Raw genomic sequence first — 115,343 nt, forward strand, 5'->3', positions numbered from 1 at the left:
CGCGAGGGACAGGTGTTCTTTGTACACAATCGCGTTGCTGATATTGACGATGTTGCCGCCGAGATTGGTCGCCTGGTGCCCGAGGCACGTATTGCGACCGCGCACGGCAAGATGAGCGAGTCGCGCCTGGAGCAGATTATTGTGGATTTCTGGGAGCGTCGTTTTGATGTGCTGGTGTGCACCACGATTGTGGAAACCGGTCTGGATATTTCCAATGCGAATACCTTGATTGTGGATCAGGCACAAAATTACGGGTTGAGTCAGTTGCATCAGCTGCGCGGCCGTGTGGGCCGCGGTCGTGAGCGTGCTTATGCCTACTTCCTGTACCCGGCGGGTAAGATGCTGGGCGAGGTGGCACATGAGAGGCTCAAGGCTGTAGCGACCCATAATGAGCTGGGTGCCGGTTTGCAGCTGGCGATGAAGGACCTGGAGATTCGCGGTGCCGGCAATTTGCTCGGTGGTGAACAATCCGGTCATATTGCTGGCGTGGGTTTTGATCTGTACCTGCGTATGGTGGGCGAGGCGGTCTCGGCATTCCGCGGTGAGTACACCGAGCGTATCCGCGAGGTGAAGGTGGACCTGCCGGTCAATGCCCATATTCCGCATTCCTATATTGATTCTGAGCGTCTGCGCCTGCAGGCGTACCGTCAGATCGCTTCTGCCGATACTCCCGCCAAGCTGCAGGAGGCTCGCGAAGAGCTGACCGACCGCTACGGTGCACTGCCAGAGCCGGTGGAGAATCTTCTACGCGTTTCTGCTCTGCGTCAGCTGGCAAGCTCTGCCGGTATCCAGGAGATTATGCTCATGGGTCCGAAGGTTCGCGTGGTGACCGATGCGCCCCTGGCGGAGTCTCGCGTGATGCGTCTAGAGCGTGTGTACCCGGGAGCCACGCATACTCAGCCCAAGGGCATGAGCACCTGGGTGACTCTGCTACCTCGCCCGAAGACCCTGCCGGTGGGCGGTCGTGAGCTGGTGGATGCTGAGATTCTTCTCTGGGCGGCGAAGATGATTAATTCCATTTTTACCGCCGAGCCGAAGTCTCTGGCTGAGCTGAGCTTGGAGGCCCCGGGGGCTGCCTCTTAACCCCGGGAGAATCTAAATTCCCTCAGCTGCACCCCGCTGCGAATATCGTGTAGGCGCTATCTATGGCGCAATATTCACAATTCGGTATTCGTGGCGGGGTGTTGCATTTGAATAGTGCGGGTAGAATAGCTCACAATTATTATTGTGACTTCTTCTAAAACTCGACGTATTGTAATTCTGGGTGGCGGCCCCGCCGGCTACGAGGCCGCGCTGGTTGCTGCCTCCTCCGGTGCCGATGTCACCCTGATTGAAAAGAACGCTATCGGTGGCTCCGCTGTGCTCACCGATGTGGTGCCTTCGAAGACCCTGATTGCTACCGCGGAGACCATGACTCAGTTCTCCGACGCCGGCAGCCTGGGCATTGAAAATATGCAGGGTTTGACCCCTCAGCTGCGCGTGGATATGAACAAGGTGAACACCCGCGTGCTCAACCTCGCTAAGCAGCAGTCTGCCGATATTAAGCGCGCTCTGGCTACCGCGGGCGTTAAGCTCATTCACGGTTCTGCTCGTCTTGCCGACCGCCACACCGTGCACGTGACCGATAATACCGGTCTGGAGTATGAGCTGCACGCTGATTTTGTGCTGTTGGCTGTGGGCACCCACCCGCGCGAAATGGCTACCGGCATGCCCGATGGCGAGCGCATTCTGACTTGGACTCAGCTGTATAATCTGCGCGAGGTTCCCGAAGAGCTGATCGTGATCGGTTCGGGTGTGACCGGTGCCGAGTTCGCTTCCGCTTATGAGGGTCTGGGCTCGAAGGTTACTCTGATTTCTTCTCGCGATCGTGTGCTTCCCGGTGAGGATGAAGACGCAGCTCGCGTACTGGAGGACGTTTTTGAACGCCGTGGCGTGCGCGTGATGCCGCGCTCGCGTGCAGATGCTGTGGAGCGTACCGAGGCTGGCGTGGTGGTGACCCTTTCTGATGGCCGTAAGGTCTCGGGTACTCACTGCCTGGTGGCTATTGGTTCTATTCCCAATACTGCGGATATGGGTCTTGAGGAGGCTGGCGTTGAGCTGGCTCCCAGCGGTCACGTACTGGTAGATGGTGTGTCCCGTACCTCGGTGAACAATATCTATGCTGCCGGTGATTGCACCGGCGTGTACCCCCTGGCATCCGTGGCGGCTATGCAGGGTCGTATCGCTATGGCTCACGTGCTCGGCGATATCGTCAAGCCCCTGCGCACCGACCAGGTTGCGGCGAATATTTTCACCTCCCCCGAGATTGCGACCGTAGGCATTACCGAGAAGGAACTCAACGATGGCGACCGCCGAGGTGATGCCGTCATGATTCCTCTGCCCACCAATCCGCGCGCCAAGATGATGGCTGTGACCGAGGGCTTTGTGAAGATTTTCGCCCGCAAGCACTCCGGCACCGTGATCGGTGGCGTGGTCGTGGGTCCACGTGCCTCCGAGCTGATTTTCCCCATTTCCCTGGCGGTGGATAAGAAGCTGAACGTGGACGATCTGGCGGAGACCTTTGCCGTGTACCCGTCCCTGACCGGTACCATTGCCGAGGCTGCGCGTCGTCTGCACCCGCGCTACTAAAGGACGCTACGTACCTGGCCCCTCTATCGGGTAGATAAACTCAGGGAGCCGGTGATTCATGACGAATCACCGGCTCCCTTAGTGTTTTGTAGAGAAGCTAGTAGATCAAGCCTTAGGCCTTAGCCTCTTCCTTTTCTTCGCCCACAGCGTCCATATCAATATCCTTGGTCTCATGGGTGAGCAGGATAAAGATAATGCTCAGGATTGCAGCAATGGCCAGGTACAGACCCACCGCGCCGGTACCGTAAGCGGAGTTGAGCGCCACGGCAACGAAGGGGGTCAGAGATGCGCCCAGAATACTTGCAATATTGTAGGCAAGACCCGAGGCGGTGTAACGCACATTGGTCGGGTACAGCTCGGGCAGGTAGGCACTCATCGAACCGAAGGAGAAGCCCATCAGCAGCATACCCACCGAGAGGAATACGGTAATCAGCACGGTGTTTGCACCCGCACCGGTGCCCAGACGCTCCGGGTTCAGGAAGTACACGAAGGACAGACCGAAAATCGCAATAGCGATGGTGGTCCACAGCTGCTGCTTGCGGCGACCGTACTTATCGGCGTAGTAACCCGAGAGAGGAATAGCGACAGCGAAGAAGACAATGGAGATCAGCTGAATAATCAGGAAGGTGCTGTAGCTAATGCCCAGACCGCCCTTTTCGGGCTTGGCAATACCGTAGGAGAGAATCCACGCGGTCATCAGGTAGAAGAGCACATAGCAGGCAACCATAATGAAGGTACCCTGAATAATGGGCCACCATGCGGTGCGCACTGCAGCAACCAGAGGGGTCTTAACCTTCTTGTCTTCCTTAATAACCTTCTGGAAGACGGGGGTTTCCTCCAGCTTGAAACGCACGTACAGACCCACAGCAACCATCACAATGGAGCACAGGAAGGGAATACGCCAGCCCCAGACCAGGAAAGCGCTGTCCAGATTACCCTTATCGCGGGTGGAATCAAAGCCCATCAGAGCGGTCAGAATCAGCATAAAGCCGTTCGCGAGAATAAAGCCGATGGGTGCGCCCAGCTGCGGCCACATAGCTGCGCGTGCACGCTTGCCCGGCTCGGAGTATTCACTGGCCAGCAGCGCCGCACCGGACCATTCGCCGCCCAGACCCAGGCCCTGGCAGAAACGCAGAATGGTCAGCATTGCCGGTGCCCAGATACCAATCTGCTGGTAGGTGGGTAGCAGACCGATGAAGAAAGTCGCTAGGCCCATGGTCAGTAGCGCGCCGACCAGGGTTGCTTTACGACCGATCTTATCGCCAAAGTGGCCGAAGATAATGGAACCGACGGGGCGAGCAACGAATGCCACACCGAAGGTTGCGAAGGAGGTCAGCAGTGCGGTGGTCGGGTCCTGGGTGTTCGCGAAGAAGAGCGCAGGGAAGACCGCCACGGCTGCGGTGGCGTAGATATAGAAGTCGTAGAATTCGATAGTGGTGCCCACCAGGGAGGCGATAATGACCTGTCCCCTGGTGGTCTTGGATACAGGTGCTTCCGCTACCTGATCCGTGGTAGTCACAGTTGAGCTCATGGCTGTCCTTTGTGAATTGTGTGTTGAAAATTCTCCGCGCGCGGCGGATATCTTAGGCACGAGGGGATAGCGAAGGCTATCTGAACATCGCACTTAAGGCATACCGTATAACTCTACGCGCTTAAACCTATGATTGTAAATATTTTCACGCCCTGATACCCCTATACGGACAGTGAATATGCACTCTATGTATAATGTCCAGCCCGGGCAGATACCTGCCCAACTGCCAGCTCAAACTACCAGCTCAAGAAAAAGAGGGCAGCACAAAGCCCCGCATTCCTTTCTCAACGAATACGGGGCTTTGAGAAGTGTCTCTAGAGACTACTTAATGGTCGCCAGCACAGCACCAGCGGTGACAGTATCACCGGCAGCAGCGGACAGACCGGAAATCTTACCCGCCTTATGAGCATTAATGGGCTGCTCCATCTTCATAGCCTCCAGCACCAGCACCAAATCGCCCTCGGCAACGGTATCGCCATCAGAGACAGCAACCTTCACAATGGTGCCCTGCATGGGGCTGGTCAGATCATTACCGTTCGCGGCAGAGGAGGCGCCGCGAGCGCTACGGGACTTACGCGACTTGGAGGCACTCTTCGCGGCGGGCTTGGAGGCACCAGCAGCCAAGTCCCCGGGCAGTACAACTTCCAGGCGCTTGCCGTTGACCTCAACAACCACTCGCTGACGGTCCTCATCCTCACTATCGGCAGCACCCAGGGTACCGTCGTACTGGGGGATAGTGTTCTTAAACTCGGTCTCAATCCAGCGAGTGTGCACCTTGAACGGCTCACCCTCAGCCGGTGCGAAAGCGGGCTCGTCCAGCACCACGCGGTGGAAGGGAACCACGGTGGGCATACCCTCAATATTCAGCTCAGCCAGGGCGCGACGGGCACGAGCCAGAGCCTGAGTGCGGTCAGCGCCGGTAACAATCAGCTTTGCCAGCATGGAGTCGAAGTTACCGCCGATGACATCGCCTTCAACAATGCCAGAATCCCAACGCACACCGGGGCCGGTGGGAATCTGCAGCTTCTCGACGGTACCGGGGGCGGGCATAAAGGAACGGCCCGCATCCTCACCATTAATACGGAACTCAAAAGAGTGGCCGCGCAGTACCGGGTCTTCGGTGCCGATCTTCTCGCCGCGGGCAATGCGGAACTGCTCGCGTACCAGATCCAGACCGGAGATTTCCTCGGAGACCGGGTGCTCCACCTGCAGGCGGGTGTTTACTTCCAGGAAGGAAATGGTGCCGTCGGTACCGACCAGGAACTCGCAGGTACCTGCACCCATATAGCCGGCCTCACGCAAAATAGCCTTGGACGCCTCGTATAGGCGCTCATTCTGCTCATCGCTCAGGTACGGTGCGGGCGCCTCTTCAACCAGCTTCTGATTGCGGCGCTGCAGGGAGCAGTCACGGGTGGATACCACAATAACATTGCCGTAGGCATCCGCCAGGCACTGGGTTTCAACGTGGCGCGGGGAGTCCAGGAATCGCTCAATAAAGCATTCGCCGCGACCAAAGGCAGCGGTTGCCTCACGCACAGCGGATTCGTACATTTCCACAATTTCGCTGCGCTCGCGTGCCACCTTAATACCGCGACCGCCACCACCAAAAGCGGCCTTGACCGCTACGGGCAGGCCGAACTCATCGGCGAAGTCCAGCACTTCCTGAGCGCTGGAAACGGGGTCCTTGGTGCCGGGCACCAGGGGAGCGCCCACCTTCTGTGCAATGTGGCGGGCAGCGACCTTATCGCCCAGCTGGGTAATGGATTCGGGGGAAGGACCAATCCAGGTCAGACCGGCATCCAGGCACTTCTGAGCGAACTCTGCGTTTTCGGAGAGGAAGCCGTAGCCGGGGTGCACGGCATCTGCCTGGGAACGGATAGCAATCTCAATGAGCTTGTCCATGACCAGGTAGGACTGTGCAGCGGTGGCACCACCCAGGGCGTAGGCTTCGTCGGCAAGCTTAACGTGCAGGGCGTCGCGATCGGGGTCGGCATATACTGCAACGGTTTTAATGCCTTCATCGCGTGCTGCGCGGATAACGCGCACGGCGATTTCACCGCGGTTGGCAATGAGTACCTTGCTGACCGGTCCGGTGTGCTTGCCCTCTACGGCGGTAAAAGCGGTAGCGTCGTGGGTAGTAGTCACGGATAAGCTCCTTCTATCCTTGATCTATGGTCTCGGATAGTCTCTCGCTAGTGTGGTGCGTGGCGCTCGCGCGCAGGGCGCGGGTATAACACGCATTACTTAACATATAAATTCTAACAGCCGGTCAGCTAAACCTTAGTCTTCAAACAGCCCAGAAAGCTCAAAGAATGCTGAAGATTCACGTGAAAGTTTAGTCTGGGCCCTCACTCATCGGTGCAGGAGGCGCTTTTCGGCGATTACGCAGGGCCAAGAGACTAGCGTTCAGTCGGGCTCACCCAGAAATCCATGATGGCAAGATGACGTTCGGAGAGCATCACTCGTAGAGCCTGAATGCTCAAACCCACCACGGTATGGAACTCACCCTCAATACGGGAAATAAAGGCGGCACCGTAGCCATCCAGAGTAAAGGAACCGGCAACCTCCAGCGGCTCGGTGGTGGCAATATAGGCGTCAATTTCCTGCTCAGTCATGGAGTCAAAGAAAACGCGGGCGCTGCGCAGCTGAGCAAGAGGCTCGGTAGCAGGCTCGCGCAGATCAATGAGAGCATGACCGGTATGCAGCACACCGTGCGAGCCGCTCATGGCGCTCATACGCTCGCGCGCCACCTGCGGGCTATGGGGCTTACCGTAGGCAAAACCGCCCACCTCAAAAACCGAATCGCAGCCAAGTACCAGGGCATTGTTCACCCCGGCGGCGCGAAGCTCAGCCACCACGGCACCCACCTTGGCCTCGGCGAGCAGCTGGGCGGTGGCGGCGGGGGAGAGAGCGGGCTGCCCGGCAGCTTGCGCACGGTCAGAAGCTGCTTTAAGAACAGCGTCCTCATCCACGGAAGACACCATCACCATAAAACGCACCCCGGAATCCTGCAGGAGCTTACGGCGTGCGGGTGAGGCGGAGGCAAGCACCAGCACGGGGGAATCAGACAGGGACGCAGCGGCAGCAATTTCAGAAATACTCATACACCCATTGTAAAAGTTCGGGACCTCAGCGTGCCCTTTGGCGCTTCTACCAAACAACCCATATGCACACAGGGATATAGCGAGCAGAAAGATACAATAGAAACCAAGAAAATACCCGCCACGAAAGGCACATTATGAGCCAAAGCCCGCTCGCCCAATACACCGGGCGCTATTTCCTCAACCGCATGGTTCCCAGGGACCCGAATGAGCACGGCCGCGCCGCCAGCATGCTCGAGCTATTCTTCGACCTGGTCTTTGTGGTCGCCATCCTCTTCGCAGGGTCTGAACTGCACCACGCCCTAACCCACGGTCACGTCATGGCGGGTGTGCTCAACTATGCCCTGGTCATGTTCTACATCTGGTGGGCGTGGATGAACTTCACCTGGTTCGCCTCCTCCTTTGATACCGACGACTGGCTCTATCGTCTGCTGGTCATTATTCAGATGAGTGGCGTGCTGGTCATCGCCGGTAATATGCACACCATTTTTGACGGTGACCCTGTACCCGGCCTGATTGGCTACCTGATTATGCGTTTTGCCCAGGTGCTGCAATGGTTGCGCGCCTCCCGCACCCCTGGCTCCACCCGCAAAACCGCGCTGATCTACACCGCCGGTATTACCCTGGTGCAGGCTGGCTGGGCTGTTATGTCGCTGAATCACATTCAGTGGCTAATTCCCGTGCTAATCCTTGCCGAGCTTTCCGTTCCGGTCATTGCTGAGCGCGCCGGCGGCACCCCCTGGCACGGCCACCACCTGAGCGAACGCTACGGCCTGCTGGGTCTGATCGTGATGGGTGAATCCCTGCGCGCTGCCGCCCTGGCATTCCAGGAGGCAAGCCAGACCCCGGACGCCGCCCTGGCACTCTACGGCGTGGGCGCTATGGCTATTGCTATTAGCGCGGGCATGTGGTGGATTTACTTCTGGCCGCCGCACCATCACTCCATTAACCAGTCTAATTTTTGGGGCACTCTGCGCTACGGCTACCTGCACTATTTCATCTTCGCAACCATTGCAGCATTTGCTGCCGGCGTGGAAGTTATTAGCGATACCATTGCGCATAAGAACCATGTGGGCGAAGCCTACGCTGGTCTGTCCCTGTCAATCCCTGTGGGTCTGTTCATTCTCGCCGTGTGGTTTGTGGTCATTCGTGACTACGCGCCCATGGCGATTAACCTGGCGATGCCCGCAGTTGGCTTGGTGACCATGGTTCAGGGTTTCCTCCCCTTCTCCATGATTGCGGTGGCTATGACTGTGACCCTGCTGGTGGCAACCCTGGTCATGTACCGTCCCCTGGATTACAATCGTTCGCACGCCAAGGCAGAAGCGCGATTGGAGCCGTAGCCTCTACTGTTTTATACGCTTTAAACGCTAAGTCCCCGGGTATATGACCCGGGGGCTTAGCGTTTAAAGGGCTTGTACCTCTGCGAGGTACTCAAGAAAAACAGGGATATCTTCTTTCAGAATATTCCAGATAATTTCAGGACTAACTGATTCATATCCGTGTCCAATAAGATTGCGTAATGCAATAATACGGTGCCAATCTTCCCTCTCATGCTCAGCATAAAACTCTGGAAAACCGCGACGAATACATGCCATATTTTCACCCGCTTCATGCATTCGCATGCACACAGCATCCTGACGCATAGGCTCCCGCATGAAAACTTCGTGAGACACCGCGCTATACATCTGCGCAGCCTTTAGCGCTTCTTCAACAAGAATCAGATAGGGCTGAGGACTCTTAGTCATAGCGGAATATCCTGTAGATCCTGCTGAATATAGGGGAGGAAAGGTTCTTTAACGGAAGTCAACAAGTCTACTTTCCGATGAACAGTGCTCTCCAGTTCCTGTTTCAAATCAAAGAAACGGAAACCTAATGTCGGCAATATGCCCGGCTTGAACTCCACCAGCAGATCAATATCGCTTGAATCCTTCAGCTCACCGCGAGCGGCACTACCGAAAATCTGGGCACGCTGTACACCGTAGGCACGCAAAATCTCTACGACCTCGTGCTCATGGGGCAGGTCATAGGAACGGGGCATTGTGCTCGTGCTCATAGTATTAGTCTAACAAAAGTAGCTGAGCCACGCCCTGCATCGGGGGGGAGAGAGAGAGAACGGGCTTCCTTTTCCCTCGTTGGTGGTACTGCTAGAGCAGACCCTCAGCCTTGATAAGATTCGGCACAAAACGCGCATAGTAATCGGTCACCGGGCCATTGGTTTCACGAATACCCAAGCCCACGCAACGCCCGGCAACCACCCAGGAACCAATCACCGGGTGGTTAGAGGACTGAATAATACCCGTGTACTCGGGGATCGGTACATACTCCTGGTAGATAAATTCACTCTCGGGAGCGCTATTGAAGAAATCGTCCTCCTCGGGCTTGGCAAAAACCCCGTAGTCCGGGGCGTGAATCTCAATACCGTCCCCCTCACGACCGAAAATAGGCTTACGCACCCAGTTACGCAAACCGCCATCGTGACCGGCGAAAGTGGGGACCAGATTCTTATGCCCGGGATTCAACTCCCACAGGGCTGCCAGCAGCAGTTTATTGGAGAGGAACATTTTCCACGCCGGCTCAATCCAACGCTGCATACGGTCATAGTAGGCAAAGAGCAGACGGTCATAGCCGCTCTCAGAATCGGTGACCATATCCTCCCAGGGATAGAGCTTAAAGAGGTTGCTTATCACCGTACCCTCGGCGTCTACCCAACGCTGGTTTTCCTCATCAAAAATAACTTCGTCAATGGGGATCATGGTGGTTGCAATACCCGCCTCGCGTGCGGCGTGCGCCAGCAGCCAGAGGTTCTCTTTATCCTCACCGCTGGGATCCACCTCATCGGTCACATGCGCCAGGTGCAGATGAGGCTGCAGCCCCTTGCCCTGCGCAAAGGCCTTAAGTTCCGCGGCAAAGAGGTGCTTCCAGCGGCCGATAAAGGATTCGCCCAGCTCATTAAAGTGCACATAGGAGCGATTATCCAGGCGCTGATCCACATACCAGCTGCGCTGACTCACGGCTGCCTCCACAATGCCGGTGGGAGTGTCGGCGTTATATTCCAGCAGCTTGGGTGCCTGACCTGCAATACCGCTATAGACCAGGTCGAAACGGCCGTAAAAATCCTGCTCGCGCGCATTCCAGGAACTCTTCGCCAGCTCAAAGGCAGCGGCGGGTAGTCCTAGGGTTCCGTAGGCGCCGGATGCCATATGGCCGACCGCCTGCAGGCACATGCGGTGCAGCTCTTCACTATCGGCACGCAGCGCGTCCATCTCTTCGGGCGTGAAGACATAGGCGGCGTATTCATTCCAATAGTGCACATCCCCGGGGAAGTCAATGCTATAGGTCAGGCCTTCTTCTTCGATGGTGCGCTCCCAATCGGGGCGACCCACGGGAAATTCTTCACGGCGCATAGGTACCTCATCTTCTGTTGGATAGGCGGTGATTGATTCTCTAGTCAGAGTACCAGCTACTTATGTGCAAACGCTGGGAAATGAGTAGCACAAACACCTTCACGATGATGCACAGATGAGATAAAAAGGAATATGTCATAGCTCGTCATGAACTTTGGTACGTTAACGAGCACAGCTCTAGAGTGGGGCTCACTACAATAGATAGAGCAAGAAGCGCTCGGGAGGTATTTCCTTCCGAGCGCTTTGTCTATGCCGATATTTACCGTTGATGGGTTTTATCGTATGCCTCTTTACCACCGGGGTAGGCAGTGAGAATTTTAGAGGTATACCCTAGCGTGAGATATTGCTGAGCTCCATAGGCACAGGATTTAAAGGTGCCGCCCTCTTCTGGGACGTAGACGTAAAAGGTGCCTCCTCGGTTGGAAATACCGTGAAGATATTGATTATTTCGGGGAGCATAAGCTTCACCTATGGCAGGGATTCGCACACTATCTGGATCTTCATTATCATCGAGTTCAATATAGTCCCAAGAGTAGGCAGGCATATCGTGGCTAACACTTCGCTTCCACGCATCTGCTGCATCGCCGACTTCCTCACAAAGCTGATCTTTGACTCGCGCGATGGGCTTTTGAGAGAAATACTTGATCTTATATTCCTGCTGCAAAGCTAAAAATTCCTGCATATCGGGGCTATAGTGTGTGGGAATAGGAGAAGGAGTAGGAGGCTGGGTAAGACTCACACAAATACGTACATATTCATATCTGAAAGTAACAGCAGTTGGCTTAGAAGTCGGAGAAGAATCCGAATTTTCAGAGCCAAAATGATATATCATACCTGCAAAGAGAGAAACCATGATAAAGGGCATCAGAAACCAAAGACAGGATATCCCCTCGCTCCGCATCCCGCGCGCTCTTTCATTCTGTGCATAGTCGCGCAAATACTCCGTATAGGAGTCCCTGGAAGAGAGCACTTTCTGAGATGAACGATGTGTAGACATAATCCTTCCCAACATATCGGTGAAATAGAGTCTTAGCCGCCGGAGGAACCGCCACCGGACTTCGAACCGCCGCCAAAGCCGCCCTTAGAACCGGATGACTTCGAACCCGACTTAGAGCCAGACTTCGAGGAAGAGCCGGAGTTAGACCCTGAATTAGAGCCAGACTTAGAACCGGAATTCGAGGAGGTCTTACCTCCACTAATAGTACTCGTAGTCTTACCGGAAGAACGAGTGCTGGTCTTCTTCGCGCTCTTATAGCTGCTTTCATAGCTACCGCCACTGGTGGATACACCCGAATACACGGTGCCATTACTGGGCTTTGAATAGCTACCGCCCTCCACACGCGAACCCACCGAAGGCACAGTGCTATTCGAAGAAGAAGAGCCATAACCGCCCACATAGTACCAATGGTAGGAGCTGCGGTGATAGCTATGAGAACTTGAGGAGGGAGACGCCGAGGCAACGCTACCGTCCCCGGCAAAGTCAGCATCCGAGCCTGCCGCCTCACAATAGCTATCGTCCACGCGCAGTCCGCTATTGGAATCCTGACAGACCTGCGCATACTCTTCGCTCTGAATAGTATTTTCCTCGGTGCGGCGATTGCGCATCAGGGCGTAGAAAGTCAGAATACCGGCAAGCACCAGAGCAATAATAATAATCGCAATGAGCACCCTCTGGTACATGGGCATGGGGTTTTTAGACTGCGCCGGCTGGTGAACCGGCGACTTAGCAAAACCCACGGGAGCGTGGCGGCTGGGTGAATAGTTCATAGCTGTATGTGTATCTTTCTGCACCGGAGCAATTATCCGATGCATTCAGAGCATAGCGGAAAGAGCTGACGTTTTAAGCTACCAAAGAATCCTGATAATTTGGTGAGAACCTTAGCGCCGGCGCGCGGGGTGCCCTCATATAGCCCGCTCACTCCAGAACACTATATAGTTCTGCCCCGCAATACACACTAACAGGGTATCGCGGGGCAGAACCAGAATATCTACGCGCTAGATGCCAACGGCTTAGTCGTCGTCATCCTCATCGTCATCATCAAAATTATCCACGGGTGCATCCGAGAGCGCACGGCGCAACACGTCCAGACCCAGGGAACCCAGTATGAGAGCACGGGTGTGGAACTCGCGCAGCTCGGTACCGGAAGCCACAGCCTCATCGCGCAGCTGCAGCCACAGGCGCTCGCCAATCTTATAACTGGGAGCCTGACCCGGCCAGCCCAAATAGCGCAGGTACTCAAACTTCACGCTATCCTCGGTGGCGTCAAAATTACGCTTGAGGAACTCATAACCCAGCTCAGGAGTCCAGATAGTGCCCGGCTCAACGCCCAGCTCGGCAGCCCATTCCTCGGGTACGGGCAGCTCGCAGTGCACACCAATATCAAAGACCACGCGGGCTGCGCGCAAACGCTGAGCATCCAGCCAACCCATACGATCGCCCAGATCATCCATAAAGCCCAGCTCCACCATCAGACGCTCTGCGTACAGAGCCCAGCCCTCACCGTGGCCGGAGACCCACAGCATATTGGCGCGGTACTTATTCAACGCAGCCGACATAGCGGTTGCCACGCTCATCTGCAGGTGGTGACCCGGCACGCCCTCGTGGTACACGGTGGAGGTTTCACGCCAGGTACCGAAGGTGTCATCCCCCTCAGGCACGGACCACCACATGCGGCCCGGGCGGGAGAAATCGGGGGAGGGACCGGTGTAGTAAATACCGCCCTCGTGAGTGGGGGCAATACGGCACTCCAGGTTCAGCATGGGGCCGGCAATCTCAAAGTGCTCACCGGCAAGAGCCTGTACCGCCGCATCGGAGCGGCGCTGCATCCACGCCTGCAGCTCGTCGGTGCCGTGCAGCACACGCTCGGGGTCGGCGTCGAGAATCTGCTTGGCTTCTTCAATACTTGCGCCGGGCTTAATCTGCTCGGCAATCTCCTGCTGCGCGGCAATAATGGAGGCGAGCTCACGCGCACCCCAGGCGTAGGTTTCATCCAGGTCAATGTGCGCGCCCAGGAAATAGCGGGAGTACAGAGCATAGTCCTTACGACCCACGGCGTCCTTTTCGGGGGCGGCGGGCAGCAGTACGGTACGGATGTACTCGGCAAGATCGGCGTAGGCTTCCTTCGCTTCGGCGGCGGCTTCCAGAGCCTGATCGCAGAGCTGCTCGCAGCCGGTAGCGATTTCCTTCGCCAGCTCGTCAAAGTAGCCATTCTCAGCCACGTAGGCGTCGATCTGTTCTGTAACGGCGCGCAGCTGACGGGCCGGGGAGATTTTACCCTCGGCGCGTGCGCTGTCGAGGTTTTCGCGCAGGGATGCCAGGGCTACGGGTACATTGCCCAGACGACCCACAATAAAGCCCCAGTCTTCGGGGCTATTGCGGTTCATCAGATCGAAGCTGGAACGCACCGACTGCACCACGGAGGTAATGTTGTTCAGCTGCCAGGAGCCGTGACCGGCGCGGCGGAATGCCAAATCCAGTTCCAGACGCTCCTGCATGGCATCCAAAGTGACTAGATCGGTGTCGTCCACGGGGATAATGGCTTCAAGGTCCGCGAGGGTTTTCTTGACCAGTTCCGTGTAGGCTGCATCGCCTGCGGGGGAGTAGTCGGGGAATAGGGTTTCTACGCCGGTGCGACCTTCTTCGGTTGCGTAGACGGGGTTCAGATCCAGAACCGCTTCGTAGAATGCGTTTGCAATGGCGTCCACATCGCTTTGGGCACGCTGCGGGCGGTAGATGGCGGGAAGCTCTTCATAGATACTCATATGTCTATCCTAACCTATACGACCCGGCGATGGTAATATAGTTCACTTTTATGACGTTCTACATGAGGTTGAAGTGGATGGATGGAGAGGGAGAAATACGAGAAGCCGTACCAGCAGGCACGGTTTCACAAGGTGGCGCTTCGGAGTCTTTTTCGCCTCCAGCTACCGGTTGCCATTCTATCAAGGGTGATGTCTATGGTGGGTGTGTGGTGACTATATGCCACAGCGTGAAATATTTTCCAGAATTACTCTAGGAAAAAGTGGTATTTAATGTAATTAGATACATCTTATTGCTCTCTATTGTATTTTAAATATGCATATTTTTGAATCCAAGGCTCGGTTCATCCTTGAAATAGAGTAGGCTCTCTAGATACGGTGGATATACACTCTCATTTCGTTACTCTCGCCCCGTGCGAGATTTTTCGATACTCTCCAAGGGAGGAGAATATGAGCCGATATATCCGAACTCTACTGGGCACAGCAGTAGCGCTGATTGCTTTGGTGACCTCGTGCGCGGCGCCTTCTGGAACTTTTCAACAGGGGGACTCCTCTCCGGCAATGCACGGCGAGATAACTCCCGCAACTGAAGTTGACACCCAAGCTATGTCCAAAGTTAACAATCTATTCAGTGAGCCTGAAATTGTAGCTCAAGCCTATAAAAAACTCGTGAATGATTGTATGGCTTCCCGCGGATTTCCCGAATATAAAGCAGCACGACAGGGCCGAGCGCACTATAGCGTTCGTTCCCTCATGGTTCCCGCTCCTTTGACTATTGAGCAAGCAACCACCCGCGGATACCCGCCTCTGCTGGAACGAGATGCCGATAGTACTCCCGAGGAAAGCGTGACCGAAGCGCAAGCAAAAGCCCTCATGGGACAAAGCTCTGAAGAAACGCGTGATGGCCAGCCAGTTATTGGATGCCGCTATATCGCTCAGGAGGAAATCTTTGGGGATGCTCAGGGCGCTTCTACCTTCTACGGTGGATCGAACAATGCACCTCTTGCCTATATTAACAAGGCAAAACAAACCCCCGAGATGATGCACATACACCAGCAATGGTCTGAATGCATGAAAAAACGCGGCTACCAATACCTAAGCCCGGATGAAGCTTATCTGCAGGGCAGAGAAGAAAATCTACCCCGCCAGGATGCAGAATGCCGAGAAGAAATAGGGTACGAGCAGGCGATAACCAACCAGCTCAATGCATACCTTACAAGCTTCCTGAACGAAAACCAGGTTTTAATAGAGCGAATCGCACAAGCGAAGAAAAACGCTGAAGAGAACGCACCCAAAATTCTTGACGGCACGCTATAAATTATGGTGCCGGCTACATCATGATGCCCGCAGGTTCTAAAACCTGCGGGCATCATGACATTTCTAGTGTAGGGGCGCTCAGACTACATGGGGCGGGCACGACGCCACGAGCCGGGACCCGGACGCAAACCAGCGCCCAAACGCTGACGACGATTCAATAGACGCGAAGCCTGCTCAACCAGCGAGGGGGAACCCTTCGCCGCAGCCTGAGCAGATAGAGCAGCCACCACAGCGGTCAACGCGGCAAGCTCCTCATCATTAGGATCACCCGAAACCACCGAAAAAAGCGGAGTCGCAGGCTCAGGAGCAGCCGGAGCAGAATCCGCGACAGCTACAGAAGACTCAGCCTCCGGGCGCGCATCAGCCGATTCGCTCGCAGCAGGCTCAGCCTTCTTACGGCCAAAGGAAAAATAACTCAGCGGATTCGCCACCGCGCACTCCTTAACGTACAGAACCGATACTCTGGCAGAGCACCGACGCCAGAATCACAACATATAGTTCTCTTCCCGCCCGGAACCCTAGTCACTGTGTACCTGAGGATCCGGGCGAGAAGAGATCAGAGAATAATTTAGAGCGGAATATTACCGTGCTTCTTCGCCGGGGTCGAGGCACGCTTATCGTGCAGAGCACGCAGCGAAGAAATAATACGCACGCGCGTCTCATTCGGCGCAATAACCTCGTCAATATAACCCAGCTCAGCAGCCTGATAGGGGTTCAGCAGCTCCGCCTCATACTGAGCAATCAGCTCAGCACGGCGCGCCTCAACATCGCCACCGGCAGCCTCAACAGCAGCCAAATCACGACGGTACAGAATATTCACTGCACCCTGAGCACCCATCACACCGATCTGCGCGGTGGGCCACGCCAGGTTAATATCGGCACCCAGCTTCTTAGAACCCATCACAATATACGCGCCGCCATAAGCCTTACGGGTAATCACAGTGACCAGCGGAACGGTAGCCTCCGCATAGGCGTAGAGCAGCTTAGCGCCGCGGCGAATAATACCGTTGAACTCCTGGTCGGTACCCGGCAAGAAGCCCGGAACATCCACAAAAGTCACAATCGGAATATTGAAAGCATCGCAATTGCGCACAAAACGAGCTGCCTTCTCCGAAGCATTAATGTCCAGGCAGCCGGCGAATTGCATGGGCTGATTCGCCACAATACCCACAGTGCGACCCTCAATACGGGCATAACCAATCATGACATTCGGAGCGTACAGAGCCTGCATCTCCAAGAAATGGCCGTCATCCACCACGGATTCAATCACCGCGCGCATATCGTAGGGCTGGTTCGCCGAATCGGGAATCAGGGTATCCAAATCCAGATCGTCCAGGGTAATCTGAGGCTCCTGCTCATGCTCCAAAGGCAGAGCCTCCGCCAGGTTATTGGAGGGCAGGAATTCCAGCAGCTCACGTACAAAGTCGAAAGCGTCGTCTTCATCCTCAGCAAGGTAGGCACTGGTGCCGGTGACAGTATTGTGCTGGCGCGCGCCACCCAGGGTCTCCATATCCACTTCCTCACCCGTGACGGTCTTAATAACGTCCGGGCCGGTAATGAACATATGGGACGTCTTATCCACCATAATGATGTAATCGGTCAGCGCGGGGGAGTATGCCGCACCACCGGCGCAGGGACCCATAATGACCGAAATCTGCGGCACCACACCGGAGGCGCGCACATTCATACGGAAAATATCGGCAAACATTGCCAAGGACGCCACGCCCTCCTGAATACGGGCGCCACCACCATCATTAATGCCAATAATCGGGCAGCCATTACGCAGAGCGAACTTCTGCACCTTAACAATCTTCTCGCCATTGACCTGGGAGAGAGAACCACCGTACACGGTGAAATCCTGAGAGTACACAGCCACCAGGCGGCCGTCAATGGTGCCGTAACCAGCTACCAGGCCGTCGCCTAGGGGGCGCTTTGCCTCCATACCAAAGGCGTTGGTGCGGTGACGAGCCAGGGCATCAAATTCTACAAAGGAGCCCTCATCCAGCAGCATATCAACGCGCTCGCGTGCGGTGTTCTTGCCGCGGGCGTGCTGCTTTTCAATGGCTGCTTCGCCACTGGGCACATAGCTCTGCTCGCGGCGCGCATAGAAATCGGCGAGCTTACCGGCGGTGGTGCTCAGATCAAATTCCGTTTCCTGCGACATAGTCCCTCAATTCTTCTATGGATGGGTCGTATCGGTGAGCGTGTACTGTAACCACCCCGTATGGGGGAGTCCACGCATAGCTGTTTTAACTATACGTGGTTTGTGCCGCCGATTACTAGGCGAAGTGCCCTGTATGCCTGAAAAGAAACACTATTCCCGCCCGGCTATTGAACATCTATCGAGTATCTGCTGATCTCGGCAGATAAAATCTTCGGTTCTATAGCGCGGACGGGAATAGATACGCTGTGCTTAGCGCTGCTTAGATAGTGCCCAGAACCGGGTTCCACTCCTGGATGGAGTACTCCAGTACAGCACCACCAATATTCATGGGGTCATTGGCAATAATCTGCTCGGCAATCTCAGCAGAGTCAACCTTGGCAATAATCAGCGCGCCGCGAGCCACCTTCTCGCCATCCTGCTCTGCCAAGAGAGGACCGGAAACTACCAGGGAACCCGCCTCAATCTGGGCTGCCAGGTACTCGCGGTGAGCCGGGCGGTACTTTGCCTGCTCTTCGGGTGCGGCATAGGTGTAGGAAATTGCAAAATAGGCCATGATGATCCTTTCGTGGCGGGCGTGCGATATGTCGAGAATAAACCTCGAATAATGACCCTATCGGATGAGGATGAATGCATCCTTTGGGTACACTACTTCTAACGGTACACCACCGTGAGGCTGCATAGAAGCGGCGGTGTTTGCGTGTTTGCACAGAATACGAATAACGCGGTACCGGAACATAACCAAGCTATGGAAAGGCGCACTATGCTTCCCGCTAGTCTCTCACTCACCTCGGCTGAACCGCGCGTCCTTGAGAACCCGCTGCCCGGGTACACCCGTCTTTTCTATCTGCCGCAGGTAGACTCCACCAATACGTACGCTGCCGCCCTGCTCAAGGATTCTGCTGAAGAATTGGGGCAGCTGAGCGTATGCGTGAGCATGGATCAGCGCGCCGGTAAGGGCCGACTGGACCGCACCTGGCAGGCTCCGGCCGGTACCTGTTTGGCGACCACCATTATTGCCCGTCCGGCGCAGGGTGAGCATCCTCTGGTGCTGGAGCAGTACCCCTGGGCTACGCTCATTGCGGCCCTGGCGGTGCATCAGACCTGGATCTTGTTGCGTGTTAAAGCCGGTATCAAATGGCCTAATGATGTGATGATGAGCGATAAGAAAGGCTGCGGTATTTTGGCGCAGCTGGTGCACGAGGATGACGGTAGTTATGCCCTGTGTATTGGAGTGGGGCAGAACCTGTTGATGACTGAGGACCAGCTACCGGTTGAGAATGCCACCAGCGTGCTGATTGAAAGCGGTACGGCGTACGAACCCGAACGCGTACTTAAAATTTTCCTCACCATTTTTGAAAACTTCTGGAATGCTTTTGTGCAGCAGGGTTTGGATGCTGAGCTGTCGGAAGAATTCGGTGATTATGAGGGCTATACCTTGCGTGAGCTCATCACCGAGCGTATGCAGACCATCGGTCGCCGGGTGCGCGTTATCCTGCCCGAGGGTGAGCGATACGGGCTCGCTGTGGGTCTTGGAGCCGGCGGCCAGCTGCTGGTTGAGCACGACGGTGGCGAGCGGGTAGAGTATTCGGCTGCCGATGTGGAGCATGTGCGTGCCGTGGACGGATCCTATAGCTCCTAGTCCGTACTAGCTGGTTCTGTACTAGCCCGGCGCTCTAGAGATAGCTGCCAATACACAGCCTGCATACATAAAAGTGGGTTATGCTGAAAAGAGAAATCACCGTATCCCACTCGGCAGAAAGAAAAAGCCATGCGATTGCGCGGAAGCCTGTACCCGAATGAACGGACCCTGGTCATGACCCGGGCGCATCCGGCATCCCTCATTCCCGCCCTGCTCCAGCTGCTGCTGGCAAGCGCGGCGGCAAGTTTCGCCGCAACCGCCGCTTCCTCAGCCTTTTTGTGGTGGACGGGCACGAGCCTGTGCCTGCTCTGGCTGGTGCTGAGCCTGCGCCGCGTGCTGCGCTGGGTGCGCACCCGCTACGCCATTACCACGCACCGCCTGGTGATTTTGCGCGGCTGGGTCTCTTCCGCCAAGCATGAGGCACTGCCCCTGGATGCACTGGGACCGCGCCGAATTGAGCGCAATACCCTGGGTAAGCGTTGGGGCTATGGCACGCTGGTGGTGGAATCGCTGGGGGTGCAGCATCGTTTCCGTCAGTTGCCGGAAGTCTCGTATTTTGCGGCGATTTTGGACCGTTCTTGGCGTGAAAATTACGCCCTGCGTACCGGCTATATGGGTTAGTTTCACCTTATCGTTTCCCTGTTTTTCACAGTGCTCAAAGCTGACGAATGGGGCACTGCGCGGTAAAATGGGGAATGCTCCAGAGCGTTCAATCCACGATTGCCCGTTAGACTGGGGCGTTTTGGGGTGTCTTGTGACCAATATGAAGAATGAATAATTTTTCAAAAATATTGACGTAATACTCAAAAAAGCTGGAAAATTTGTGAGCTACACCCCATAATGGGGGTATATGGGGTGCATATCACACTTGGTGGTGAATAGGCGCCCGAGCCCCAATGACGATGCAGACTAAGGAAAGGAGGAGCGATGGACGGCAACAACGAACACGCCCAACCTGAGAATCACGAACCTCAGGCAGAGCGAACCTTCGGTGCACCCGTACCCGAAAGCACCTCCTCTGGGCAGAAATTGAGCATTGGCCCCGAAACCCAAATGCTCAACCTGAAAATTCTACGCAACCTCTCCCAAAGCAACCTCTACCGCGACGAAGCCTCCAAAGAAGGCGTACGCCAGCTAGAACAGGCGCTGCTGGGAGAGCGCATTAGCTACACCCCCGCCCAGGCAGCAGAGCACGCCGGAGTAGAACTCGAACACGCCGAAAAAGTATGGCGCAATATGGGCTTTCCCAACCTACTCCAGGATTCCCCCTACTTCACCGATCGAGACGTTACCATCCTCTCCCAACTGGAAGAGATGGTCACCAAAAGCACCGTAGCGCGAGAAGGCACTTTCTCCCTGGTGCGCTCGGTTGGACAGCTCACCGATCGTATTGTTGCCTGGCAAATTGAAGCCCTGGTCGAGGGCATTATGATTCGTGAAAAGGTCAGCGATGCCGATGCGCGCCGCATTCTGCTGCACCAGCTACCCGAGCTCATGGACGCTCTGGAAGCCCTGACCCTCTACGCATACCGCCGCCAAATGTACACCGGAGTACTGCGCCTGGCGCTACGCGAAAACAACCCGGAAGACACCGCACCGCACAAGCTGCCGCTCATGCGCGGCGTGGGCTTTGTCGACCTGGTTTCCTATACCTCCCTGGTGCGTAACCTGAACGCACGGGAACTCTCGCACCTGATCAACCATTTTGAACAGAGCTGCCTGGATATTATCGGCCCGCGCGGCGGACGCATCATTAAAACCCTGGGTGACGAGGTCTTCTTCCTGACCGAATCCCCCGAAATGATCGCCGATATTAGCCTGGCTCTGGCAGAAGAAATTGGTGCCGATGAGCAGCTACCCGCCGTAAGGGTAGCGTTTATCTGGGGCGAGGTGCTGGCAAACCGCGGCGATGTCTACGGATCCAGCGTGAATATGGCATCCCGCCTGGTCTCTCAGGCAGAGCCCGGAACCGTGCTCACCGACGCGGACACCGCCCGGATGCTCGCCGCCTTTGGCGACCGTTTTAACCTGGTATCTCAGGGTACCCGCAATGTTCGAAGCTTTGGCAATGTGGACCCGGTGGCTGTCAGCCGCGGGACCAATAGCATGGAGAATAAATGAAACCGACCACTGAATTGACCCTGCGTACCGGCAGCGCAACGCACCGCGGCGCCCACCGAGAAAATAACGAAGACTCGATGGTCGTCGCCGGTAGCCTGAGCGTAGTCGCCGACGGTATGGGCGGTCACGAAGCCGGAGAAGTCGCCTCGCGCCTGTGCGTGCGCCAGTTGGCGTATTCCTCCCTGTTCACCCGCCCTGGCGGGCTGACCGAGCAGGAACAGGCTGAATTTGAGATTCGCTACGCCGCAGCAGGTGGCGGTCGCAAGGCCACCAATGTACTCAATGACGAGATTATGCGCACCCTGGAAAAGCTGCGCACCCTACTGGGCGAAACCAATGAAAAGATTAAAACCGCTCTCTCCCGCGCGGGCGGAACCACCGTCACCGGCGCCTGGCTAACCACCATTGGGGACCACAATCTCTGGGTGATTTTCAACGTGGGTGACTCGCGCACCTACCGCCTGATGCGCCCCGAAGACGGTATTCACCACTCCAATTTGGAGCAGCTCTCGGGCGACCGCGGTACTGCCTCCCTGGAGCAGATTACGAGCGACCACTCCGAGGTGCAGTACCTGGTGGATGAGGGTCAGATTACCGCCCTGGAGGCGCTGACCCACCCTCGCCGCAATGTTATTACCCGCGCCCTGGGCACCGGTAACTACTGGGAGCCGGATTTTTGGGTGCTGCCCGCCCGCCCGGGTGACCGCCTAATGCTCTGCTCCGACGGTCTTTCCGGTGAGCTTTCGCATGAGTATATGGCTCGCGTGCTCACCTCGGTGCGCCACCCGCAGGATGCTGCCGATGTGCTGCAGAATGAGGCTCTGCGTGCCGGTGGCCGCGATAATATTACCGTGGTGGTCGCTGACGCCCAGCAGGTAGAAGACTAAAGAGATGCTCATGCCCCGTTAGGTGAAAGCCTGGCGGGGCATTGCTCTATGCTCTTTTGCTCTGTGTTCTTTTGCTCTAGGCTCTGCGGCTTTTCTCTCCAGCTAACCGGCGCCTGTTACTCGTGAAGAGAGCTGACATAAAATAGGAGGGTGACTGAAAAAGAGACCGCCGAAACCACCCCCGCACATACGAGCGCCCCGGCAGTAGAACTGACCGAAGAGCTGCGTGAAGAATACGCTCAGCTGATTGATAGCGTGCGCGCTGCCCGCGCCGCCTACTACGACCGTGACGCACCCACCATTTCCGATGCCGACTACGACCAGCTCTACCGCCGCCTGGAAGAGTTGGAGGCACTGCATCCGAGCATAATTGCCAATGATTCTCCCACCCAGGAAGTGGGCGGTAGCGCCAATGAAGCTTTTGCCCCCGTGCAGCATCTGGCGCGCATGTACTCCCTGGAGGATGTCTTCTCCCTGGAAGAGCTGAGCGCATGGCTCGCCAAGACGGCTGAGAATGCCCAAACCCTTGCCTCCCATAGTCCCCGCTGGCTCACCGAGCTGAAAATCGACGGTCTGGCGGTCAACCTGCTTTACCGCAATGGTTCCCTGGTGCGCGCGGCAACCCGTGGCGATGGCACCACCGGTGAAGATGTCACCCACAATGTGCTGACCATCGGCACTATTCCTACGCGCCTGGCGGGCGAAAATCACCCCGAAGAGATTGAAATTCGCGGTGAAGTCTTTATTTCCTCCGCAGATTTCCTCACACTCAATGAATCCATGGTTGCCGCAGGTAAGGCGCCCTTTGCCAATCCGCGCAATGCTGCCGCCGGCTCCCTGCGCCAAAAGGACGCTTCCATTACCGCCCAGCGCCCCCTGAGCATGTTCGTGCACGGTGTGGGCGCCCGCACCCAGGTGCTGGATGCAGCGGGCGAACCTATTACCCGCCAATCTCAGATCTACGATCTGCTTGCTTCCTGGGGTCTGCCGGTTTCCCCCTATAGCCGCGTGCTGGATACTCGCGAGGAAATCCTGGACTATATTGCCAGCTACGGTGAGAAGCGCCATTCCCTGGTGCATGAAATCGACGGCATTGTTATTAAGATTGACGACTTTGCCGTGCAGGAGCAGCTGGGTTACACCTCCCGCGTGCCCCGCTGGGCCGTTGCCTATAAGTACCCGCCCGAAGAGGTCAATACCAAACTGCTGGATATTCGCGTGGATGTGGGTCGTACCGGCCGCGTGACCCCCTACGCTGTGATGGAGCCGGTTTTTGTTTCCGGCTCCACCGTGGAACGCGCCACCCTGCACAATCAGGATGTGGTCAAGGCCAAGGGCGTGCTGATCGGCGACACCGTGGTACTGCGCAAGGCGGGCGATATTATTCCCGAAATCGTCGGCCCCGTGGTGGCTCTGCGCGATGGCAGCGAACGTGAGTTTGTGATGCCCTCAACCTGTCCCTCCTGTGGGTCGGCTCTGGCTCCGGGTAAAGAGGGAGATGTGGATCTGCGCTGCACGAACCCCGCCTCCTGCCCGGCTCAGCTGACCGAGCGTATATTCTATGCTGCCTCCCGCGGCGCCTTTGATATTGAGGCGCTGGGCTTTGAAGCCGCCAAAGCACTAACCAGCCCCGTGGGTGAACCCGTGCTCACCAGCGAGGCTCAGCTCTTTGATCTGACCCCTGACATGCTCGAGCATGTCATGGTTGAGCGTGAGAAGAAGGTCAAGGGTGTGCCCACCGGCAAGCTGGAGCAGCTGCCTTATTTCTGGACCAAGGCAACTAAGAGTCGCGAGTCCAAGCCTTCCAAGACCACTATGAACCTGATGGATCAGCTGCAGAAGGCCAAGAGCCAGCCGCTTTGGCGTGTGCTGGTGGCTTTGTCTATTCGTCATGTGGGTCCCACTGCGGCGCGCGCCCTGGCTGCTGCCTTTGGCTCGATGGACGCCATTCGTTCCGCCTCCCGCGAGGATCTGGCGCAGGTGGACGGCGTGGGTGAAACCATTGCCGATTCGATCCGCGAGTGGTTTAGCGTGGATTGGCATGCGGAGATTGTGGACGCCTGGGCTGTTGCCGGTGTGCGCATGGAAGATGAAGTGGATGAGTCTCTGGAGCGTACCCTGGAGGGTTTGACCGTGGTGGTCACCGGTACTCTTAGCCAGTTCACTCGCGATAGCGCCAAGGAAGCTATTATTTCTCGTGGCGGTAAGGCCAGTGGTTCGGTCTCTAAGAAGACCAGCTTCGTGGTGGCAGGCCCTGCTGCCGGTTCTAAGTTGGATAAGGCTCAGGCTCTGGGTGTTCCGGTGCTGGATGAGGAGGGTTTTGCGGCTCTGCTGGCTGGCGGTCCGGCGGCTGTTGAATCGCTGATTAAGTAGGGCTGCTGAAGGCTTTCCTGTAGATAAGCTGTGTCATAGCGAAGAAGACGCTATGTTTGGGGATAAACACGCTGAAATATGAAAAACTTAAAAATTTTTCAGACTCCGGCAATTCCCGAGCTGTTTGACACTCTGCGGAAAGTTAAGGCACGTGGTTTGGAGCATAATGCTCCTGTTAAAACCCCCGGAAATACAGGCAAGGGGAGGGTAGTGCAGTGAAAAGTGCTAGCCTCCCCTCAATTTTCCCCATATATAGATAGCAGGCTATAAAACAGCTTCTGCGGGCAAAAGCAACCCCTCAGAGCTTAAAAAATACTTGGAATTCACAGCTTGCTGCGTTATCTTGGAGTACAGATTAAGCGCGTCCAGCATGGACACGCTTAAGTTGCGGCCTTGGAAAATCCGCAACGATGCCGGTTCTACCGTACGCCTTCATGCGTAAACCTAACGGCAGCCAGTGAGCCTCCTACCCATTATCGAGGTTCGCCGGGCACGACCTGGGGAGCGTATGTCCTGCCATTCACAGGGTAGAGCCACAAATGTAAGCGATATGTAATTATCAAGGTGAATGGCGACGCGCTAGAGCCTCGGGGACGGGGCGATGCGGAGGCGGCCTTTAGGAGCATTATGAAGAAGAATTCCACCATTCGCCGTTCCGCTGCTGCTCTTGCCATTGGTGGTGCTGCAGTAGCTACCATGTCGATGCCCGCTGCTAACGCAGTGGACGGCGCTACCTGGGACGCACTGGCACAGTGCGAGTCCGGTGGCAACTGGTCCATCAACACCGGTAACGGCTTCTATGGCGGTCTGCAGTTCACCCAGCAGTCCTGGAACGGCGTCGGCATGTCCGGCTCCCCCCAGACCGCTACTCGTGCACAGCAGATCGAAGCAGGTGAGCGTCTGCTCGCAGTTCAGGGTTGGGGCGCATGGCCCGCATGCTCCGCTAAGCTCGGCCTGTACGGCAAGAGCGGTGCAGCACCGACCTACACCAACCCCGGTGCAACCCAGACCGTAGCAGCTCAGTCCCAGCAGCAGCAGGCATACACTGCTCCTGCTACCCAGGCTCCCGCAGCTCCGGCAGCACCGGCTGCTCCCGCAACTCAGGCTCCCGCAGCACCCGCTGCACCGGCAGCTCCCGTTGCAGCATCCGGTACCTACACCGTGGTTGCAGGTGACACCCTGTCCCTGATCGCAGCTAAGCTGGGCGTTTCCGGCGGCTACCAGGCGATTGCAGCAGCTAACACCGACGTGATTTACAACGTTGACCTGATCTTCCCCGGTCAGGTGCTGAACATCCCCGCCTAATAACGAGGATCTACAGCATCACCGATAGGTAGATTTGAGCGTAAAACCTCTGTAGCATGTCAGGCCCCGCCCCATCCGGTATTGGATGAGGCGGGGCCTTGCTATGCGCACAGCGGCAGGGGAGTACACCGCCCAATAATCCCGGCTGCAGCAGCCCAACGGAGCATGGAATATGCTGTCATCTATCCTGCCCGCACGCCCCTATCGGGTAGACTAGTTAAGTTATAAACATCTAAGACATACGGAGAACACATGTCTGCCATCACTCTAGAGCAGGTCAAGCACCTGGCGCAGCTGGCACATATCGACATGACCGATGACGAACTGGAAGCCCTGACCCAGGAACTGGACGTTATCGTCAACTCGGTCGAGAGCATGTCGGAAGCCATCGGTGACGATATCCCCGCAACGAGCCACCCCATCCCCCTGAGCAACGTCTTCCGCGAAGACGTGGTCGGCGATACCGTGCTGACCCAGGAGCAAGCACTATCCGGTGCACCCGATGCGCAGGACGGCAAGTTCCGCGTGCCCGCAATCCTCAACGAAGACTAAGGGGCGTACTCAATGACTGAACTCATTAAACTCACCGCCGCAGAAGCAGCCGCAAAGCTGGCAGCCGGCGAAATCACCTCGGTGGAACTCACCCAGGCGCACCTGGACCACATTGCAGCCACCGACGGTGCACAGGGTCTGAACGCCTTCCTGCATGTGAACGCAGAAGAAGCCCTGGCAGAAGCAGCAGCCGTAGACGCAGACCGCGCAGCCGGTAAGGAACTGCCCGCCCTGGCAGGCGTGCCCATCGCCATTAAGGACCTGATTGTCACCAAGGGGCAGCCCACCACCGCAGCATCCAAGATGCTCGAAGGCTGGATGAGCCCCTACGACGGCACCGTCACCCAGAAGGTACGCGCAGCACGCATGCCGATCCTGGGCAAGACCAACCTGGACGAATTCGCTATGGGTTCCTCCAATGAGCACTCCGCATTCGGCCCCGTGCGCAACCCCTGGGATCTGCAGCGCGTGCCCGGCGGCTCCGGCGGTGGCTCCGCAGCTGCTGTCTCCGCATTCCAGGCACCCCTGGCACTGGGCACCGACACCGGTGGCTCCATCCGCCAGCCGGCTGCACTGACCGGTTCCGTGGGTGTCAAGCCCACCTACGGCTCCGTTTCCCGCTCCGGCGTGATCGCTATGGCATCCTCCCTGGACCAGGTTGGTCCCTGTGCACGTACCGTGCTGGACACCGCCCTGCTGCACGAGGTCATTGCCGGCCACGACCCGCTGGACTCCACCAGCCTGAACGAACCCGTACCCGCCTTTGCACAGGCAGCACGTGAAGGCGCTCAGGAAGGCTCCCTCAAGGGTCTGCGCGTGGGCGTTATTAAGGAGCTCGGCGGCGGTTCCGGTAAGGGCTTCCAGCACGGCGTGATTGCACGCTTTATGGACTCCCTGGAACTGCTGCAGGCAGCCGGCGCCGAGATCGTTGAGGTCTCCCTGCCCAGCGTGCAGCACGCCATTAGCGCCTACTACATGATCATGTCCTCCGAGGTGTCCTCCAACCTGGCACGCTACGACGGCGTGCGCTACGGTCTGCGCGTTGTCCCCGAAGACGGCCCGGTCACCATCGAGCGCGTTATGGCTGCAACCCGCGCAGCGGGCTTCGGCAACGAGGTTAAGCGCCGTATTATTCTGGGTACCTACGCGCTGTCCGCAGGTAACTTCGAGGCGTACTACGGTGCGGCTCTGAAGGTCCGCACCCTGATTCAGCGCGACTACGCGGCAGCCTTTGAGAAGGTTGACGTGCTCGTGAGCCCCACCAGCCCCACCACTGCCTTCAAGCTGGGTGAGAAGACCAAGGGCGACCCGACCGCAATGTACCTGGGCGATATCGCAACCGTGCCCACCAACCTTGCCGGTGTTCCCTCCATCTCCCTGCCCGCCGGTGTGGCTGAAGAAGACGGCATGCCCGTCGGTATTCAGTTCACCGCACCCGCACGCGAAGACGCACGTCTGTACCGCGTGGCGGCAGGCCTGGAGAAGCTGCTGACCGATAAGTGGGGCGCACCCTTCTACACCCGCATCCCTGATGTGACCGAAACGATCCGCGACTTTGACTTTGGGGGTACCAAGTAATGAGCGACGAAATCCTCAGCTTCGAAGAAGCAATGGACAAGTACGACCCGGTTCTGGGTTTTGAGGTGCACGTTGAGCTGAACACCAAGACCAAAATGTTCGACTCCGCACCGAATGAGTTCGGCGATGAGCCGAACACCAACGTCAGCCCCGTCTCCCTGGGCCTGCCCGGCGCCATGCCGGTGGTCAACAAGGTAGCGGTTGAGTCCGCTATTAAGCTGGGTCTGGCACTGGGTTGTGAGATTGCGCCGATTACCTACTTCGCGCGTAAGAACTACTTCTACCCGGACACCCCGAAGAACTTCCAGACCTCCCAGCACCACAAGCCCATTGCTGAAAACGGCAAGCTGGATGTGGAGCTGGAAGACGGCACCATCTTCACCGTGGAGATTGAGCGCGCGCACATGGAAGAAGACGCCGGTAAGCTCACCCACGTGGGTGGCGCTGACGGCCGTATTCAGGGTGCAGCCTTCTCCCTGGTGGACTACAACCGTGCCGGTGTGCCCCTGATCGAGATCGTGACCAAGCCTATCGTTGGTGCAGGCGACCGTGCGCCCGAGCTGGCTCGTGCCTATGTTGCCGCTATTCGCGATATCGTCAAGAACCTGGGTATTTCCGAGGCTCGTATGGAGCGCGGTAATGTGCGCTGCGATGCGAACGTCTCCCTGATGCCCAAGGGCGCTACGAAGTTCGGTACCCGCTCCGAGACCAAGAACGTGAACTCCCTGCGCTCTGTTGAGCGCGCGGTGCGCTACGAGATTCGCCGCCACGCCGCTGTGCTGGAATCCGGCAAGTCCGTGCTGCAGGAGACCCGCCACTGGCACGAGGATACCCGCGAGACCTCCGCAGGCCGCCCCAAGAGCGACGCGGATGACTACCGCTACTTCCCCGAGCCGGACCTGGTTCCCGTGGTGACCAATGACGAGTGGATCGAGAGCCTGCGCGCAACCCTGCCGGAGCCTCCCGCTGAGCGTCGCCGTCGTCTTAAGGGCGAGTGGGGTTACTCCGATGAGGAATTCCGCGATGTGGTCAACGCCGGTGCTCTGGACATTATTGAAGAGACCGTCACTGCCGGTGCTTCGGCTGCTGCAGCCCGCAAGTGGTGGATGGGTGAGATTGCCCGCCGCGCTAAGCAGGCTGAGGTTGAGCTGACCGCCCTGGGTGTTACCCCTGCGATTGTGGTTGAGCTGGAATCCCTGATTTCTGAGGGCAAGATTAATGACAAGATTGCCCGTCAGGTGCTGGAGTTCGTGCTTGCCGGTGAAGGTGCTCCCTCCGAGATCGTTGAGGCACGCGGCCTGGCTGTGGTTTCCGATGATGGCGCGCTGACTGCCGCTGTTCAGGAAGCTCTGGCTGCTATGCCCGATGTTGCCGAGAAGATCCGTTCCGGTAAGATTCAGGCTGCCGGTGCTGTGGTCGGTCAGGTGATGAAGGCTACCCGCGGTCAGGCTGATGCTGCCCGCGTGCGCGAACTGATTCTGGCTGAGTGCGGTGTTGAGGGCTAAGCCCCTGTAGCGCTGATAGCGTATAGAGATACCCCGTCCGGGTTTATGCCCGGGCGGGGTATTTCTTTATCTTTGTGTATAGGGGGCTGGTATGCTGTGTAGTATTCAGACACCTTATGCGCGCATATAACTTGTCTGATGGCAGATAATTTGTCTGATGAGGAAAACACAGGCAGCGTAGAGATAAACCGCAAGGAAGCAACACACTATGAAAACACGCCATCTTCTCAGCGTATGGGTGCTGACCCCTATCCTGGCGCTCATCTGCGTGGCAGAAGCACCCCTCATTGGAGCCATCGGTCAGGCAATCGTTGACTCCAACGCCTCCGCATACCTAAGCCTCATGGGCGGGGTACTGCTCTATATTCTCGTGCGCGTCAGCCTGCACTACGCCCGGCAATACTCGGCAACCCTGGCGACTGCCGAGCTGACCAACTCCCTGCGCGAGCGCCTCATGTCCTCCATTGCCTCCGCCCCCCTGGCGCAGCTGAGTAAGCATAAACCGGACTACTATATCGCCCAATTCACCAGCCAAATCGACTACGTCAAGGGCTCCTACTACGACCAGCTCATGTGGGGCGGGTACCTCGCCACCCAGCTGGTTCTTGCCCTGGCTCTCGCCTTTTACACCAACCCACTTATGGCTGCGCTGACCATTCTGCTCTGCCTGCCCGTATGCGCCCTGCCCCTGCTGACCCAGAAAATTATTGGGCGCCGAGCCGAAGAATATATTGCAGCCACGACCGAACTCACCGAGAAAAGCGCGGATATTCTGCGCGGCGCCTCCGAATGGAAACGTACCGGGCACCGCAAAACTTACGCAAACCTCTACTCCCTGCTGCGCGCACGATGGTTCTCCGCCTACCGAACCAATAGCCGTACCCAGGAGCGCGTGGACGCCATCAACACTCTCTTTACCGTGCTGCTCTACCTGGGCTCCTGGGCTATTGGCGGTTACCTGGTGATTATTAATCTGCTGAGCCTGCCTCAATTGCTGATCTTTACCCAGCTGACCGGTATGATCTGCATGCCCCTCTACTCGGCAAGCGCCATTATTCCCGAGCTGATTGCCGGTCGTACCGCCCTGCGCCAGCTGCAGACAGCAATCCCCACCGAAGAGAAGAACCCTGCTACGATCACCCTGGATGAGGCTGAGCATATTCGTGCCTATTCCTACCGGGACGTACAGCTCTTTGACAGCTCGGAACCGATGACCCTGCACCTGGAAACCTCCAAGAAATACCTGGTGGTTGGTGCCAGCGGTAGCGGCAAAAGCACCCTCTTTAAACCCCTGCTGGGTTTGAACCGGACCTATAGCGGAACTCTAAACGCTCAGCTGAGCAGCGATAGGGCGCGCGATTGCCGGGGCCTGGATGATAAGAGCCTGAACCGTTCCGTGGGGTATCTGTCCCAAAGCAGCTATATCTTCACCGATACCCTGCGTGAGAACCTACGCCTGCACGATGAATCAATCAGTGACGAGCAGATTATGGCTGCTTGTGCCACCGCCGGAATTGATGGGTGGGTCAACGCTCAGGGACTGGACTATATGGTTAGTTCCGATTTGAGCGAAATGTCCGGTGGTGAGCGTCAGCGCCTGTTGCTGGCACGCACCCTGCTCGGCTCCCCGCGCTTTGCCATTATTGACGAGCTAACCAGCGGTTTGGATGCGGGCACCGCTGCCTCCATTGAGCAGCGCCTGCTGAATCTTCCGATGGGCATGGTGTACATTAGCCACCGTATGAGCGATGAACTCATGGATTCTGTAGATGAGGTGCTGGTTCTCTCGCAGGGACAGATTATTGCTCGAGGCTCAGCCGATGATGTGCGCGATGCGGTGCGCGAGCAGAAGCTTATGGTGTAGTCCTGCTCGCTATGGCGAGAAAAAAGAGTTCTGCCCCGCGTGCTCACAGGAACATGCGGGGCAGAACTCTTATATCAAGCGGAATAATCCTACTTGGTAATACCCAGGTTATAGAGCATAAATGCGTAATCCCAGGCGCGCTCACGCCAGGCGGTAAAGCGACCCGAACCGCCACCGTGACCGGCATCCATCTCAATCTTCAACAGAGGAATAGGCGAAGACGGATCAATGGTCTCGCGCAGGGCGGCAACCCACTTCGCCGGCTCAACATAGAGCACACGAGTGTCATTGAAACTGGTGGTCGCAGCAATCGCCGGGTAACGCACCGGGCGGATATTCTCATAGGGAGAATAGGACTTCATATACTCATAGGCGTCCTTATCCTCAATTGGGTTGCCCCATTCCTCCCATTCCAGGGCGGAGAGCGGCAGCTCCGGGTCAAGGATCGTGGTCAGTGCATCCACAAAAGGTACCGCCGCCAAAATAGCGGTGTACTTCTCGGGCGCCAAATTCGCCACGGCGCCCATGAGCAAACCGCCGGCAGAACCACCAAATGCCGCCACGCGGGAAGCATCTACCCACGGCTTAGAGACCAGGTGATCGGTGACCGCCACGAAGTCGCTAAAGCTATTCTTCTTCTTATCCTTCTTGCCGTCCAAGTACCACTGGCGGCCCATCTCGCCACCGCCGCGAATATGAGCAATCGCGTAGACGACATTGCGATCCAGCAGGGACAGAGCCATCGCCGAGAACGAAGGATCAATCGAGGACTCGTAGGAACCGTAAGCGTACTGAATCAGCGGGTGCTCCTGCTCAAGATCCAGGTCTGCGCGGTGCATGACCGAAATCGGAATCAGAGTGCCGTCGGAAGCCTTCGCCCAATCGCGGTACGCACGGTAATTCGCGCGATCATAACCGCCCAGAACCGGGGTCTCGCGGCGCAGCACCAGGATCTGAGACATGGGGAAGTAATCGTACACGCGGCGCGGGGTCAGGAAGGAGGTGTAGGCAATGCGCACCACAGGCGAGTAATTCTCGGCGCGCAGCACATCGGTGGTGTAGAGCTCCTCGTCAAAACCTGCCGGTTCCATAAAGGTAATACCGGCGGGCTTCTTCTTGCGCAGCTGCACCGGCAGAGCCTCACGGGGTGCCAGGAAGAGACGCACGGTGGTATTGGCGCGCGCGGTGACCACCAGGTGGGTTGCAGAGAGGGTAAAGCCCTCCACACGCACATTCTCACTATGGCGAATCACCGGCACCCATTCGCTCACATACTCATCGAGCTGCTCGCGGGTGGTAACCGTCTGCTCGGGCAGGGGAGCGAGCACCAGCTCGGAGTTGAGCGCATTGTAATCGTGCTGAATCAGCAGGTGCACACCACCGACAATAGTAATCGGCTCGGCGTGGTATTCAATGCGCACATCGCGGCTAATAATGGTGCGCAGCGGTGCGTGCACATCGGCAATGGGCACAATGGAAGTCTCGGAGAACTCGGAATTGCCGCTGGAGAGCACAATATGGGAGCGGTCCGCGCTCATCTTAGCGCCCAGCCACATGGTGACATCCGCCTCTTCGTAGAGCAGGTAATCCTCGGTGTAGCTGGTGCCAATGGTGTGCACATAGGCGCGGTAGGGGCGCCAGGAATCATCGGGCACCAGGTAGACCAGCTGGGTTGCGTGGTTAATAAAGAAGGAGCCGGAGAAAACATTCGGGATGGTATCCTCCAGCCACTGACCGGTTTCAAGGTTGAGGAAACGCTGCTCAAAACGTTCATCGCCACTATCATCGACCGAGACGCTCAGCAGCTTACCGTTACGGGATGGCTGGAAAGTGCCCAGAGCGAAGAACTTCATATCCTTGGCGTATTCATTGCAATCCAGGATAATCTCTTCGCCCTCCAGGGGCTCACCGGCGGTCAGGGTCGGGGGAGTGTAGCGGGCTACCTCGTCGCCCTCAAGGTCGGCGTGCACACGGCAGAAAATGGGGTACTGACCGCCGCGCACCATGCGGCTGTAGTACCACCAATCACCAATGCGATTGGGCACGGTCATATCCGCCAGCTGGGTGCGTGCCTTTATCTCTTCAAAGATCGCATCGCGCAGGGGCTGCTGATCGGCGGTCACAGCCTCGGTGTAGGCATTTTCTGCGGTCAGGTGCTCAATAACTTCGGCGGATTCTTTATCGCGCAGCCACTCATAGGAATCGATAAAAGTATCGCCGTGGTAGGTGCGTTCAAAGGGTACTTTTTTCGCCACCGGCAGGGTGGGAATATCGTTCAGGCTCATGTTTGCCTTTCTATGTAATCTAGCTTATATCCAGTGTATAGAATCTCTGCGCGGCTGTGCTGAATTTTGGTATGTTTTGCCGGAATATGGGCGGGGATGGATGCTCTTGAATGTTCCCGGAGCGGGTGTCGGGGTGGCTTGGGCCGAAGGCATTTGGAAACGGCACATGTGCCTAGGGCGCACCCGCTGCTCCCGTGTGAATTTTCCCGGATCATGCCGTCCAAACGGGCACAGCATCTGAAAACGGAGATATGACTTACCTAAGTTTCTAGGTGTGGTTGAAAAATGCATATATAGAGGTGTATAACTTGCACGCCCTAAACCGCCACTTTTAGGGTGGATAGTACGGGGTATATCCCGAATCCATCTACGCGATGTAAAAGCACACCAACCATACGATCTTCAGGCCGCCTGCGGGCGGTCTCATAGCCCAAAGGACGTGCAATGACGTTGAAGAAAACTTTCGCAGCGGGCGCGCTCGCCTGCTCCCTGGCACTGACCCCGGCAGCCCTTGCTGCAGATAGCTGCACCAGCGGCATCGTGCAGCAGGACGCCAACCAGGAATTTGACCCCGGTAAGGTACACCTGCACGGTAAGGTCTCGGTCACAAACCAGAACACCGCACCCACGAACGTTGTATTCGTGATGGATCTCTCCGGATCCACCGCTATGCCCGATCATATGGACTGCAATGGCGACGGTGTCAAGGATGCCAAGGATAATTTCAATAGGGATACTTTCGTCGGCGATGTGCTCGACTGCGAGGTCTCCGCGGTCCAGAAGCTGAACGCTCAGCTGGCGGCACTGCCCAGCTCCGACCAGAATATCCGCGTGTCCGTGGTTGCATTCGGTAGTAATGCTCATGCGCTGGCGCTGGATCCGAACGGTGCAACCTGGGTAGCACCCGGCCACACGGTTAACGGCCAGAATGCCGTCAATTTTGTCACCCACGGTACCACAGCAGGTAGCGTGAAGGCATATCAGGACGTGGATGTTTCCTACGGTACGGACTTCCATGATGCGCTGGAGGCAGCCTACGGCCAGCTGGATCAGGTCCAGGGCGATAAGTACATTTTCTTCCTCTCCGATGGTAATGCCTCTCTGTACAGCAGCACGAAGGAACTGCTGAAGAAGCACGCCGCGGATGTGAAGCTGCGTACCTTCGCGGTGGGTAAGGCTGCCAAGTGCGATGGAACTCCCCTGAGTGAGATGGCTCAGAGCAGCGGCGAATCCTGCACTCACATTATTGACCCGGCAAGCTTGAGCACGGCGCTTACCTCCTCGACCTCGGCAAGCATTAAGTCCGTGACCGTCACCTATCAGGGCAAGGAATACCCCGCAACGATTGACGCGATCGGCAATATTAGCGTTGACCTGCCGGAAACCACCCCGGGTGCGCACACCGCGAAGGTTGTGGTGCACTACAGCGATGGCACCAGCGCAACCTCCTGCGATTGGACCTTCCGCGTTAAGGGCACTCCCGCTGTAACCCCCAGCCCCAGTGTTTCTGCCTCTCCCAGCCCTTCCCCGAGCGTTTCTGCTAGCCCCTCTGCTACCGCAGTACCGAGTACAACCCCGAGCGTGAAGCCTTCTGCTTCCCCGAGCGCTTCGGTGAGCCCCTCGGCTACCGCAACTCCGAGCGCAACGGTGACTGCAACTCCTTCGGCAAGCGCAAGCCCGAGCACTTCTGCTACTCCCTCGGTTACCGCAACTCCGAGCGCATTTGCAAGCCCCAGTGCATCCCCGGTTGCTTCTGAAAGCTCCAGCTCTGAAGACGTCACCGTTCGGGTGGATATCGAAGACGGTAAGTTCGTAGTCAAGACTGAGTCCAAGTCTAAGAGCGAAGCGAAAGCAAAGGCTCAGCAGGACAGCGAAGAGACCGCACAGCTAGAGAAGGAATCCCAGAAGGCTTCTACGAAGAAGCTCGCTTCCACCGGTTCCCAGGCGGGTATTATCGCTGCGGCTGGTGCTGCCGCTCTGGTAGCAGGTGTGCTGCTGGTGGCTGCACGCCGTAAGCGCTCCTAAAGCCTAGAACTGATCGGGCGCTAAAGCCCTGAAGAAAAGCGCGGGTATGGGCAATACACAGTCCGTACCCGCGCTTTTCTATACCCGCGCTGTTCTACTCTCGAGGTGAAAAGGGCATAAAAATATGACGAAAATACCGGTGAAAATATATACACACACAATGCGCGCGATACAATAAAAACGATGAGTACCACTGACAATCACAGCTATAGCAGCCAGCGATTCCCCGGCCGAGACCTCGCCCAAGAAGCGCAGGAAACCCTCGAGCTTTGGGGTCCGCAGGTGCGCAATGACCGCGACTACCCCGCACTGCACCTAGCCCCGGCAGTTGGCCGCCTCAACGACCCCAACGGTCTAATCTTTGACGGCACCACCTACCACGCCTTCTACCAGTACTCACCCCTGCACCCCGAGCGCCTGGTCTACTGGCGCCACGCCACCAGTACCGATCTGAGCCACTGGGAAGACCGCGGTACCGCCCTGGTACCCAACACCATTTTCGATAGCCACGGCTGCTACTCCGGCAGCGGTATTTACGTGGACGGTCGCTATGAATTCTTCTACACCGGCAATGTCAAAGACGAAGAGGGCAAGCGCCAAACCTACCAAATCCGCGCCATTGCGCCCGAAAACTTCGTCGGCTCCGCCAAGCACCCCCATGAGGGTAGCTCCGAGCTTCAACGCGAACTACCTCCGCTGATTTCCGGACCGGAAGAAGGCTACACCGCCCACTACCGCGACCCGCACGTTATCTACCGCAAGGGCGCATGGTGGATGTTCATTGGCGCCCAGCGAACGGACAAAACCGGCGCCGTGGTCGCCTACACCAGCCAAGACCGTACATCGTGGACCTTCGCCGGTGAGCTGGGTATTAAAGACCCCGTGCTGGCTAAAAGCTATATGTTTGAGTGCCCCTCGGTGCTGCGCATGCGCGATGAACTGACCGGCTCCATGCAGGATGTACTGATTTTCTCCCCGCAGGGCATCACACCCAGCGGCGAAAAATACCACAATATTTACCAGAGCGGCTATATGGTCGGTAAGCTCAAAAAGTCGCTCAAATTCAAGGCCATTACCCCCTTCACCGAGCTGGACGCCGGCTTTGAATTCTACGCCCCGCAGAGCTTTAGCGGCACCGGTGAGCAGGCGGTACGCGCCGATGAAAGCGGTACCAACCCGCATATTGCACCCGTGCTCATGGCGTGGCTGGGTAACGCCGAACAGGACGATCTGCCCTCTTACTCGCACCGTTGGGTGCACACCATGACCTACCCGCGTGAGCTGCACCTGCGCGACGGCAAGCTCTACTATGCACCCGTAGCTCAGCTGGATCAGGTACTGCCCTTGAAACCTGCAGAAGCCGATGAAAAGGGTCGTATTAAGGAGCTCAAGGACGCACGTGTATGGCGTCTGCGCGGTACCGTGGACGTCTCCGGCCGCCGCGCCAAGCTGCGCATTAAGGACGCCCACGGCGTGGCACTGAGCATTGATTTGGCGAAGGATTTCGCCTCCATGGATCGCAGCGGCACCCGCTACACCGAAGGCGGCAGCCTGCGCCAGCGCAGCCTGGACAAGAGCACCCTGCGCTCCTTCGAGCTACTGGTAGATGGCTCCACCACCGAACTTTTCGTTGGTGGAGAGGGACATACCGGTTACGCCGAGGTCTTTAGCGCTCGCACGTTCTTTAATGGTTCTAAGCGTCGCGTGCGCATTACCGGTGCTGAGATTGTGAGCCTGGAATACGCCCGTTTGGACTAGTGTTTTAGGCAATCTAGAGCTATAGCCTGAACCGCCGCCAAGCGCCCGCTGTCTTAAGAGATTCTTAAAGTCAGCGGGCGCTTAGTGCATTTAAACTCGAGTATTTAAAGCGGCGGCTTTAAGACAGAGCCCGCGAAATATTACGGCGGTGCGCGTCATAAATGTCATAGATTAACTCATTACGTCATATAGCCGGTAGTTCTTGACCGGCATAGCGGCTCTATGTCACTCTAGAGCCAGGTCATGAGAGCCAGCAATAAGCCCCAGCTAGCTGGCCGGCAACCCTCCAACCGCGGCGGGGTGCCCTGGGTGAAGACCGGGCGCTATTGTCACAAGGACAGCAGCGCAAGCGCGGGACCGATGTGCCCGACTCTTTAGGCGCATCGTTTTTCGTATACAGAGATACTTCCTCCTAGAACGAGCTGGAGCGAGAAACCTGTACCGAAAGAGACGGCATGCGGCCCCGAGATAAGAACAACTATCTATCTCAAGGAGCCTATCAGCATGAGCACCACTTCCGTCCCGACTCCCGCAAACCCTGCCGGTTGGCAGTTCGAAACCCGCCAGATTCACGCGGGCCAGGCACCGGATGCCGCAACGGGAGCTCGGGCACTACCGATCTATCAGACCACCTCCTTCGTCTTCCCCGACGCACAGACCGCAGCAAACCGCTTCGCTCTCTCTGAACTCGGACCGATTTACACCCGTCTGAACAACCCCACCCAGGAAGCCATTGAAAACCGTATCGCCTCCCTGGAAGGTGGCGTGGGTGCCCTGCTGCTTGCCTCCGGTCAGGCAGCAATCACCTACTCCATTCTGAATATTGCAGGCGCGGGCGACCACATTGTTGCTTCCCCCTCCCTGTACGGTGGCACCTACAACCTGCTCAAGTACACCCTGGCAGATCTGGGCATTGAAACCACCTTCGTGGAAAACCCGGACGATTTGGATGCATGGCGTGCAGCGGTTCGCCCCAACACCAAGCTCTTCTACGGCGAATCCGTGCCTAACCCCAAGAACGATGTGTTCGACATTGAGCCCATTGCAGCCATCGCCCACGAGCACGGCGTGCCGCTGATTGTGGACAATACCGTCGCCACCCCTTACCTGCTGCGCCCGATCGAGCACGGCGCTGACGTGGTGGTGCACTCGGCCACCAAGTACCTGGGCGGTCACGGCACCTCTATCGGCGGTGTCATTGTGGACTCCGGCAACTTCGACTACGGCAAGGACCCGGAAAAGTTCCCCAAGTTCAATGAAGAAGCCCCCGGCTACCACGGCCTGGTCTACGCCCGCGATCTGGGCGTGGGTAGTGCATTCGGTGCGAACCTCTCCTATATTTTGAAGGCTCGCGTTTCCCTGCTGCGCGATACCGGCGCCGCAATTTCGCCCACCAACGCCTTCAATATCGGTATCGGTCTGGAGACCCTCTCCCTGCGCGTAGACCGCCATATTGAAAACGCACGCGCGGTAGCCACCTGGCTGGAAAACCACCCGCAGGTTGCCTCTGTCTCCTGGGCGGGTCTGGAATCTTCCCCCTGGTACGAGCGCGCGCAGAAGTACCTGCCCAAGGGACCCGGCGCGATTGTGGGCTTCAGTCTCAAAGACGCCACCCTGGAACAGACCCGCGAGTTCGTCGACGCCCTGGTGCTACACTCCAATGTCGCCAATATTGGTGATGTGCGTTCCCTGGTGATCCACCCTGCCTCCACCACCCACGCTCAGCTGAGCGAAGAGGAACTGGCAGAGCTGGGCATTAGCGCCTCCTTTGTCCGCCTGGCGGTGGGTATTGAGGCCCTGGAAGATATTATTGCCGACCTCGAACTGGGTTTTGCCACCCTCTAGGGTGCGCTCCACACTCCGGTAGCACCCCAATTCTCTGTCCAAAAGCTACCGGATGAGTGTCTATCCCGCGCCGAAGATGCCGCGGGATAGACACTCCATGATCGAACACTGCGACCGGCTCCGCCACGGAGCCATAGGGGAGTAGATATGCGTCAAGAATTCAAGAACCTCGATAGCCGCCGCACCGGTGAATACCCCGGCGGTCAGGGCTATTTGCGCCACGCCGATATTGGCGATATGCGCCTGGATAACGGGCTGCTACTGCCCCAAGCCGTGCTCGGATTTGAAACCTGGGGCACGCTCAACGAAGCGGGAGATAACGCCATTTTGGTGCTACACGCCCTGACCGGCGACCCGCATGTATCCCGTGGCGTGCCCACCAGCGATATGCCCGATTACCTTGCCACCGAAGCCGAACGTGAAGGCTGGTGGGCGGGCATTATTGGCCCCGGTGCCGTGATCGATACCAATCGTTATTTTGTGCTTGCCCCCAATATTCTGGGTGGATGCTACGGCTCCACCGGGCCGGCATCCCTGATTCCCGAAGGTTACCCGGGTGAAGGCACCCCCTGGGGCTCCTCCTTCCCGCAGGTAACCATCCGCGACTCCGTGCGCGCCGAAGCTATCCTGGCGCACCAGTTGGGCATTACCAGCTTCCGCATGGTCATTGGTGGCTCCCTGGGAGGCGCTCGCGCCCTGGAATGGGCGGCGTGCTTCCCGGAACTGGTACGCGGATGCGCTGTCATTGCCTCCGGACCTGCGGCAACCGGCGAACAGATCGCCTGGGCGCACGCGCAAAACCTGGCGATTCGCATGGACCCGGCCTTTGCCCGCGGCAACTACTACGGTGGACCCGAACCCAAACAGGGTCTGGCTCTGGCGCGCCGCATTGCGCACACCACCTACCGATCCCCGGCGGAACTGGAGCATCGTTTTGGTCGTAAGCCGAACCCCAAGGTAGAGGGCTCTGTGGTGCCCCTGATCGACGGCACCGAGAGCGTGATTAGCGGAACCATTGGTGAGCCGCGCGGCCGCTACGCCATTGAAAGCTACCTGGATCATCACGGCCGTAAGCTCGTGCATCGTTTTGACGCCAATAGCTACCTGGTGGTTAACGAGGCGCTGATTTCCCACAATGTGGCGCGCGATCGTGGGTGCCTTTCCCAAGCTCTGGCGTCCAGTTTCTGCCAGTGGGTGGTGGCTGCCGTCAGTACCGACCGCCTTTTCTTCCCGCACGAATCCCAGGTGTTGGCTGACGCCCTGCCCGGGGATGTTCAGGTGGATATTATTGAATCCGACCACGGCCACGACGGGTTCCTGGTAGAAACCGACCAGGTGGAGCGCATTCTCGCTCGTGCTCTGGCTCAGGATATTCCTGCCTATCGGGTGACCGACCCTGCTGCTGCGGTAGTGGGCTAGGTTCTAAATCTATATAGGCCGGTGTCTGCTGAGGGCACCGGCTTGTGTTTAACCATGAAATATTTCCGCGCCAGCGGGAGAACCGTGGATATGTGCCGGGTTGGGAGCCGGGCGAATCGGGGATAATAGAAGCATGAGTGAAAATAAGTACGTTGTAGAATACTCCCGCCCCGAAGCTGAGCGCCCCGGCACCCACCTGGTGCTGCTGCTGCACGGCTACGGTTCCCAGGAGATGGACCTGCTCTCCCTGGCGCAGCATCTGCCGGATGAGAATATTACCTACGCCGGTATGCGCGCCCCGCAGCCGGTCGGTCACCAATTCTCCGCCGATTCTACGGGTGCTTATATTCCCGCCGATGCCCCCGGCTACCAGTGGTACCCGCTGAACCAGAGCCTTGAAAGCGATATCCGCGCTATTGAGCAGGCAAGCGACTATGTGCTCGAATGGGTTGAATCTCAGGCAGACACCTATGCTTCGGTGAGTCTGCTGGGCTTCTCTCAGGGTATGGGTATTGCGACCTCTATGGTGCGCCATGCGCCGGGGCGTTTCAAAGCGCTGATTGGTCTGTCCGGGTACGCTGTGCCTGAAGAAACTGACTACTTCCACGATGAAGAGCTCAAGAAAACTGAACTGCCCGTCTTCTTCGGGCGAGACCAGGAAGACCCGGTAATTCCTCAGGATTATGTGAATTACACCTACGATTGGATTCGCAAGTACACCGACGGTATTAAGGTGCTCTACGCGGGTGCCGGTCACGGTGTCTCCGCAATGGAGGTGCGCCACGTGGGCGAATTTATTGAGGTGAAGATTCTGGGCAAGGAGCCCGTCATTCGTGCTTCTAAGGTCGCCGAAGCCGCAGGAGAGTAGTAGAACGTAGCTCAAAGCCCCGGTCAGTGAGGTACTGACCGGGGCTTTTAGTCTAAGCCTAGTCTTCGCGGGCAACTACAACGGTGACACCATTGAGCGTGACTTCATCGCCCACATGCAGCTGCTTGCCGCGCGCCTCCTCAATCTCACCATTGACCTTCACCAGCCCGTAGCTAATGACTTCACGAGCCTGGGCGCCGTCTTCCACAAGATTCGCCAGTTTCAAAAACTGACCCAGGCGAATCATCTCATCACGAATATAAATCTGATCCATAGCATCTCAGTGTACCCCCTGACGAAAAAGCCCGGCAATGGTACCCTTATATTTTGACCTGATGTTCGGTAAGCAGCACGCTCGCCGAGAATCAACGCACGCCATAAACCAATGGCGCCAGCACTACAAGGAGAACAACACATGGCTGAAAAGTCCACCCTGGACAATGTTATTTCCCTGGCAAAACGCCGCGGCTTCGTCTTCCAGGCGGGTGAAATCTACGGCGGTTCCCGCTCCGCATGGGACTACGGTCCGCTGGGCGTGGAGCTGAAGGAAAACATCCGTCAGCAGTGGTGGCAGCGTTTCGTGCGCTCGCGCTCGGATATGGTGGGTCTGGACTCTTCCGTAATCCTGCCGCGCCAGGTGTGGGAAGCATCCGGCCATGTGGCAACCTTCACCGACCCGCTGGTGGAGTGCCTCTCCTGCCATAAGCGCCTGCGCCAGGACCACCTGCTGGAGGCCTTCGCCGAGAAGAAGGGCCGCGAGGCTGAGGGCATGGCAGAGATCGCCTGCCCCAATTGCGGTACCCGCGGCGAGTGGACCGAACCGCAGAATTTCTCCGGTCTGATGAAGACCTACCTGGGTCCGGTGGATAACGAAGAGGGTCTGCACTACCTGCGCCCCGAAACCGCTCAGGGTATTTTCGTGAACTTCAACAATGTGGTCACCGCAAGCCGCAAGCGCCCGCCCTTCGGCATTGGCCAGATCGGTAAGTCCTTCCGCAACGAGATCACCCCGGGTAACTTCATTTTCCGTACCCGCGAGTTCGAGCAGATGGAAATCGAGTACTTCGTGCACCCCGACGATGCTCAGAAGTACTACGAGCAGTGGATTGAAGACTGCTGGAACTGGTTCGTTGACCTGGGTATTAACCCGGATAATATGCGCCGTTTCGACGTGCCTGAGGCCGACCGTGCGCACTACTCCGCCGGCACCATGGACCTGGAGTACCGCTTCGGTTTCCAGGGCGGCGAATGGGGCGAGCTCATGGGCGTTGCGAACCGCACCGACTACGACCTGGGCGTGCACAATGAGCACTCCAACGCTAAGCTGGAGTACTTCGATCAGGCATCCGGCGAGCGTTACGTACCCTACGTGATTGAGCCTTCCTTCGGTCTGACCCGCTCCATGATGGCATTCCTGGTGGACTCCTATGTTGAGGACGAGGCCCCCAACACCAAGGGCGGCGTGGATAAGCGCGTTGTGCTCAAGCTGGACCCGCGCCTGGCACCGGTCAAGGCTGCTGTCCTGCCCCTGTCCAAGAAGCCCGAGCTGGCTGAGCCTTCCCGCAAGCTGGCTGATGAGCTCTCGGCACTGTGGAATATTGACTACGACGAGGCGGGCGCTATTGGTCGCCGCTACCGCCGCCAGGACGAAATCGGCACCCCGTTCTGCATTACCGTGGACTTCGATACTCTCGAGGATCAGGCTGTGACCATTCGCGAGCGCGACACCATGGCTCAGGAGCGTGTGGCACTGGACCAGGTGAAGTCTTATCTGGCTGCGCGCCTGGTGGGCTAAATAATATATAAGTTAGCTCTAGTCTAGTGACCGGCAAAGGGGCGGGTGCCTATAGGCACCCGCCCCTTTGCTATACCCTTTTCAAGGTGTAGTGGGCGATAGGGGAGCATGAGCCTGTGCGCTCTCAGCGTGCTTTATTCTCTAGCGCCCGCGCCAAAGCGCACCGTACAATAGGGGAAGATAAAGAATCCGTGCACGAAAGGTACACACATGGCATATGAGATTCGCCCCTGGCGCGAAGGCGATGACTTGGCTCTGCTGCAAATCTGGGGAGACGCCGCCAATACGAACGAGCAGCAGCAGCGTGCCGCCTTCGGCCCGGATATGAACGCCCCGTATTTTAGCCGCACACTGGTTGCCACCGATAATGATGTGCCCGTGGCAGCCGCTGTAATTACTTCTTCTGCGCTGCATCCTTCCCGCCTGTGGTCCTATGTTGAGGTGGCAAAGGATCACCGCCGTCAGGGTCTGGGTACCGAACTGCTGGCTCGTCTGGAACGTACCGCTGAGGAGTTCGGTCAAATCACCGCTCTGCGCGTAAAGCTTGCGCCTTTTAGCAGCGGTGAACAGTTCGCTCAGGCTAAAGGTATGCAGCTCATTCAGCGTTCGCGCATGGTGCGTATTGAGGCGGGCGCGATCCCCCCGGTGCCCCTGCGTGAGGATGAGAACGGCAAGCCGACCCAGGCGATTGAGGATATTGCCACCGGCTCTGTGGAACTGACCGCGGCCCTGTGGGATTTCTACCAGCAGGCTCATCAATGGGATGTGCCCGGCCAGGTGGGCCTGGGCACCGTGAACCGCTATTTCCTCTCCGATGAGGCTCGTGCTTTTGGCGCCGTGGTGCTGCGCGACCATATTCGTCAGGCGGCTGCCGAGGGTAAGAAGGGCGCTATTATCGCCTTTGCCATTAGCTACCACCCCTTTGAGAGTGATGAGGCGGCACGCCTGGTGACTGAAGACACCCCGACCGAGCTGCTGCTGGGCTATGATTTTGAGAATCCCGGCGCGGTGGAGGCGATTATGCAGCTTCTGTCCCTGCTGACCGTCAAACACCCGGTGCTGGTGGAAGTGGATGACGATATGACCGCCCTGGTGGAGGTCACCGATGTGCTGCTGCGCAACGGCACCGCCTCGGTAGAGGACGACCCGACCCTCATCTACGCCACTCGCTAAGAAAGGCTGGAAAAGATGCCTGTAGCTCGTAATTATGGTTTGTCCTGGATTGATAACGACGCCCTGTTCGAGGTGAGTCGTAAGGCATTCGCCAAGAGCTTCCAGAAAGCAAACGCTCCCTTTGACCCGGAAGAGAGCAAGAACGCTATTGACCCCTTCAACGCGCTCTTACTCATGGGCGCAACTGGTCGTGGCTATCAAGCCTGGGTTCAGTCTGAGCGTGAGCGCCAATTTGGTAAAACTCTGCAGAATGCTACCGGTAATTGGCACCAGACCGTTCTGGGTCTGGCTCCTCGCTGGAAGAATAAGGGTTCTAATGGTGGTGTTTTTGATATTGAGAGCACCGAGCCCGTCCTTGGCTTTGGTTCTGAACCTTATATGTCGGTGCATGTGATTGCCGAGGTGAAGAACAAATACAACACCATTAAGGCATCTGATGAGCGTGAAACCCACCGTAAGCTAGAGGATCAGGCGAAGTCCCGCGGCAAGGATACGGTCGCGTATCTTATCCAGATTATTCCCGATAAGAAGCAACGCTATAACAAGCCGTGGGTTCCCTCCGGTGCGCGCGAGAGTAATCGCGTATACGTGATGGATGGGCATACCGCCTACGATCTTGTCTTTGAATACCCAGATGCTTTGAAGGAGCTCTATTTAGCTCTTCCGCACATTATTAATGATGTGCTGGTGGCTGAAGGCTTTAGCGCTACTGATTTGAGTGCAGATGCAGAAGAGATATCCGCTCTGTTCGGGGCTACTTTCGGTCGGTAGAAGGAAGAGCCCATAAACAATAAAAGTGGGCTTGGATAATCATCTCATGGTGATTATCCAAGCCCACTTTTTGTTTTTAGAATAGAGTCGGCGCAGAAGAATACTGTTCGGCTACCTCGTGGTTAATAAGCTCAGAATCCACGGGAGCAATTGGCTCTACTTCTTCCAACTCAATATATTCATCCTCGGTACGTCCCTCAATCATTGCTCGTACAGCACGACCGATATGGAATGCCATGTTGGAAGGGACGGCGTTACCAATCTGCTTGTACTGCTGGGAAATAGACCCGGAGAACTGCCACTCATCGGGGAAAGACTGAATACGCGCGTATTCGCGAACCGTCAGTGGACGGGTTTCACTCGGGTGGCAACGCTCGGTCTGCTTTTGAGCGGGGCTACATGTCAGGGTCAGCGAAGGCTCATCCCAGGAGAGGCGACGAGCCATGCCGGTCTTGCCACCGCCCAGATGGTACGAACCGCCCAAATATTCTTTCTGAATATCCTCGGGCAAATCCCTCCAATAGCCACCGGGAGGCACCAGCTCCAGCACCTTACGCTTCTTCTCCGGGTAGCTCTGACCGGGAGACTCGGGGCACTGGCCGATAGCTTCCCACAGGCTAATAATGTAGTCACGTTCCTTGGGGAAAAGAATCGCGGAATCAATATCGCTTCGCACGCCGATGAGAAGCAGGCGCTCGCGCTTCTGAGCGACATCGTGGTACTGTGCTCGTACAATACGGTAGGCAACCTTATAGTGGCGTCCCTTGTCATCGCGGATGGACTGAAGGGTCTTCAGCATGGTTTGCAGGGTTCGACCGTTATCGTGGCGCAACAGGCCCTTAACATTTTCGCCCACAAAGACCTTGGGCATGACTTCCTGAACGGCACGAGCAAATTCAAAGAAGAGCGTTCCTCGAGTATCTTCAAAACCGCGAGACTTACCTGCGTAGGAGAACGCTTGGCAAGGGAAGCCACCCTCGACCAGGTCAATCTCGTTGTAGAAAGGAGTGAAATCAACCTTTGCAACGTCACCCTCGACCACGTTCCACTGGGGGCGGTTGGTGCGCAGAGTCTGCGCAGCGGAAGGGTCAATTTCAGAAAGAAGCTGGTGCGAGAAACCAGCATTTTCCAAGCCGGAGGCGGTGCCACCTCCACCTGCAAATAGGTCAATGGAGGAATAGAGAGTTTCCTCAGAGGCGCGGAGCACCTTGTACTGGTCTACATCGCTAACTTCACGGCAATGACGCTTTTGCTCAACACGCTGAATTTCTTCTGTGTCGAAGATGCGATGACCGGAAGCATTACGCTCAGCACGAATAATGCCGGATTTATCCCAGCGGCGTAGGGTGTCGATAGAGATGCCGAGCTGCGCGGAAGCTTCGGAGATAGTCAAATGTGCCATGCCATAATTATAACCCATGCATAGGCAAGGGGTATAAATTTTTAGTACATTAGTGCAGAAAAATACTAGAACATAGATGCTGGGTATGCGGGGATTTGCGCAGCTGTGCCACAATAGAAAGCGTGACTGAGCAAGCAACACACCTGAAACTTCCGCCCCTGCAGCTGGGCAAACTCACCATTGACAACCCCGTGGTCCTGGCCCCCATGGCGGGCGTGACCAATAAAGCCTTCCGCCGCCTCTGCCGCGAATACGGCGGCGGCCTGTACGTGACCGAAATGGTCACCGCGCGCGCCCTGGTGGAGCGCCGTCCCGAATCCCTGCGCATTATTGACCACGACCCCGACGAAACCCCGCGCTCCATCCAGATCTACGGTGTGGACGCCGTGAACGTCGGCAAGGCTGTGCGCATGGTCGTTGAAGAAGACCGCGCCGATCATATCGATCTGAACTTCGGCTGCCCCGCGCCCAAGGTCACCAAGCGCGGTGGTGGCGCGGCTCTGCCCTGGAAGACCGACCTGTTTACCGCAATCGTACAGACCGCGGTCAAAGAGGCGAGCCGTAACGACATTCCCCTGACTATTAAAATGCGCATGGGCATTGACGACGAGCACATTACCTACCTGGAGTCCGCGAAAATTGCGCGTGATTCCGGCGTCGCCGCCATCGCCCTGCACGGTCGAACCGCCGCTCAGCACTACTCCGGTCACGCCAATTGGGACGCTATCGCAACCCTGCGCGAGGCGATCCCCGACGTGCCGATCCTGGGTAATGGTGATATTTTTGCCGCGGAAGACGCTGTGCGCATGGTTGAGCAGACCGGCGTGGATGGCGTGGTCATTGGTCGTGGATGCATGGGTCGCCCCTGGCTCTTTGGCGACCTGCAGAATGCTTTTGAGGGTAGTAGCGAGCGTATTCGCCCGAGCTTGAGCGAGGTTGCCGCCATGATTTACCGCCACGCCGAGCTGCTGGTGGAAGCCTTTGGCGATGAAACCCGCGGCCTGCGTGAAATCCGCAAGCATGTTGCCTGGTATTTCAAGGGCTACCCGGTTGGTGGCGAGCTGCGCGCCAAAATGGCGAATGTGCCCGATCTGGCAACCTTCCGCGAATTGCTGGCTCAGCTGGATCACAGTGTGCAGTACCCGGGTGCGGCGGTTGAGGGTTCGCGCGGTCGCGCCGGCAGCCCGAAGAAGCCGCACCTGCCCGATGGTTGGTTGGATTCGCGTATTCTGGGCGATGCTGAGCGCCTGGGTCTGGTGGAGGCTGAGCTGGATATTTCCGGCGGCTAAACCAGCTTGTCCATCGCTAAAAGCCCCGGGGTCCTTTTCACTGCTGCGTATAGAGTGTCTATAGAGCGGCGGGGGAGTGCCCCGGGGCTTTGCTGTACCCTCGAGCTCTGTGAAAGAGTGCATAAAATAGCTGCGTCATAATCTGTTATATTCGCCTGCTAATGCAACCACAGGGATAGACTAAAGATAAGAAGCATGGGGAAGGAAGCCCGCGCATATTCGCTCGTGAATGATCAGGGGTGAACACAACTTACAGGGGGGTATCTATGAACTCTGGGCAGAATCCCGAGCCCTATCCCACTGTGCCTCCTCCTGCCTCCACTGAACCTGCGCAGCACACTGAGCTACCCGTCTGGCCTGTGCAGGCTACCTGGCCGGCCAAGCCAACCTGGGCGCAGTTGCGTGCCCGTATGCTCCCTGCGTGGTTCCGCCGCACCGGATATAAATTTGCATCCCTTGCATACCCGCTGCCCTTTAGCGCTCGTATTAGTGCCGGTCATCTGCCTCCGGCGGGTCCTGTGTGGTTTGGTAGCGTGATGGGTACCAGTATGGTGGCTATGCTCGCCGGTCTCTATGAGCTGCGCGCCCTGGCTATTCCGATGCTTTTTCTCAATCTGGTGCTGGTGACCTACCTGTGCTTATCGTTTACCAGACAGTGTATTAAAGACCCCGGCGTGCTGCTGCAGAATATGAGTGATGGTGCGATCATTCCCTATTGGGGTCTGGTCGCTATGGGGCTTATGTCTACCGGCTCATCCACCCTGATTGTGTTGCCCATGCTCGGCTACCGTCTGCTGCCGGCGGCTCACGCGGTGGATATTGGCATGTGGATTGTCGGAAGCGCCATTGGTTTTATTTCAGCCTTTGGTTTTGCTGGGATGCTCATGAAAAATAACCTGGGTCGCCCTGTGCCCGCCTGGGGTTTGCCTCTGGTATCCCCCATGGTCACGGCAACCACCAGCGCCGCCATGTCCGATGGCGCGCAGGGTATTCATATGAAAATGTTCCTGCTGACTATTGGTGTGCTGGGTTTTTTCCTTGCCTGGATTCTGGGCATTATTGTCTTTGGCGTGACCTATGAGTACGCCTGGTTTGAAAAGCCCCTGCCGGATATTTTGGCGACCTCCACTTTTATTCCGCTGGGTATTATCGGTCAGAGCGCGGCGGCGGCGCAGGTGCTGCAGAGCCGCATCGGTATTTTTATGACTCCGGATGCTGCCGAGGCGCTGGAATCTATTGCCCGCTGGTACGGCGCGATTTTGCTGCTGATTGGTATGCCTCTGCTGCTCTGGGCGATGTTTTTCTCCTACCGTGCTTTTGCCCGCAAGGCTCCTTTTGTACCCGGCTGGTGGGCAATGACTTTCCCGGTGGGCACCTGCTCTCTAGGCGCCCTGTATATGGGGTGGGATGTGTGCGCTGCTGTGCTTTTTGCTCTGCTGGGTGCACACTGGCTGCTGTGTGCGGTGGCTAGTCTTCAGGCTCTAGTAGCGCAGCGTAAGCTCAAGGAACCTCACCACGAAGCGCCCTAAAGCACTGTGAAGCACCGTGCGCTGAGTGCATAATATGCCCCTCCTGAAGCTGTGCATAAGTGCGCCGGTACTACAATGGGAGGGTGGCAGGTTTAATACGTAAAGAAGATATTGACGAGGTTCGCTCCCGCACCGACATACGCGAAATCATTGAAGGCTATGTCACCCTCAAAACCGCGGGTATTGGAACCTTCAAGGGGTTATGCCCGTTCCACGATGAGCGCACCCCTTCCTTTAACGTGCGCCCCGCCATGGGTACTTACCACTGCTTCGGCTGCGGCGAATCTGGGGACGTGTACTCCTTCATGATGGCAATGGAGCACACGAGTTTCGTTGAAACCGTGGAGCGCCTTGCCGCACGCCTGAACTACGAGCTGCATTATGAGGGCGGGGGAGGCGCAGACCGCTACGAGGCGCATCAGCGTCGTCGCCTGCTGGATGCCCACAAGGTCGCCGCTGAATTCTACGAAAAGCAGCTCTATTCTGCAGAAGCCGGTGAAGCTCAGCGTTTCTTGGGCGCCAAGGGTTTTACTCCCGAGGACGCCAAGAAATTTGGCGTGGGATATGCACCGCGCGGCTGGGATAATCTGTATAAGCACCTGCGCGCAGCCGGTTTTAAAGATGAAGAGCTGCGCGCCACCGGCATGTTTTCCGATAACCGTTCGGGCGGCATGTATGACCGTTTCCGCGGCCGCGTGATGTGGCCGATTCGTACCGTGGCGGGTGAAACCATTGGTTTTGGCGCTCGCCGTATTTATGAGGATGACCAGGGTCCGAAGTATCTGAATACTCCCGAGACGTCCCTGTATAAGAAGTCTCAGGTGCTCTACGGTATTGACCTTGCCAAGCGATCCATGACCAAGTCCAAGCGCGTGGTTATTGTGGAAGGCTACACCGACGTTATGGCAGCTCATTTGGCGGGTGTGGATACCGCTGTGGCTACCTGCGGTACTGCTTTTGGTGCCGGTCATATTCGAGTGGTGCGCCGCATGATTACTGACGATGGATCCGGCGGCGAGATTGTCTTTACCTTTGATGGTGACGCTGCGGGTCAAAAGGCAGCCATGGCGGCTTTTGAGCAGGATCAGAGTTTCGTGGCTCAAACCTATGTGACCATTGTTGAAGATGGCATGGATCCTTGCGATTTGCGTCTGGCTAAGGGGGATGCTGCGGTGCGTGCCTTGATTGAGGCTAAGCGCCCGCTCTTTGAGTTCGTGGTGGAAACCACCCTCAAAGCCTATGATTTGTCCACGATTGAGGGTCGCGTGCTGGCTATGCGCGCGGTGGCTCCCGTGGTTGCCGGCATTAAGGATCGCGATTTGCGTAGCGCTTATATGCGTCGAGTTTCGGGCATGCTGGGTATGGGTTTGGATGAGGTGCAGCGTGCTGTGGCTGAGGCTCAGCGCAATCCTAAGCCTGCTCGTAGTGTGCCTTCTGCGCCGGCTGAGCCGAGTGTGGATTATGCGGCTCTTGCCGGGTATGCGGTGCAGGGTGTGAATCCTGAAGCTGCAGTTGTTCAGCAGGCTCAGCCTGTGCAGCAGAACTATCAGGCACAGGGTTATCAGGTACAGCCTGCTCAGGGGGCCGCTGCTTCGGCGACCGTTCAGCCCGGTGTTTCCCAGCCCGGTGTTCCGCAAACCGCTATGGCGCCTCAAGCTGCAGCTCAGCCGGGTAGCCAGCAGCTGCCTCCCGGTTTTGTGTCTCCCGTTGTGCAGGTGCCTGTGGTGCAGGATCCCACGGTTGATTTTGTAATGCCCTCTATTCAGGATCCGGTGGCTCGTGTGGAGCGTGCCGCCCTGGAGTCTGTGCTGCAGCTGCCTCAGCTGGTTTCTTATGAGCAGTGGCAGAATTTTGCGCGCTCGAAGTTCCGTTATAGGGTGCATCGTGAGATTGCGGCGGGTGTGGTACATGCTGCCTCTCATCTGGCGCCTGCTGCCGGTATTCAATGGCTTAATGCTGTGCGTGAGGGTGCTGACCCTGCGGTGCATGCGGCGATTGCTCAGTTCTCGGTGGAGCGTCTGCCGGTGGCTAATGATCAGCAGCAGCCCTTCTATGTGCACGGGGTCATGTGTTCTTTGCAGGAAGCGCAGATTGCTCGCCGTAAGTCGGATTTGATGATGCACCTGCAGCGTCTTAATCCTGAGACGGAGGCGCTGGAGTATCAGGCGGTGCAGCGTGAGTTGCTGGATTTGGAGCGTGAGCGTAGGGCTTTGCGCAGTTCATCCAGCGCCTAGAGTTCGCGCTTGGGCGCATGGGGGAAGGGATGGCTCCGCAACCCGATATGTATATGTGATACAGTTCATGTCATTTCGATTTGCGGAGCTCCCAAAACCCCGGTATAGTTATTACTCGTTGAAGGGGAAACCCGGAAAAAGAAAAAACAAAATATTCCTCCGTAGCTCAATTGGCAGAGCATTCGACTGTTAATCGAAGGGTTACTGGTTCGAGTCCAGTCGGGGGAGCAAACGAAAAGCCGCTCACTGAGCGGCTTTTCTGCTTTCTGGGATAATACCCGTACTCTAGGAGAAGACGGGGATACGTTATGGATTATTCTCCAGATTCACCCGCTGAAGCCTATGCTCGTGCAGAGCGTATTGTTATAGCTGCCCTCACTGGAGAGCTGAAGTATGAGCGCTAGCTGAGGGAATCGGCTAGAAAAATCACAGTCGATTAGAGTCGTAGAACGCGAAAAATCCACACGAAGCCTCTTAAAGCGCGCTAAAATAAAAGTCTGTGGAGTGTACGCTCCACTCCACGTATCGCATTCATAGAAGAGGGTGGGCATGACCACTAATACTAATCCCAAGGGCATTCGTGCCGGTATTGCGGGGATTAAGAGCGGCGTCACGAACATCATCGGTGCCGCAAAGCTGATCTCTCGCGATGGCCGCGAACAGCTCAAGGACGAAATTGCTATTGCAAAGCACGAGCTCAAGACCAAGGGCATTGCCGTTGGTAAGGGCGCAGCATTTTTGGTAGTTGCTGTTGTTTTTGCACTGCTGCTGACCATTGCCCTGGTCTCCGCAATCATTCTGGGCCTGTCGACCGTTATGCCCGGCTGGGCTGCGGCTCTGCTTGTCTCCCTGGTTTTCCTGATCATTCTGGCTATTTGCGCGCTGATCGGTATTAAGCGCGTCAAGGCTGAGCTGCCCTTCAAGCCCGAGTCCGCTATTTTCGGTGTGCTCTTTGACCTGGGCGTGCTCAAGGAAGGTAGCGCAATGACCGCTGAGCGTCTGAGCGCTGAAATTCAGGAGCGCGCAGAGGCTAAGCGTCAGGCTGCCGAAGAAGCTGCTGAGAAGGCACGTCAGGAAGCTGAAGAGCGCAAGGCGCGCGGCGAGGAAGAGCCCAAGCCGCCGACCATTGAGGAAATCAAGGCACGCGCCGCTGAGCGCCGCACCTACCTGGCAAGCCTGCGCGATCAGCTTGAGGTTGACGCCAATGGTGTTCAGGCTGGCACCGAGCATCTGATTGCCGGCGTTAAGGCAATCCCCAGCGAGGTTGCTACCGAGGTCAGCCAGGCAGGTAAGCGCCTGCAGCAGAACATCTCCAAGCCCGAGGTTGTTAAGGCTCGTTGGGTATCCTTCACCGCTCTGGGTGTATCCCTGACCGCGGCTGTATCTTTCCTGCGTAAGCTGCTGCGCCGATAATACTCGCGCCACTTATCGCTCACAGCGCCCCGTACTGTACTACTACAGTGCGGGGCGCTGTACTATACTTTTCCCTCTGCCCAAACTTCCAGTAAACTCCCAGGGCATAAGGCGCCCCAGAATTAGCCCCGCACCATGGGCACTCGATACACTGGATAGGAACAGAAATCGGTCAGCCACAGACATCACCATCCACCGATAAACCACACAATCCATACCCCAGGAGCAAAGCATGAAGCAGGCAGAGACGATCCTCATCGGAGCCGAAACCTACCCGCCCGATATTAACGGTGCGGCACAATTTGGTCACCGCCTCGCCACTTCTATGCTCAAGCGCGGCCACGCAGTCCACGTGGTTGCCGCAAGCCCCATGCCCGGCCCCAGCTACACCACCGTGGTCGAAGGTGGCATTGTGGAGCACCGACTGCGCTCGCACCTGCCCCCGACCCACGAGAATATTCGTATTTGCACCCCCTGGGAGATTTGGCGCGAGGTCGGTCAGATCCTCGATGAGGTTAAACCCGATGTGGTGCACATTCAGTGCCACTATATTATTGGTCGTGTGCTGGCTCTTCAGGCCCAGCGCCGCAATATTCGCGTGATTGCCACCAATCACTTTATGCCCGAGAACCTCAGCCCCTTCCTGCCTTTCCCGCAGCCGGTTAATGATGCGATTGCTTGGGCTACCTGGCGCGATATGCGTCGCGTGTTCTCTCGCGCCTCCGTGGTTACCACCCCCACTCAGATTGGTGCGGACGCCATGGAGACTCGCGGTAAGTTCACCACCCCGGTCATGCCTGTCTCTAATGGTATTGAGATTAGCGACTACGAGGCAGCCGATGGTAAGAACCTGCGCGGCTCCGACGATAAGCTGCGTATTGCTTTTGTGGGTCGATTGGCACGCGAAAAGAATGTGGACGTGCTCATTGAAGCTCTCTCCCTGCTGCCCGAATCCCTCAACCACGTGCTGCTGAATATTGCCGGTGGCGGCGAGCTGCGCGAAGAGCTGGAGGCAAAGGCCCGCGAATGCGGTGTCGCCGATCGAGTATTCTTCCAGGGCTTTGTGCCCGATGAGAAGCTGCCGGATGTTTACCGCAGCGCCGATGTTTTCTGCCAGCCCGGTACCGCCGAGCTGCAGTCCCTGGTGACTCTGGAGGCAATGAGTGCCGGTGCCCCCGTGGTGCTGGCAAACGCTATGGCTCTGCCTCATCTGGCAAAGGACGGCGTAAACGGTTACCTCTTTGAACCCAATAATGCTAAGGACCTGGCGGAGAAGCTGGAGGCTGTGCTTTCCCTACCTGCCGCTAAGCGTGAAGCAATGGGTCAGGCAAGCCGCGAGATGGTCAGCTACCATAGCGCCGATAAGACTTGGGAGATCTTTGAGGAGCTCTATGTTTCTGATGCTCCCTATGAGCATTTTCTCTCTGAGCACGCCAAGGGCTAAACTCGGCGCTTAATCTCGGTGAGCTTCCGGTTCTGAGGAGGAGAAAGAAGCAAATCCAATAGGTGTTCAAAGCCTTTCCTGGAAAAATCCTGAGAGCATGACCCAAAACTCGCACCGGCACGAAAAAATAGGGTAATCTTATACAAGTGCTTTGACAGCGAAGGCTGTTGGGGAACACTGTGGGGTGTTAGCTCAGCCGGTTAGAGCAGGGGACTCATAATCCCTTGGTCGCGGGTTCGAGTCCCGCACGCCCTACACTACCCCCGTTCAAGTCCTCACTCGAGGCTGAACGGGGGATTTTTTATACCCCTATCGCGCGCTAATAGTGCGTGAACTCATCGACGATAGAGAAAACTCTCATGACACACCATACTCCGGAGCGTGTACGTACCAAACGCGCACCCCGCACCATCGTTGCCACGGTGCTACTGAGCATCCTGGCGCTCATCCTCGCCGCCTGCGGCGCCCGTCTGGAAACCAACCTCACCATGGAAGAGGGCGGCAAGGGCACCCGCATTATGTACACCGACTTCAACCTCAAAGAAGACGCGAATTACATTAAGGGTGGCGCCGATGCGCTGGATGCTTCCATGCGCAAGCACCTGCCCAAGCAGCTGACCTTCGACGGCATTACCCGCGACGGCGATAAGGCACGAGCCACCTTCAAGCTCAGCTTCGATTCCCCCAGCGACTACCAGGCGAAGGTTAAGGAACTGCTCAAGACCAGCGGTTCGAGCATTGACCCCTCCATCACCCTCTCCGAAACTAAAGAGGGCCTGGTCACCGGCGTGCGCGTGAACGAAAACTTCGCTACTAAGGATCTGCTGGGCTGGATCCCCGAATCCCTGGTCGTGGACGGCGTGATCGAGTCCAGCCGCAAGAGTAGCGTGCTCGGCAGCGAAGAGAAGACCGTGCTGACCTATCAGGGTAAGGAAATCAAGAGCAGCTCCTACACCCGACTGCAGGTTACCGATGTGCAGGATAACGGTTTCAACTCCCTGGTGCTCAAGCTGCAGATTACCGATAGCTCCAAGGCAGAAGCCAAGATCTACCTGCTCGCCAAGGACATTATGAGTCCCGAGCGCGGCCAGACCGTGGATAATTACCTCAATGCTCATCTGCCTACCAATGCCAGCGTTAGCCGAGGTATTGACGAGCAGGCTGTTAAATCTGCGGGTCTGTACTATCTCAATATGCCCACCAGTGAGGATGGCAAGGCGCAGATCGGTCGTACCGTCTCCTTTAGCGGCAGCATGGAAGAAATCCAGGCTGGTCTGAAGAAGCTGCTGGGTGATAGTACCTCCCTGCAGTACTCCTCCGAGCTGAAGAACGACAGCGGTTCCCTGTACGTCTACGACCAGGTCAAGGGCACCATTAACTGCACCTCCGTATGCTCCCCGGGCGCCAAGATCTACACCGATATTGACAGCTCTCAGGGTTCTTCCACTAGCGAGCGTTCCTACAATAAGAATTACAGCGACACGAAGGAAAGCGACGGCAAGCTCGAGCTCTCTGCATACCACCGCACCCGCGTGGAAATGAAGAGCGTAAAGGTTGAAACCATCGTCAAGGACAACCAGAGCGTTGAAGCGAAGTTCAGCTTCGGTTTTGACGCCGAGCAGGCAAAGGTCGCTGACGCTTCCCTGCGCAATAGCTTCAAGCTGCCCGAAGGTCAGGAGGGCGAAGTAAGCACCCGCGAAGAGAACGGCCAGGTCTACTACGAGGCAACCCTGACCGGTAAGGATCCGAAGGAATTCGAGTCCCGTCTGCAGGCGTACCTGCCTAATTCCTCCTTCTCCATGAGCGAGCGTGCCTTCTATGCGCCCTTCGGTGAAGACTACCGCCTGAACGCCAAGTACATGGTTGGCGCTAAGATCGACTCGAGCTTCAAGGGCTCCTACGATTTCAAGCTGACCATGCCCGATGAGCTTTCCAAGACCGGCAGCGATGTGCCCTATAAGGATGCTGAAGTTTCCGGTAAGGAAATCACCTACCATCAGGAATCTATGAGCGGTTCCTCCAGCGCCAATAGCAAGGACTTCACCCTGCAGGCTCACGGTATTACCCTGATGAGCATGATTATTGACGGCGTGCTGGTTCTGCTGATCCTTGGCGGTATTGTGCTGATTATTCGTGCGATTCGTCGTTCGGCTAAGAAGCGTGCCGAGGCAGTGGTGAACCCCGTGGTTGCAGTTCCGGCAGCTAACGCACCGGTAGCGAATGCGGCTGCTAACTATGCACAGCCTGCGCCCGCTCAGGCAGCTCCTGCCCAGGCTGCACCTGTACAGCCCGCTCCGGCAGCTCCCGCGCAGCCCGCAGCACCGGCTCAGACTATTCCGGCTCCCGCCGTACCCATGCAGAATATTCCCGCGCCCGCAGCGCAGCCGAATGTTCCTCCGGTACCGCCGGCAAATATTCCGCCCGCGAATATTCCTCCGGTGAATATCCCGGCGCCCAACAGCCAGCCGACTCCGCCGCCTCCGGCGCCCGGTCAGTCCAATGGCTACGGTAGCTACGGCCAGTCCTAAATAAGACACATGCCCGTGTTGATTCTTTCTTCAGAATCAGCACGGGCATGTTTATGTGTTGGAAATAATAGAGCAGGGGTGACGGGTCGGAGGGCAAAATAATAGTCAGTCGGATACTATAAATCTGTACTCACTCGAAAGTACTTTCCTATCACACTCAAAGGACACCATGAAGCACACATACACTGCGCTGGCAATGATTGCGGCGCTCGCACTGGCAGGCTGCTCCTCCAAGGCAGACACCACCAATAACGCACCCGTTAAGGGTTCCAGCAGCTCGGCAAGCGCATCTGCTTCCGCCTCTGCATCTGCTTCGGCTAGCGCAAGCCCCAGCGCCACCAAGAGCGCATCCGCTAGCGTAAGCCCTAGCGTAGTTCCCAGCGTGAGCGTTGAGACCACTCAGGCTCCTGTTCAGACCACCCAGGCAGCGGTGGAGGCACCGGCACCGGTTGAGACTACCACTCAGGCCGCCTATGTGGCTCCGGCCCCCGTACAGACCACCACCCAGGCCGCCTATGTGGCTCCGGCCCCCGTACAGACCACTACTCAGGCGGCTTATGTACCCCCGGCTCAGCAGCAGCCCGCTGCCCCGGTACAGAACGAGAATGTGTACTACGCTAACTGCGCGGCAGCACGTGCAGCCGGTGCCGCCCCGATATATAAGGGACAGCCCGGTTACCGCTCCGCTCTTGACCGCGATAATGACGGTATTGCCTGCGACAAATAAGCTGTGCTGATGAGCAGAATCAAGGCTCCAGAAGAGAATCTTCTGGAGCCTTGCGCTCTATCCGGCGCACAATACAAGAGGAGAAAGAGCGCAGGCACAGGGCTTCAACCAAATACACAGCTGGAGCATAGAAACACATGCTAGTATCAACCTAACCCGAGCCCTGCCCGCATCTAAAGCACCTGCGCACAGGGCACGGAACCCAGCCCATGTCGCCGAGCACAGCAAAGGAAAAGCATGCCCCAGACCTTTACGGCAGCCCGCGCACCCCGCAAGCACACCGCCGCCCAGCGCACCCTCGTGCTGCTTGCCTCTGCCCTCATGCTGATCCTCACCGCCTGCGGCACCACCAAAATGGGCACCTCCATAAAAATCACCAGTCCCGGCTCCGGCAGCCGAACCATGACCATTACCTTCACCAAGGTCACCAGCTCCGACGCGCTTCATGGCGGAGTCGAGGCAGCAGAAAACTCGGTTAAAAACCATCTGCCCGAAGAGCTCAGCTATAACGGGCTGACCCGCGACGGCGAGAACGCCCAGCTGAGCTTTACCCTGGACTTCGCATCCCCGCAGGATTACCGGCAGAAGATCGCGTCCCTGCTCAGCGCCTCCGGTTCGAATATCACCCCCGATATTAAACTCACCGCCACCCGAGACACCCTGGTGCCCGGTATCCAATTTGAAGAGAATTTCACTTCCAAAGACCTCATGGGATGGCTACCTAAGGGACTGGTGGAGGATAAAGTGGTGTCATCCTCCAATGCTTCTAAGGTGCTGGGGAATGTGGGCGCAACTAGCGTGACCTACAATGGCGCCGAGGTGAAAAATTCCTCCTCGGATAAGGTCAAAGTCTCCGAGGTCAAGGACTACGGATTCCACTATGTTTTGATTCGCACCGCGATCAATAATGACGGCACCTACACCACCTCGGTGATGCTGCGCTCCCGCGAACCTATGAAGACCGAGCAGCGCACCGCCGTCGATACCTATCTCAACCAGCACGTACCTACCGGGGCTGAGGTACGCCGCGGTGCCGAAGCCTCCGCCTTTGCCGAGATTACTAAGCTCTCTTCCCGCAGCGATAGCAGCGAGGAAGAAAATATGGGTCGCACTATTAGCTTTATGTCCCGCAGTATGGATGAGCTCAATGAGGATTTAGGTGCGATTTTTGGCCGCTCCTTGAATCTGCAACGCACCACCAGCGCCCAGGTAACTGAGGACGGTGTGCAGCTGGCTGAAGAATTCACCGGACGTATGGACTGCTCCCTGCTGTGCTCCCCGCAGGGTCAGGGCGGTTACCTACAGCTGCGCGACGCCCAGGCAGCCCCCAATACTTTCTATAGCGGCACCAAAGATAATGTCAGCAATGCCTCCAGCCGTATTAGCCGCGATCTGAAGCTGCGCTATGAGCATTCCCTGATCGCCCAGAGCACCGCGGTGGATGTGACCGTGGGGCTGAATAATAGTGTGCAGGCTCGCTTTGACTACGGTTTTGCCACCGCCGATATTGCTACCGCCTCGGATCAACTAGCGGCGTTTTTGAGGGCGCCGGATCAGAATAATTCCACCCTGAGCGTGCGCGAAGAAAACGGCACCACCATCTACTCGGTGACTATGAACGCCGCCAGCGTGACCGAATTTGAGCGTGCCCTGCAGGCCTATCTACCCGGCTCCCAATTTTCCATAGCAGACCGCGAGGGCTACCACCCCTTCGGCTCGACCTATAGTGTCTCTTCCCTTTTTGCCCTGGAGACTAAGGTGGGTCGTAACTATAACGGCTCCTTTGAGGCGCGCGTGAACCTGCCTGCGTTGAGCGCAATTCCCGCACAGCAGAGCGTGAAGGACGGCACCGAGATTAGCGCCGGGGATAACTCCGTGCGTATTTACCGCACTCAGGGGCTGGCTCAGGCTCAGCAGATTAACCTGCAGGCGCGCGGTATGAACCTGCTGAGCGTGATTATTGATGCGGCCCTTGTGCTGGCTCTGATCGCCGCCGTGTGGGTTTTGATCGCTCGCCGAGGTAAGCTGCAGCAGCGCCACCGCGCGATCCGTGCCCGCCGCGAAGCCTACCTTGCCGCTCATGCTCCCGTGCCCGGTGGCACACAGGATACGCATCGCGCTGCCGCTGAGAACCCTGAGCCTGCAACCGCGGTGCTTGCCGCAGGTTCCCTTGGTGCCCTGTACGGCGCCAATACCGCTCTGGCGCGCGAGGTTATGGATTCCGCTCCCGGCTCTTCAGAACAGAGCCTGGATGCAACCCGCGTGCTGCCCGACGTGCCTGCACCTTCTGCCCGGGGTGAGTCGGCTGCGGTGACCGAGGCGCTGGATGCAACCCGCGTGCTGCCCGAAAGTCTGGAGATGCCCCTGCCCGCTTCGGCTGAGAGCAGCGTGCAGAATACTCAGCCCCAAGATACCCAGGATACCCAGGAGCTGGGGGAGAGCGAGGAAACCATTGCCTTTACGACCCGGGTGCTGCCTCAGATTCCTGAGCCGATGCGCCCCGCCCAGCCTGAGGATGCTACGAGTGGAAAGCAGAGCGAAGAGCAGCACGAAGAATCGGCTGAAGAAGAGTCCGAGGAGAGCACTAGTGAGGTAGAGCAGGCAGAATCTCACGCAGAAAACGACGCATAGGATACTCCTCTAGGCAGCAAAATCACTGCCCGTAGGGTAAAGCCGCGAGGGTTCAATAGCGCGCGGTACGTTCAGCAAAGTCAGCGGGTCAATATACTCGCTGGCTTTTGCTGTATCCGTATCCGTTCCTTCTGGAATAATGCGCACGCCCCAGTGCAGGCAGGGGATAGAGCCGCACGGGCGAATCGAGCTATCCAGGGCGGCGATGCGCTCGCCCGCCTGCACCTCGCTACCCGTTGCCAGGGCATCGGCAACCGGTTCAAAGGAACTCTTGGAGCCGTCCTCGTGCTCAATGACAATGACCCGGCGATTGACCACGTACCCGCTAAAACTAATGCGCCCGGCAGCCGGTGCGTATACGGGTGTGTCAAAAGCGGGCATGCGCAGTTTGACCCCTCGGTGCCCGGCGGACCAGCGTTTTTCGGGTTTCTTAAAGGCGCGCACTACGCGAATATGATTCCTTCCGGTGGGGGAGAGGAAGACACCCCGCGCCGGGGTCGCCCTGTGGCTTAGAGCTAGTGAAGAAGCCTCAGTAGCAGAAGAGATGGGAAGTGCACCCGGCGAAAGCCCCAGAGGAAAAGCTACCACCGGGACGAAGAGAATACGTAGCAGAGCAGCAATCATAATGCCTCCTTTGCAATTCACAGAAGAATCAAGCAGATAGGCATATCTGAGCATTAAAAGTGGCACCTTGAGTGCCAGGCTGTGGATAAACGCGGCGAAAACTATCAAAACGGAAATTATCCACAGCCTCAGCCGGCTGTAGATATCTTTCATACCATAATCCGGGGTCATGAACCTGAGCCGGTGCCCAGATTGTGCGCTTATATGACGTGCAGATGATCTGGCATCTTCTCTCTTCCCGCTCGCCTAAACACAGTGAAAAGATACACGTAGAAGCATCGCCCAGGGTGCACTTAATGACATCCATGTAATTTTTCACCCCTTAACCCGGGATGAGCGCAGATTAAATGCGCTTAATGGGGTACACTTGTGTATTGCAGTGTGCATACCTGTGCCCACTGACGACGCGTATTGTGCGGCTTTCACGCTCAACGCCCGGTTTTAGCTGCCGGTCGTGTGGAAACCTATAGCACCTATGGTCCGCGACTCTTTCCAGACGCGGGAGGCGCCGAACAACCCAAGCCTACTGGGCTTCGTTGAGCGCAATACCAGGGGAGCATCCGCTCCGAAATCAACCATTAAACTACTATGCGCGCGTTCGTACTAGCCCGATATGGGAGGTCGGCGCGGCACCATTAGAAGGAGACGACATGCCCGTCGTAACTATGCGTGAGATGCTGGATTCCGGCGTTCACTTCGGTCACCAGACCCGCCGTTGGAACCCCAAGATGAAGCGTTTCATCCTCACCGAGCGCAACGGTATTTACATCATCGACCTGCAGCAGTCCCTGGCCTTCATTGACAAGGCTTACGAAGCTGTTAAGTCCACCGTTGCACACGGCGGCAACATCCTGTTCGTGGGTACCAAGAAGCAGGCTCAGGAAGTTATCGCTGAGCAGGCAACCCGCGTTGGTATGCCCTACGTGAACCACCGCTGGCTCGGTGGTATGCTGACCAACTTCAGCACCATTTCCAAGAGCATCGCTCGCATGAAGGAACTCGAGCAGATTGACTTCGACGATGTTGCAGGTTCTCGCTACACCAAGAAGGAACTGCTGCTCATGCGTCGCGAGTTCGAGAAGCTCGAGAAGACCCTGGGCGGTATCCGCAACCTGACCAAGACCCCCTCCCTGCTGTGGGTTGTTGACACCAAGAAGGAACACCTGGCTGTTAACGAAGCACAGAAGCTGGGCATCCCCGTGGTTGCAATTCTGGACACCAACTGCGATCCGGACGAAGTTGCATTCCCCATCCCGGGCAACGACGATGCAATCCGCTCCGTGAACCTGCTGACCCGCGTGGTTGCAGACGCAGTGGCAGCTGGCCTGATCGAGCGTAACGCCAAGAAGTCCGGCAAGGCTGAGGCAGAAGAGCCCATGGCTGCTTGGGAGCGCGAGCTGCTGGAGCAGCACGAGGCTGCTCAGGCTGCAGAAGCTAAGTAAGCTTTAACGTTTAGCCGTTTCTAACGGATAAACAGTGGAGGGCGCCCACCCGGTAAAGGGTGCGGTGCCCTCCGCCCCTATATTTTCAGAGAATTCCCTTATCTTCCGGGGATTCTAGGACACAATATCGAGGAGTTCACATAATGGCGAACTACACCGCAGCAGACATCAAGGCACTGCGCGAGAAGACCGGCGCAGGTATGCTCGACGTCAAGAAGGCTCTGGACGAGGCTAACGGCGACCAGCAGAAGGCTATGGAGATCATCCGCGTTAAGGGCCTGAAGGGCGTTACCAAGCGTGAGGGTCGTGCAACCGCTGAGGGTCTGATCGCAGCTCGCGTACACGAGGGCGTTGGCTACATGGTTGAGGTTAACTCCGAGACCGACTTCGTGGCTAAGTCTGACCCCTTCATCGCTTTCGGCGAGAACGTACTCGAGGCAGCTATTGCTGCAGGCGCTTCCACCATTGAAGAGCTGCAGGCTGCTTCCGTTGACGGCAAGACCGTTGAGGAACTGACCACCGAGGCCGGCGCACTGCTGGGCGAGAAGATCGTTGTCCGCCGTGTTGCACGCCTGGAGGGCGAGAACGTTGCAGTGTACCTGCACAAGACCTCCAAGGACCTGCCCGCTCAGGTTGGCGTTCTGCTGGCTGTTGAGGGCAAGGACACCGACAATGTGGCACACGACGTTGCAGTTCACATTGCAGCAATGAGCCCCAAGTACCTGGATGCTTCCTCCATCCCCGCTGAGCAGGTTGAGACCGAGAAGCGCGTGGCTCGCGAGACCGCAATTGCTGAGGGCAAGCCCGAGCAGATCCTGGACAAGATTGTTGAAGGCCGTCTGAAGGGCTTCTACAAGGAGAACACCCTGCTGGATCAGGACTTCGCAAAGGACACCAAGAAGTCCGTTGCTCAGATCCTGGACGAGGCAGGCGCAAAGGCTACCGGTTTCGCACGTTTCCGCGTGGGTGCCTAAGCTTAACGGCTGTTCTAACACCTATCAAATCTAGGTTTTAGCGCACATCTGAAGGGAGGTCGTCACATGACGGCCTCCCTTTAGCGTATCCTTATAGAGAGAAAAATTTTTGCCCGAGCGCCCCGTGCGGCTCTCGGGACAAGAGAACAACCACTGGAGGTAACCATGCCCGAAACTGCACATTCGATTCACCGCGATGAAACCGGTCGCCGCCGCGTATTGCTCAAGCTCTCCGGCGAGGTTTTCGGCGGTGGCGAAGTGGGTATTGACCCCTCGGTGGTGCGCGGCATTGCCAAGCAGATCGCCGCAACCGTTGGTGAGGTTGAAACCGCTATTGTGATCGGTGGCGGTAACTTCTTCCGCGGCGCTGAACTCTCCCAGGAGGGTATGGATCGTTCCCGCGCAGACTACATGGGTATGCTCGGTACCGTGATGAACTCCCTGGCTCTGCAGGATTTCCTGGAGCAGGAGGGCGTAGATACTCGCGTGCAGTCCGCTATCACCATGCCTCAGGTAGCTGAAACCTACATTCCCCGCCGCGCTATTCGCCATATGCAGAAGGACCGTGTGGTGATTTTCGGTGCCGGTGCGGGTCTGCCCTACTTCTCCACCGATACCGTGGCGGCTCAGCGCGCCCTGGAAATCCACGCCGATGAGGTGCTGGTGGCAAAGAACGGTGTCGACGGCATTTACACCGCCGACCCCAATAAGGACCCGAACGCTGAGCGTCTGTACAACCTGACCTATGATGAGGCGATGGCGCGCAATATCCGCGTGCTGGATCAGACCGCGTTCTCCCTGTGCCGCGATAATAACGTAACCATGCGTGTATTCGGCATGCAGGGCGAGGGCAATGTTTCCCGCGCTATTCTGGGCGAGAAGATGGGTACCCTGGTCACCCGCTAAGCTTAGCGCTTTACAGACTGTATATTAGTGCGCTCGTATTTATAGGGCGCAACCCCCTAGATAAAGGACACATAAATGATTGATGAGATTCTTGCTGAAGCCGGCGAGAAGATGGACAAGACCATTGAGGCTACCAAGGGCGAATTCGCGAAGGTTCGTACCGGTCGCGTGAACCCCGCTATTTTCAGCGGCCTGACCGCAGAGTACTACGGTGCACCCACCCCGCTGCAGCAGCTGGTTTCTTTCAATGTTGAGGATGCACGCACCGTCAAGATCGTCCCCTTCGATGTGAGCGCGCTGGCAGCCATTGAGAAGGCTCTGCGTGACTCGGATCTGGGCGTGAACCCCAGCAATGACGGCGCGGCTATTCGCGTGGTGATGCCCGAAATGACCGCTGAGCGTCGTAAGGAATACACCAAGCTGGTTAACTCCAAGGCTGAAGAGGCTCGCGTATCCGTACGTAATGTTCGCCGTAGCGCAAAGACCTCCATTGACAAGCTGGTCAAGGACGGCGAAATCGGCGAGGACGAGGGCGCACGCGCTGAAAAGGACCTGGACGCGCTGACCAAGAAGCACGTTGAGGCAATCGACGAGCTGTACAAGCATAAGGAAGCTGAGCTGCTGGCTGTCTAAGCCGCAGAAAGCTATATCAGGGTGCACGCTTGGCTTGGGTGAATCTCATAACACCCGGCCGGGCGTGCATTCTTCCCACGCGCTGAAAATAGCGCCTTGAGCGGCTCCGCTGTCACAGCAGCGGGGGAGAGCTCAGAACCTGAGAATTATTCACCGTAGAATCCACAGCACCCGTTCCGTTGAAATCCGGTCAGGAATAGGAAGGCAGAACTATGAGCGAGCAGGCAGAAGCTTCTAAGGCTGATGCGAGCACCGCAGTCGACCAGGCTCCCAAAGCCCCCAAGGGCGGGCGTAACCTCCCCGCCGCTATTGGTGTGGGTGCGGCTCTGGGCGCCCTGCTGCTGCTGGGTCTGTGGCTACCTCCCGTACTGGCGCTGACCGCCGCCGCTGCCTCGGTGCTGGGCGTATGGGAAATTCTTACGGTGCTCAATGACCGTGCGGGCTACGGTACCCCGCGCTGGGTGGCAGCGCCCCTTGCCTTCGCTTTTATTCCTGCCTCCTACCACTTCGGTTTGAAGGGTACCGCGGCGGCTCTCGGCGTATCCCTGGTGATTATTGCTATCGCTACGCTCTTTACCGGCTCCAAGCGTCAGGTCGGCTATTTCAAATCCCTGGGCGGCTCCATGATGGCAATGCTCTGGGTACCGACCCTGCTGGGTATTGGCCTGGCGTATTTTGCCACCGAGCGCGGCTGGGCGGGTATTCTGCTGGCACTGCTCATGGCAATTTGTAATGACACCTTTGGCTATATTGCGGGTGTGAACTTCGGTAAGCACCCCTTAGCCCCCGTGATTTCTCCCAAGAAGAGCTGGGAGGGCCTTGCCGGTTCCTTTATTGGTTCGGCGGCGGTAGCCTGCACCGTGATTGGTCTCTTTGGCCACCTCTTCTGGTGGGGTATGCCCTTTGCGGCTCTGATGGTCATTGTGGCAACCGCAGGCGATCTGCTAGAGTCCATTTTCAAGCGCCGTATGGGCATTAAGGATATGTCGAATCTGATTCCCGGCCACGGCGGCATGATGGATCGTCTGGATTCCATTGTGTGGACTGTGGGCGTGGGCTGTCTGATTTTTAGTATCTGGCCTCTCTAAACTGGTCTACACTAAATAGGTCAGGATCCTTGAACAACGGTTAGTGCGGTGTACCGCAGCAAACAAAGGAAGAACTATGGCACAGCCTAAACGCAGCGGTGGTTTTGCTCGCGCGGGCGAGACGGAACTGGGATATAAGCGCAGCGAGGTGGATCGCCTCTTTGAGCGCCTGGCTGATGACTATGAGCTGCTGAGCGATAATAGTCAGGCGGCTGATTCTCTCTACACGTCTCGCCGTATTCGCCAGGTGGTATTCCGCCCCGAGCCCGGTGGTTACGCTGTGCACGAGGTGGATCGTGCCTTGGAGATGATTGAGGAGCGTTTCTCCCGCCTGGAGCGCAGCCGCTATATTGAGCAGGCTGGCATGGCGGCGTGGGAGGATATGCTGGTGGATACCGGCGAGTTGCTCATGGGTCGCCTGGAGCGCCCGGCTCGTCAGCGTTTCCGTCGCCCGGCTAAGCGCCTGACCGTAGGCTATTTTGTGGACGATGTGGATGCCCTATGCGATGCTATCCGCCGTCAGCTAGATGGCGAGGACGCCCTGGACCCTTCGGTTATTCGCACTGCTTCCTTCCGTTCGGCAACCAGCGATATGTGCTATGAAGAGACCCAAGTGGATGCCTTTTTGGATCGCTGCATTGAGCTGATTCAGGACGTCATGTAACCCTCATACTTTGAGAAGAACACCGCGCAGAAACCGCGGTGTTTTTCTATGCCCTCTTGGCAGCTGGCAGATGGCATCTGGAGCCCCGAAGTTCTCAAGCCCAGGGCGGCGAGATGAGGCGGGGTACACTGGATATATGAAATTTGGTTCTTCTGCACGCGTGGGCGGATCCCGCCACGCATTCACCCCGGCGCTGCAGCAGCTCGCTGAGCGCCCGAAGCGCATTAGTATTCTGGGCTCTACAGGTTCGATCGGCACCCAGGCAATGGAGGTTATTGAACACCTGGCTCATCTGGCGGGTACAACCCCTGCCGCTGAGAACGCGCCCCTGCGCGTGGCGGCTCTTGCTGCCGGTTCTCGCTCTTTGGAGCTGCTGGCTACCCAGGCGGTAGCAACCCGCGCCGAGCTGGTGGCAACCAGTGGAGATGAACAGGATGCACAGCGTCTGCGCGAGCTCATTGTCTCTCACGCGGCAGCAGAGAAGATTGAGTACAATCCGCGCATTGTGCACGGCGAGCGCGCCAGCGTTGAGGCTGCCGCGCACCCGGTGGATACGGTGCTCAATGGCATTACCGGCTCGATTGGGCTGGAACCGACCCTAACCGCTCTGGAGCACGGCTATCAGGTGGCACTGGCGAATAAGGAATCGCTCATTGCCGGCGGCCCGCTGGTGCGCGCGGCGGTGGATGCCTCGCCCCTGGATCAGCCTATGATTCCGGTGGATTCTGAACATTCGGCTATTGCTCAGGCTCTTGCCGGTGGCAGTGATGCTGAGATTGACCGCCTGGTGGTGACCGCCTCGGGTGGTCCTTTCCGCGGTAAGAGCTTGGACGAGCTGCACGATGTGACCCCTGAGCAGGCTCTGGGTCACCCCACCTGGTCTATGGGCATGGTGGTTACCACCAACTCGGCAACTATGGTCAATAAGGCTCTGGAGGTGCTCGAAGCGCACTATCTTTTCGGTGTGCCTCTGGAGAAGATTGATGTGGTGGTTCACCCGCAATCGGTGGTGCATTCCATGGTTCAATTTGTGGACGGCTCCACTCTGGCTCAGGCGTCCCCGCCCTCTATGGTGCTGCCCATTGCTCTGGGGCTGACCTGGCCGGCTCGTGTCAGCGGCGCGATTCCGCCGTGCGATTGGTCGCAGGCGACCTCCTGGACTTTTGAGCCTCTGGATGAAGAGGTCTTCCCCGCAGTGCAGCTCATTAAGCAGGCTGCGGCTGCTGGTGGTACCCACCCGACCGTGTTTAATGCCGCTAATGAGCAGGCGGTTTATGCCTTCCACGAGGGCGCGATTCGTTTTACCGATATTGTGCCCACGGTGGCTCGTGTGGTTGCCGAGCATAAGGATAGCGGCGCCTATACCTCCACTGAGAATCTGACCCTTGAGGCTGTGCTTGAGGCGGAGAAATGGGCTCGTGCGCGCGCTGATGAATTGCTCGGCCGATAAATAGCGCAGCGACGCACGCTTTAGCGCTTAGAGATAGTGGCGGCTCTTTCAGGGTTTTCTCAGAAAGAGCCGCTATGCTCTATCACTTAGTCCCCACCGTTTCGTAGGAGAGATATGGAATTACTGCTCTATATTCTGGGTATGCTGATTATGGCTGTGGCCATTGGTCTATCCATTGCCCTGCACGAGGTGGGGCATCTGCTGCCCGCCAAGCTCTTTAATGTGCGCGTGCCGCAATATATGATCGGTTTCGGTAAAACCATTTTTTCTTTTAAAAAGGGTGAAACCGAGTACGGTTTTAAAGCCATCCCCTTGGGCGGCTATATTTCTATGATCGGCATGTACCCGCCTTCTAGGGCAGAGGCTAAGCAAGCCGTCGAGCACCCCGAGCAGGCTCTGGAGCATCCCGGGTCCACCTCGCCTTTTGCCTCCATGGCGGTAGCAGCTCGCGCGGCGGATGCTGAGCGCATGCAGCCGGGGGATGAGAACCGCCTCTTTTATAAACTGCCCGTGCTCAAGCGCATGGTCATTATGCTGGGCGGTCCGAGCATGAACCTGCTGCTGGCAATTCTCTTTACTACTATTGCCGTCACGGGCTTTGGCTCCGCTAAGCCGACCACCACGGTAGGTGTGGTCTCCGAGTGCGTACCGAGCGTGAGCGTGAGTGATACGGCGCTAACCTACGGTGAATGCACCGACTCTTCTACCGCCTCCCCGGCAAAGAGCGCGGGCGTGCAGGCGGGGGATAAAATTCTGCGCGTGGATAATCGTGAGGTGTCTAGCTGGTCTCAGATTTCCGAGGCTATTCGCCAGCACGCAGGTAGCGAGCCGCTGAGCCTGAGCGTGCTGCGCAATGGTAGCGAGCAGAGCCTGTCCATTCAGCCTGCGACCATTGTCCGCCCGGTGACCGATAGCAACGGCGAGTACGCGCGCGATGCCCAGGGCAAGTTGCAGCTGGTTGAGGGCGGTTTTATTGGTATTTCGCCCACCACTCAGCTGAGCCCCGATCCGATGACCCGTGTGCCCGAGGTGCTGGGCGATCAGGTGTCCCGTATGGGCAAGGCTATGCTTTCCCTGCCTCAGCGCGTGTGGGATGTGGGCCTAACCCTGGTGACCAATGGAGAGCGTGACAAGGAATCTCCCATGTCCGTGGTGGGGGTCAGCCGCGTAGCCGGTGAGGTTGCCGCCACCGATAAGATTGACCTGAACGCCAAGGCAGCCACCCTCATTTCCCTGATCGCCAGCATGAACCTCATGCTCTTTGTCTTCAACCTGATTCCGCTACTGCCTCTGGATGGCGGTCATGTTGCCGGTGCTCTGTGCGAGAGTATTCGCCGCCTCTGGGCTAAATTGCGCTCCAAGCCCGATCCCGGTCCCTTTGACCCGGTGAAGATGCTGCCGCTGACCTATGCGGTGGCGGGTGCTTTTGTGCTCATGTCCCTGGTGTTGATTCTGGCGGATATTTTCAAACCGCTTACTCTCTTCTAGATCAGCTTTTTAGCACAGCTCACAGGCTCTGCTTGCCCGCTAGTGCGTGCGGAGCGTGAGCCTGCTCTAAAAGTAACGGTTTAGGTCTACCGTATTAGTGATTTGAGCTGTGCGGTGCCACAATAGAACATTGAATAGCGCATTCGCGCTTGAAAAACGACTTTCGGAGGATATTTTGTCGGTTAGTCTGGGTATGCCCAAGCCCCCCGTGCCGGTTCTGGCACCGCGTCGAGTAACGCGCCAGTTTAAGGTCGGTAGCGTTGGCGTGGGTTCTGACTCGCCTATTTCGGTGCAGTCCATGACCACCACCAAAACCCACGATATTGGTTCGACCCTGCAGCAGATCGCTGAGCTGACTGCAGCCGGTTGCGATATTGTGCGCGTGGCGTGCCCCACCGATAAAGACGCTGAGGCTCTGCCCATTATTGCCCAGCAGTCCCGCATTCCGGTGATTGCCGATATTCACTTCCAGCCCAAGTACGTCTACGCCGCCATTCAGGCAGGCTGTGGTGCGGTGCGCGTGAACCCGGGTAATATCCGCAAGTTCGACGACCAGGTCAAGGAAATTGCCCAGATGGCAAGCGACCACGGCACCTCCATTCGTATTGGCGTGAACGCGGGCTCCCTGGATAAGCGTCTGCTGGCAAAGTACGGCTCGGCAACCCCCGAGGCTCTGGTTGAGTCCGCCGTGTGGGAAGCTTCCCTCTTTGAGGAGCACGGCTTCCGCGATTTCAAGATTTCCGTTAAGCACAATGACCCCGTGGTTATGGTGGAGGCATACCGTCAGCTGGCTGCAGCCGGTGACTGGCCCCTGCACCTGGGCGTGACCGAGGCTGGTCCCGCATTCCAGGGCACTATTAAGAGCTCGGTGGCATTCGGTGCTCTGCTCTCTCAGGGTATTGGCGATACCATTCGCGTGTCTCTGTCCGCTCCTCCGGTGGAAGAGGTCAAGGTCGGTACCAAGATCCTGGAATCTTTGAACCTGCGCCCGCGCAAGCTCGATATCGTTTCCTGCCCCTCCTGCGGCCGTGCCCAGGTGAACGTGTGGGAACTGGCTGAGAATGTGACCAAGGGTCTGGAAGGCATGAAGGTGCCGCTGCGCGTTGCCGTGATGGGTTGTGTGGTGAACGGCCCCGGTGAGGCTCGCGAAGCTGATCTGGGTGTGGCATCCGGTAACGGCAAGGGCCAGATCTTCGTCAAGGGTGAGGTTATTAAGACCGTGCCCGAGGATCAGATTGTTGAGACCCTGATTGAAGAAGCGAACCGCATTGCTGCCGAAATGGAAGCAAATGGCGAGTACATTCCCGAGGATTCCACTCCTTCGGTGAGCGTAAGCTAAAGATAGCGTAGAAAGTAGCGGGGCGTGCGAGGTAGAACCCTTGCACGCCCCTCTTTCTATGCCCGTAAAACCTAGGGTAGAGGTAGGAAAAAGCGAGTATGGCTTTGAAAGACTGGATGCAGCGCCTAAGCAATAGCTCTCGCGCCGCGAGCTCGCGCACCTACCCGCAGCTGCGCGCGGTGGACGAGTACTTGAGCGATCAGCTGGAGTGGATGCTCTATGCCGATATGGCGGGTAATCTCTACACCATTGACCAGTACGAACGCCGCGGCCTGCCCGAACGCGCGCCCCGTCTGAGCCCCTCCTATCAGGGTTTTGTGGCGGTTATTGACCTCAATGATTCCGGCCAGGAGTATGTACGTTCGGCCATGCTCATGGGCGTCAATAGCCTGCCGATTCGCTGCGAGGAGGCCGATCGACAGGCTTTTGCCCGCCTGCTGCTGGAATCCTCCCAGCTGCGCGCTCTCTTTGGACCGAGCGAAGAAGTGCTGCCCCTGTGGGATGCAATGAATGAGCTCTACCGCGAGCGCACCGGAGAAAATATTAAGCCTTTCTCACCGCGCCCGAATCAGCCCCTGCTGTATCTAGCTCCCGAGACATCATTGGAAGAGCTGCTGAGCATTCAGCGTCTGAACTCCGCTCTGGCTGCTCTGCCCGCTGAGCTACCGAAAATTCAATTCTGGCGTAACCCTGCGGGAGAGAAAAGGGACAGCAACACCCAGGAAAGCATGAGCCCCGCACGCTGGGCTCAAGCATCCGACTCTCATGTGCTGGTACCGGCAGCTGCCGCCATGTACAGCGAAGAACTGGGCTATAACCCTTTGGACCGCTACGGCAGCGCCTATGTGGAGAGCGTGCAGCGCCTTATCGAGGAACAGCGCAGCGTGATCATTAGCGACACGAGCGGCCGCGTGATTTTCAAAACCGATGCGGGTATTTCCTCTGACTCCATGGCGCAAATTCAGGGTGTGTGGCTGCACCCGGATTATCGCGGTAGGGGATTGAGCACCCTGCTTTTCGCCCACACCTGCGCCCTGCTGCGCACCCGCTGGGAGCATATTACCCTCTACGTTAATGATTACAATGCGCCCGCCCTGGCGCTCTATGAGCGTACCGGCTGGGAGGATATCGGTTCGCTCAGTACCTTTATTATCAGGGTCTAAAAGGGCTATCCGTGCGCTAGAGACAGAGCAGCAAGAGCATAAACCCGGTAGAATGGTGAGTAACTATGCTCATTTAACCCCAACCCCGGGAGGAAAACGTGGTTCTTCGTCTCTCCAACCTCTTCGTGCGCACCCTGCGTGAAGACCCCGTCGACGCTGAAGTCGCCAGCCACAAGCTGCTGGTGCGCGCCGGCTACATTCGCCGCGCGGCTCCCGGCGTGTACACCTGGCTGCCCCTGGGTCTGAAGGTGCTGCGCAAGGTCGAGGCTATCGTCCGCGAAGAAATGGAAGCCATTGGCGCGCAGGAAGTACACTTCCCCGCCCTGCTGCCTCGCGAACCCTATGAGGCAACCAACCGCTGGGATGAATACGGCGATAACCTTTTCCGCCTCAAGGACCGCCGCGGCACCGATATGCTGCTGGCTCCCACCCACGAGGAAATGTTCACCCTGCTGGTCAAGGATCTGTACTCCTCCTACAAGGATCTGCCCCTGACCCTCTTCCAGATTCAGACCAAGTACCGCGACGAGGCACGCCCCCGTGCGGGCCTGCTGCGCGGCCGTGAATTCGTCATGAAGGACTCCTACTCCTTCACCATTGACGATGAGGGCCTGAACGAAGCCTATATGGCACACCGCGCCGCCTATGAGCGTATCTTCAAGCGCCTGGGTCTGGAGATTGTTATTGTGACCGCACAGTCCGGCGCGATGGGTGGCTCCCGCAGTGAAGAATTCCTGCACCCCATTGCCATTGGTGAAGACACTTTCGTGCGCTCGCCCGGCGGCTACGCAGCTAATGTTGAGGCTGTGACCACCGTGGTACCCGAGGAGCTGCCCATTGACGAATCCACCCCGGCAGCTATTGTGCTGGACACCCCGGATTCGCCCACCATTGAGACCCTGGTTGAGCGCATGCGTGAGCTGCACGGCGCAGATTTTGCAGAGCTGAGCGCAGATCAGACCCTCAAGTGCTTTATCGGTGCTGTGACCACCCCCGAGGGCGAGCGTAAGCTCTTTGCTATCGGTGTACCCGGTGACCGCGCCGTGGATCTGGGTCGTGTTGAGGTCAATATTGGTGCTCTCATGGGCATCGGCGGCGAGGTTGAGGTCGAAGCCGCCAATGATGAGGATCTGGCAAAGTTCCCGCAGTTGGTCAAGGGCTACATTGGCCCCGGCCTGTCCCTGGATGCACCGCTGCTGGGCGCCTCCACTGAAGAGCGCGAGAGCGCCACCGGTATTCCCTTCTTCGTTGACCCCCGCGTGGTGCGCGGTAGCCGCTGGGTAACCGGCGCTAATGAGGCAGGCAAGCATGTGGGCAATCTGGTCTACGGCCGTGATTTTATCGCCGATGGCGTGATTGAGGCCTGCGAGGTGCGCGAGGGCGACCCGGCTCCCGATGGTTCCGGTCCTCTCTCTGCCGCTCGCGGTATTGAAATGGGTCATATTTTCCAGCTGGGTCGTAAGTACGCCGAGGCACTGGGCCTGAAGGTTCTGGACGCTAACGGCAAGCAGCAGGTTGTGACCATGGGCTCCTACGGTGTGGGTGTCACCCGCGCCCTGGCAGCTATTGCCGAGGGTAATCACGACGATAAGGGTCTGATCTGGCCGCGTCATTTGGCACCGGCTGATATTCACATTGTGCTCACCGGCAAGGACGAAGCATCCCGCGAATACGCAGAGAGCCTCTCTTCCGAATTGGAAGCAGCTGGCGTGCAGGTTCTGCTCGATGACCGCCCCAAGACCAGCCCCGGCGTGAAGTTTGGCGATGCCGAGCTGCTGGGCGTACCCACCATCCTGGTGATTGGTCGCGGTTTCAAGGACGGTCTGCTTGAGCTCAAGGATCGCCGTAGTGGCGAGGCTCGCGAGATTGCCGTTGGGGATGCTGTATCCCAGGTACTGACCGAGATTGGTCGCTAAGGAGTAATTATGGCGTATAAGCCCAAGCGCAGCTCCCTGAAAAAAGCTGCCCCCAATGCTCGCGCTCGTCGCGCCGCATCCCGCGGCTCCATTCAGCGCCCCCGCGAGGAGGCCGTTGAGCCCGCTATTGTTCGCGTGGGTACCCGTCCCATGAGCCAGGAAGAGGCAGCGGCGGCTATTGAGCCGGTGCTGGCTGAATTCTCCCTGGTGTTGGAGGGTCTGAAGCTCAGTGGCCCGGTTGCGAATCGCACCCTGACCATTACCGTGGACTACACCGAGGACCGCAGCGACCAGCTTTCCCTGGACTCTCTGGGTGAGATTTCTCAGGCATTCTCCGCGGCACTGGATCGTGCCGATGAGAAGGATGAGTTCTACCCCTATGAGCTGCAGGTTTCCTCCCCGGGTGCTACCCGTGCGCTGGTTGAGCGCCGTCACTGGCTGCGCTCGCGCGGCCGCCTGATTGCTGTCACCGCAGCCGATGGTACCGAGTATCTGGCTCGTTTGGATGAGGTGAGCGATGAGGGCCCGGTGCTGCAGCGTAAGAAGCAGACCAAGAAGGGACAGAAGGAGTCCTATCACCCCGCCGCCACCGTGGCGTGGGAGGATATTAGCTCCGCTCATGTCGAAATTGATTTCAATTCTGCCTCTGAGCCGGTAGAATAGAAGTAATCTTTATAGCGTTTACCCTCTGCGTGGCTCCCCAAGAGCCAGCAGAGTGTAGGCGAATGAATCCGTTCGGGAGCCGGGGTTCATTATCAATGCGAGAACGTTGATAATGGGTACCCCGGCGCCGTGCTACATGAAAGGCTGATGAACGTGGACAATAATATGACCATTGACCTAGGAACCATGCAGGCGCTCTCTAAGATGCGCAATATCCCCATGGATGAGATCTTCGCCCTGGTGGAAAACGCCCTGGTTCTTGCCTACTCCAAGCAGCCCGGCGCCATTAAGAACTCCCGCGCGCAGATCGACCGCGTGACCGGTGACTTCGTTATCCTCGCACCCGAGGTGGACGAAAACGGCGAGGTCATTGACGAATTCGACGACACCCCCAACAACTTTGGTCGTATTGCAGCCTCGACCGTGCGTCAGGTGCTGCAGCAGCGCCTGCGCGATGCAGAGGACACCGCGGTGCTGGGCGAGTTCCGCGACCGCGAGGGCACCCTGGTGTCCGGGCAGATTCTGCCCGGCGGCAAGGGCGGCCACGTGCAGGTTGACCTGGGCACCGTTGAGGCGATCCTGCCCGCACACGAGCAGGTTCCCGGCGAGAAGTACCCCCTGGGCAGCCGCAAGCGCTTCTACCTGCTCAATGCCTCCCGCGGCAATAAGGGTCCCTCGGTAACCCTCTCTCGCACCCACCCGAACCTGGTGCTGCGCCTGTTCGAGCAGAACGTACCCGAGATCGAGGGCGGTCTGGTGCGCATTGAGTCCATTGCCCGCGAGGCAGGCCACCGCTCCAAGATTGCTGTATCTGCAACCAAGCCCGGTCTGAACGCTAAGGGCGCCTGCATTGGCGATATGGGTGCCCGCGTGCGCGCCGTGACCGAAGAGCTGAACGACGAGAAGATCGATATTGTCGACTACTCCAAGGACCCGGCTGAGTTCATTGCTGCGGCTCTGTCCCCGGCAAAGGTGAGCACCGTGCTGGTGCTTAGCCCCGAGAACTTCTCGGCTCGCGCGGTGGTTCCCGATGATCAGCTCTCCCTGGCTATTGGCCGCGAGGGTCAGAACGCTCGCCTGGCTGCTAAGCTGACCGGCTGGCGCATCGATATTATGCCCGAGTCCAAGTACGCTCAGTTGCGTGCCGAAGAGGAAGTTGCCGCACGCGTGCAGGCAAGCCTTGAGGACGAGGCTGAAGGCGAAGAGTAATAACTCGCCTGAAACCCTATTGGTTAATAACCTCAATGGTTAATAGCTATTAGGCTTTGTATCTTCCCGTTTAACCTGCCCGCGGGGCAGCGAGGCACTATGCCTTAGCTCTCCCGGGCGGGATTAAGCGCGCATTAAGAGATACACTAGAGATGTACCCCTGTGCGGGCCAGCTGCATGCTGCCCGCGCATTGGTGTGTGATGACCAATGAACCCTACCGGAAAGGGGAGGATATGAGCGTTTCCTATGCTCCCACCCGTACCTGCATTGGTTGTCGTCAGCACGATGTACAGCAGGCTATGCTGAAAATCGTGCGAACCGGTGAAACCGGAACCGTAGATTCCGTGAACCTGGCGGTGGATGCGCATCGTGCTCTGCCCGGTCGCGGCGCCTGGATACACCCTTCTGAATCCTGCCTGGCTATGGCGGTTAAGAAGAATGCCCCGGCGCGCGCCTTCAAACAGGCTATATCGCGATCCGCGCTGGCTGCCTTTGAACAGGCGGTGCGTGAGCATATTCCCGCCAAGGACACCCACTAATTCGGTGGGTCGCGGATCTGTTTTTCCGATAAGTCAACGAGTTTGACGACTTCTTGAATTCGAAAGCGAGTCAGAAAACTGATGGAAATCTAATGAGTGCCGTCCAATGAGCACCTTCTGGGTCTCTACAACCGGCAATCTGCATCGCTGCGCGGCTCTATGCGCGCAGCATCCTATAAATCACTAGTGTTCGCACCCTGTCCGGGGGCGAACCGAGACAGGAGATAATTTGGCTAACCCTCGTGTACATGAGCTGGCTAAGGAGCTGGGCGTCGCCTCTAAGGACGTCATGGCCAAGGCCAACGAATTGGGCGAGTTCTTCAAGAGCGCTTCCTCCACCGTGAACCCCATGGTGGCTAAGAAGCTGCGCGCCGCATTTGGCGCATCCGCTCCCAAGCCGGAGGCAAAGGCACCCGCAGCAGAAAAGCCCGCTGCAGCTCCCAAGCCTGCCACCCCCAAGCCCGCAGCGGCTAAGCCGGCTCCCAAGCCTGCGCCCAAGCCCGCACCGGCAGCTGAGAAGGCTGCTGAAAAGCCCGCCGAGAAGGCACCGAAGGCTGCTAAGGCTGCCGCACCCAAGCCGGGTGCTGCTGCTCCCAAGCCCGCCGGTCCCCGCCCGGGCAATAACCCCTTTAGCTCTCAGCAGGGTATGGCGCGTCCCGACGCTCCCAAGCCTGCTGCACCCAAGCCGGGCCCCAAGCCCGGTCCTCGCCCGGGCAATAACCCCTTCAGCTCTCAGCAGGGCATGAAGTCCAACCGCTCCGAGCGTAATGGCGAGCGTAACGAACGCAATGGCGGTCCTCGTCCTCCGCGCGGCGGCAACCGTAATGGTGGTCCCCGTCCCGGCGGTAACGGCGGCCCGCGTCCTGCAGGTAATGGCGCTCCTCGCCCCGCAGGTAACGGCGGCCCCCGTCCGGCAGCTGGCGCACGTTCGGGCGCACCCCGCCCCGGTGGCGGCCCTCGCCCCAACCCCTCGATGATGCCCAAGGTCTCCAATGTTGGCGGCGGCGCTCCCGCTTCTAATGGTGGCGGAAACTCCGGCGGCGGCAATGGTCCCCGTCGCGGTGGCGGTTCCGGCGGTTTCAACCGCGGTCCCTCCCGTCCGGGCCCCGGCGGTCGCGGTAATGCGCAGGGCGCATTCGGCCGCGGCGGCTCCAAGCGTAAGGGTCGCAAGTCCAAGGCAGCTCGTCGTAGCGAGCTGGAGCAGCTGAACGCACCGGCACCCGGTGGCGTGGTTGTGCCTCGCGGCGATGGCAGCACCGAGATTCGTCTGCGTCGCGGCGCCTCCATTATGGACTTCGCTGAGAAGATTGGCGCAAACCCGGCATCGCTGATTACCGTGCTCTTCCACCTGGGCGAGATGGCTACCCAGACTCAGTCCCTGGATGAGGACACCTTTGAGCTGCTGGGTGCCGAGCTGGGCTACACCATTAAGATTGTGTCCCCCGAGGATGAAGAGCGCGAGCTGCTCGAGTCCTTCGATATCAACCTGGACGCTGAAGCAGCATCCGAGGATGACGAAGTACTGCAGCCCCGCCCGCCGGTGGTAACCGTGATGGGTCACGTTGACCACGGTAAGACCCGCCTGCTGGATGCTATCCGTAACACCAATGTGATTGAGGGCGAAGCTGGCGGCATTACCCAGCATATCGGTGCATACCAGGTACGCACCGAGGTTGAGGGTGAAGAGCGCGCCATTACCTTCATCGATACCCCCGGTCACGAGGCGTTTACCGCTATGCGTGCCCGCGGTGCTAAGGTCACCGACGTTGCAATCCTGGTGGTTGCAGCTGATGACGGCGTGATGCCCCAGACCATTGAGGCACTGAACCACGCTCAGGCAGCAAATGTGCCGATCGTGGTGGCAATCAACAAGATCGATAAGGAAGGCGCAAACCCGGATAAGATCCTGGGTCAGCTGACCGAATACGGTCTGGTCCCCGAAGCCTACGGTGGCGACACCATGACCGTGAACGTCTCTGCACGTAACGGCACCAATATTGACGAGCTGCTGGAAGCAGTCACCCTGACCGCCGATGTGCTCGAGTTGCGCGCTAACCCCGATAAGGAAGCACGTGGCGTTGCCATTGAAGCGAACCTGGATAAGGGCCGCGGTGCGGTCTCTACCGTGCTGGTTCAGTCCGGTACCCTGCGTATTGGTGACGCTATTGTTGCCGGTGTTGCACACGGTCGTGTGCGCGCCATGTTCGATGAGAACGGCAACAAGGTTGAGGAAGCCGGCCCCTCGCGCCCCGTTCAGGTGCTGGGTCTGTCCACCGTGCCTCGCGCGGGTGACACCTTCCTGGTGACCGAGGAAGAGCGTACCGCTCGTCAGATCGCTGAGAAGCGTGAGGCTGCTGATCGTAACGCTCAGCTGGCTAAGCGCCGTAAGCGCGTGACCCTCGAGTCCTTCGACGCGGCTGTTGCCGAGGGTAAGATGGACACCCTGAACCTGATTATTAAGGGTGACGTATCCGGTGCTGTGGAAGCACTGGAAGAGTCCCTGATGAAGATCGACGCCGGTGGCGACGAGGTTCAGCTGCGCGTAATCCACCGCGGTGTGGGTGCTATTACCCAGAACGACGTGAACCTGGCAACCGTGGACAACGCGGTGATCATTGGCTTCAACGTCCGCCCTGCAGAGCGCGTGGCAGAGCTTGCCGATCGCGAGGGTGTGGAGATGAAGTTCTACTCCGTCATCTACCGCGCAATCGAGGAAATCGAGCAGGCAGTCAAGGGTATGCTCAAGCCCGAGTACGAAGAGGTGGAGCTGGGCTCCGCCGAGATCCGCGAGGTCTTCCGCTCCTCCAAGTGGGGCAATATTGCGGGTTCGATTGTTCGTACCGGTCTTATCAAGCGCAACGCCAAGGCACGCCTGGTGCGCGATGGTGCTGTGGTTGCAGACAACCTCACCATCGAGTCCCTGCGTCGTTTCAAGGACGATGCTACCGAGGTCCGCGAGGGCTACGAGTGTGGTATCGGTCTGGGCTCCTTCAACGATATTCGCGAAGGCGATATTATCGAGACCTGGGAGATGCAGGAAAAGCCCCGCGTCTAAGGCCCATAGCCTGGAGCACCATATAGCGGTACACCGCTAGATAGATGAACCCGTGCGGGTACGATTACCGTGCCCGCACGGGTTCTCTCTATCGACCTGTCGTGATATAGACGGGCAAGAGAGCATACGCACCCTAAATACGCGTATGATAAAAGACAAAGACGGCAACGAGCCGTTCACAGACATAAAGGATTGATAACTATGGCTGATGCAGCCCGCGCGGCACGACTTGCCGACCGTATTAAGGTCATTATTGCTAAGGCGCTCGAGCGCCGCATTAAGGACCCCCGCCTGGGATTTGTGACCGTGACCGACGCACGCGTGACCAATGACCTGCAGCACGCAACCATCTACTACACCGTTATGGGCGATGAGGAAGAGAAGGCACAGACCGCTAAGGCTCTGGAGTCCGCTAAGGGTATTCTGCGCTCGGAGGTGGGTAAGAATATTACCGCTCGCCTGACCCCGACCCTGACCTTCGTGGTGGACGAGGTGCCCGAGAACGCCTTCGCTCTGGAGGATCTGCTGCGCAAGACCCGCGAGCGCGACGCTGAGCTGGCTGCCGCCTCCGAGGGTGCAAGCTACGCCGGTGAAGAGGACCCCTATAAGAAGCCTCATGAAGAGGAAGAAGAGGGCGAAGAGTTCGAGGACTCTAACGAGGATGAGGCCTAAAGAATCCCATGGGCAAGGCGAAGGAACGCGGCCCCAGCGGCCTGCTGGTCATTGATAAGCCGCTAGGCATGACCAGCCACGATGTGGTTTCTAAGACCCGTTGGATTGTGGGCACCCGTAAAGTGGGTCATGCCGGCACCTTGGACCCGCAGGCTTCGGGTGTACTGCTGGTGGGTTTGAATAAGGCAACTAAGCTGCTGACCTACCTGGTGGGTCAGGATAAAACCTATGAGGCGACCATTGTGCTCGGTGCTGCCACGGTGACCGAGGACGCCGAGGGCGAGCTGATTTCTGTGGCTCCTGCCTCTCCTGTGCGCGCCCTTTTCCCCGATGCTGAGGGGGCTCAGGAGCGCGTGCTGGCGGCTATGGCGGCTCTGAGCGGTGAGATTGACCAGGTTCCTTCGGCTGTCTCGGCGATCAAGGTTAACGGTGTGCGCTCCTATGCGCGTGTGCGTGCCGGTGAAAATGTTGAGCTGGCTGCTCGTCCGGTGACTATTTCCGAATTCGAGCTGCTGGATATGCGCCGTGGAATGCTGACAACCGATGATTACGGTGTGGCTGAGAGCGCCGATACTAAGAATCTAAGTATGTGCCCGGATTCTGGGCAGGTTCCGGCACGTATTGATACGGTGGAGCTGGATGTTCGCGTGTCCTGTTCCTCGGGCACCTATATCCGCGCTCTAGCGAGGGATTTGGGTGCTGCTCTGGGCGTTGGCGCGCATCTGAAGGCACTGAATCGTTCCCGTGTGGGTGCGATTTATCAGGCGGAGGCGACCGCCCTGGATACCCTGGTGCGTGCGCGTGAAGAGTCCGGGCAACCCCTGGATCTTTTCCCACATATGCCCCTGGAGACCCTGGCGAAGCGTCTTTTTGCGGTGCGTGAGCTCTCGGCGGCTGAGGCTACCGATATTTCCTTTGGGCGCGGTATTGAGCCCGTGGACGGGGAGCCAGTCACCACATCTGATCAGACGGAAGGCTCCCATGCCTCCACCCGTGGGTTGAGCGCTGCTTTTGCCCCGGACGGTACCCTGGTGGCTCTGCTGCGCACCAAGAAGGTGCCCGCGCGTGCCGGTGGGGGAGTAAAGGCTGTTCCCGAGCTGGTTTTTGAGGCGGGTAAGAGCTTTAGCTAGCTCTATGTTAACTCTCTAAGCTGTGAGCCTATGAGCTGAGATATCGGGGTGCCGGGGACTATCTGGCACCCCGATTTTCTATGCCCTTATTTCTATTTTTGGCCCCTGTAGCGTGCACGGCAGGCATATAGGAGCCCAATAGGGTATATTCTTGATTCAGACACATTCGCATTTCTGATTTGCTGAGCTTTCTCAGGCTAAAAGAGCAGGTCAGAGCATTTGAAAGACGTACTATTATGAGCACCCACCCCCAGGAACCGGCAGCGGGCACCGCGCCCCTACAGCAGGTAGCAGCAGCGAATCAGGAACAGGCACCGGTGACCAATGCAACCCACCCGCGCCAGGCAGCTGCCTCCACCTCCTCTAAAAACACCAAAGACTCTGGCGTTGAGGGCCTGAGCCCTCAGGAACTTAAAGCGCAGCGCGCCGAAGCTAAAAAGCAGGAGGCGGCCGCCAAGAAGCAGGAAGCAAAGGACGCCAAGCAGGCAGCAAAGCAGGCTCCCAAGACCCTGGCTGATTTTGCCAAGCCCCAGAACCAGGGCATGTTCCGCGCGGCGGTGGCACTCTACGGTCTGAGTATTCTGCTCTACGCCGCATGGCAGATTCAGGGCGGCACCCTGGTCATTCCCGAAAGCGATCAGGTTGCGGTCAACGCTTCAATCCAGTCGAACTATATTTTTATGTCCACCATTTATTTCGGTGTGGGTCTGGCGTTCCTCTTTATTTCCTGGAAGTTCAAGTGGGTTAATATGCTCACCCTGGTCTGCGCCGTGGTTTTCCTGGGCGGTATTGGCCGTGTGCTTGCGTGGGCTCATTTTGGCACCCCGCATTGGAGCCTGATCGTTGCCATGATTCTGGAACTGGTGCTGCCGCCCTGCTTGCTGGTGTGGTACGGCTGGATTAATAAGTCCAATAAGCTGCGTGCCGATATTCTGCAGGCATCCGCAGCCCCCGTGGCTCCGAGCGCCAAGTAGCCTCTTATCCCGTCCTCGTGTACGCATAGCGTGTACACCCAAGAGGGCGGGATTTTTCCTGAATAAGCCCCTGAAGGTGAGCTTTAGCCCAAAGTGGTTTAGGATGGATAGGTACTTTCTTATCATTCAAGGAGCAACGCGTGCACATTTACCGAAACCGCGAGGATATTCCCGCCGATTTTGGCCCCAGCGTGGTCACCATTGGCAACTTTGACGGTGTGCACATTGGTCATGCCCGCGTGATTTCCCGCGTGGTGGATCTGGCGCGTGAAAATTCCCTGACCAGCGTTGCGGTCTCCTTTGACCCGCACCCCGTGAAGGTACACCGACCCGAGGTGAAGCACCACGATATTATGGGTCAGGAATCCCGCCAGCACTTTATGCAGCTGCTGGGCTTGGATACCTATGTGCTGCTGCACTACACCCTGGAATTTGCCGCCCAGAGCCCCGAAGAATTCGTGAAGTCCACCTTTGTGGATGCCCTGCACGCACGCTATGTGGTCATTGGCGATGATGTGCGCTTTGGCCGCAATAACTCGGGGGACTTGAACACTATGCGCCAGCTGGGTGCTCAGTACGGTTTTGAGGTCATCGTGGTCGAAGACCTCATGGCTGATGAGCTGACCCGCTGCTCCTCGACCCGTATTCGCCAGCTGCTGCTGGATGCCGATATGGAGGGCGCTGCTCGTCTGCTGGGCCGCTCCCACCAAATGTACGGCGAGGTGGTACACGGTCTGGCGCGAGGCCGCGAATTGGGATTCCCCACCGCGAACCTCGCCCTGGAATCTACCGGCTTTATTCCCGCCGACGGGGTGTATGCCGGCTGGCTGACCGATGAGTCGGGCGTGCGCCACCCGGCGGCTATTTCGGTGGGTACCAACCCGACCTTTGACGGTATTGAGCACCGCCAGGTGGAGGCTCATGTGATCGACCGCCCCGAAGAGCGTGTGGAGGATTTCAACCTTTACGGCCAGCATGTGGTGGTGGAGTTCGTCAAGCACCTGCGCTCCATGGTGGCGTTCACCGGTATTGAGGCGCTGATTGAGCAAATGAACCAGGACGTGGATCAGGCACGCGAGGTATTGGCACAGGATGCCGCCTGCGCGGCAGAGGATGAGGAATATAAGCGCGCTCATCCCAACGCAATCTAAAGAAAGCATATGACTACTACGAGCGGGTAGGATGCGGGGAGAAAACCTCCGCATTCTACCCGCTCATTGTGTAGGCAGCTTATTATGTGAGTTCAGTTCATAGGCGCGCTCGCATAGGCAATCGTAATGATTTAAGGGAGAATAGAAGCATGCAGAAAATGAACGTTGAATCCTTTAACCTGGACCACCGTGCGGTGGCGGCCCCCTATGTGCGCATCGCTGACCGTAAGGTGCTGCCCGGGGGCGATACCCTGATTAAGTACGATATTCGCTTTACCCAGCCCAATAAGGCGCACCTTGAGATGCCCGCCGTACACTCCATTGAGCACCTGAGCGCTGAGCATATGCGCAATCACACCGATAAGCTGATCGATTTTTCCCCCATGGGTTGCCAGACCGGTTTTTACGCCCTGACCCTGGGCCTGGAGCCGGAAGAATTCTTCCCCATTCTCGAATCAACCATGAAGGATATCCTGGAGGCTACCGAGGTTCCGGCAGCCAACGAAGTACAGTGCGGTTGGGGTGCTAACCACTCCCTGCAGGCAGCTCAGGATGCTGCGCGCACCTTCCTGGCTGCTCGCAATGAGTGGGAACAGGTGATGGCATAATGAGCGTGGATCCCTTCGGCCTGAGCGAAAACGGCGTGCTGGGCGCCGGCGATATTAACCCCGAGCAGATTTTTAGCGATAGCTACGCTGAGTTCTCCACCGTTTCGGCAATGATGGAGAGCTTCTCCACCGCCGTGATTATTCAGGTGGCAATGGATGAGGAGCTCGCTCCCTTCCTGGCTGCTACCTCGGAAGCGTTCCCTTCCTTTAGCGAGGGCGTGGCGGAATTCCACCCCCGCTACCTGAAGGTCGGCAAGGAGCGCGTGCCCGTGCTTATGGTGCGCTCCAAGATTGGTTTGGTTAATGCGGCATCTGCGGCGACTGAGGCTCTGAGCTATGTGAACTCTTGCCTGGGCTATATTAGCGCCGGTACCGCGGGCGGCCTGGCGTCCAGCATTAATGTGGGCGATATTGTGGTCGGCAATGACTACACCTACACCGATGCGGATGCGACCGCCTTTGGCTATAAGCGCGGCCAGCTGCCGGGTATGCCCGAAAGCTACGACGCGGTCAGCGCCCTGTGGGCTGAGGCAGCCGAGCAGGCGGTGAACTCCCTGGAAGCACGCCGCGGCGAGCAGTGGGCTGTGTACGCCGGTCGTATGCTGGCGGGTAACTCCTTTGTGACCGCTCATAATGTTGCCGATACTCGCGAGGCTTTCCCCACCGCGCTGAGCACCGATATGGAAACCACCGCTATTGCGCAGGTGTGCTCTAACTACCGTGTGCCCTTTATTGGTGTGCGTTGCGTATCGGATTTGTGCGGTCCTGCGGCGGATCAGGATTTCCATATGTCTATTGACATTGTGGCTCCTCGTTCGGCGCGTTACGCCCTGCAGTGCGCTGCTGAGCTGTGGACCGGTACCGAGCTGCCGGATTTACAGCTGGATTTTAGCTAGAGGAAGCTGCATGCTGGTGCGGTTAGGTTTAGCTGCCCGGCTTGTAGTAAGCTAGCTAACGTAAAGATGACATTCTTCTATACCTCGTAAAGGAGCAGGATATGAAGCTCAACCCCACGCTGCTGTCGGCAGCAGGCCTGATTGGTGGCTACAAGGTCACTAGCGCAACCAAGATTCGTCCTCTGGGCGGTGCCACCCTGGCTTTGGCCGGTGTGCTGGCTCATAAGAATTGGAAGCGCCGTGCCGGTGCGCCCCGTGCTTCGTTCCTGACCGCCCTGTACTTTGGTGCCTTCGGTGCTGCGCATCCGCTGGCAAAGAAGATTGGTGCATGGCCCGCCGTGTACACTGTTGCAGGTGTGACGGCTTTTGCTTCCCTCATTTTTGGGCGTGCAAAGCGTAAATAAGCTGTAGTTTAACGGCGATAGGCGGGAGACGGTGTAACCGGTTCCCGCCTCTTGCTTTTTCGTAGCTTATCTTTTGACAATCCTCGTAGAACTTTAGGACTTATGACAACATCGCAAACTCAACCCAGTGATCAGCAGCTAACCCGTATGCTTTCGCTGCGCCATATTATGTTTATTGCTTTGGGTTCGGCGATCGGTACGGGTTTGTTTTACGGCTCCGCCTCCGCCATTCAAGCAGCCGGTCCCTCCGTAGTACTGGCCTATATGATTGGTGGCGCCGCGGTCTTTATGGTCATGCGCGCCATGGGCGAGTTGGCTTTGGCACACCCGGTGGCGGGCGCCTTTTCGGAGTACGCCACCCGCTATCTGGGACCCTGGGCAGGGTTTGTGACCGGCTGGTCCTATGCCCTGGAAATGGCGCTGGTGGCTATTGCCGATGTGAGCGCTTTTGCGATCTATATGCAGTTCTGGTTCCCCGGCACGCCCAGCTGGATCTGGATTGTCTCGGTGCTGCTGATTCTGCTGGCGGTCAACCTGACCAAGGTCAAGGCCTTTGGTGAAACGGAATTCTGGTTCACACTTATTAAGGTCAGTGCCATTATTGCCATGATTTGTGGCGGTCTGGCACTGCTGCTACTGGGTATTCACACCCACACCGAGGTGGCACCGAGCGTCACCAACCTCTGGGCTCTGCCGGACGCTGCCCACGGTGGCGGCGGCACCCAGGGCGGTTTCTTCGCCAACGGGTGGCAGGGTTTCTTAGCCTGCTTTACCGTGGTGATGTTTGCCTTCGGTGGTATTGAAACGATCGGTATTGCCGCCGGTGAGGCGAAGAACCCGCGCGTGTCGATTCCGAAGGCAATCCGCACGGTGCCTTTCCGCATTCTGCTCTTCTATGTGCTGACGCTGAGCATCATTATGTCCCTGTACCCCTGGTATTCGGTGTCGAAGAGCAATTCGCCTTTTGTGCAGATTTTCTCTTCCCTGGGTGTTCCTTTCGCAGCCGATATTTTGAACGCGGTGATTATTACTGCCGCTATTTCTGCGTTGAATGCTGATGTGTACGGTGCCGGGCGTATGCTTTACGGCCTGGCACAGCAGGGGCTGGCGCCGCGTGCTTTTAGCCGTTTGAGTAAGAATGGTGCACCTTGGATGACCACCATCATGATGGTGCTGGTGCTTGCGGTGGGCGTGATCATGAACGCTCTATTTGAGGATGCGTTTGTGGTGGTTGCCTCCCTGGCGACTTTCGCGACCGTGCTGGTGTGGGTGATGATTCTGCTCTCCCATATTGCCTATAAGCGCGGCGGGCACGATACACAGGTGCAGCCGGTACGTTTGCCCCTGTGGGCAAGCTACGCGGCATTGGCCTTTATGCTCGCGGTTGTCGTGCTTTTTGCGTTCTTTGAGGATACGCGTTTGGCGCTGGTGACTGGGCTGGTGTGGTGCCTTCTCTTGGGCGCCTATTATGCGTTTGCGGTGCGCGGATCTGCCGGTGCGTCTTCTGCGCAGAGTCTGAAGAGCTAGTTGTTCAAAGTGTGAAGAAATCGGGGTGGGGTAACCTGCCCCGATTCTTTATGGTTTGTAACGTTCCGTAGTGTGCATGGGGTAGGGGAGAGAGGAGCACCGGTGTTTTTGCCCGGGGTGTGCGCTCTGTTGATGGGGCGGTTATTTTTGAATGGGGCTGGTGGTCAGGCTCAATTTTATTGACAGGGCGTCAGAAGCTATTTTAGGCTTCATAGTAGCGCGTCGGTGTTCTTCTCACTCAACGCCTCGGCGCCGTACACCGTACCTCACTCTTACACTCAAGGATTATAGTTCGTGCCCGGTATCTCTTCCCGTATATCGCGCCGCCAGATGACGCAGGCTCTCTGGGCGGCACCCGTCATCGCTGCTAGTGCCGCCGTCCCGGCCTACGCCGCCAGCGCAACGGGTGAAAACTACGGCCAGATTATTGTGCTGCCCCGCGCCTCCAAGGCCGCAGACCAGAAATTTAACGGTACGAAAGCCGCCACCTACACCTGGATTATGTACCCCACCAGCAATCTGGGCAATGGCACCGCAGATATGCAGTACACCAATGCCAGCTCCACCGCCTCCATGGGCTATCACGACCCGGCCGATACGCCGGCCGGTGCTGTTTTCCCGCCCGTCTACCCGGCCAATGCGCCCAAAGAAGTCATGGGGTTTAACGGTGGCGCCGACTTCAGTTCGGTAGACGGTGTGGACGGTGTGGGTCAGGGAGCACGATTCCACATCACCATTGAAAATATTGCAGGGGATGTGGTGTATGCACCTACTCCCACCGGCACCACGCTCGGTAGCGCCAAGGTGGTGGTTGGTGGTGGCGACGCCATCCGTAATAATAAAATGACCACCGCCACCGGCTATAAGGGTAAGGGAGCAAATCCTCCGGTGGTGCAGCTTGAACCCGGTTATATTAGTCCCACCGTGCATGGTTATGGCCGATACCTGAATTTTGAGGGCTACACTGCTGCTAAAAACTCCGATGGTCTCTACGGCTACGGCACCCATTACACCACCGCCACCGGGCGGGATGGCTGGAGCTGGGATGTGGAACTCAAATCCAATATTACGAGTGTTGAGGCGGGTATTTCTAACCACGGCATTCAGATTATGACCTATTTGCGTCCCACCAGTTACGGGGATGCGGCCAAGGCTAAAGCTACCAATATTCCGGTGCAATATCGGGTTACGATTACTTCGCCCTGGGGTACGGTTAGCTATACTTCCGACCCGGTCTAAATCGTGTGACGCTGTGCGCCCGGTGCGGGGTATATTGTTCTGTTCGGCATAAACCCGTGCACACACCGCCCAAATGCTTTACACTAGAAGAATGCGCGTTTCTGCAGTCCGCGGCAGAGAACGTTTGGGGCGCATCGCCCAACCCCCGGTGTCAAAAGACATTCGGGCAGCTACGCGGCACTAACTCTAGGAGTTAAAAGTGGCACTGGATCCCGCAATCAAGCAGGAAATTATCAAGGAATACGCAACTCACGAGGGCGACACCGGTTCTCCCGAGGTTCAGATTGCAGTTCTGTCTCGTCGTATCTCCGACCTGACCGAGCACCTGAAGTTCCACAAGCACGATCACCACTCTCGTCGTGGCCTGATGATCCTGGTGGGTCGTCGTCGCAATATGCTCGGCTACCTCAAGAGCGTTGACATTGAGCGCTACCGTTCGCTGATTGAGCGTCTGGGTCTGCGCCGATAAGGTGTTCGTGACTGCGGGTGTACATCCTCTAGCCTTCGCGCCGGGGGAGTACGCCCGTTGTGCGTATCGCGCACTATATACAGTGTGTATCGCGCACTCATAGCGCCTAGCCCGCTTGAGCGGCTAAAAATATGTAATCCGAAGGGCTTTTATCCCATGTGCGGCGGTCCTCGGTAGCAATACGCGAAGCCTGAATTATTACAGTTTCGAGTGTTCCTATCGATGGCCGAACACGCTAAAAGCCCTTCATTCAAGAGAAAGAAGGAACCGTGGAAGGTCCCGAAATTCAGTTTTCTGAAGTAGAAATAGACAACGGTCGTTTCGGTAAGCGTCATGTGCGCTTCGAAACCGGCCGCCTGGCAAAGCAGGCATCCGGCTCCGTGCTGGTCACCATCGACGAAGAAACCACCCTGCTCTCGGCAACCACCGTGGGTAAGAGCCCCCGCGAAGGCTTCGACTTCTTCCCCCTGACCGTGGATGTGGAAGAGCGCATGTACGCAGCAGGTAAGATACCCGGCTCGTTCTTCCGCCGCGAAGGCCGCCCCGCAACCGAGGCTGTGCTGGCAGCTCGTCTGATCGACCGCCCCCTGCGCCCGGCATTCACCAAGGGTATCCGCAATGAGGTGCAGGTTGTTGTTACCGTTCTGACCATTGAGCCGGACGAAATTTACAACACCTTCGCAATTAACGCGGCATCCGCATCCACCAGCCTGTCCGGCGCGCCCTTCAACGGCCCGGTCGGCGGCGTGCGCATGGCGCTGATCGAGGGTCAGTGGGTGTGCTTCCCCAAGTACTCCCAGCTGGAAAACGCTGTGTTCGATATGGCTGTTGCAGGTCGTATTGTCACCAAGGCTGACGGTAGCGAAGACGTCGCAATTATGATGGTTGAGGCAGAAGCAACCGACTCCTCCTGGAACTTGATTAAGGGTGAGGGCCACAAGGCTCCCACCGAAGAGGTCGTAGCTGAGGGTCTGGAAGCAGCAAAGCCCTTCATTGCAGCACTGTGCCGCGCGCAGGCTGATTTGGTGGCTCGCGCAGGCAAGCCCGCCCTGGATCTGCCCTACTTCGGCGGCCACGGCGAAGACGTTGACGAAGCTGTGAAGGCATTCGCAGGCGAGCGTCTGAAGGAAGTTTACTCCATCGCGGGCAAGCAGGATCGCGAAGCAGCAGCAGCTGAGCTGGAAGCAGAGCTCTTCGAGGCTCTGACCGGCGAAGGTAAGGAATTTGAAGAGCGCGCCAACGAGGTCTCCGTAGCATTTGCTGCCCTGACCAAGTACACCGTGCGCCAGCGCATCCTCACCGAGCAGGTGCGTATTGACGGCCGCGGCCTGACCGATATCCGCCAGCTGACCGCTGAGGTTGAGGTTCTGCCCCGCGTGCACGGTTCGGCAATCTTCGAGCGTGGCGAAACCCAGATTATGGGCGTAACCACCCTGAATATGCTCAAGCTTGAGCAGCAGCTGGACTCCCTGCACCCGGTCAAAACCAAGCGCTATATTCACCACTACAACTTCCCGCCCTACTCCACCGGTGAGACCGGTCGTGTGGGTTCGCCCAAGCGCCGCGAAATCGGTCACGGTGCACTGGCTGAGCGCGCAATCACCCCGATTCTGCCCAGCCGCGAGGAATTCCCCTACGCAATCCGCCAGGTTTCCGAGGCTCTGGGCTCCAACGGCTCGACCTCCATGGGCTCCGTATGTGCGTCCACCCTGTCCCTGCTGAATGCCGGTGTGCCCCTGCGCGCACCCGTGGCAGGTATCGCTATGGGTCTGGTCTCCGATGAGGTCGACGGCGAAACCCGCTACGCAGCACTGACCGATATCCTGGGTGCTGAAGACGCACTGGGCGATATGGACTTCAAGGTTGCAGGTACCGAGGAATTCGTGACCGCAATTCAGCTGGACACCAAGCTGGACGGTATCCCCGCATCCGTGCTGGCTGGCGCACTGACCCAGGCACGCGAGGCTCGCCTGCACATCCTGGAGGTTCTCACCGCAGCTATTGACGCTCCCGATGAGATGAGCCCGTTCGCACCGCGTATTATCTCGGTGAAGATCCCCGTTGCCAAGATTGGTGAGGTGATTGGTCCTAAGGGTAAGACCATTAACCAGATCCAGGAAGAGACCGGCGCGGATATCTCCATTGAAGAGGACGGTACCGTCTTCATCGGCGCGACCGACGGCCCCTCCGCTGAGGCTGCTCGTGCCGCTGTGAACGCCATTGCGAACCCGCAGGTTCCCGAGGTTGGCGAACGCTACCTGGGTACCGTGGTGAAGACCACCGACTTTGGTGCGTTCATCTCCCTGACCCCGGGCAAGGATGGCCTGCTGCACATCTCCGAGATGCGCAAGCTCAACGACGGCAAGCGTGTTGCCGATGTTGAAGACGTTCTCTCCGTGGGCCAGAAGGTTCAGGTGGAGATCACCAAGATTGACGATCGTGGCAAGCTCTCCCTGGCTCCCGTGGTGGACGCTGAGGAAGAAGCAGGCGAGGAGTAATCCTTGTCATCGGTGCGTAACTAAGCACCGATAAGCGATAGAGTACATGCGTCGGGGTACACACCCCGGCGCATGTGCTTTATAATTGTGTTCAAACCATAAATCTATGGTGCTAACTGTGGATTTATGAAATATGTCAGTACTTGATGCCAGTGTAGAGAGATAAAATTTATCCAATGAAGAATCGTGATATGACGATAGACATCGCGAAAGGCATCGCGATTATAGCAATAGTACTAGGCCATGTGCATCGAGGTATATGGGCTTCGGGGCTTGGTACTTATAGCGTGCTATGGTTTAAAGTTCCTTTCGATCATTTTCTTTATTTTTGGCATCTATCTGTATTTGCTTTTCTGTCGGGTCTTTTTGTCCAGCAAAGTATTACAAAGTATGGCACTTTAGAGTACCTCCGTTCTAGGGTTATTTTAATTTTCTATTTGTACACTCTTTGGCAGGTTCTACAAATTGGTGTGAAGTTACTCCTACCGGGCGGCAGTAACTCTTCAAGTTCTTGGAGCGATCTTTATAAGCTGTGGGTTCCAGAGGGGCAGCTCTGGTTTTTCCCCTGGCTTTTGCTTGCCACTGTATACTCCGTCTTGCTGAAAGTCTGGGCTAAAAATATTTTAGGATACACGGCGATTTTTATAGCTGTAGTTCTTGCATTTTTATCCTGGGGATGGTTTGATAAATATATTGGTACGCAGGGTCTGCCTTTGCTTATCTTCTTTATTCTAGGGGTTAATATTGGCTTTAAGCGCCTTTCGAACTTCCTTCAAGCCCTAAAGACCTTCCAAATTTTGGGTATAACTATTGCAGGTTTTGCAATATTTCTAATTTTCTTTTTCTTGACCCCCGCTGTTCCGCCTACAGTGTATCCGGAGAATGCTGTTGGCTACGATCAGGTGCTCGCGGGTTTTGTTGCTTGCATTAGTGCAACATGTGCGATTATTGGGCTGGCGTGTGTTCTGGCAAGGATTCCTGGCTCGGAATGGATTGCATATCTAGGGAAACAATCACTCCCTATATTCTTAGCTCATATAATTGTGATTGGTGCAGTTCGATCTATAATGATGCGTTCTCATATCACTGGATATGGTATCTATCTTGTGGTATTGACCGTCGTGGGAGTTGTTGTTCCTTTGGGTATGTATATTATTGCGAAGCGTTTACGTATTCCCATTTTTGAAGTGCCGGCAAGTATCCATAAGCATCTGGCAAAGCGCTAGCATATAGCTGGGATATTACTTAGGAAGAAAGTTTATGAGTATTGAACTTCCGCTCGCGCTGGGCGATATCAGCGAAGAACTCAACTACGAAACCGGTCGTCTAATCTACTCCGGCACCGGCGGTAATGAGGTGTGCCGCTCCATCCTGCCCGGCGGCGTGCGCGTGATTACCGAAAAGATGCCCGGTACCCGCGGTGTCTCCATTGGCTTCTGGGTGGGCGTTGGCTCCCGCGATGAAGCCCGCGGCATGCTCGGCTCCACCCACTTCTTGGAGCACCTGCTCTTTAAGGGAACCTCCAGCCGTACCGCCCTGGATATTGCATCCTCCTTTGACGCGGTGGGCGGCGAATCCAACGCCCTGACCGCCAAGGAACACACCTGCTACTATGCGCGCGTGCTGGATGATGACGCGCCCATGGCCATTGACGTGATTACCGATATGGTCACCTCCGCACTGCTGGCTCCGAATGATCTGGAGCAGGAGCGCGGCGTGATTCTGGAAGAAATCGCCATGGATCAGGACGACCCGACCGATGTTGCCTTTGAGAACTTCATTGAGCAGCTCATGGGAGAAAATCCTCTGGGTCGCCCCATTGGCGGCACTCCGCAGGAAATTACCGATGTGCCGCGAGATGCCGTCTGGGAGCACTATAAGCGCTACTACACCCCCGACCGCCTGGTGATTTCCGCCGCCGGTTCCTTGGAGCATTCCCGCATTGTTTCCCTGGTGATGGACGCACTGCGTCGCTACGGCTGGGAGCTGCAGGACGGCGTAGCACCGGCTCCGCGCCGCGTGCGCACCAACTCCGGTATTGTGCCTATCTCGCCCCTGCGCGAGGTAGAAAAGGGCTTTGAACAGACCAATATTGTGATGGGCTGCCCGAGCATTATTGCAGGAGATGACCGCCGCTACGCCATGAGCGTGCTCACCAGCGCCTTCGGTTCGGGCATGTCCTCGCGTCTCTTCCAGGAGATTCGCGAAAAGCGCGGTCTAGCGTACTCCACCTTTGCCTTCTCCGGAGCCTACTCGGACGCGGGCTACTTCGGCATGTACGCCGGCTGCCTGCCGGCAAAGACCGAGCAGGTGCGCGAGATTATGAGCCACGAATTCGATAAGCTGGCAGCAGCCGGTATTACCGATGAGGAGCTCATTAAGGTGCGCGGTCAGCTGGCTGGCTCCACCGTGCTCGGCAGCGAGGATTCGGGTTCGCGTATGTCCCGCCTGGGCCGCGCGGAGCTGGATTCAGGTCTGTTCTATAGCACCGATGAGCTGCTGGAGCAGATTCGCGCCGTGGACGCGGAACAGGTACGTGAGCTTGCTGCGTTCTTGGGCGAGCAGGATATGATTACCACTATTGTTCGCTAAGGCGCTAGGGCAGAGTATATATAAAAGCTCGGTCTCTTACCCTAACGGGTAAGAGACCGAGCTTTTATATAGTTAGCGGTGTTTACTTCAGTGCTTGGATGTGCCTATTTCAGTGCTTGGGCAACACCCTGAGTAAGCACCTTAGCGTAGAGCTCCTGACCGGCACCCTCAGGGTGCACGCCGTCAGAGACCAGCAGGCTAGGATCGCTCTTGAGAGCCTCGGTGATGGCGGCATCCCAATCGGCAATGACCACACGCGAAGAGTTCTTCGCCGCAAAATCCTTAATCAAGGCATTGGATTGTGCAATCCAGGTCAAACGCGCCGGGCCGTGACCGGTCACCAGCACCAGCTTAGAATCAGCCGGCAGAGCCGCCAATACCTGCTCCAACTGAGCGGTGCTATAGGTGGAGTTAGCGGTCACCGAAAGCACCACAACCTTACGCAGCTGACCCTGGGACGCCATGCTCTTAATCAGCGGCAGAGCGTGCACAATAGTACGCGCCTCCTTAGCATCCAGAGCGGCATCGGGCAGCAAATCGTAAATATCGGCGGTGGACGCCTCCACCACGGAGTCACCAATAATGGTCACCTTCGCCGAATCCGCGCGGCTAACGGTACCGGGGGCTGCCGGAGTCTCAGACGCCTTAGCGCTTGCCGAAGCGCTGGCAGAGGCAGAGGCACTGGGCTTAGCATCCGCAGAAGCACTGGCGCTAGGAGTAGCAGAAGCACTCGCAGAGGACGAAGCGCTAGCAGCACGAGAGGAGGCACGGGCAGCGGCACGCTCAGCGCTGCGCTGCTTACCCTGCTCCACCACAGCCTGGGCGGCGGTCATACTCGGAGCGGTCACCACAGCGGTTGCGGTGGCAAGAGAAGAGAGCACCAGGGCGCAGGCAAGGAGCATATGCACGCTCTTATAACGCGCGGCACCAAAGGCATCCAGCGCACGGGAAGCGGCGCCCTTAAAGCCACAGCGGCGAATCGGGGTCTCCACCCAGCGGTACGACAGAGCCGCAATAATAAAGGTTGCCGCCAAAACCAGCAGATTCGCCCACTCGGGCTTATCGGCACCCCAGCTATAGTGCAGCACCACAGCCAGCGGCCAATGCCACAGGTACAGACCGTAGGAACGCTCACCCACCCAACGCAGGGGAGCAATACTCAGTAGGGCGCGCAGCAGGGTAGAGGCGCCGGCGCGCATATCCGGCAGGATCGCCTGAATAATACCGCAGGTGAGCACCGAGGCAGCCGCAAGACCCCAGGGGATAGTCGCGGGGTTTGCCTCGCTCAGGTATAGCGCCAGGGGAATGAGCGCGAAGAAGGAGCCCCAACCCAGCAGCACACGAGCAAAGGCAACCAGACCGAAGGGCTGAGCCACGCGTTCTGCAATAGCCGGGTCGCTCGGCGGGTACAGGGAGAAGGGGCGCATAAACGCCAACCAAGCACCCAACAGCAGACCGTAAATATGGGCGTCGGTGCCGTAGTAAATACGGCTCACGGGAGCAGAGCTCAGAGACAGATAACCGGCCCAGAGCAGGGAGGCGGTCAGCAGAGCCAGGATAACCCAGCGGAAGGCACGCCAGCGTTTGCGCAGCAGCACACCCGCAGAGAGAAGAATCAGCGGCCAGAGAACATAGAATTGCTCTTCCACTGCCAGAGACCAGAAGTTCGTGTAGAGTTCCGGGGTGGTCTGGGCGAAATAATCATTTCCGGCGGCAATGGAGAGCCAATTGGAGGAAAAGGTAAAAGCACCCAGGATTTGACGTCCCAGGTTCACCTGAATATCTCCACCAATACTTAGCGCAATCGGGCCCATAATAACAATGAGCAGCACAATAGCGGGCAGCAGGCGTCGAGCGCGGCGCAGCCAAAAGGAACCCAGGGCAATACGGCCGGTGTAGGCGCCTTCGCGGAGCAGCAGGGCGGTAATCAAAAAGCCAGAGATAACAAAGAAAATATCCACACCGATCATGCCGCCGGGTAGAATCTGCGGCCAGAAGTGGTAGGTCATGACCATGAGCACCGCAATAGCGCGCAGGCCGTCCAGACCGGGCATAATATAACGCTGGTTGCCGTAGGCGGGAGGGAGCGAGGAGCTAAAGAGAGCTTGCATGCTTATCTTCCGGTTCGGTGCTGTGTGTGGATAGACACCGCCCAATTTTGTTGGTATGCACCACAGAAAAAGCGGCGGCGGATGGGCTCTTTTGCCCACTCAGTCATTATAGGTTTTGAGTGTGGAACCCACGATCTTTTTGGGCGCCAATGGGGTCAAAACGTCAAATAAGTCTAAATATTACGGACTGAATAGAATATTTCGCAGGTAGATGGGGTACAGCGGTATTTTTGGCTGCCCGGGTGGGGGATAATAGAGGGCGTAGATAAAGGCACGGTGCATAACACCGCTCAGATAGGGAGCGCGATGAGCGAGAAGATTTGGAAAGTTGCTGTTCTGGGGGCCGCAGGCCGTATGGGCTCGGAGGCTGTCAAGGCTGTCAATACCGCCGCCGATATGGATCTGGTGGCTGCTCTGGGTCGCGGCGATGACCTGCAGCAGCTGGTGGATGCCGGCGCCGAGGTGGTCATTGACCTGACCGTTCCCTCCTCCTCCGAGGAGAATGTTCGTTTCGCCGTTGAGCACGGTATGCACGCGGTTGTGGGTACCACCGGTTGGGATGAGCAGAAGCAGGCTCGTTTGCGCGATCTGCTGGCGGAGCACCCCGGTGTGGGCGTGCTGATTGCTCCGAACTTTGCCATTGGTTCTATTCTTGCTACCGAGTTTGCTGCCAAGGCAGCTCAGTACTTTGACTCGGTGGAGATTATTGAAATCCACCACCCCAATAAGGTGGACGCCCCCTCGGGTACCGCTGTTCACACCGCTCGCAAGGTGGCTGCCGCTCGCGCCGCTGCCGGCGTGGGCGAAAGCCCGGACGCTACCGAGGTCGATACCGACCACTCGCGCGGCGCCAAGGTGGACGGTATTAGCGTGCACGCGGTGCGTCTGCGCGGTATGGTCGCTCACCAGGAGATTCTGCTGGGTGATCCCGGTCAGCTGCTGACCATTCGCCACGACTCCTTTGACCGTGCCTCCTTTATGCCCGGTGTGCTGCTGGGCGTGCGTGAAGTAGCTGCTCACCCGGGTCTGAGCGTGGGTCTTGACGCCTTTATGGAGCTGTAAATGAGCGCCGAGAACTCTGCATCCGCACAGAATCAACAGAGCTCTAAGGCGCCGTTTTGGCGCTCGGTGAGCGTGTGGATTAGCTGCGCTCTGATTCTGCTGCTGGTTACGATTAATATCCTGCCCTTGGAAGAGGGCGTGCGTATGGCGATGACCGGCGTGCTGGTTTTTGCTGCGCTCTTTACCCTGGTGGAGGCTAAGGGCCTGGGTAAGCTACTGACCGCTTTTATGGGCGCTCTGCTCTCCCTGGCTCTGGTGGCTACCGTGCAGCTGGGTTCGAACTTTTTGAGCCGCGGCGGCGCAGCGGATATGGCAATGGGTATCGCCTTGATGGTGCTGCCCCTGCTGGGTGCCTGGGCGCTGGTGGCAGAGCTACTCTTTGGTCTGCGCGTGCAGCGCCTTGCCGATGAAATGGAGGCGGCAGGAGAGCTGCCGGAGGATACTCTGCCTCGTACCCCCAGCGGCCGCGTGGATAAAGAAGCTGCGGCAGCGGAGTTTGAAAAGTACGCGGCTATTGCTGCTGAGAACCCCGGTTCTGCCTACGCCTGGTTTAATGTGGCGACCCTTTATGATGCCTGCGGTGAGCGCAAGCAGGCGCGTAAGAGCATGCGTACTGCGGTTGCTCTGCATCGCGGTAGGGTCCCGGCTCATGTGCGCGCTGATAGTGCTGAGGGTTCCGATAGCGCCGAATAATTCGCTGAGGTGCTCATGGGTAGCTGAATACTCGCTAAATTATCGCGAATCCGTCTTCATGTGAGCACTTCGCACGCATCTTTTTGAAAAAATTTTTACCCTATATTGCTGATTCGCCCCCGCGGGGTGTTTTAAGAGAGTAGTGTTTTAAGTATGTCTGAACGTAACACCGGTACTTTTGCCCAGCCCTTCTTCGGTCGTCTACTGACCGCTATGGTCACTCCCTTCGCCGCCGACGGTTCGGTGGATGAAGCCCAGGTTGCACACCTGGCGAACTACCTGGTCGATAATGGCCACGACGGCCTGGTGGTCTGCGGTACCACCGGCGAATACTCCACCATGACCGATGACGAAAACGAGCGCGTTTTCCAGATCGTCAAGGATACCGTGGGCGAGCGCGCCAAGATCGTGGCGGGCGTTGGCTCCAACGACACCGCGCACACCATTGAGCTGGCTCACCGCGCCGAAAAGGTGGGTGTGGATGGCCTGCTGGTCGTGACCCCCTACTACAATAAGCCGACCCAGCCCGGTGTCTACGCACACTTCAAGACCGTTGCCGAGGCAACCAAGACCCCGGTGATGCTCTACGATATTCCGGGTCGTGCGGGTATCCCGATTGCTCCCGAGACCTACCGTAAGCTGGCGAAGATCGAGAACATTGTTGCCGTCAAGGACGCTAAGGCCGATATGGGCGCCGCATCCGAGGTGATGGCAACCACCGATCTGCAGTACTACAGTGGCGATGACGGTCTGCTGCTGCCCTGGATGTCCATTGGTGCCGTGGGTGTTGTCTCCGTGACCGCTCACGTGGCTCCTGCTCTCTTCCGCCAGCTGATTGACGCAGTGGTGGCCCAGGATCTTGTGGAGGCGCAGCGCCTGCACCTGGAGCTGGTTCCGATCGTTCGCGCTACCATGAGCCGCGCTCCCGGTTGCGTGGCAGCTAAGGAAATTCTGGCTGCTCAGGGCGTGCTGGACCGTGCGGTTCTGCGCCTGCCCCACGTGAATTCTGAGCCCGAAGTACTCGAAGCAATGATGGCGGACCTTGCATCGTCTGCAATTGCTTCCAGCGTGCGCTAGAATAGAATAGTCTTGGCGCTCAAGCGCCATATGGGTGCGGATCGTGACGTGTCAGGAGCGTTACGAACCGCACCCGCTCCTTTTCTGCCGCCCTTGCCTGTTTTGGCGTGGTCTGAGCGCATTCGCTCACGCTCTGGGCTCAATGCCTGACCAATGTGCCCTAGCCCCTATGGCCTGTGGCGAGCCATGGCGTATGATAGATAAAGTATTCTTGATATATGAGCTTCTCGCCTGTGAGAGAAGCGAGCAGAATGACACACAGATACTCGAGTAGAGTTACCGACAGAAACAAGACGCCGACGGGTGATTCCGGCGCCTAAGCCCTCGTGGCTCACATAGACTTAAGATCATAAGCCTCTGCAGAGAAGTAGAGCCGCGCAGACACATCCCGCGCGCTGCCTCAAGCGCGCATCCGCCCGGCATAAGAAGAAACGGGCGATAGAAAGACTTCCGGTAGGTGGAAAGCCATCTATCACTAACAAATACATAAGGAGAAAAAGATGAGCGTATTTGAAGCTGATCTGCCCCTGCCTCCCAAGCTGAAGAAGGACACCCTGCGCGTGGTGCCCCTGGGTGGTCTGGGCGAAGTCGGTCGTAATATGACCGTGTACGAAATCAACGGCAAGCTGCTGATCGTCGACTGCGGTGTGCTCTTCCCCGAAGAGTCCCAGCCCGGCGTTGACCTGATTCTGCCCGATTTCAGCTACATTATGGACCGCCTGGATGATGTGGTCGCCATGATCCTCACCCACGGTCACGAAGACCATATTGGTGCCGTTCCCTACCTGCTGCGCAAGCGCCCCGATATCCCCCTGGTTGGCTCCAAGCTGACCCTGGCGCTGGTGGAAGCTAAGCTGAAGGAACACCGCATCACCCCCTACGTTTTTGCTGTGGCAGAAAACCAGGTGGAGCGTTTTGGCCCCTTCGAATGCGAATTCGTGGCGGTCAACCACTCCATCCCGGACGCACTGGCTGTCTTTATCCGCACCGCTGCAGGTAATGTCCTGCACACCGGTGACTTCAAGATGGACCAGCTGCCCCTGGATAACCGTCTGACCGACCTGCGCCACTTTGCCCGCCTGGGTGAAGAGGGCGTGGACCTGTTCCTGCCGGACTCCACCAACGCTGAGGTTCCGGGCTTCACCCCGACCGAAAAGCATATTGGTCCGGTGCTCTCGAATGTCTTCCGCGACGCAACCGGCCGTATTGTTGTGGCTTCCTTCTCCTCGCATGTGCACCGCGTGCAGCAGGTGCTCGACGCTGCCGCTGAGCGCGGCCGCAAGGTCGTGTTCGTGGGTCGCTCCATGGTCCGCAATATGACCATCGCGGAGAAGATGGGTTACCTGAAGGTGCCCGAGGGTCTGCTGGTGGATCTGAAGGACGTTGAGGATTACCCGCCGAACCAGATCGTGATGATGTGCACCGGTAGCCAGGGTGAACCCATGGCTGCACTGTCCCGCATGGCAAATGGTGACCACAAGATTCAGGTGGAGCCGGGCGATACTATTGTGCTCGCATCCTCCCTGATTCCGGGTAATGAGACCAGCGTGTACCGCATTATTAATGCCCTGATGAAGCTGGGCGCACACGTGGTGCACAAGGGCAATGCTAAGGTTCACGTCTCCGGTCACGCAGCCGCAGGCGAGCTGATCTACTGCTACAACATCCTCAAGCCCAAGAACGTTATGCCCGTTCACGGCGAGGTCCGCCACCTGATTGCCAACGGTGATCTAGCGAAGGAAACCGGCGTGCCCGAGCGTAACGTGCTGCTGGGTGAATCCGGCGTGGTCGTGGATCTGAAGGACGGCGTGGCTCGTGTGGTGGGCGAAGTACCCTGCGAGTACCTCTACGTTGACGGCCGCAGCGTGGGCGAAGTGACCGAGTCCGATCTGAAGGACCGCCGCGTGCTGGGTGAAGAGGGCTTCGTGTCCATTGTGACCGTGATTGACCGCAAGACCAAGCGCGTGGTGACCGGCCCGGATATTCACGCCCGCGGTATTGCCGAGGATGACTCCGTCTTTGACGAAATCACCCCGAAGATCACCACCGCCCTGGAGGACGCACTGCACCGTGCACCCGAGAAGGTACACACCGTGCAGCAGCTGCAGCAGATCGTTCGCCGCACCATCGGTGCATGGATTTCGCGTCGTTTGCGCCGCAAGCCCATGATCGTTCCCGTGGTGATTGAGACCTCCACCGAGGACGCAAAGTAATATATTAGTCCTTAGCCATAAGCTCAAGCGTGTGCATAACCGCCCGCTTGAGCTTATGCTGTTAAAGGCGAGAACTCGAAGACTCGCCGTATTCCTGATAACCACACGATAAGGTAGCTAAGCTTTATATATGGCTCCACGGAAAACAAACACGAAAAGCACCAAGAGCACTAGCCGTAGCCGCTCGAGCCGCTCCAAAAAACAGCAGCCCGAGCAGAACCCGATTGTTCGCGCCCTGAGTCTGTTCTGGCAGAACCTGGCGCATATGATCGGCGGTATTTTCCGCTCCATTGGCACCGTGCGCACCGATTTGGACCCGGCGGCTCGTCGCGATAGCGGTGCCCTGGTGATTCTTTTATTCGGTCTGATCACCGCAGGCGTGGAATGGTACGCCTGGAGGGAAGCACCGGCGCCCTGGGTTATTCACGCGCCTCTTGCTGCATGGCACACCCTGCTCGCCGGTATTTTTGGACAGGGTGCAATTTTCGTGCCCGTCTCCTCCCTGGTGCTTGCCGGGTGCATTTTCCGTCAGCCCGATAAGGTTCAGCGCACCAACCGCATTGCCCTCGGCTTGGCGTTTATGCAGGTTGCCTGCTCGATTTTCTTCGCCAAAAACGCCGGCTACCCCAGCTTTGCTGACGGTTTTGCCGGCGTGTGGCGAGGAGGCGGCGCTATTGGCGTACTGCTGGGCACCCCCGTTGCGCGCCTTGCCGGTCAGCTGCCGGTACTGGAATGGGTCATTATTGCCCTGATTTTCCTGGTGGGTGTCATGATTATGACCGCCACCCCGGTGCGTCAGCTCTGGCCGCGCACCCTGCACCTGATGAGTATTGCCCTGGGGGAGAAGCAACCCCGTAGCCCGCGTGCAGCCGATGAGAGTGCTACCGTGGATCTGAATGCCCAAGAGCATGATCGCAGCTATCTGGAGGCTCCGGCATCCCCGGCTCCGAGCGCTCGAGAGCGCACCGCACCGGCTGCTCGTGGCGGTCTCTTGGCTCGCGTGAAGTCCTGGTTTGGCTATTCTCCTGCCTCGAGCCAGGATACAAACCTGGATGAGTACGCCGGGGATGAAGCCTTTGTCCAGGCGATGGTCGCTGAGTCTTTCCCCGAGCCCGAAGCTCATCAGGAGCCGGAAGTTCAGGAGAGCGCCTCTGGCACTCGCGCTCAGCAGGCAAACCGACCCCAGCGTCTAAACGCTGTGCGCCGCTCCGGCTCCCGAGGCCAGGCAGAACTCTTCGATGTGGAATCTGATGCTCCGGCAGCTCGCCTATCTCAGGTACAGCAGGCGGCTCGTGATTACGGTCGAGTGCCGCAGAATGGCCTATTCGACGCCGATATTTTTGAACAGGATTCCGTTCAGGGTTCCGCTTCTGCGCAGATTCAGACCAAGCCGCAGCCGGTGATTTCTGAAGGCGATGACACCGCAACTCGCATGCAGCCGGTGGTTGATCCTGTTGCTCAGAACTCCCAGAGTTCCCAGGGCAGCCAGTCTGCGCGTGCAGCGGCTGAAGCCCGCCTGGCGCAGGCTCAGCTGGCACAGCGAACCGCCGCTTCTCAGACTCAGGCACCGCAAACCCCGGCTCGCCCGGCAGCTCCGGCTGTCCGCGACCACAGCCGACCCGCAGCCCCCGAAGCGGCGCGTCCGGCGCAAACCGTGGAATCCTCCGCGGGCGCCTACACCCTGCCTGCAGAAGATATGCTCGTAGCGGGCCCGCCCGCCAAGGAATCCTCCGAAGCGAACCAGCGCGTGGTCGCAGCGCTGACCAGCGTGCTTGAACAATTTAATGTGGATGCAACCGTCACCGGATTCTCCCGAGGTCCCACGGTCACCCGCTACGAAATTGAGCTCAGCCCCGGTACTAAGGTCGAGCGCGTCACCGCCCTGAGCAAAAATATTGCTTACGCGGTGGCAAGTGAAGAAGTGCGCATCCTTTCGCCCATTCCGGGCAAGTCCGCCATTGGTATTGAAATTCCCAATACCGACCGTGAGACCGTGGCTCTGGGCGATGTGCTGCGTTCCTCCCAGGCGCACGCCAACCACCACCCCATGGTCATGGGCGTAGGCAAGGACGTCGAGGGCGGCTTTGTGCTGGCAAACCTGGCGAAAATGCCGCATATGCTCGTGGCGGGTGCAACCGGTGCGGGTAAGTCCTCCTTCGTGAATTCCATGATCACCTCGATTCTTATGCGCGCAACCCCCGACCAGGTGCGCCTGGTGATGGTGGATCCCAAGCGCGTGGAGCTGACCGCCTACGAGGGTATTCCGCACCTGATTACGCCCATTATTACCAACCCGAAGAAGGCCGCCGAGGCACTGCAATGGGTTGTGCGTGAAATGGACGCGCGCTATGACGATCTGGCGCACTACGGCTTTAAGCACGTGGACGACTTCAACAAGGCACTGCGCGAGGGTAAGGTTCAGCCCGAGCCCGGTTCCAAGCGCGTGCTGCGTGAATACCCCTACCTGCTGGTGATTGTGGATGAGCTTGCCGATTTGATGATGGTTGCTCCACGCGATGTGGAAGAAGCCATTGTGCGTATCACCCAGCTGGCGCGTGCCGCCGGTATTCACCTGGTGCTGGCAACCCAGCGTCCCTCGGTGGATGTGGTCACCGGTCTGATTAAGGCGAATGTGCCCTCGCGTATGGCATTTGCGACCTCCTCGGTCACCGACTCGCGCGTGGTGCTCGACCAGCCCGGCGCGGAGAAACTCATCGGTCAGGGTGACGCTCTCTTCCTGCCCATGGGTGCCTCCAAGCCCGTGCGTGTTCAGGGTGCCTGGGTTTCCGAGTCGGAGATTCACGCCGTGGTGGAGCATGTGAAGGCACAGGCTCCGACCGTGTACCGCGATGATGTGCTCACCGCCGATTCCAAGAAGCAGATTGACGACGAAATTGGTGAGGATCTGGAGGATCTGCTGCGTGCTGTGGAGCTGGTGGTTACCACCCAGTACGGTGCGACTTCCTTTGTGCAGCGTAAGCTGCGCATGGGCTTCGCTAAGGCAGGTCGCATGATGGATCTGCTGGAATCTCAGGGTATTGTGGGCCCGGCTGAGGGTACTAAGGCTCGTGAAGTGCTGGTTCGCCCCGAGGATTTGGAGGCGGCTCTGGCGCGCGTGCGTGGCGAGGAGCCCCCGGCTCCTGTTGCAGACCCCTACGCGAATGCGGTTCCTGCCGGTGAGCCTCTGGATATTCTTGATGAGGATGACGACGAGGGTAGCGAAGATGCCTGGGCACTGACTGCGCGGTAGGTACTGACTGCGCGGTAGGTACTGACCGGGCGTTAATAAACCCCATGATTCGATTCATAATGCGCTGTATCCCATAGCTGAAAGCTGGGGATACAGCGCATTCCTCTATCCTTCACCACTTCGCGGGGCACTTAGCCCCTCATCCTCCCCGAAAGCTTCCCCTCACCGAAAGCACAGATCAATGGGATACCATGGGTATAAAGCTCCACGCCGCCACAGGGCAGGCACGAGCCCCAGCACAGACAGGAAAGAAGAGCAATGAGCGACGCACCCACCGCCTCCAACTGGAACCTACCGAACTTCCTCACCACCCTGCGCATTATCGCCGTACCCTTCTTCATCTGGGCACTGGTCGCCGGCGGCACCTTCGGCGCGGATAACCCCGGCGCACGCTGGGCAGCCTGGGGCATCTTCATTGCCGCCATGATTACCGACTGGGCGGATGGCTACCTGGCGCGCTCGCGTAACCTGATTACCAGCTTCGGCAAAATCGCCGACCCGATCGCCGATAAGTTCATTACCGGCGCCGCTTTTATTGTGCTTTCCATGCTGGGCGAGCTGTGGTGGTGGGTGACCGCGTTGATTCTGCTGCGCGAATGGGGCATTACCATCATGCGTCTCTTCGTGATCAAATACGGTGTGATGGCGGCAAATAAGGGCGGCAAAATTAAGACCGTGCTGCAGACCGTCGCCATTGTGGTTATGTTGCTGCCGCTGGGTCTGCTCGGCACCGCATGGCTGATTCCCGGCTGGATTATTATGGGCGCGGCAACCTTTATGACCGTCTGGACCGGCCTGGTCTATGTGCGCGATGCGGCTCGACTGCGCGCAGCCTATTACGCCGAAAACCCTAAGGCATAGAGCATGAGCGTATACGCAGAGCAGATGAATGAGCAGATCCAGCAGACTGTGCAGCGGGCACACGAGCTGGCTATTGAGCACGGAATTACCCTGGCAACCGCTGAGTCCCTGACCAGCGGAGATCTCGCTGGAACCATTTGTACCGTCTCGGGTGCTTCGGCGTATTTTATGGGTGGCGTGGTGTCCTACGCTTCTTCGGTGAAGGCATCTGTGCTCGGTGTGTCCGAGACTCTTTTAGCGCAGGCCGGTAGTGTGGATGCGCGTGTTGCGCAGCAGATGGCTGCCGGTGCGGCGCGAGTGTGCGGTGCTCAATACGCGCTATCGACTACCGGTGTGGCAGGTCCCGAGCCGCACGATGGTAAGCCGGTTGGTACTGTCTTTATTGGCCTATCTACCCCTGAGGGGGTATTGGCTCGCGAGTACTCTTTTGAGGGTGATCGTGCAGCTATTCGAGCACAGTCGGTTCTTGCGGCTCTGACTGTGCTGGTTGAGGCTCTAGAAGCTTAGTTTTACCTGTTGTGGGGCACCTTAGCGCGTTTGGGACGGAGCAGATACGTCCCAAACGCGCTAAGGCCTCCCAAACGGGGGAGGTTATATTCTCAGGAAACATTCAGCTGCGGGGGAATAAAGGCATAGCTTGGCATGTTCTAATAGATGTAACACGCGGGCAGGATGTCCAGGTGTGACCGCTCGCCTAGCTCAGAGCGTAAAAATAGGCTAGGCTTAACAGATATAAGACCCGTTTGGGCAGAACTACTCTACAGAGGAGATTAAAGCTATGACTAAGCAACGTGTATCTATCAACGGTGTTACTCGCTGGATGGAAGTTGAGAGCGCTGCACCTGTGCAGGCTGTTCCTGTGGTTGAGGAGCCCAAGGTAGTGCCGCTGCGCCAGGCTATTGGTGAGGTACTGCGTGATGTTCGCCAGCGTCAGGGTCGTACCCTGCGTGAGGTTTCCCAGAAGGCTCGTGTGTCCCTGGGTTACTTGAGCGAGGTTGAGCGCGGTCAGAAGGAGGCGTCTTCGGAGCTGCTGGCTGGTATTTGCCAGGCGTTGGAGATCCCGATGTACCAGATGCTGCGTGAGGTTTCTGATCGTATGGCTATGCTTGAGGGCGTTCAGGTTCCGGATACTATCCCGGCTGAGATGTCTGAGCAGTACATGATGGCTAGCGTGGCATAAGCTTTGATGTGATAGCGGAGGGCAGGTCGTTTGACCTGCCTTTTGTTATGCCCCGTTTTTGTTACGCCTTGCGGTAGTGGGGAGGGTATCGGGTGTTCTTTAGCGCCGAGTTGGTATATCAGTGCTGAAGCGGTATCGAATGACTCGGGCTCCTCTCTGTGCCCTGAGTGAATGGGCGCTCATTCCGAAGTGTGCGCCTCAAGGGGCGTGTCATACTATGTCATAAACCTGTCTTAAATCTGTCATATTCGGGCTGTGTTAGCGGAGGTGAGCGTTGAAGTTAAGTGAATTTTGGGTGTTTATGGAGCATGAATTTGGTGCTTCCTATGCTCGTGTTCTAGCAAAAGACCTGGTTTTGGGTGCTCTGGGGGATTGCACGGTTCAGCAGGCACTGGACGCGGGTGTGGATCCTCGAACTGTCTGGGAGCAGGTGTGTATTGTGCAGGATGTCCCGGAATCTCGCCGTTTTGGGCCGGATATTAAGCCTCGCTAGGGGCGCCTCCGACGCCGGGAAGCGGGGCGTGTTCGAAAAGTATCGAAAATTTTTCCCGGAAACACGTGCGATATAGTCGTAAAACTGTTCTATATTTGGTAGACTTATCCACAGAGGCGCCGTTTTGATAGTTTTCGCCCGGTTTTTCCACAGATTTGTGGGAACCCGCTTAACCTGTCCGCTTGGGTGCCTATAGTAGTAAGCAACAGGGGGCACCCGCCCCTGAATGAACTCTGAATCAAACTTAAGAAGAAGGTATATACAGTGGCTAAGAACTCTAAAGTTCAGACCGTGACCCGTGTTGCCGAAGAAGGTCGCGCCAAGGCTCTTGCAGACGCCATGGCAAAGATTGAAAAGAACTACGGCAAGGGCGCGGTGATGCGCCTGGGCGAGAAGACTAACACCCAGGTGGAGGTTATCCCCACCGGTGCTATTGCTCTGGATGCTGCACTGGGTATTGGTGGTCTGCCTCGCGGTCGTGTGATCGAGATTTACGGTCCGGAATCTTCCGGTAAGACTACCGTGGCTCTGCACGCTGTGGCTAACGCTCAGAAGGCTGGCGGCGTGGCTGCATTCATCGATGCGGAGCACGCTCTGGATCCTCAGTATGCGGCTAAGCTGGGCGTGGATATTGACGCTCTACTGGTTTCTCAGCCGGATACCGGTGAGCAGGCTCTGGAGATCATGGACGTGCTGGTTGGTTCCGGCGCGGTGGATATTATTGTGGTTGACTCCGTGGCGGCTCTGGTTCCCAAGGCTGAAATTGAGGGCGATATGGGTGATTCCCATGTAGGTCTTCAGGCTCGTCTGATGTCTCAGGCTCTGCGTAAGATTACCGGCCGCCTGGCGTCTTCCGGTACTACCGCAATTTTCATTAACCAGCTGCGTGAGAAGATCGGCGTGTTCTTTGGTTCTCCTGAGACCACGACCGGTGGTAAGGCTCTGAAGTTCTACGCTTCGGTGCGTATTGATATCCGCCGTATTGAGACTCTGAAGGACGGCGCGAACCCGATTGGTGCGAAGACTCGCGCTAAGGTTGTGAAGAATAAGATGGCTCCGCCCTTCAAGCAGGCTGAGTTCGACATTCTCTACGGTGAGGGTATCTCCGTTGAGGGTGGCATTCTGGACCTGGCGGTGGATCACGATATTGTGAAGAAGTCCGGCGCATGGTTCACCTATGAGGGTGAGCAGCTGGGTCAGGGCCGCGAGAACGTGCGTAAGCTGCTCAAGGACAACCCTGAGCTGACCGAGGAACTGCAGCATAAGGTCCTGGTAAAGCTGGGTATTATTGAAGCTGATGAGCCGGAGGCTGTTGAGGGCGAGGCAGCTACTGCTGAGTCTGATCCTCTGGATGAGCTTTCGGATGAGCTGTAGGCTTATAGCTTGTAATGTGTAGCTAGCCTAATAGGTACGGCGCGCCCCGGTGCGTTGTGTATGGCGTGGGGTGTCGCATGTGAATGCGGCACCCCACGCTGTGCTATCTGCTGGGTGTGCTTGGCATCAGTGATAGGGTAGTAGTGGTGCGTATTCGCGTTGGGAATCTATACCATAGGGGAGGAGGATATAGTGGCTGAATCTGGTAACAATCAGGACCATTGGCTCAGCTCTGCCTGGGAGGCAGAAGAGACCGAGGCGCCGAGTTTTTTGCCTGTGGATGAGCTGAATATTTCCGCTTCTTTTGCAGCGGTAGAACCTGAAGAGATTGTGCCGCTGGCGAGCTATACTCCCGACCCGCTGTTAGATAGTGCGGAGCCTGAGCCGCTGAGTTTTGAGCCTGCTCATATTGCCCCTATTGATTCTGTCTCCTCTGATTTTCTGCTTTCCGATTCTGCACAGGCTGAGCCGGTAGAGATTTTTGAGCCGGTTATTTCTGAGCCTGACATCTCTGAAGTCGCTGAGTCTGAGCCTGTTGTGCCTGAAGCAGCGGGTTCCGAACCCTATTTTTATATTCAGGAGTTTGATTTTAGCCCTCCTGTTTTTGACGCACCGTTCTCGGATGATTCCCCGGCGGATAGTCGGGTTCCCGAAGAACCCTACGCGGGCTACGAGCCCGGTTTTGCGCTGCCCGAATCGGAAGCTCCCGATTTTGCTGTACCCGATAGTGTAGAGCCCGAAGAGCCTAAGAGTGTTGCACCGTTAGAACCAGCCGAAGACCTGGACTCTATGCCCGCGTGGAAGCGCCGCCTGCGTCAGCAGCAGGCTGAACTGGGCATTGGCGCCGCAGCTCAGCAGAGCGCTGTGCCAATAGAATCTGGGTCTAAAACCCCTGGCTCTAAAACATCTGCACCTGATAAGAAGCCTGCACACGTATCCGAGTCCCGCCCGGTAGCCCGCGCTCAGGCATCGCAAAAGACTCGTTCTAAAACCGTTGCTTCGAAAAGCTCTGTCGAACCTGCACAGACTACCGCGCATAAGGCTGCATCTGAAAACCGCAAAGCACCCGGAACACTCCCGAGCACGGGGGAGTACCCTGCGTGGCATCCTGCGGCTTTGGGGCTGGCTGAGGATATTCCCGACCCAGAAAACGCTCCCGCGCGCCCGGCGTCTTCTTCATCGGACAATTCTTCATCGGAACAGGAGAGCGAAGAGAGCAGCTCGCCTAAGAGCACAAAGAATACTAAAAAGCGCTATGAGCGCCGCTATAACCCGGACCGTAAGCGTGGCTTCCGCCGATTCAAAGAATCGGAGAAATCGCCCTACGCTCCGGCAATTGGCGCGCGCCCGGCTGAGGAAAAACCCAAATCTAAGCGCGCCTCCAAGCCGCTCTTTGCCGAAGGATCCAGCCTCAATGAAGCACTAACCCCTGAAGAAGAAGCTTTTATTCGCGGTTTGGCGGCGGAGGAAAACACCGCCGTGCCCGGGCAGAAGCGTGGTCGTCAGAGGGAAGAGATTGACCCCTATGTGCAGGCGCGCACGATTGTGTATAACCAGTTGGCGTATTCTGCGAAGAGCCGTCAGCAGCTGCGCGCCAAGCTGGAGTCTAAGGGCTTCGAGTCGGATTTGATTGAGCCTCTGCTGGATAAGTTCCAGGCTGCGAATCTGATTGATGATGCCCAGTATGCGCGTGATTTTGTGGCTCAGCGCGGTTCAGGTAAGAAGCTGTCGCGCGCGGCTCTACGTAGGGAGTTGAAGACTCGCGGTATTGTGGGCGATATGGCCGAGGAGGCTTTGGCTCAGCGCACGGATGCCGATGAGCGTGCCGATGCTGCCGAGCTGGTGCGTAAGAAGCTGCGCCCGTCTATGGATTTGGAGGATCGTACGGAGCGGGATAAGGTCATGCGTCGCCTGGTGGGTATGCTGGGTCGCCGTGGCTATTCTGCGGGTATTGCCTACTCGGTGGTCAAGCAGGAGGTCGACTCCTTCCGCGAGGAGCATGGAAAAGCATAAGCATGAGAGAGGCAGAGGTGGGTGGCGTATGTACACGGCTGAATAGTGTATTTAGCCTTCGGGTAGTGCCGATAGCCACGAAATCCAGGCAATCTTCTCTTCATCCACCCGATCCCAACCATAGGATGCTAAAAATAGATCCGTGTATTCTTCCGTGTGCAGGTTATACGCCAGGGACCAGATGGCCCAATATAAATCAATGGCGGCATCCCCAAAACCTGCCTGACCCCAGTCAATAAAGGTGATGGTGCGGGCATCGTGCAGGATATTGGGTAGGCAGGCGTCCCCATGAATAAAGATATTCGCGCTTAGCTCGCAGGGCGGCGCGTCCTTTATGGAGGCTGGTAGAGGGTAGCGCTCCAGCAGGTATTCTCTCTCCGTGGCGTGCTCGATATTGAACTTCTTGTATAGCTCCAGGTACTCCGTGTGCTGTGGAGATAGTTCTGCGCTCAGTTGGTGGTCGTGCAACTGACGGTCGTGTAATTGACGCAGTGCACGACCGTATAGGTGGCATAGAAGATCGGGGTTATCCGTCAGAGTTGTTAGGGTTTGCCCTCGGGCAGCTTCGGTCAGTAGATAGTCTTTGTCTTCGCTCAGGTAGAGGAGTACCTGCACGGCTAGGTTTTCCTGGGCTAAGAGTGCGGTCATGTTCGCTTCAGCCTGTAGGGAACCCTTGGCGCCTATTTTGAGGAATAAGTCCTCGCCCAGGGCGTAGACTGTCGCCTGGGAATGGCAGGACATATCCGTCCAGTCCCTGTCGCCGATGAGCTCTTTAACGCTGTGGGGTAGGTTTTCCATCATGATTCTTGGGCTGTGCTTCTAGGGTTAGTGAGCGGATTGACAGTATAGTACTGAGGCTCGGGAGTTTACCCGCTGGCGGCATGATTGCGATACTTGTGGGTACGAAAGATAGAATGGACACTTTATATTTCAGGTGTAGGTGCCGGTCCTAGACCTCAAGGGTGCGCAGGCGAGAAATGGCTTCCTCAATCACAGGCATGAGGGTCGCGCGATACTCAGCGCTCAGAGACTGCGACTCAATCTCAGGTAGGGAGAGCTCGGGCAGAGAAAGGTCAGGTAGGCTCAGCTCAGGATGCTCAGCGCTCGCCTCAGTCCCCTCAGCATCTGCCATCTCAGACAGCAGAGCCTCAGAAACCACCTCATCAGCGCTAGAAACCGAAGCAGCGTTCCCCGGCTCAGCACCACTCTCGCCCGGCACATCCTCCAGAGCAATAGCCAGCAGAGCCTGCATAAAATCAGCCGCCTCACTGCACAGCACCGGCAGCAACGCCGCACGTTCACTACGCCCATACAGCTCAATCAGAGTGCAAGCAATCATGAGAGTGCACAGGGTAATATCCAACGCCAAATCAGCATCCAAATCACGGCTACCCCACAGCGCCAGATACAGCGGCGCCATATCGCGCTCGCGCTCCACACGATACCCCGGATACGCAGGAGAAGAAGGGAAACCCAACATAACCTCGGCAAAAAGCATGCCGCGGTGTACAAAACCACTACCCTCAGCATCCACACCGCGCGCCGGAACCGCAGGTGAAGACACTGCCGAGGCAAAACCCAGCGACGACGGGGAGCAGAGCACATTCTCAGGATTAAAATCGCCCGTGCTGACCATATAATCCGCGCCGCGTGTCGCCGCAAAAGCACGTGCCAACTCATCATTAGCCAGGGTAGCCCGCGCCAAAAACGCCGGCTGAGCAATACGCTTAAAGGCAAAACGCAGCTGAGTATAAGGATCCGTTTCTCCCGCCGGCGCACTCTCAGGAAAGAGCTTCGCCGCGCCGCGAGAAGCCAGCGAAAAAGACGCCGCACCACCGGGGAAGGGCGAGCGAGAATCCAAAGACGCCAACTCGCGGCGGAACGCCAGGGCGGCATCCGCATCCACCGGAATACCACCCAGCGCCGCATAAAACTCAGTCAGCGCACGGAAACCCGAACGACGCACCACCGAATCATCACTAGCCAGAGCACGCGCCAGGGGCACAGGATCAGCAAAAGAAGCGCTACTATCCTCCAGCACAATCGCACGCAGCGATTCAGAATGAGTGTAATAACCCGGCAGGGCACCATCAGTCAGCGCAGAAAAATGACGAGCCGCCGCCAACTCACGCGCCAAGCCAAAACCACCCGAATTATGCAGGCTATCGCGGCGACGGAAATGCTTAACCACCACACGCATCACCTGGCCGGTACGCGCATGACGATAGCGCAGACGCAACACAATAGAGCGCATACTCGTACCCAAAATCTGGCAATGCACCAGCTCACGCGGGCTATGCTCAGGCATAGTACGACCCAAAGGAGCGCTCGCAGTCCACTCCAATAGCTGGGACGCAAAACGACGGAACTTCTTCGAATCCGCCGGCGCATGACCGGGCGCCGGAACATAGGCGCGAATAGCCTGCTCCAACACATCGGCAGGCTCAGGAGTGGAAATCACCGACAGCGCGGGCACCGGCGCGGGCAGGGTGCGCAGGCTCTGCGGCTGCGGAATCATAGGAATAACAGAGGTTTCTAAAGTGACAGCGGTAGTGTCAAGCATATACAAATCCCGGAAAGAAAAGTTGAGTATATCGGTGCTTTGATTATATAGCGTGCATAAGAATAATGCGCGATGAGTGTGTTTTCAGGCACGCAAGGCGCACCAAACCCGCCCAGTCGATAAGTACAGACTAAGGAAGACCTGCATAGAGCGCACCACTAAATTTTTATACCCTAAAGGCGTGAGTATCACCCTAGAAAACGCAGTAACCCAAGAAGAAATCGACAACGCCGACAAGAAACGCACCTACGAAGTGCGCACCTTCGGCTGCCAGATGAACGTCCACGACTCCGAGCGCATGTCCGGTCTGCTCGAAGCCAACGGCTACACGCGCGTTGAAGAAGGCGAAACCCCCGACCTGGTGGTATTCAACACCTGCGCCGTGCGAGAAAACGCATCCAACCGACTCTACGGCAACCTCGGCCAGCTCAAGCCCATCAAGGCACAGCACGAAGGTATGCAGATCGCCGTCGGCGGCTGCCTGGCACAGAAAGACCAAAACGCCATTATCGAAAAGGCGCCCTGGGTCGATGTGGTCTTCGGTACCCACAATATCGGCTCCCTGCCCGCCCTGCTCGAGCGCGCCCGCCACAATCACGAGGCGCAGGCAGAGCTGCTCGAATCCCTGGAGATCTTCCCCTCCACCCTGCCCACCAAGCGCGATAATGTGTACTCCGGCTGGGTATCCATCTCCGTGGGCTGCAATAACACCTGTACCTTCTGCATCGTTCCCTCCCTGCGTGGTAAAGAGAAGGACCGCCGCCCCGGCGATATCCTTGCCGAAGTACAGGCACTGGTTGACGACGGCGCCATTGAGGTGACCCTGCTCGGTCAGAACGTGAACTCCTACGGCGTGGAATTTGGCGACCGTCAGGCATTCTCCAAACTGCTGCGCGCCTGCGGTGAGATTGAGGGTCTGGAACGCGTGCGTTTCACCTCCCCGCACCCGGCAATGTTCACCGACGACGTGATCGATGCCATGGCCGAAACCCCGAACGTTATGCCCGTGCTGCACATGCCGCTGCAGTCCGGCTCTGACAAGGTGCTCAAGGACATGCGCCGCTCCTACCGATCCAAGAAGTTCCTGGGAATTCTGGAGAAGGTACGCGAGCGCATCCCCAACGCCGTGATCACCACCGATATTATTGTGGGCTTCCCCGGCGAGACCGAAGAGGACTTCCAAGACACCCTGCGCGTGGTGGAGCAGGCGCGCTTCTCCTCGGCCTTTACGTTCCAGTACTCCATTCGCCCCGGTACCCCCGCAGCAACCATGGACAACCAGGTACCCAAGGAGGTTGTGCAGGAGCGCTACGAGCGTCTGATCGCCCTGCAGGACCGTATTGCTGCCGAAGAGAACCGCAAGCAGCTGGGTAAGACCGTGGAGCTGATGGTTGTTGCCGAGTCCGGTCGTAAGGCTCAGCAGACTCATCGTTTGGCAGGTCGCGGCCCCGACCAGCGCCTGGTGCACTTCTCCGTGCCCGCCGGTTGCGAAACTCCGCGCCCCGGCGATATGGTGACCGTGCCTATTACCGAGGCGGGTTCCTTCCACCTGCTCTCCGACCCGAGCGCTGAGGAATACACTCTGCGCCGTACTCGCGCGGGTGATGCATGGAATCGTTCCCAGGCTGATTCTTGCGGTGCCGGTACCACTCAGGTCTCCGGCGGTCCGGTGGGTCTGGGTATGCCGACCATTGGTTTGCGCAAGTAAATACATATAAATTGTGCGAGCGCACGATTCTCTGCAATGAGCGGGGAATCGTGCGCTTATTGTGTTTCTACGGTGAGTTATAAAGCGCTCGTATGTGCGACTCGTGCCACGCTTTACATGCTCGCTAGAGATGCAGGACCGAAACTCAATGGCACGCTTAGCCGCTTTAGCGACAGGGGCGCCTTCTGCTCAAAACACCGCGCGTACCACGTAAAATAGAAGAATGACCTCCCAGCTTAATAACCTTGAGAAAACCCTGCCCATTATTGCCATTGTGGGCGCCACCGGCACGGGTAAAAGCGCGCTCGCCATTGCCCTGGCGCGTGAGCTGGGAGGCGAATGCATTAACGCCGACTCCATGCAGTTCTACCGCGGTATGAATATCGGCACCGCCAAAATTACTGCTGAGGAAATGCAGGGCGTGCCGCACCACCTGCTGGATATCATGGATATTCACGAAGAGGCGTCTGTGGCTCAATTCCAGGCACAGGCGCGTGAGCTTTTTGCTCAGATTCGTGCCCGCGGTAAGTACCCGATTCTAGTAGGTGGCTCCGGGCTCTATGT

The 115,343-nt window shown here is 57.5% G+C and carries 90 protein-coding genes, 2 tRNA genes and 1 riboswitch (2 of these 93 only partly in view); of the genes, 73 read left to right on the forward strand and 19 right to left on the reverse strand.

Translation table 11 applies throughout. The annotated features are described in order from the left end of the window. Positions 1-1,083: the 3' portion of a transcription-repair coupling factor gene (gene mfd, locus Q4P78_RS03860; RefSeq protein WP_303339102.1), read on the forward strand. 2,565 nt of this gene lie to the left of the window's left edge; only the last 1,083 of its 3,648 coding nucleotides appear in the window; its start codon lies off the left edge, out of view; it ends in the stop codon at positions 1,081-1,083. A gap of 144 nt (positions 1,084-1,227) precedes the next feature. Next, positions 1,228-2,628 (forward strand): NAD(P)H-quinone dehydrogenase, encoded by a 1,401-nt coding sequence (locus Q4P78_RS03865; protein WP_303339000.1) that lies wholly within the window; start codon positions 1,228-1,230, stop codon positions 2,626-2,628. 112 nt (positions 2,629-2,740) lie between these two features. On the opposite strand, the gene Q4P78_RS03870 is transcribed toward Q4P78_RS03865, so the two are convergent. From Q4P78_RS03870 to Q4P78_RS03880, 3 genes are all read right to left on the reverse strand, one after another. Then, the gene (locus tag Q4P78_RS03870) at positions 2,741-4,159 is read right to left on the reverse strand and encodes an MFS transporter (RefSeq protein WP_303339001.1); all 1,419 of its coding nucleotides are present in this window, start codon (positions 4,157-4,159) and stop codon (positions 2,741-2,743) included. Positions 4,160-4,480: 321 nt separating this feature from the next. Then, positions 4,481-6,304 (reverse strand): biotin carboxylase N-terminal domain-containing protein, encoded by a 1,824-nt coding sequence (locus Q4P78_RS03875; protein ID WP_303339002.1) that lies wholly within the window; start codon positions 6,302-6,304, stop codon positions 4,481-4,483. Between the two features lie 254 nt (positions 6,305-6,558). Further along, positions 6,559-7,263: a nucleoside triphosphate pyrophosphatase gene (locus Q4P78_RS03880; RefSeq protein ID WP_303339003.1), complete on the reverse strand. Its 705-nt coding sequence runs from the start codon at positions 7,261-7,263 to the stop codon at positions 6,559-6,561. 134 nt (positions 7,264-7,397) lie between these two features. Here Q4P78_RS03880 and Q4P78_RS03885 point away from each other — a divergent pair, with 134 nt between their 5' ends. After that, positions 7,398-8,603, forward strand: a complete 1,206-nt coding sequence (locus tag Q4P78_RS03885) for a low temperature requirement protein A (protein ID WP_303339004.1) — start codon at positions 7,398-7,400, stop codon at positions 8,601-8,603. A 63-nt stretch (positions 8,604-8,666) separates the two neighbouring features. Here the strand turns inward: Q4P78_RS03885 and Q4P78_RS03890 are convergent, their stop codons facing one another. The 6 genes from Q4P78_RS03890 to Q4P78_RS03915 form a co-directional block, all read right to left on the reverse strand. Then, on the reverse strand, positions 8,667-9,008 hold the full coding sequence (locus Q4P78_RS03890) for a DUF86 domain-containing protein (RefSeq protein ID WP_303339005.1): 342 nt from the start codon (positions 9,006-9,008) through the stop codon (positions 8,667-8,669). Next, a complete protein-coding gene (locus Q4P78_RS03895; protein WP_303339006.1) occupies positions 9,005-9,316 on the reverse strand; it encodes a nucleotidyltransferase family protein in 312 nt (103 codons plus the stop codon). The genes Q4P78_RS03890 and Q4P78_RS03895 overlap by 4 nt, the downstream gene beginning before the upstream one ends. A gap of 91 nt (positions 9,317-9,407) precedes the next feature. After that, entirely contained in the window at positions 9,408-10,667 is a 1,260-nt protein-coding gene (locus Q4P78_RS03900) for a glutathionylspermidine synthase family protein (RefSeq protein ID WP_303339007.1), read from the reverse strand. 259 nt (positions 10,668-10,926) lie between these two features. Further along, positions 10,927-11,664, reverse strand: coding sequence for a hypothetical protein (locus tag Q4P78_RS03905; RefSeq protein WP_303339008.1), 738 nt, complete (start codon positions 11,662-11,664; stop codon positions 10,927-10,929). Between the two features lie 32 nt (positions 11,665-11,696). Continuing rightward, complete coding sequence (locus Q4P78_RS03910) at positions 11,697-12,434, reverse strand: hypothetical protein (RefSeq protein WP_303339009.1); 738 nt, start codon at positions 12,432-12,434, stop codon at positions 11,697-11,699. Between the two features lie 243 nt (positions 12,435-12,677). After that, a complete protein-coding gene (locus Q4P78_RS03915; RefSeq protein ID WP_303339010.1) occupies positions 12,678-14,429 on the reverse strand; it encodes a DUF885 domain-containing protein in 1,752 nt (583 codons plus the stop codon). Between the two features lie 447 nt (positions 14,430-14,876). On the opposite strand from Q4P78_RS03915, the gene Q4P78_RS03920 reads away from it, so the two are divergent. Continuing rightward, positions 14,877-15,743: a hypothetical protein gene (locus Q4P78_RS03920; protein WP_303339011.1), complete on the forward strand. Its 867-nt coding sequence runs from the start codon at positions 14,877-14,879 to the stop codon at positions 15,741-15,743. Positions 15,744-15,826: 83 nt separating this feature from the next. Here Q4P78_RS03920 and Q4P78_RS03925 read toward each other — a convergent pair whose 3' ends face one another. The 3 genes from Q4P78_RS03925 to Q4P78_RS03935 form a co-directional block, all read right to left on the reverse strand. Next, positions 15,827-16,174 carry an acyl-CoA carboxylase epsilon subunit gene (locus Q4P78_RS03925; protein WP_303339012.1) on the reverse strand — a complete coding sequence of 116 codons (348 nt, stop codon included), beginning with the start codon at positions 16,172-16,174 and terminating at the stop codon, positions 15,827-15,829. A 137-nt stretch (positions 16,175-16,311) separates the two neighbouring features. Beyond that, positions 16,312-17,907, reverse strand: a complete 1,596-nt coding sequence (locus tag Q4P78_RS03930) for an acyl-CoA carboxylase subunit beta (protein ID WP_303339013.1) — start codon at positions 17,905-17,907, stop codon at positions 16,312-16,314. A 259-nt stretch (positions 17,908-18,166) separates the two neighbouring features. Continuing rightward, entirely contained in the window at positions 18,167-18,460 is a 294-nt protein-coding gene (locus tag Q4P78_RS03935) for a YciI family protein (RefSeq protein WP_303339014.1), read from the reverse strand. A gap of 207 nt (positions 18,461-18,667) precedes the next feature. On the opposite strand from Q4P78_RS03935, the gene Q4P78_RS03940 reads away from it, so the two are divergent. From Q4P78_RS03940 to Q4P78_RS03985, 10 genes are all read left to right on the forward strand, one after another. Further along, on the forward strand, positions 18,668-19,546 hold the full coding sequence (locus tag Q4P78_RS03940) for a biotin--[acetyl-CoA-carboxylase] ligase (RefSeq protein ID WP_303339015.1): 879 nt from the start codon (positions 18,668-18,670) through the stop codon (positions 19,544-19,546). 129 nt (positions 19,547-19,675) lie between these two features. Beyond that, on the forward strand, positions 19,676-20,167 hold the full coding sequence (locus Q4P78_RS03945) for a PH domain-containing protein (RefSeq protein WP_303339016.1): 492 nt from the start codon (positions 19,676-19,678) through the stop codon (positions 20,165-20,167). Between the two features lie 432 nt (positions 20,168-20,599). Further along, positions 20,600-21,667: an adenylate/guanylate cyclase domain-containing protein gene (locus tag Q4P78_RS03950; RefSeq protein ID WP_303339104.1), complete on the forward strand. Its 1,068-nt coding sequence runs from the start codon at positions 20,600-20,602 to the stop codon at positions 21,665-21,667. After that, a complete protein-coding gene (locus Q4P78_RS03955) occupies positions 21,664-22,554 on the forward strand; it encodes a PP2C family serine/threonine-protein phosphatase (RefSeq protein WP_303339017.1) in 891 nt (296 codons plus the stop codon). Before Q4P78_RS03950 ends, Q4P78_RS03955 begins: the two co-directional genes overlap by 4 nt. A gap of 210 nt (positions 22,555-22,764) precedes the next feature. Next, complete coding sequence (gene ligA / locus Q4P78_RS03960) at positions 22,765-24,927, forward strand: NAD-dependent DNA ligase LigA (RefSeq protein ID WP_303339105.1); 2,163 nt, start codon at positions 22,765-22,767, stop codon at positions 24,925-24,927. A 627-nt stretch (positions 24,928-25,554) separates the two neighbouring features. Continuing rightward, entirely contained in the window at positions 25,555-26,232 is a 678-nt protein-coding gene (locus tag Q4P78_RS03965; protein WP_303339018.1) for a transglycosylase family protein, read from the forward strand. 252 nt (positions 26,233-26,484) lie between these two features. After that, positions 26,485-26,784: an Asp-tRNA(Asn)/Glu-tRNA(Gln) amidotransferase subunit GatC gene (gatC, locus tag Q4P78_RS03970; protein ID WP_303339019.1), complete on the forward strand. Its 300-nt coding sequence runs from the start codon at positions 26,485-26,487 to the stop codon at positions 26,782-26,784. Positions 26,785-26,796: 12 nt separating this feature from the next. Then, complete coding sequence (gene gatA / locus Q4P78_RS03975; RefSeq protein WP_303339020.1) at positions 26,797-28,362, forward strand: Asp-tRNA(Asn)/Glu-tRNA(Gln) amidotransferase subunit GatA; 1,566 nt, start codon at positions 26,797-26,799, stop codon at positions 28,360-28,362. After that, complete coding sequence (gatB, locus tag Q4P78_RS03980) at positions 28,362-29,867, forward strand: Asp-tRNA(Asn)/Glu-tRNA(Gln) amidotransferase subunit GatB (protein ID WP_303339021.1); 1,506 nt, start codon at positions 28,362-28,364, stop codon at positions 29,865-29,867. The genes gatA and gatB overlap by 1 nt, the downstream gene beginning before the upstream one ends. 208 nt (positions 29,868-30,075) lie before the next feature. After that, positions 30,076-31,731 carry an ABC transporter ATP-binding protein gene (locus Q4P78_RS03985; RefSeq protein WP_303339022.1) on the forward strand — a complete coding sequence of 552 codons (1,656 nt, stop codon included), beginning with the start codon at positions 30,076-30,078 and terminating at the stop codon, positions 31,729-31,731. Positions 31,732-31,820: 89 nt separating this feature from the next. On the opposite strand, the gene Q4P78_RS03990 is transcribed toward Q4P78_RS03985, so the two are convergent. Then, positions 31,821-34,016, reverse strand: coding sequence for a S9 family peptidase (locus tag Q4P78_RS03990; protein WP_303339023.1), 2,196 nt, complete (start codon positions 34,014-34,016; stop codon positions 31,821-31,823). 444 nt (positions 34,017-34,460) lie between these two features. Between Q4P78_RS03990 and Q4P78_RS03995 the strand changes: the two genes are divergently transcribed. From Q4P78_RS03995 to Q4P78_RS04015, 5 genes are all read left to right on the forward strand, one after another. After that, on the forward strand, positions 34,461-36,041 hold the full coding sequence (locus Q4P78_RS03995) for a vWA domain-containing protein (protein ID WP_303339024.1): 1,581 nt from the start codon (positions 34,461-34,463) through the stop codon (positions 36,039-36,041). Positions 36,042-36,224: 183 nt separating this feature from the next. Continuing rightward, a complete protein-coding gene (locus tag Q4P78_RS04000; protein WP_303339025.1) occupies positions 36,225-37,799 on the forward strand; it encodes a glycoside hydrolase family 32 protein in 1,575 nt (524 codons plus the stop codon). Positions 37,800-38,038: 239 nt separating this feature from the next. Next, positions 38,039-38,157: riboswitch (SAM riboswitch) on the forward strand. 146 nt (positions 38,158-38,303) lie between these two features. Then, positions 38,304-39,644, forward strand: coding sequence for a bifunctional o-acetylhomoserine/o-acetylserine sulfhydrylase (locus Q4P78_RS04005; RefSeq protein ID WP_303339026.1), 1,341 nt, complete (start codon positions 38,304-38,306; stop codon positions 39,642-39,644). A gap of 147 nt (positions 39,645-39,791) precedes the next feature. Beyond that, positions 39,792-41,063: a homoserine O-acetyltransferase gene (locus Q4P78_RS04010; RefSeq protein ID WP_303339027.1), complete on the forward strand. Its 1,272-nt coding sequence runs from the start codon at positions 39,792-39,794 to the stop codon at positions 41,061-41,063. Positions 41,064-41,196: 133 nt separating this feature from the next. Further along, the gene (locus Q4P78_RS04015; RefSeq protein ID WP_303339028.1) at positions 41,197-41,931 is read left to right on the forward strand and encodes an alpha/beta hydrolase; all 735 of its coding nucleotides are present in this window, start codon (positions 41,197-41,199) and stop codon (positions 41,929-41,931) included. Between the two features lie 58 nt (positions 41,932-41,989). On the opposite strand, the gene Q4P78_RS04020 is transcribed toward Q4P78_RS04015, so the two are convergent. Beyond that, positions 41,990-42,205, reverse strand: coding sequence for an RNA-binding S4 domain-containing protein (locus Q4P78_RS04020; protein ID WP_303339029.1), 216 nt, complete (start codon positions 42,203-42,205; stop codon positions 41,990-41,992). Between the two features lie 141 nt (positions 42,206-42,346). Here Q4P78_RS04020 and Q4P78_RS04025 point away from each other — a divergent pair, with 141 nt between their 5' ends. The 3 genes from Q4P78_RS04025 to Q4P78_RS04035 all read left to right on the forward strand — a co-directional run bounded on the left by Q4P78_RS04025 (position 42,347) and on the right by Q4P78_RS04035 (position 45,670). Continuing rightward, positions 42,347-43,726: a glycine--tRNA ligase gene (locus Q4P78_RS04025; protein ID WP_303339030.1), complete on the forward strand. Its 1,380-nt coding sequence runs from the start codon at positions 42,347-42,349 to the stop codon at positions 43,724-43,726. Between the two features lie 210 nt (positions 43,727-43,936). Beyond that, complete coding sequence (locus Q4P78_RS04030; RefSeq protein ID WP_303339031.1) at positions 43,937-44,899, forward strand: GNAT family N-acetyltransferase; 963 nt, start codon at positions 43,937-43,939, stop codon at positions 44,897-44,899. Positions 44,900-44,914: 15 nt separating this feature from the next. Beyond that, positions 44,915-45,670: an Eco47II family restriction endonuclease gene (locus Q4P78_RS04035; RefSeq protein ID WP_303339032.1), complete on the forward strand. Its 756-nt coding sequence runs from the start codon at positions 44,915-44,917 to the stop codon at positions 45,668-45,670. Between the two features lie 76 nt (positions 45,671-45,746). Here the strand turns inward: Q4P78_RS04035 and dcm are convergent, their stop codons facing one another. Beyond that, positions 45,747-47,072 carry a DNA (cytosine-5-)-methyltransferase gene (gene dcm / locus Q4P78_RS04040; protein WP_303339033.1) on the reverse strand — a complete coding sequence of 442 codons (1,326 nt, stop codon included), beginning with the start codon at positions 47,070-47,072 and terminating at the stop codon, positions 45,747-45,749. 122 nt (positions 47,073-47,194) lie between these two features. On the opposite strand from dcm, the gene dusB reads away from it, so the two are divergent. The 10 genes from dusB (at position 47,195) to Q4P78_RS04090 (ending at position 60,867) form a co-directional block, all read left to right on the forward strand. After that, positions 47,195-48,361 carry a tRNA dihydrouridine synthase DusB gene (gene dusB / locus Q4P78_RS04045; protein WP_303339034.1) on the forward strand — a complete coding sequence of 389 codons (1,167 nt, stop codon included), beginning with the start codon at positions 47,195-47,197 and terminating at the stop codon, positions 48,359-48,361. 266 nt (positions 48,362-48,627) lie between these two features. After that, complete coding sequence (locus Q4P78_RS04050; protein WP_303339035.1) at positions 48,628-49,890, forward strand: hypothetical protein; 1,263 nt, start codon at positions 48,628-48,630, stop codon at positions 49,888-49,890. Positions 49,891-49,973: 83 nt separating this feature from the next. After that, positions 49,974-52,124, forward strand: coding sequence for a DNA primase (gene dnaG, locus Q4P78_RS04055; protein ID WP_303339036.1), 2,151 nt, complete (start codon positions 49,974-49,976; stop codon positions 52,122-52,124). 155 nt (positions 52,125-52,279) lie between these two features. After that, a tRNA-Asn gene (locus Q4P78_RS04060) sits at positions 52,280-52,352 on the forward strand. A gap of 321 nt (positions 52,353-52,673) precedes the next feature. Then, positions 52,674-53,537, forward strand: a complete 864-nt coding sequence (locus tag Q4P78_RS04065; protein ID WP_303339037.1) for a phage holin family protein — start codon at positions 52,674-52,676, stop codon at positions 53,535-53,537. A gap of 232 nt (positions 53,538-53,769) precedes the next feature. Further along, on the forward strand, positions 53,770-54,981 hold the full coding sequence (locus Q4P78_RS04070) for a glycosyltransferase (protein ID WP_303339038.1): 1,212 nt from the start codon (positions 53,770-53,772) through the stop codon (positions 54,979-54,981). A 181-nt stretch (positions 54,982-55,162) separates the two neighbouring features. Then, positions 55,163-55,236 (forward strand) — tRNA-Ile (locus Q4P78_RS04075). A 104-nt stretch (positions 55,237-55,340) separates the two neighbouring features. Further along, positions 55,341-57,509: a hypothetical protein gene (locus tag Q4P78_RS04080; RefSeq protein WP_303339039.1), complete on the forward strand. Its 2,169-nt coding sequence runs from the start codon at positions 55,341-55,343 to the stop codon at positions 57,507-57,509. 169 nt (positions 57,510-57,678) lie between these two features. Further along, positions 57,679-58,236, forward strand: coding sequence for an excalibur calcium-binding domain-containing protein (locus Q4P78_RS04085; RefSeq protein WP_303339040.1), 558 nt, complete (start codon positions 57,679-57,681; stop codon positions 58,234-58,236). A 237-nt stretch (positions 58,237-58,473) separates the two neighbouring features. Further along, a complete protein-coding gene (locus Q4P78_RS04090; protein ID WP_303339041.1) occupies positions 58,474-60,867 on the forward strand; it encodes a hypothetical protein in 2,394 nt (797 codons plus the stop codon). A 9-nt stretch (positions 60,868-60,876) separates the two neighbouring features. On the opposite strand, the gene Q4P78_RS04095 is transcribed toward Q4P78_RS04090, so the two are convergent. After that, positions 60,877-61,491, reverse strand: coding sequence for a M23 family metallopeptidase (locus Q4P78_RS04095; protein ID WP_303339042.1), 615 nt, complete (start codon positions 61,489-61,491; stop codon positions 60,877-60,879). A 650-nt stretch (positions 61,492-62,141) separates the two neighbouring features. Here Q4P78_RS04095 and rpsB point away from each other — a divergent pair. The 28 genes from rpsB to Q4P78_RS04235 all read left to right on the forward strand — a co-directional run bounded on the left by rpsB (position 62,142) and on the right by Q4P78_RS04235 (position 94,181). Further along, positions 62,142-62,933 carry a 30S ribosomal protein S2 gene (gene rpsB / locus Q4P78_RS04100; protein ID WP_303339043.1) on the forward strand — a complete coding sequence of 264 codons (792 nt, stop codon included), beginning with the start codon at positions 62,142-62,144 and terminating at the stop codon, positions 62,931-62,933. A gap of 143 nt (positions 62,934-63,076) precedes the next feature. Further along, positions 63,077-63,907: a translation elongation factor Ts gene (gene tsf, locus Q4P78_RS04105; RefSeq protein WP_303339044.1), complete on the forward strand. Its 831-nt coding sequence runs from the start codon at positions 63,077-63,079 to the stop codon at positions 63,905-63,907. Positions 63,908-64,072: 165 nt separating this feature from the next. Continuing rightward, the gene (gene pyrH, locus Q4P78_RS04110) at positions 64,073-64,813 is read left to right on the forward strand and encodes a UMP kinase (RefSeq protein WP_303339045.1); all 741 of its coding nucleotides are present in this window, start codon (positions 64,073-64,075) and stop codon (positions 64,811-64,813) included. Positions 64,814-64,888: 75 nt separating this feature from the next. Continuing rightward, positions 64,889-65,446 (forward strand): ribosome recycling factor, encoded by a 558-nt coding sequence (gene frr, locus Q4P78_RS04115; protein ID WP_303339046.1) that lies wholly within the window; start codon positions 64,889-64,891, stop codon positions 65,444-65,446. 212 nt (positions 65,447-65,658) lie between these two features. Then, entirely contained in the window at positions 65,659-66,534 is an 876-nt protein-coding gene (locus Q4P78_RS04120; RefSeq protein ID WP_303339047.1) for a phosphatidate cytidylyltransferase, read from the forward strand. 76 nt (positions 66,535-66,610) lie between these two features. Then, a complete protein-coding gene (locus Q4P78_RS04125; protein ID WP_303339048.1) occupies positions 66,611-67,198 on the forward strand; it encodes a DivIVA domain-containing protein in 588 nt (195 codons plus the stop codon). Positions 67,199-67,334: 136 nt separating this feature from the next. Then, complete coding sequence (dxr, locus tag Q4P78_RS04130) at positions 67,335-68,648, forward strand: 1-deoxy-D-xylulose-5-phosphate reductoisomerase (RefSeq protein WP_303339049.1); 1,314 nt, start codon at positions 67,335-67,337, stop codon at positions 68,646-68,648. A gap of 114 nt (positions 68,649-68,762) precedes the next feature. After that, positions 68,763-70,136: an RIP metalloprotease gene (locus Q4P78_RS04135; protein ID WP_303339050.1), complete on the forward strand. Its 1,374-nt coding sequence runs from the start codon at positions 68,763-68,765 to the stop codon at positions 70,134-70,136. 172 nt (positions 70,137-70,308) lie between these two features. Next, the gene (gene ispG / locus Q4P78_RS04140; protein WP_303339106.1) at positions 70,309-71,475 is read left to right on the forward strand and encodes a flavodoxin-dependent (E)-4-hydroxy-3-methylbut-2-enyl-diphosphate synthase; all 1,167 of its coding nucleotides are present in this window, start codon (positions 70,309-70,311) and stop codon (positions 71,473-71,475) included. A gap of 98 nt (positions 71,476-71,573) precedes the next feature. After that, the gene (locus Q4P78_RS04145) at positions 71,574-72,638 is read left to right on the forward strand and encodes a GNAT family N-acetyltransferase (RefSeq protein WP_303339051.1); all 1,065 of its coding nucleotides are present in this window, start codon (positions 71,574-71,576) and stop codon (positions 72,636-72,638) included. A gap of 98 nt (positions 72,639-72,736) precedes the next feature. Beyond that, entirely contained in the window at positions 72,737-74,554 is a 1,818-nt protein-coding gene (locus Q4P78_RS04150) for a proline--tRNA ligase (RefSeq protein WP_303339052.1), read from the forward strand. Positions 74,555-74,563: 9 nt separating this feature from the next. Then, the gene (gene rimP / locus Q4P78_RS04155) at positions 74,564-75,217 is read left to right on the forward strand and encodes a ribosome maturation factor RimP (RefSeq protein WP_303339053.1); all 654 of its coding nucleotides are present in this window, start codon (positions 74,564-74,566) and stop codon (positions 75,215-75,217) included. Between the two features lie 165 nt (positions 75,218-75,382). Beyond that, positions 75,383-76,426 carry a transcription termination factor NusA gene (gene nusA / locus Q4P78_RS04160; RefSeq protein WP_303339107.1) on the forward strand — a complete coding sequence of 348 codons (1,044 nt, stop codon included), beginning with the start codon at positions 75,383-75,385 and terminating at the stop codon, positions 76,424-76,426. A 234-nt stretch (positions 76,427-76,660) separates the two neighbouring features. Beyond that, positions 76,661-76,966, forward strand: a complete 306-nt coding sequence (locus Q4P78_RS04165; protein ID WP_303339054.1) for a YlxR family protein — start codon at positions 76,661-76,663, stop codon at positions 76,964-76,966. A 229-nt stretch (positions 76,967-77,195) separates the two neighbouring features. After that, positions 77,196-80,021 (forward strand): translation initiation factor IF-2, encoded by a 2,826-nt coding sequence (infB, locus tag Q4P78_RS04170; protein ID WP_303339055.1) that lies wholly within the window; start codon positions 77,196-77,198, stop codon positions 80,019-80,021. Positions 80,022-80,222: 201 nt separating this feature from the next. Continuing rightward, positions 80,223-80,693, forward strand: coding sequence for a 30S ribosome-binding factor RbfA (rbfA, locus tag Q4P78_RS04175; protein ID WP_303339057.1), 471 nt, complete (start codon positions 80,223-80,225; stop codon positions 80,691-80,693). 8 nt (positions 80,694-80,701) lie between these two features. Further along, a complete protein-coding gene (gene truB, locus Q4P78_RS04180; protein WP_303339058.1) occupies positions 80,702-81,823 on the forward strand; it encodes a tRNA pseudouridine(55) synthase TruB in 1,122 nt (373 codons plus the stop codon). 236 nt (positions 81,824-82,059) lie between these two features. Next, the gene (locus Q4P78_RS04185; protein ID WP_303339059.1) at positions 82,060-82,797 is read left to right on the forward strand and encodes a DUF4345 domain-containing protein; all 738 of its coding nucleotides are present in this window, start codon (positions 82,060-82,062) and stop codon (positions 82,795-82,797) included. Positions 82,798-82,937: 140 nt separating this feature from the next. Continuing rightward, on the forward strand, positions 82,938-83,948 hold the full coding sequence (locus tag Q4P78_RS04190; RefSeq protein WP_303339060.1) for a bifunctional riboflavin kinase/FAD synthetase: 1,011 nt from the start codon (positions 82,938-82,940) through the stop codon (positions 83,946-83,948). A 149-nt stretch (positions 83,949-84,097) separates the two neighbouring features. Continuing rightward, positions 84,098-84,556: an S-ribosylhomocysteine lyase gene (locus tag Q4P78_RS04195; protein ID WP_303339061.1), complete on the forward strand. Its 459-nt coding sequence runs from the start codon at positions 84,098-84,100 to the stop codon at positions 84,554-84,556. Continuing rightward, a complete protein-coding gene (gene mtnN, locus Q4P78_RS04200; RefSeq protein WP_368660893.1) occupies positions 84,556-85,452 on the forward strand; it encodes a 5'-methylthioadenosine/S-adenosylhomocysteine nucleosidase in 897 nt (298 codons plus the stop codon). The genes Q4P78_RS04195 and mtnN overlap by 1 nt, the downstream gene beginning before the upstream one ends. A 101-nt stretch (positions 85,453-85,553) precedes the next feature. Then, positions 85,554-85,856 carry a hypothetical protein gene (locus Q4P78_RS04205; RefSeq protein WP_303339062.1) on the forward strand — a complete coding sequence of 101 codons (303 nt, stop codon included), beginning with the start codon at positions 85,554-85,556 and terminating at the stop codon, positions 85,854-85,856. A gap of 102 nt (positions 85,857-85,958) precedes the next feature. Then, positions 85,959-87,383, forward strand: a complete 1,425-nt coding sequence (locus tag Q4P78_RS04210; protein ID WP_303339063.1) for an amino acid permease — start codon at positions 85,959-85,961, stop codon at positions 87,381-87,383. 294 nt (positions 87,384-87,677) lie between these two features. Further along, the gene (locus Q4P78_RS04215) at positions 87,678-88,622 is read left to right on the forward strand and encodes a hypothetical protein (protein ID WP_303339064.1); all 945 of its coding nucleotides are present in this window, start codon (positions 87,678-87,680) and stop codon (positions 88,620-88,622) included. A 199-nt stretch (positions 88,623-88,821) separates the two neighbouring features. Beyond that, complete coding sequence (gene rpsO / locus Q4P78_RS04220) at positions 88,822-89,091, forward strand: 30S ribosomal protein S15 (RefSeq protein WP_049332781.1); 270 nt, start codon at positions 88,822-88,824, stop codon at positions 89,089-89,091. Between the two features lie 269 nt (positions 89,092-89,360). Continuing rightward, complete coding sequence (locus Q4P78_RS04225; RefSeq protein WP_303339068.1) at positions 89,361-91,589, forward strand: polyribonucleotide nucleotidyltransferase; 2,229 nt, start codon at positions 89,361-89,363, stop codon at positions 91,587-91,589. A gap of 191 nt (positions 91,590-91,780) precedes the next feature. After that, entirely contained in the window at positions 91,781-92,815 is a 1,035-nt protein-coding gene (locus Q4P78_RS04230; RefSeq protein WP_303339069.1) for an acyltransferase family protein, read from the forward strand. A 34-nt stretch (positions 92,816-92,849) separates the two neighbouring features. Further along, positions 92,850-94,181 (forward strand): pitrilysin family protein, encoded by a 1,332-nt coding sequence (locus tag Q4P78_RS04235; RefSeq protein WP_303339070.1) that lies wholly within the window; start codon positions 92,850-92,852, stop codon positions 94,179-94,181. Between the two features lie 104 nt (positions 94,182-94,285). Here the strand turns inward: Q4P78_RS04235 and Q4P78_RS04240 are convergent, their stop codons facing one another. Continuing rightward, complete coding sequence (locus Q4P78_RS04240) at positions 94,286-96,292, reverse strand: acyltransferase family protein (protein WP_303339071.1); 2,007 nt, start codon at positions 96,290-96,292, stop codon at positions 94,286-94,288. Between the two features lie 306 nt (positions 96,293-96,598). Between Q4P78_RS04240 and dapB the strand changes: the two genes are divergently transcribed. From dapB to Q4P78_RS04295, 11 genes are all read left to right on the forward strand, one after another. Then, a complete protein-coding gene (dapB, locus tag Q4P78_RS04245) occupies positions 96,599-97,354 on the forward strand; it encodes a 4-hydroxy-tetrahydrodipicolinate reductase (RefSeq protein WP_303339072.1) in 756 nt (251 codons plus the stop codon). After that, positions 97,355-98,047: a hypothetical protein gene (locus Q4P78_RS04250; protein ID WP_303339073.1), complete on the forward strand. Its 693-nt coding sequence runs from the start codon at positions 97,355-97,357 to the stop codon at positions 98,045-98,047. 153 nt (positions 98,048-98,200) lie between these two features. Then, on the forward strand, positions 98,201-99,124 hold the full coding sequence (gene dapA / locus Q4P78_RS04255; protein WP_303339074.1) for a 4-hydroxy-tetrahydrodipicolinate synthase: 924 nt from the start codon (positions 98,201-98,203) through the stop codon (positions 99,122-99,124). 500 nt (positions 99,125-99,624) lie between these two features. Further along, positions 99,625-101,337, forward strand: a complete 1,713-nt coding sequence (locus Q4P78_RS04260; RefSeq protein WP_303339075.1) for a ribonuclease J — start codon at positions 99,625-99,627, stop codon at positions 101,335-101,337. A 130-nt stretch (positions 101,338-101,467) separates the two neighbouring features. Beyond that, entirely contained in the window at positions 101,468-104,587 is a 3,120-nt protein-coding gene (locus Q4P78_RS04265) for a DNA translocase FtsK (protein ID WP_303339076.1), read from the forward strand. 258 nt (positions 104,588-104,845) lie between these two features. After that, on the forward strand, positions 104,846-105,448 hold the full coding sequence (gene pgsA, locus Q4P78_RS04270) for a CDP-diacylglycerol--glycerol-3-phosphate 3-phosphatidyltransferase (RefSeq protein WP_303339077.1): 603 nt from the start codon (positions 104,846-104,848) through the stop codon (positions 105,446-105,448). Between the two features lie 3 nt (positions 105,449-105,451). Further along, positions 105,452-105,955, forward strand: coding sequence for a CinA family protein (locus Q4P78_RS04275; RefSeq protein ID WP_368660894.1), 504 nt, complete (start codon positions 105,452-105,454; stop codon positions 105,953-105,955). A 271-nt stretch (positions 105,956-106,226) separates the two neighbouring features. Then, a complete protein-coding gene (locus tag Q4P78_RS04280) occupies positions 106,227-106,628 on the forward strand; it encodes a helix-turn-helix domain-containing protein (protein ID WP_303339078.1) in 402 nt (133 codons plus the stop codon). Positions 106,629-106,902: 274 nt separating this feature from the next. Next, the gene (locus tag Q4P78_RS04285; RefSeq protein WP_303339079.1) at positions 106,903-107,121 is read left to right on the forward strand and encodes a DUF3046 domain-containing protein; all 219 of its coding nucleotides are present in this window, start codon (positions 106,903-106,905) and stop codon (positions 107,119-107,121) included. Between the two features lie 264 nt (positions 107,122-107,385). After that, a complete protein-coding gene (recA, locus tag Q4P78_RS04290; RefSeq protein ID WP_303339080.1) occupies positions 107,386-108,495 on the forward strand; it encodes a recombinase RecA in 1,110 nt (369 codons plus the stop codon). 192 nt (positions 108,496-108,687) lie between these two features. After that, positions 108,688-110,508 (forward strand): regulatory protein RecX, encoded by a 1,821-nt coding sequence (locus Q4P78_RS04295; protein WP_303339081.1) that lies wholly within the window; start codon positions 108,688-108,690, stop codon positions 110,506-110,508. Positions 110,509-110,559: 51 nt separating this feature from the next. Here Q4P78_RS04295 and Q4P78_RS04300 read toward each other — a convergent pair whose 3' ends face one another. Both Q4P78_RS04300 and Q4P78_RS04305 read right to left on the reverse strand, forming a co-directional pair. After that, positions 110,560-111,309, reverse strand: coding sequence for a phosphotransferase (locus Q4P78_RS04300; protein ID WP_303339082.1), 750 nt, complete (start codon positions 111,307-111,309; stop codon positions 110,560-110,562). 148 nt (positions 111,310-111,457) lie between these two features. Continuing rightward, on the reverse strand, positions 111,458-113,071 hold the full coding sequence (locus tag Q4P78_RS04305; RefSeq protein WP_303339083.1) for a hypothetical protein: 1,614 nt from the start codon (positions 113,069-113,071) through the stop codon (positions 111,458-111,460). 181 nt (positions 113,072-113,252) lie between these two features. On the opposite strand from Q4P78_RS04305, the gene miaB reads away from it, so the two are divergent. After that, a complete protein-coding gene (gene miaB / locus Q4P78_RS04310) occupies positions 113,253-114,779 on the forward strand; it encodes a tRNA (N6-isopentenyl adenosine(37)-C2)-methylthiotransferase MiaB (RefSeq protein ID WP_303339084.1) in 1,527 nt (508 codons plus the stop codon). Between the two features lie 223 nt (positions 114,780-115,002). Then, a protein-coding gene (gene miaA / locus Q4P78_RS04315; protein WP_303339086.1) for a tRNA (adenosine(37)-N6)-dimethylallyltransferase MiaA crosses the window boundary here: on the forward strand, positions 115,003-115,343 show its beginning. Its footprint extends 643 nt past the window's final position; only the first 341 of its 984 coding nucleotides appear in the window; it begins with the start codon at positions 115,003-115,005; the stop codon falls past the right edge of the window.

It is taken from the genome of Rothia sp. (in: high G+C Gram-positive bacteria), from assembly GCF_030540545.1.
Lineage (GTDB): Bacteria > Actinomycetota > Actinomycetes > Actinomycetales > Micrococcaceae > Rothia.

Excerpts from the sequence above, each read along its gene's own strand:
- Q4P78_RS03870 (WP_303339001.1), bottom strand. The coding sequence starts at position 4,159 with ATGAGCTCAACTGTGACTACCACGGATCAGGTAGCGGAAGCACCTGTA.
- Q4P78_RS03880 (WP_303339003.1), bottom strand. The coding sequence starts at position 7,263 with ATGAGTATTTCTGAAATTGCTGCCGCTGCGTCCCTGTCTGATTCCCCC.
- Q4P78_RS03885 (WP_303339004.1), top strand. The coding sequence starts at position 7,398 with ATGAGCCAAAGCCCGCTCGCCCAATACACCGGGCGCTATTTCCTCAAC.
- Q4P78_RS03890 (WP_303339005.1), bottom strand. The coding sequence starts at position 9,008 with ATGACTAAGAGTCCTCAGCCCTATCTGATTCTTGTTGAAGAAGCGCTA.
- Q4P78_RS03895 (WP_303339006.1), bottom strand. The coding sequence starts at position 9,316 with ATGAGCACGAGCACAATGCCCCGTTCCTATGACCTGCCCCATGAGCAC.
- Q4P78_RS03900 (WP_303339007.1), bottom strand. The coding sequence starts at position 10,667 with ATGCGCCGTGAAGAATTTCCCGTGGGTCGCCCCGATTGGGAGCGCACC.
- Q4P78_RS03905 (WP_303339008.1), bottom strand. The coding sequence starts at position 11,664 with ATGTCTACACATCGTTCATCTCAGAAAGTGCTCTCTTCCAGGGACTCC.
- Q4P78_RS03910 (WP_303339009.1), bottom strand. The coding sequence starts at position 12,434 with ATGAACTATTCACCCAGCCGCCACGCTCCCGTGGGTTTTGCTAAGTCG.
- Q4P78_RS03915 (WP_303339010.1), bottom strand. The coding sequence starts at position 14,429 with ATGAGTATCTATGAAGAGCTTCCCGCCATCTACCGCCCGCAGCGTGCC.
- Q4P78_RS03920 (WP_303339011.1), top strand. The coding sequence starts at position 14,877 with ATGAGCCGATATATCCGAACTCTACTGGGCACAGCAGTAGCGCTGATT.
- Q4P78_RS03930 (WP_303339013.1), bottom strand. The coding sequence starts at position 17,907 with ATGTCGCAGGAAACGGAATTTGATCTGAGCACCACCGCCGGTAAGCTC.
- Q4P78_RS03935 (WP_303339014.1), bottom strand. The coding sequence starts at position 18,460 with ATGGCCTATTTTGCAATTTCCTACACCTATGCCGCACCCGAAGAGCAG.
- Q4P78_RS03940 (WP_303339015.1), top strand. The coding sequence starts at position 18,668 with ATGCTTCCCGCTAGTCTCTCACTCACCTCGGCTGAACCGCGCGTCCTT.
- Q4P78_RS03945 (WP_303339016.1), top strand. The coding sequence starts at position 19,676 with ATGCGATTGCGCGGAAGCCTGTACCCGAATGAACGGACCCTGGTCATG.
- Q4P78_RS03950 (WP_303339104.1), top strand. The coding sequence starts at position 20,600 with ATGCTCAACCTGAAAATTCTACGCAACCTCTCCCAAAGCAACCTCTAC.
- Q4P78_RS03955 (WP_303339017.1), top strand. The coding sequence starts at position 21,664 with ATGAAACCGACCACTGAATTGACCCTGCGTACCGGCAGCGCAACGCAC.
- Q4P78_RS03965 (WP_303339018.1), top strand. The coding sequence starts at position 25,555 with ATGAAGAAGAATTCCACCATTCGCCGTTCCGCTGCTGCTCTTGCCATT.
- gatC (WP_303339019.1), top strand. The coding sequence starts at position 26,485 with ATGTCTGCCATCACTCTAGAGCAGGTCAAGCACCTGGCGCAGCTGGCA.
- gatA (WP_303339020.1), top strand. The coding sequence starts at position 26,797 with ATGACTGAACTCATTAAACTCACCGCCGCAGAAGCAGCCGCAAAGCTG.
- gatB (WP_303339021.1), top strand. The coding sequence starts at position 28,362 with ATGAGCGACGAAATCCTCAGCTTCGAAGAAGCAATGGACAAGTACGAC.
- Q4P78_RS03985 (WP_303339022.1), top strand. The coding sequence starts at position 30,076 with ATGAAAACACGCCATCTTCTCAGCGTATGGGTGCTGACCCCTATCCTG.
- Q4P78_RS03990 (WP_303339023.1), bottom strand. The coding sequence starts at position 34,016 with ATGAGCCTGAACGATATTCCCACCCTGCCGGTGGCGAAAAAAGTACCC.
- Q4P78_RS03995 (WP_303339024.1), top strand. The coding sequence starts at position 34,461 with ATGACGTTGAAGAAAACTTTCGCAGCGGGCGCGCTCGCCTGCTCCCTG.
- Q4P78_RS04000 (WP_303339025.1), top strand. The coding sequence starts at position 36,225 with ATGAGTACCACTGACAATCACAGCTATAGCAGCCAGCGATTCCCCGGC.
- Q4P78_RS04005 (WP_303339026.1), top strand. The coding sequence starts at position 38,304 with ATGAGCACCACTTCCGTCCCGACTCCCGCAAACCCTGCCGGTTGGCAG.
- Q4P78_RS04010 (WP_303339027.1), top strand. The coding sequence starts at position 39,792 with ATGCGTCAAGAATTCAAGAACCTCGATAGCCGCCGCACCGGTGAATAC.
- Q4P78_RS04015 (WP_303339028.1), top strand. The coding sequence starts at position 41,197 with ATGAGTGAAAATAAGTACGTTGTAGAATACTCCCGCCCCGAAGCTGAG.
- Q4P78_RS04020 (WP_303339029.1), bottom strand. The coding sequence starts at position 42,205 with ATGGATCAGATTTATATTCGTGATGAGATGATTCGCCTGGGTCAGTTT.
- Q4P78_RS04025 (WP_303339030.1), top strand. The coding sequence starts at position 42,347 with ATGGCTGAAAAGTCCACCCTGGACAATGTTATTTCCCTGGCAAAACGC.
- Q4P78_RS04030 (WP_303339031.1), top strand. The coding sequence starts at position 43,937 with ATGGCATATGAGATTCGCCCCTGGCGCGAAGGCGATGACTTGGCTCTG.
- Q4P78_RS04035 (WP_303339032.1), top strand. The coding sequence starts at position 44,915 with ATGCCTGTAGCTCGTAATTATGGTTTGTCCTGGATTGATAACGACGCC.
- dcm (WP_303339033.1), bottom strand. The coding sequence starts at position 47,072 with ATGGCACATTTGACTATCTCCGAAGCTTCCGCGCAGCTCGGCATCTCT.
- Q4P78_RS04050 (WP_303339035.1), top strand. The coding sequence starts at position 48,628 with ATGAACTCTGGGCAGAATCCCGAGCCCTATCCCACTGTGCCTCCTCCT.
- Q4P78_RS04065 (WP_303339037.1), top strand. The coding sequence starts at position 52,674 with ATGACCACTAATACTAATCCCAAGGGCATTCGTGCCGGTATTGCGGGG.
- Q4P78_RS04070 (WP_303339038.1), top strand. The coding sequence starts at position 53,770 with ATGAAGCAGGCAGAGACGATCCTCATCGGAGCCGAAACCTACCCGCCC.
- Q4P78_RS04080 (WP_303339039.1), top strand. The coding sequence starts at position 55,341 with ATGACACACCATACTCCGGAGCGTGTACGTACCAAACGCGCACCCCGC.
- Q4P78_RS04085 (WP_303339040.1), top strand. The coding sequence starts at position 57,679 with ATGAAGCACACATACACTGCGCTGGCAATGATTGCGGCGCTCGCACTG.
- Q4P78_RS04090 (WP_303339041.1), top strand. The coding sequence starts at position 58,474 with ATGCCCCAGACCTTTACGGCAGCCCGCGCACCCCGCAAGCACACCGCC.
- Q4P78_RS04095 (WP_303339042.1), bottom strand. The coding sequence starts at position 61,491 with ATGATTGCTGCTCTGCTACGTATTCTCTTCGTCCCGGTGGTAGCTTTT.
- rpsB (WP_303339043.1), top strand. The coding sequence starts at position 62,142 with ATGCCCGTCGTAACTATGCGTGAGATGCTGGATTCCGGCGTTCACTTC.
- tsf (WP_303339044.1), top strand. The coding sequence starts at position 63,077 with ATGGCGAACTACACCGCAGCAGACATCAAGGCACTGCGCGAGAAGACC.
- pyrH (WP_303339045.1), top strand. The coding sequence starts at position 64,073 with ATGCCCGAAACTGCACATTCGATTCACCGCGATGAAACCGGTCGCCGC.
- frr (WP_303339046.1), top strand. The coding sequence starts at position 64,889 with ATGATTGATGAGATTCTTGCTGAAGCCGGCGAGAAGATGGACAAGACC.
- Q4P78_RS04120 (WP_303339047.1), top strand. The coding sequence starts at position 65,659 with ATGAGCGAGCAGGCAGAAGCTTCTAAGGCTGATGCGAGCACCGCAGTC.
- Q4P78_RS04125 (WP_303339048.1), top strand. The coding sequence starts at position 66,611 with ATGGCACAGCCTAAACGCAGCGGTGGTTTTGCTCGCGCGGGCGAGACG.
- dxr (WP_303339049.1), top strand. The coding sequence starts at position 67,335 with ATGAAATTTGGTTCTTCTGCACGCGTGGGCGGATCCCGCCACGCATTC.
- Q4P78_RS04135 (WP_303339050.1), top strand. The coding sequence starts at position 68,763 with ATGGAATTACTGCTCTATATTCTGGGTATGCTGATTATGGCTGTGGCC.
- Q4P78_RS04145 (WP_303339051.1), top strand. The coding sequence starts at position 71,574 with ATGGCTTTGAAAGACTGGATGCAGCGCCTAAGCAATAGCTCTCGCGCC.
- rimP (WP_303339053.1), top strand. The coding sequence starts at position 74,564 with ATGGCGTATAAGCCCAAGCGCAGCTCCCTGAAAAAAGCTGCCCCCAAT.
- nusA (WP_303339107.1), top strand. The coding sequence starts at position 75,383 with ATGACCATTGACCTAGGAACCATGCAGGCGCTCTCTAAGATGCGCAAT.
- Q4P78_RS04165 (WP_303339054.1), top strand. The coding sequence starts at position 76,661 with ATGAGCGTTTCCTATGCTCCCACCCGTACCTGCATTGGTTGTCGTCAG.
- rbfA (WP_303339057.1), top strand. The coding sequence starts at position 80,223 with ATGGCTGATGCAGCCCGCGCGGCACGACTTGCCGACCGTATTAAGGTC.
- truB (WP_303339058.1), top strand. The coding sequence starts at position 80,702 with ATGGGCAAGGCGAAGGAACGCGGCCCCAGCGGCCTGCTGGTCATTGAT.
- Q4P78_RS04185 (WP_303339059.1), top strand. The coding sequence starts at position 82,060 with ATGAGCACCCACCCCCAGGAACCGGCAGCGGGCACCGCGCCCCTACAG.
- Q4P78_RS04195 (WP_303339061.1), top strand. The coding sequence starts at position 84,098 with ATGCAGAAAATGAACGTTGAATCCTTTAACCTGGACCACCGTGCGGTG.
- mtnN (WP_368660893.1), top strand. The coding sequence starts at position 84,556 with ATGAGCGTGGATCCCTTCGGCCTGAGCGAAAACGGCGTGCTGGGCGCC.
- Q4P78_RS04205 (WP_303339062.1), top strand. The coding sequence starts at position 85,554 with ATGAAGCTCAACCCCACGCTGCTGTCGGCAGCAGGCCTGATTGGTGGC.
- Q4P78_RS04210 (WP_303339063.1), top strand. The coding sequence starts at position 85,959 with ATGACAACATCGCAAACTCAACCCAGTGATCAGCAGCTAACCCGTATG.
- Q4P78_RS04230 (WP_303339069.1), top strand. The coding sequence starts at position 91,781 with ATGACGATAGACATCGCGAAAGGCATCGCGATTATAGCAATAGTACTA.
- Q4P78_RS04235 (WP_303339070.1), top strand. The coding sequence starts at position 92,850 with ATGAGTATTGAACTTCCGCTCGCGCTGGGCGATATCAGCGAAGAACTC.
- Q4P78_RS04240 (WP_303339071.1), bottom strand. The coding sequence starts at position 96,292 with ATGCAAGCTCTCTTTAGCTCCTCGCTCCCTCCCGCCTACGGCAACCAG.
- dapB (WP_303339072.1), top strand. The coding sequence starts at position 96,599 with ATGAGCGAGAAGATTTGGAAAGTTGCTGTTCTGGGGGCCGCAGGCCGT.
- Q4P78_RS04250 (WP_303339073.1), top strand. The coding sequence starts at position 97,355 with ATGAGCGCCGAGAACTCTGCATCCGCACAGAATCAACAGAGCTCTAAG.
- dapA (WP_303339074.1), top strand. The coding sequence starts at position 98,201 with ATGTCTGAACGTAACACCGGTACTTTTGCCCAGCCCTTCTTCGGTCGT.
- Q4P78_RS04260 (WP_303339075.1), top strand. The coding sequence starts at position 99,625 with ATGAGCGTATTTGAAGCTGATCTGCCCCTGCCTCCCAAGCTGAAGAAG.
- Q4P78_RS04265 (WP_303339076.1), top strand. The coding sequence starts at position 101,468 with ATGGCTCCACGGAAAACAAACACGAAAAGCACCAAGAGCACTAGCCGT.
- pgsA (WP_303339077.1), top strand. The coding sequence starts at position 104,846 with ATGAGCGACGCACCCACCGCCTCCAACTGGAACCTACCGAACTTCCTC.
- Q4P78_RS04275 (WP_368660894.1), top strand. The coding sequence starts at position 105,452 with ATGAGCGTATACGCAGAGCAGATGAATGAGCAGATCCAGCAGACTGTG.
- Q4P78_RS04280 (WP_303339078.1), top strand. The coding sequence starts at position 106,227 with ATGACTAAGCAACGTGTATCTATCAACGGTGTTACTCGCTGGATGGAA.
- Q4P78_RS04300 (WP_303339082.1), bottom strand. The coding sequence starts at position 111,309 with ATGATGGAAAACCTACCCCACAGCGTTAAAGAGCTCATCGGCGACAGG.
- Q4P78_RS04305 (WP_303339083.1), bottom strand. The coding sequence starts at position 113,071 with ATGCTTGACACTACCGCTGTCACTTTAGAAACCTCTGTTATTCCTATG.